Source organism: Vibrio cidicii (assembly GCF_009665415.1).
GTDB lineage: Bacteria > Pseudomonadota > Gammaproteobacteria > Enterobacterales > Vibrionaceae > Vibrio > Vibrio cidicii.
The window spans coordinates 1,554,291-1,669,633 of sequence record NZ_CP035921.1; the positions used below are offsets into that span (position 1 = coordinate 1,554,291).

At 50.2% G+C, this 115,343-nt stretch carries 97 protein-coding genes, 7 tRNA genes and 3 rRNA genes (2 of these 107 cut by a window edge); 43 read left to right on the forward strand and 64 right to left on the reverse strand.

The window, feature by feature from the left end:
* Nucleotides 1-2,057 carry the 3' portion of a phosphodiesterase GepA gene (gepA, locus tag EWA64_RS08055; protein WP_061893791.1) on the forward strand. 484 nt of this gene lie to the left of the window's left edge, so the window shows 2,057 of its 2,541 coding nt (coding positions 485-2,541); the start codon falls outside the window, past its left edge; the stop codon is at nt 2,055-2,057.
* Between the two features lie 108 nt (nt 2,058-2,165).
* Here the strand turns inward: gepA and hemN are convergent, their stop codons facing one another.
* The 4 genes from hemN to EWA64_RS08075 all read right to left on the reverse strand — a co-directional run bounded on the left by hemN (nt 2,166) and on the right by EWA64_RS08075 (nt 5,379).
* Nucleotides 2,166-3,557 (reverse strand): oxygen-independent coproporphyrinogen III oxidase, encoded by a 1,392-nt coding sequence (gene hemN / locus EWA64_RS08060; RefSeq protein ID WP_061893755.1) that lies wholly within the window; start codon nt 3,555-3,557, stop codon nt 2,166-2,168.
* A 141-nt stretch (nt 3,558-3,698) separates the two neighbouring features.
* Nucleotides 3,699-4,187: a DUF2489 domain-containing protein gene (locus EWA64_RS08065; RefSeq protein WP_061893754.1), complete on the reverse strand. Its 489-nt coding sequence runs from the start codon at nt 4,185-4,187 to the stop codon at nt 3,699-3,701.
* Between the two features lie 8 nt (nt 4,188-4,195).
* Nucleotides 4,196-4,741: a Der GTPase-activating protein YihI gene (gene yihI / locus EWA64_RS08070; RefSeq protein ID WP_061893753.1), complete on the reverse strand. Its 546-nt coding sequence runs from the start codon at nt 4,739-4,741 to the stop codon at nt 4,196-4,198.
* On the reverse strand, nt 4,741-5,379 hold the full coding sequence (locus EWA64_RS08075; RefSeq protein ID WP_039422615.1) for a class I SAM-dependent methyltransferase: 639 nt from the start codon (nt 5,377-5,379) through the stop codon (nt 4,741-4,743). The genes yihI and EWA64_RS08075 overlap by 1 nt, the downstream gene beginning before the upstream one ends.
* Before the next feature lie 20 nt (nt 5,380-5,399).
* On the opposite strand from EWA64_RS08075, the gene EWA64_RS08080 reads away from it, so the two are divergent.
* Entirely contained in the window at nt 5,400-5,693 is a 294-nt protein-coding gene (locus EWA64_RS08080) for a hypothetical protein (protein WP_170320326.1), read from the forward strand.
* Between the two features lie 424 nt (nt 5,694-6,117).
* Here EWA64_RS08080 and EWA64_RS08085 read toward each other — a convergent pair whose 3' ends face one another.
* Complete coding sequence (locus tag EWA64_RS08085) at nt 6,118-6,735, reverse strand: c-type cytochrome (protein ID WP_061893752.1); 618 nt, start codon at nt 6,733-6,735, stop codon at nt 6,118-6,120.
* 159 nt (nt 6,736-6,894) lie between these two features.
* On the opposite strand from EWA64_RS08085, the gene yihA reads away from it, so the two are divergent.
* Nucleotides 6,895-7,542: a ribosome biogenesis GTP-binding protein YihA/YsxC gene (gene yihA, locus EWA64_RS08090; protein ID WP_061893751.1), complete on the forward strand. Its 648-nt coding sequence runs from the start codon at nt 6,895-6,897 to the stop codon at nt 7,540-7,542.
* 490 nt (nt 7,543-8,032) lie between these two features.
* Here yihA and spfP read toward each other — a convergent pair whose 3' ends face one another.
* From spfP to hemB, 4 genes are all read right to left on the reverse strand, one after another.
* The gene (spfP, locus tag EWA64_RS21220) at nt 8,033-8,080 is read right to left on the reverse strand and encodes a small protein SpfP (protein ID WP_438356636.1); all 48 of its coding nucleotides are present in this window, start codon (nt 8,078-8,080) and stop codon (nt 8,033-8,035) included.
* A gap of 193 nt (nt 8,081-8,273) precedes the next feature.
* Nucleotides 8,274-11,072 (reverse strand): DNA polymerase I, encoded by a 2,799-nt coding sequence (gene polA, locus EWA64_RS08095; RefSeq protein ID WP_061893750.1) that lies wholly within the window; start codon nt 11,070-11,072, stop codon nt 8,274-8,276.
* 615 nt (nt 11,073-11,687) lie between these two features.
* Nucleotides 11,688-12,122, reverse strand: coding sequence for a GNAT family N-acetyltransferase (locus EWA64_RS08100; RefSeq protein WP_170320327.1), 435 nt, complete (start codon nt 12,120-12,122; stop codon nt 11,688-11,690).
* Between the two features lie 62 nt (nt 12,123-12,184).
* Nucleotides 12,185-13,231 carry a porphobilinogen synthase gene (hemB, locus tag EWA64_RS08105; protein WP_039422605.1) on the reverse strand — a complete coding sequence of 349 codons (1,047 nt, stop codon included), beginning with the start codon at nt 13,229-13,231 and terminating at the stop codon, nt 12,185-12,187.
* A 148-nt stretch (nt 13,232-13,379) separates the two neighbouring features.
* Here hemB and EWA64_RS08110 point away from each other — a divergent pair, with 148 nt between their 5' ends.
* A complete protein-coding gene (locus tag EWA64_RS08110; RefSeq protein ID WP_061893748.1) occupies nt 13,380-14,144 on the forward strand; it encodes a TatD family hydrolase in 765 nt (254 codons plus the stop codon).
* A gap of 360 nt (nt 14,145-14,504) precedes the next feature.
* On the opposite strand, the gene tatC is transcribed toward EWA64_RS08110, so the two are convergent.
* The 7 genes from tatC to rmuC form a co-directional block, all read right to left on the reverse strand.
* Nucleotides 14,505-15,251: a twin-arginine translocase subunit TatC gene (gene tatC / locus EWA64_RS08115; RefSeq protein ID WP_061893747.1), complete on the reverse strand. Its 747-nt coding sequence runs from the start codon at nt 15,249-15,251 to the stop codon at nt 14,505-14,507.
* A gap of 65 nt (nt 15,252-15,316) precedes the next feature.
* The gene (tatB, locus tag EWA64_RS08120) at nt 15,317-15,712 is read right to left on the reverse strand and encodes a Sec-independent protein translocase protein TatB (RefSeq protein ID WP_061893746.1); all 396 of its coding nucleotides are present in this window, start codon (nt 15,710-15,712) and stop codon (nt 15,317-15,319) included.
* Between the two features lie 3 nt (nt 15,713-15,715).
* Entirely contained in the window at nt 15,716-15,952 is a 237-nt protein-coding gene (tatA, locus tag EWA64_RS08125; RefSeq protein ID WP_039422597.1) for a Sec-independent protein translocase subunit TatA, read from the reverse strand.
* Between the two features lie 52 nt (nt 15,953-16,004).
* The gene (gene ubiB, locus EWA64_RS08130) at nt 16,005-17,639 is read right to left on the reverse strand and encodes a ubiquinone biosynthesis regulatory protein kinase UbiB (RefSeq protein ID WP_061893745.1); all 1,635 of its coding nucleotides are present in this window, start codon (nt 17,637-17,639) and stop codon (nt 16,005-16,007) included.
* Nucleotides 17,636-18,241: a ubiquinone biosynthesis accessory factor UbiJ gene (locus tag EWA64_RS08135; RefSeq protein ID WP_061893744.1), complete on the reverse strand. Its 606-nt coding sequence runs from the start codon at nt 18,239-18,241 to the stop codon at nt 17,636-17,638. The genes ubiB and EWA64_RS08135 overlap by 4 nt, the downstream gene beginning before the upstream one ends.
* 8 nt (nt 18,242-18,249) lie before the next feature.
* The gene (gene ubiE, locus EWA64_RS08140; RefSeq protein WP_061893743.1) at nt 18,250-19,032 is read right to left on the reverse strand and encodes a bifunctional demethylmenaquinone methyltransferase/2-methoxy-6-polyprenyl-1,4-benzoquinol methylase UbiE; all 783 of its coding nucleotides are present in this window, start codon (nt 19,030-19,032) and stop codon (nt 18,250-18,252) included.
* A 72-nt stretch (nt 19,033-19,104) separates the two neighbouring features.
* Nucleotides 19,105-20,619, reverse strand: coding sequence for a DNA recombination protein RmuC (gene rmuC / locus EWA64_RS08145; protein ID WP_061893742.1), 1,515 nt, complete (start codon nt 20,617-20,619; stop codon nt 19,105-19,107).
* 131 nt (nt 20,620-20,750) lie between these two features.
* Between rmuC and EWA64_RS08150 the strand changes: the two genes are divergently transcribed.
* Nucleotides 20,751-21,656: a DMT family transporter gene (locus tag EWA64_RS08150; protein ID WP_061893790.1), complete on the forward strand. Its 906-nt coding sequence runs from the start codon at nt 20,751-20,753 to the stop codon at nt 21,654-21,656.
* An 18-nt stretch (nt 21,657-21,674) separates the two neighbouring features.
* Here EWA64_RS08150 and EWA64_RS08155 read toward each other — a convergent pair whose 3' ends face one another.
* A complete protein-coding gene (locus EWA64_RS08155; RefSeq protein ID WP_061893741.1) occupies nt 21,675-22,505 on the reverse strand; it encodes an HDOD domain-containing protein in 831 nt (276 codons plus the stop codon).
* A gap of 311 nt (nt 22,506-22,816) precedes the next feature.
* Here EWA64_RS08155 and EWA64_RS08160 point away from each other — a divergent pair, with 311 nt between their 5' ends.
* Nucleotides 22,817-25,291, forward strand: a complete 2,475-nt coding sequence (locus EWA64_RS08160) for a putative bifunctional diguanylate cyclase/phosphodiesterase (RefSeq protein ID WP_061893740.1) — start codon at nt 22,817-22,819, stop codon at nt 25,289-25,291.
* A 59-nt stretch (nt 25,292-25,350) separates the two neighbouring features.
* On the opposite strand, the gene EWA64_RS08165 is transcribed toward EWA64_RS08160, so the two are convergent.
* The 3 genes from EWA64_RS08165 to ftnA form a co-directional block, all read right to left on the reverse strand.
* On the reverse strand, nt 25,351-26,538 hold the full coding sequence (locus EWA64_RS08165) for a BaiN/RdsA family NAD(P)/FAD-dependent oxidoreductase (protein ID WP_061893739.1): 1,188 nt from the start codon (nt 26,536-26,538) through the stop codon (nt 25,351-25,353).
* A 103-nt stretch (nt 26,539-26,641) separates the two neighbouring features.
* Nucleotides 26,642-26,965, reverse strand: a complete 324-nt coding sequence (uspB, locus tag EWA64_RS08170) for a universal stress protein UspB (protein WP_039422576.1) — start codon at nt 26,963-26,965, stop codon at nt 26,642-26,644.
* A gap of 85 nt (nt 26,966-27,050) precedes the next feature.
* Nucleotides 27,051-27,578, reverse strand: a complete 528-nt coding sequence (gene ftnA, locus EWA64_RS08175) for a non-heme ferritin (RefSeq protein WP_061893738.1) — start codon at nt 27,576-27,578, stop codon at nt 27,051-27,053.
* A gap of 168 nt (nt 27,579-27,746) precedes the next feature.
* On the opposite strand from ftnA, the gene EWA64_RS08180 reads away from it, so the two are divergent.
* Together EWA64_RS08180 and EWA64_RS08185 are read left to right on the forward strand one after the other, a co-directional pair.
* Nucleotides 27,747-28,172 (forward strand): universal stress protein, encoded by a 426-nt coding sequence (locus EWA64_RS08180; protein ID WP_061893737.1) that lies wholly within the window; start codon nt 27,747-27,749, stop codon nt 28,170-28,172.
* Nucleotides 28,173-28,238: 66 nt separating this feature from the next.
* Nucleotides 28,239-29,123 (forward strand): carboxylate/amino acid/amine transporter, encoded by an 885-nt coding sequence (locus EWA64_RS08185; protein ID WP_061893736.1) that lies wholly within the window; start codon nt 28,239-28,241, stop codon nt 29,121-29,123.
* 93 nt (nt 29,124-29,216) lie between these two features.
* Here the strand turns inward: EWA64_RS08185 and EWA64_RS08190 are convergent, their stop codons facing one another.
* The 3 genes from EWA64_RS08190 to EWA64_RS08200 all read right to left on the reverse strand — a co-directional run bounded on the left by EWA64_RS08190 (nt 29,217) and on the right by EWA64_RS08200 (nt 33,887).
* Nucleotides 29,217-29,741 (reverse strand): hypothetical protein, encoded by a 525-nt coding sequence (locus EWA64_RS08190; RefSeq protein WP_061893735.1) that lies wholly within the window; start codon nt 29,739-29,741, stop codon nt 29,217-29,219.
* 139 nt (nt 29,742-29,880) lie between these two features.
* Nucleotides 29,881-30,660, reverse strand: a complete 780-nt coding sequence (locus EWA64_RS08195; protein WP_039462382.1) for a class I SAM-dependent methyltransferase — start codon at nt 30,658-30,660, stop codon at nt 29,881-29,883.
* Nucleotides 30,661-30,752: 92 nt separating this feature from the next.
* The gene (locus tag EWA64_RS08200) at nt 30,753-33,887 is read right to left on the reverse strand and encodes an EAL domain-containing protein (protein WP_061893734.1); all 3,135 of its coding nucleotides are present in this window, start codon (nt 33,885-33,887) and stop codon (nt 30,753-30,755) included.
* A 109-nt stretch (nt 33,888-33,996) separates the two neighbouring features.
* On the opposite strand from EWA64_RS08200, the gene asnC reads away from it, so the two are divergent.
* Nucleotides 33,997-34,461 carry a transcriptional regulator AsnC gene (asnC, locus tag EWA64_RS08205; protein ID WP_039422561.1) on the forward strand — a complete coding sequence of 155 codons (465 nt, stop codon included), beginning with the start codon at nt 33,997-33,999 and terminating at the stop codon, nt 34,459-34,461.
* 71 nt (nt 34,462-34,532) lie between these two features.
* On the opposite strand, the gene prlC is transcribed toward asnC, so the two are convergent.
* Nucleotides 34,533-36,575 carry an oligopeptidase A gene (gene prlC, locus EWA64_RS08210; RefSeq protein ID WP_061893733.1) on the reverse strand — a complete coding sequence of 681 codons (2,043 nt, stop codon included), beginning with the start codon at nt 36,573-36,575 and terminating at the stop codon, nt 34,533-34,535.
* Nucleotides 36,576-36,845: 270 nt separating this feature from the next.
* On the opposite strand from prlC, the gene EWA64_RS08215 reads away from it, so the two are divergent.
* On the forward strand, nt 36,846-37,685 hold the full coding sequence (locus tag EWA64_RS08215) for a 23S rRNA (adenine(2030)-N(6))-methyltransferase RlmJ (protein ID WP_061893732.1): 840 nt from the start codon (nt 36,846-36,848) through the stop codon (nt 37,683-37,685).
* Between the two features lie 266 nt (nt 37,686-37,951).
* Nucleotides 37,952-39,307, forward strand: coding sequence for a glutathione-disulfide reductase (gorA, locus tag EWA64_RS08220; RefSeq protein ID WP_061893789.1), 1,356 nt, complete (start codon nt 37,952-37,954; stop codon nt 39,305-39,307).
* A gap of 73 nt (nt 39,308-39,380) precedes the next feature.
* Here the strand turns inward: gorA and EWA64_RS08225 are convergent, their stop codons facing one another.
* Both EWA64_RS08225 and EWA64_RS08230 read right to left on the reverse strand, forming a co-directional pair.
* Nucleotides 39,381-40,145 carry a substrate-binding periplasmic protein gene (locus EWA64_RS08225; RefSeq protein WP_061893731.1) on the reverse strand — a complete coding sequence of 255 codons (765 nt, stop codon included), beginning with the start codon at nt 40,143-40,145 and terminating at the stop codon, nt 39,381-39,383.
* 73 nt (nt 40,146-40,218) lie between these two features.
* Nucleotides 40,219-40,998: an AraC family transcriptional regulator gene (locus EWA64_RS08230; protein WP_061893730.1), complete on the reverse strand. Its 780-nt coding sequence runs from the start codon at nt 40,996-40,998 to the stop codon at nt 40,219-40,221.
* A 138-nt stretch (nt 40,999-41,136) separates the two neighbouring features.
* Here EWA64_RS08230 and EWA64_RS08235 point away from each other — a divergent pair, with 138 nt between their 5' ends.
* Entirely contained in the window at nt 41,137-42,264 is a 1,128-nt protein-coding gene (locus tag EWA64_RS08235; protein ID WP_061893729.1) for an MFS transporter, read from the forward strand.
* Nucleotides 42,265-42,324: 60 nt separating this feature from the next.
* On the opposite strand, the gene EWA64_RS08240 is transcribed toward EWA64_RS08235, so the two are convergent.
* Both EWA64_RS08240 and EWA64_RS08245 read right to left on the reverse strand, forming a co-directional pair.
* A complete protein-coding gene (locus tag EWA64_RS08240) occupies nt 42,325-42,936 on the reverse strand; it encodes a bifunctional 4-hydroxy-2-oxoglutarate aldolase/2-dehydro-3-deoxy-phosphogluconate aldolase (RefSeq protein WP_061893728.1) in 612 nt (203 codons plus the stop codon).
* Between the two features lie 9 nt (nt 42,937-42,945).
* Nucleotides 42,946-44,322, reverse strand: a complete 1,377-nt coding sequence (locus EWA64_RS08245) for a GntP family permease (protein ID WP_061893727.1) — start codon at nt 44,320-44,322, stop codon at nt 42,946-42,948.
* Nucleotides 44,323-44,475: 153 nt separating this feature from the next.
* Here EWA64_RS08245 and EWA64_RS08250 point away from each other — a divergent pair, with 153 nt between their 5' ends.
* Entirely contained in the window at nt 44,476-44,997 is a 522-nt protein-coding gene (locus tag EWA64_RS08250) for a gluconokinase (RefSeq protein ID WP_061893726.1), read from the forward strand.
* Nucleotides 44,994-46,790, forward strand: coding sequence for a phosphogluconate dehydratase (gene edd / locus EWA64_RS08255; RefSeq protein WP_061893725.1), 1,797 nt, complete (start codon nt 44,994-44,996; stop codon nt 46,788-46,790). The genes EWA64_RS08250 and edd overlap by 4 nt, the downstream gene beginning before the upstream one ends.
* A gap of 50 nt (nt 46,791-46,840) precedes the next feature.
* Here edd and EWA64_RS08260 read toward each other — a convergent pair whose 3' ends face one another.
* Nucleotides 46,841-47,866 carry a substrate-binding domain-containing protein gene (locus EWA64_RS08260; protein ID WP_061893724.1) on the reverse strand — a complete coding sequence of 342 codons (1,026 nt, stop codon included), beginning with the start codon at nt 47,864-47,866 and terminating at the stop codon, nt 46,841-46,843.
* Between the two features lie 75 nt (nt 47,867-47,941).
* Nucleotides 47,942-48,838, reverse strand: coding sequence for a response regulator (locus EWA64_RS08265; RefSeq protein ID WP_039439149.1), 897 nt, complete (start codon nt 48,836-48,838; stop codon nt 47,942-47,944).
* 99 nt (nt 48,839-48,937) lie between these two features.
* Here EWA64_RS08265 and EWA64_RS08270 point away from each other — a divergent pair, with 99 nt between their 5' ends.
* From EWA64_RS08270 to EWA64_RS08290, 5 genes are all read left to right on the forward strand, one after another.
* Nucleotides 48,938-49,726 carry a hypothetical protein gene (locus EWA64_RS08270; protein WP_061893723.1) on the forward strand — a complete coding sequence of 263 codons (789 nt, stop codon included), beginning with the start codon at nt 48,938-48,940 and terminating at the stop codon, nt 49,724-49,726.
* Between the two features lie 138 nt (nt 49,727-49,864).
* Entirely contained in the window at nt 49,865-51,193 is a 1,329-nt protein-coding gene (locus EWA64_RS08275) for a serine/threonine-protein kinase (RefSeq protein ID WP_061893722.1), read from the forward strand.
* Nucleotides 51,194-51,201: 8 nt separating this feature from the next.
* The gene (locus EWA64_RS08280; protein WP_061893721.1) at nt 51,202-52,638 is read left to right on the forward strand and encodes a hypothetical protein; all 1,437 of its coding nucleotides are present in this window, start codon (nt 51,202-51,204) and stop codon (nt 52,636-52,638) included.
* A complete protein-coding gene (locus EWA64_RS08285) occupies nt 52,635-53,207 on the forward strand; it encodes an ECF-type sigma factor (protein WP_061893720.1) in 573 nt (190 codons plus the stop codon). The genes EWA64_RS08280 and EWA64_RS08285 overlap by 4 nt, the downstream gene beginning before the upstream one ends.
* A 4-nt stretch (nt 53,208-53,211) precedes the next feature.
* Nucleotides 53,212-54,816: a hypothetical protein gene (locus EWA64_RS08290; RefSeq protein WP_061893719.1), complete on the forward strand. Its 1,605-nt coding sequence runs from the start codon at nt 53,212-53,214 to the stop codon at nt 54,814-54,816.
* A 7-nt stretch (nt 54,817-54,823) separates the two neighbouring features.
* Here EWA64_RS08290 and EWA64_RS08295 read toward each other — a convergent pair whose 3' ends face one another.
* Entirely contained in the window at nt 54,824-55,672 is an 849-nt protein-coding gene (locus EWA64_RS08295; protein ID WP_061893718.1) for an outer membrane beta-barrel protein, read from the reverse strand.
* A gap of 244 nt (nt 55,673-55,916) precedes the next feature.
* Here EWA64_RS08295 and EWA64_RS08300 point away from each other — a divergent pair, with 244 nt between their 5' ends.
* Nucleotides 55,917-58,235, forward strand: coding sequence for a hypothetical protein (locus tag EWA64_RS08300; protein ID WP_061893717.1), 2,319 nt, complete (start codon nt 55,917-55,919; stop codon nt 58,233-58,235).
* 79 nt (nt 58,236-58,314) lie between these two features.
* Here EWA64_RS08300 and EWA64_RS08305 read toward each other — a convergent pair whose 3' ends face one another.
* The 10 genes from EWA64_RS08305 to EWA64_RS08350 form a co-directional block, all read right to left on the reverse strand.
* Entirely contained in the window at nt 58,315-59,280 is a 966-nt protein-coding gene (locus tag EWA64_RS08305) for an SPOR domain-containing protein (RefSeq protein WP_061893716.1), read from the reverse strand.
* 152 nt (nt 59,281-59,432) lie between these two features.
* On the reverse strand, nt 59,433-60,371 hold the full coding sequence (locus EWA64_RS08310; protein WP_039422505.1) for an ABC transporter permease: 939 nt from the start codon (nt 60,369-60,371) through the stop codon (nt 59,433-59,435).
* Between the two features lie 2 nt (nt 60,372-60,373).
* Nucleotides 60,374-61,351, reverse strand: a complete 978-nt coding sequence (locus EWA64_RS08315) for an ABC transporter permease (RefSeq protein ID WP_061893715.1) — start codon at nt 61,349-61,351, stop codon at nt 60,374-60,376.
* A gap of 161 nt (nt 61,352-61,512) precedes the next feature.
* The gene (locus tag EWA64_RS08320; protein WP_061893714.1) at nt 61,513-63,069 is read right to left on the reverse strand and encodes an ABC transporter substrate-binding protein; all 1,557 of its coding nucleotides are present in this window, start codon (nt 63,067-63,069) and stop codon (nt 61,513-61,515) included.
* 75 nt (nt 63,070-63,144) lie between these two features.
* Complete coding sequence (locus EWA64_RS08325) at nt 63,145-64,860, reverse strand: ABC transporter ATP-binding protein (RefSeq protein WP_061893713.1); 1,716 nt, start codon at nt 64,858-64,860, stop codon at nt 63,145-63,147.
* Between the two features lie 1,417 nt (nt 64,861-66,277).
* Nucleotides 66,278-66,354, reverse strand: a tRNA-Pro gene (locus EWA64_RS08330).
* A gap of 5 nt (nt 66,355-66,359) precedes the next feature.
* Nucleotides 66,360-66,435 (reverse strand) — tRNA-His (locus EWA64_RS08335).
* A gap of 65 nt (nt 66,436-66,500) precedes the next feature.
* A tRNA-Pro gene (locus EWA64_RS08340) sits at nt 66,501-66,577 on the reverse strand.
* A gap of 5 nt (nt 66,578-66,582) precedes the next feature.
* A tRNA-His gene (locus EWA64_RS08345) sits at nt 66,583-66,658 on the reverse strand.
* A 34-nt stretch (nt 66,659-66,692) separates the two neighbouring features.
* Nucleotides 66,693-66,769, reverse strand: a tRNA-Arg gene (locus EWA64_RS08350).
* Nucleotides 66,770-67,069: 300 nt separating this feature from the next.
* Between EWA64_RS08350 and EWA64_RS08355 the strand changes: the two genes are divergently transcribed.
* Entirely contained in the window at nt 67,070-67,483 is a 414-nt protein-coding gene (locus EWA64_RS08355) for a c-type cytochrome (RefSeq protein WP_061893712.1), read from the forward strand.
* Nucleotides 67,484-67,531: 48 nt separating this feature from the next.
* On the opposite strand, the gene rep is transcribed toward EWA64_RS08355, so the two are convergent.
* Complete coding sequence (gene rep, locus EWA64_RS08360) at nt 67,532-69,550, reverse strand: DNA helicase Rep (RefSeq protein WP_061893711.1); 2,019 nt, start codon at nt 69,548-69,550, stop codon at nt 67,532-67,534.
* A 186-nt stretch (nt 69,551-69,736) separates the two neighbouring features.
* Here rep and EWA64_RS08365 point away from each other — a divergent pair, with 186 nt between their 5' ends.
* From EWA64_RS08365 to ubiK, 4 genes are all read left to right on the forward strand, one after another.
* A complete protein-coding gene (locus tag EWA64_RS08365) occupies nt 69,737-70,318 on the forward strand; it encodes a TetR/AcrR family transcriptional regulator (RefSeq protein ID WP_061893710.1) in 582 nt (193 codons plus the stop codon).
* Nucleotides 70,319-70,335: 17 nt separating this feature from the next.
* Nucleotides 70,336-71,442, forward strand: coding sequence for an efflux RND transporter periplasmic adaptor subunit (locus EWA64_RS08370; RefSeq protein ID WP_061893709.1), 1,107 nt, complete (start codon nt 70,336-70,338; stop codon nt 71,440-71,442).
* Between the two features lie 11 nt (nt 71,443-71,453).
* Nucleotides 71,454-74,576 (forward strand): multidrug efflux RND transporter permease subunit, encoded by a 3,123-nt coding sequence (locus tag EWA64_RS08375; protein ID WP_061893708.1) that lies wholly within the window; start codon nt 71,454-71,456, stop codon nt 74,574-74,576.
* A gap of 135 nt (nt 74,577-74,711) precedes the next feature.
* Nucleotides 74,712-74,963, forward strand: a complete 252-nt coding sequence (ubiK, locus tag EWA64_RS08380) for a ubiquinone biosynthesis accessory factor UbiK (RefSeq protein WP_039438071.1) — start codon at nt 74,712-74,714, stop codon at nt 74,961-74,963.
* Between the two features lie 179 nt (nt 74,964-75,142).
* Here the strand turns inward: ubiK and ilvC are convergent, their stop codons facing one another.
* Complete coding sequence (gene ilvC, locus EWA64_RS08385) at nt 75,143-76,627, reverse strand: ketol-acid reductoisomerase (protein WP_061893707.1); 1,485 nt, start codon at nt 76,625-76,627, stop codon at nt 75,143-75,145.
* A 136-nt stretch (nt 76,628-76,763) separates the two neighbouring features.
* Between ilvC and ilvY the strand changes: the two genes are divergently transcribed.
* A complete protein-coding gene (gene ilvY, locus EWA64_RS08390) occupies nt 76,764-77,657 on the forward strand; it encodes an HTH-type transcriptional activator IlvY (RefSeq protein WP_061893706.1) in 894 nt (297 codons plus the stop codon).
* A 335-nt stretch (nt 77,658-77,992) separates the two neighbouring features.
* Here the strand turns inward: ilvY and EWA64_RS08395 are convergent.
* The 8 genes from EWA64_RS08395 to EWA64_RS08430 form a co-directional block, all read right to left on the reverse strand.
* Nucleotides 77,993-78,083 (reverse strand) — tRNA-Ser (locus tag EWA64_RS08395).
* Nucleotides 78,084-78,153: 70 nt separating this feature from the next.
* Nucleotides 78,154-78,269, reverse strand: a 5S ribosomal RNA gene (gene rrf / locus EWA64_RS08400).
* A gap of 111 nt (nt 78,270-78,380) precedes the next feature.
* Nucleotides 78,381-81,267 (reverse strand): 23S ribosomal RNA (locus EWA64_RS08405).
* A gap of 318 nt (nt 81,268-81,585) precedes the next feature.
* A tRNA-Glu gene (locus EWA64_RS08410) sits at nt 81,586-81,661 on the reverse strand.
* A 67-nt stretch (nt 81,662-81,728) separates the two neighbouring features.
* Nucleotides 81,729-83,271 (reverse strand): 16S ribosomal RNA (locus tag EWA64_RS08415).
* The 16S, 23S and 5S rRNA genes sit together here with 2 tRNA genes alongside, the layout of an rRNA operon.
* Nucleotides 83,272-83,754: 483 nt before the next feature.
* Nucleotides 83,755-84,282, reverse strand: a complete 528-nt coding sequence (gene hemG, locus EWA64_RS08420; RefSeq protein ID WP_061893081.1) for a menaquinone-dependent protoporphyrinogen IX dehydrogenase — start codon at nt 84,280-84,282, stop codon at nt 83,755-83,757.
* Nucleotides 84,283-84,290: 8 nt separating this feature from the next.
* Nucleotides 84,291-85,748 (reverse strand): TrkH family potassium uptake protein, encoded by a 1,458-nt coding sequence (locus tag EWA64_RS08425; protein ID WP_039440213.1) that lies wholly within the window; start codon nt 85,746-85,748, stop codon nt 84,291-84,293.
* A 43-nt stretch (nt 85,749-85,791) separates the two neighbouring features.
* A complete protein-coding gene (locus EWA64_RS08430) occupies nt 85,792-86,415 on the reverse strand; it encodes a YigZ family protein (protein ID WP_061893082.1) in 624 nt (207 codons plus the stop codon).
* A 271-nt stretch (nt 86,416-86,686) separates the two neighbouring features.
* Between EWA64_RS08430 and fadB the strand changes: the two genes are divergently transcribed.
* From fadB to acuI, 3 genes are all read left to right on the forward strand, one after another.
* Nucleotides 86,687-88,858, forward strand: a complete 2,172-nt coding sequence (gene fadB / locus EWA64_RS08435) for a fatty acid oxidation complex subunit alpha FadB (protein ID WP_061893083.1) — start codon at nt 86,687-86,689, stop codon at nt 88,856-88,858.
* Nucleotides 88,859-88,870: 12 nt separating this feature from the next.
* The gene (gene fadA, locus EWA64_RS08440) at nt 88,871-90,034 is read left to right on the forward strand and encodes an acetyl-CoA C-acyltransferase FadA (RefSeq protein ID WP_061893084.1); all 1,164 of its coding nucleotides are present in this window, start codon (nt 88,871-88,873) and stop codon (nt 90,032-90,034) included.
* Nucleotides 90,035-90,186: 152 nt separating this feature from the next.
* The gene (gene acuI / locus EWA64_RS08445; RefSeq protein ID WP_061893085.1) at nt 90,187-91,167 is read left to right on the forward strand and encodes an acrylyl-CoA reductase (NADPH); all 981 of its coding nucleotides are present in this window, start codon (nt 90,187-90,189) and stop codon (nt 91,165-91,167) included.
* A gap of 46 nt (nt 91,168-91,213) precedes the next feature.
* Here the strand turns inward: acuI and EWA64_RS08450 are convergent, their stop codons facing one another.
* Nucleotides 91,214-92,155, reverse strand: coding sequence for a LysR family transcriptional regulator (locus tag EWA64_RS08450; RefSeq protein ID WP_369435790.1), 942 nt, complete (start codon nt 92,153-92,155; stop codon nt 91,214-91,216).
* Nucleotides 92,156-92,307: 152 nt separating this feature from the next.
* The gene (locus tag EWA64_RS08455; RefSeq protein WP_039440805.1) at nt 92,308-92,493 is read right to left on the reverse strand and encodes a hypothetical protein; all 186 of its coding nucleotides are present in this window, start codon (nt 92,491-92,493) and stop codon (nt 92,308-92,310) included.
* Between the two features lie 125 nt (nt 92,494-92,618).
* On the opposite strand from EWA64_RS08455, the gene tusA reads away from it, so the two are divergent.
* Nucleotides 92,619-92,867: a sulfurtransferase TusA gene (gene tusA, locus EWA64_RS08460; RefSeq protein WP_039422296.1), complete on the forward strand. Its 249-nt coding sequence runs from the start codon at nt 92,619-92,621 to the stop codon at nt 92,865-92,867.
* A gap of 30 nt (nt 92,868-92,897) precedes the next feature.
* On the opposite strand, the gene EWA64_RS08465 is transcribed toward tusA, so the two are convergent.
* The 3 genes from EWA64_RS08465 to EWA64_RS08475 all read right to left on the reverse strand — a co-directional run bounded on the left by EWA64_RS08465 (nt 92,898) and on the right by EWA64_RS08475 (nt 95,239).
* Nucleotides 92,898-93,806 carry a LysR family transcriptional regulator gene (locus EWA64_RS08465; protein WP_244881397.1) on the reverse strand — a complete coding sequence of 303 codons (909 nt, stop codon included), beginning with the start codon at nt 93,804-93,806 and terminating at the stop codon, nt 92,898-92,900.
* 177 nt (nt 93,807-93,983) lie between these two features.
* Nucleotides 93,984-94,583 carry an NAD(P)H:quinone oxidoreductase gene (gene wrbA / locus EWA64_RS08470; protein WP_061893086.1) on the reverse strand — a complete coding sequence of 200 codons (600 nt, stop codon included), beginning with the start codon at nt 94,581-94,583 and terminating at the stop codon, nt 93,984-93,986.
* 26 nt (nt 94,584-94,609) lie between these two features.
* Nucleotides 94,610-95,239: a DsbA family oxidoreductase gene (locus EWA64_RS08475; protein ID WP_061893087.1), complete on the reverse strand. Its 630-nt coding sequence runs from the start codon at nt 95,237-95,239 to the stop codon at nt 94,610-94,612.
* Nucleotides 95,240-95,405: 166 nt separating this feature from the next.
* On the opposite strand from EWA64_RS08475, the gene EWA64_RS08480 reads away from it, so the two are divergent.
* Nucleotides 95,406-96,338, forward strand: coding sequence for an NADP-dependent oxidoreductase (locus EWA64_RS08480; RefSeq protein WP_061893088.1), 933 nt, complete (start codon nt 95,406-95,408; stop codon nt 96,336-96,338).
* 57 nt (nt 96,339-96,395) lie between these two features.
* Nucleotides 96,396-97,286, forward strand: coding sequence for a DMT family transporter (locus tag EWA64_RS08485; protein ID WP_061893089.1), 891 nt, complete (start codon nt 96,396-96,398; stop codon nt 97,284-97,286).
* 40 nt (nt 97,287-97,326) lie between these two features.
* Here the strand turns inward: EWA64_RS08485 and EWA64_RS08490 are convergent, their stop codons facing one another.
* Both EWA64_RS08490 and EWA64_RS08495 read right to left on the reverse strand, forming a co-directional pair.
* Nucleotides 97,327-97,587, reverse strand: coding sequence for a hypothetical protein (locus EWA64_RS08490; protein WP_039422308.1), 261 nt, complete (start codon nt 97,585-97,587; stop codon nt 97,327-97,329).
* A gap of 148 nt (nt 97,588-97,735) precedes the next feature.
* On the reverse strand, nt 97,736-98,290 hold the full coding sequence (locus tag EWA64_RS08495; protein ID WP_045569071.1) for a TMEM165/GDT1 family protein: 555 nt from the start codon (nt 98,288-98,290) through the stop codon (nt 97,736-97,738).
* Nucleotides 98,291-98,709: 419 nt separating this feature from the next.
* On the opposite strand from EWA64_RS08495, the gene glyQ reads away from it, so the two are divergent.
* From glyQ to EWA64_RS08510, 3 genes are all read left to right on the forward strand, one after another.
* Nucleotides 98,710-99,627 carry a glycine--tRNA ligase subunit alpha gene (gene glyQ, locus EWA64_RS08500; RefSeq protein WP_039428662.1) on the forward strand — a complete coding sequence of 306 codons (918 nt, stop codon included), beginning with the start codon at nt 98,710-98,712 and terminating at the stop codon, nt 99,625-99,627.
* Nucleotide 99,628: 1 nt separating this feature from the next.
* Nucleotides 99,629-101,695: a glycine--tRNA ligase subunit beta gene (gene glyS / locus EWA64_RS08505; RefSeq protein ID WP_061893090.1), complete on the forward strand. Its 2,067-nt coding sequence runs from the start codon at nt 99,629-99,631 to the stop codon at nt 101,693-101,695.
* 205 nt (nt 101,696-101,900) lie between these two features.
* The gene (locus EWA64_RS08510; RefSeq protein ID WP_061893091.1) at nt 101,901-103,151 is read left to right on the forward strand and encodes a valine--pyruvate transaminase; all 1,251 of its coding nucleotides are present in this window, start codon (nt 101,901-101,903) and stop codon (nt 103,149-103,151) included.
* Nucleotides 103,152-103,227: 76 nt separating this feature from the next.
* Here the strand turns inward: EWA64_RS08510 and EWA64_RS08515 are convergent, their stop codons facing one another.
* The 6 genes from EWA64_RS08515 to EWA64_RS08540 all read right to left on the reverse strand — a co-directional run bounded on the left by EWA64_RS08515 (nt 103,228) and on the right by EWA64_RS08540 (nt 110,263).
* Nucleotides 103,228-103,665, reverse strand: coding sequence for an Hsp20 family protein (locus EWA64_RS08515; protein WP_061893092.1), 438 nt, complete (start codon nt 103,663-103,665; stop codon nt 103,228-103,230).
* A 301-nt stretch (nt 103,666-103,966) separates the two neighbouring features.
* Nucleotides 103,967-106,384, reverse strand: a complete 2,418-nt coding sequence (gene gyrB, locus EWA64_RS08520) for a DNA topoisomerase (ATP-hydrolyzing) subunit B (RefSeq protein WP_061893094.1) — start codon at nt 106,382-106,384, stop codon at nt 103,967-103,969.
* 18 nt (nt 106,385-106,402) lie between these two features.
* On the reverse strand, nt 106,403-107,482 hold the full coding sequence (gene recF, locus EWA64_RS08525) for a DNA replication/repair protein RecF (protein WP_039422325.1): 1,080 nt from the start codon (nt 107,480-107,482) through the stop codon (nt 106,403-106,405).
* Nucleotides 107,483-107,491: 9 nt separating this feature from the next.
* Nucleotides 107,492-108,592, reverse strand: coding sequence for a DNA polymerase III subunit beta (gene dnaN, locus EWA64_RS08530; protein ID WP_061893095.1), 1,101 nt, complete (start codon nt 108,590-108,592; stop codon nt 107,492-107,494).
* 63 nt (nt 108,593-108,655) lie between these two features.
* Nucleotides 108,656-110,062, reverse strand: a complete 1,407-nt coding sequence (dnaA, locus tag EWA64_RS08535; RefSeq protein ID WP_039422330.1) for a chromosomal replication initiator protein DnaA — start codon at nt 110,060-110,062, stop codon at nt 108,656-108,658.
* A 45-nt stretch (nt 110,063-110,107) separates the two neighbouring features.
* Complete coding sequence (locus tag EWA64_RS08540) at nt 110,108-110,263, reverse strand: hypothetical protein (RefSeq protein ID WP_167520855.1); 156 nt, start codon at nt 110,261-110,263, stop codon at nt 110,108-110,110.
* Nucleotides 110,264-110,382: 119 nt separating this feature from the next.
* Here EWA64_RS08540 and EWA64_RS08545 point away from each other — a divergent pair, with 119 nt between their 5' ends.
* The 8 genes from EWA64_RS08545 to mnmE form a co-directional block, all read left to right on the forward strand.
* Complete coding sequence (locus tag EWA64_RS08545; protein ID WP_039436002.1) at nt 110,383-111,135, forward strand: amino acid ABC transporter substrate-binding protein; 753 nt, start codon at nt 110,383-110,385, stop codon at nt 111,133-111,135.
* Between the two features lie 83 nt (nt 111,136-111,218).
* Entirely contained in the window at nt 111,219-111,890 is a 672-nt protein-coding gene (locus tag EWA64_RS08550; RefSeq protein WP_039422334.1) for an amino acid ABC transporter permease, read from the forward strand.
* A complete protein-coding gene (locus tag EWA64_RS08555; protein ID WP_061893096.1) occupies nt 111,887-112,624 on the forward strand; it encodes an amino acid ABC transporter ATP-binding protein in 738 nt (245 codons plus the stop codon). Before EWA64_RS08550 ends, EWA64_RS08555 begins: the two co-directional genes overlap by 4 nt.
* A 242-nt stretch (nt 112,625-112,866) precedes the next feature.
* Complete coding sequence (gene rpmH / locus EWA64_RS08560; protein ID WP_011079039.1) at nt 112,867-113,007, forward strand: 50S ribosomal protein L34; 141 nt, start codon at nt 112,867-112,869, stop codon at nt 113,005-113,007.
* Between the two features lie 46 nt (nt 113,008-113,053).
* Nucleotides 113,054-113,377 carry a ribonuclease P protein component gene (gene rnpA, locus EWA64_RS08565; RefSeq protein ID WP_039422349.1) on the forward strand — a complete coding sequence of 108 codons (324 nt, stop codon included), beginning with the start codon at nt 113,054-113,056 and terminating at the stop codon, nt 113,375-113,377.
* Nucleotides 113,344-113,601, forward strand: a complete 258-nt coding sequence (yidD, locus tag EWA64_RS08570; protein ID WP_081947004.1) for a membrane protein insertion efficiency factor YidD — start codon at nt 113,344-113,346, stop codon at nt 113,599-113,601. The genes rnpA and yidD overlap by 34 nt, the downstream gene beginning before the upstream one ends.
* A 2-nt stretch (nt 113,602-113,603) precedes the next feature.
* The gene (gene yidC / locus EWA64_RS08575) at nt 113,604-115,223 is read left to right on the forward strand and encodes a membrane protein insertase YidC (RefSeq protein WP_061893097.1); all 1,620 of its coding nucleotides are present in this window, start codon (nt 113,604-113,606) and stop codon (nt 115,221-115,223) included.
* Nucleotides 115,224-115,337: 114 nt separating this feature from the next.
* Nucleotides 115,338-115,343, forward strand: the 5' portion of a protein-coding gene (gene mnmE, locus EWA64_RS08580) for a tRNA uridine-5-carboxymethylaminomethyl(34) synthesis GTPase MnmE (RefSeq protein WP_061893098.1). 1,356 nt of this gene lie beyond the right edge of the window; the window shows 6 of its 1,362 coding nt (coding positions 1-6); it begins with the start codon at nt 115,338-115,340; its stop codon lies beyond the right edge, outside the window.

Genomic DNA, 115,343 nt, shown 5'->3' on the forward strand with positions numbered 1-115,343 from the left:
ACAATTACGACCCGCGAGTGCGTCCTTGGTATGCGCCGGTCGCCCAAGAGCGGCGCCCAATGTGGTCTTCCATATACGCCAACGCCGACGAAAGACAGGAAATCACCCTCTCAGCTCTTGCGCCCGTGTATGACAGCAAACAATTTGTCGGCGTCGTAGTCACCGATATTCGCATCAACACCTTCAATAATTTTCTCTCCGCACTGAAAGAAAAGACCAAAGCCTCCGTCTATATCATGGATGATCAGCAGCGATTAGTCGCTCACTCAGCCCAAAGTAGCGTGGTTTCTTGGGGTACCGAGTTATCAAAAAAGGGCGACCGTTTGCTAGCAAGCGAAAGTGCCGACCCCATCATAAAACGCCATGCCGATACGGTAAAAAACCAACAAATGTTGAACAACAAAGTCGCTCAGCGCTTTGAGTTTTTCGGTCACGATGGGCGCTACTTCAGCCTCATCTCGCCCTACACCGACGAATATGGCTTAACGTGGTATATCGGTATTTCGATTTCTGAATCGCAGCTACTGGGCGTATTGCCCAAAGCGCAGCAAGAGAGCTGGATCGTTGGCTTATCGGTGGGAACCATCGGCGTTTTGTTCTGTATGGTGATTTTCAGTCGCATTACCCATCCCATCACCACCACGGCCACCGCCGCGAAAAACTTGGCCAATGGACATTGGGAAAGCGCCATGCCAAAACCCGGTTTGATCTACGAAACCAGCCTGCTGGTCACAGCGTTTAATGAGATGGCCAACAACCTTCGAGTCTCCTTTAAAGCGCTGCGCAACCAGTTAGTTTATGACTCACTCACCAAGCTCTACAGTCGAGAAGGGTTGATTGATGCGAGTCGCCGCCTGCATCCCTCTCAGAGCGGTAGCCTATTTTTACTTGGGGTGAATCGCTTTCGCGACATCAATGACAGCGTCGGTCATCACAAAGGCGACCAACTGCTGATCAGCATCTCGGAAAGACTGAAAGACCTATTTGATGATAACTATATTCTCGCTCGCACTGGAGGCGATGAGTTCGCCATCTACGCACCACGAGTGACCCATGCCGAAGAGATCACCTTGACTGTTAACCGGCTGCAACAGCTGTTTATCGCACCATTTTATATGGGTGATGAAAGTGTGGTGATGAAAGTGTCGATTGGGGTGGTATGTACCGACACCGAGAGCGATATGACCCGCTGGTTGCGCAACGGTAGTATTGCGCTGAGTAACGCAAAGCAGGATCACTCTTTAGTCAGCCACTATCGGCCTGAAATGGCAGACGCCTCCAAATTTCGCACCCAAATGCTGGCGCGCATTCAAGATGGCATCAACAGCCAAGAATTTATCCCTTACTATCAACCGATTATTGAACTGGATAGCGGCAAAGTCGTCGGGGCAGAAGCCTTGGCCCGCTGGCTGAGCAAGCAAGGCATCGTATCACCTCTCGATTTCATCCCGATTGCTGAAGACAGTGGCATGATTAAGGAAATCGGCAGCCAAATATTGCAGCGCGCCTGCAAAGAGACCGCTCAAGCCATCGCAGATAATCTCTGGCAACGTGACTTCCAGTTACACGTGAATATTTCGGTTAACCAACTATCCCACGAAGATTTTGTCGCAGAAGTCGGGCAAATTTTGTTGGAAACGGGACTACCCGCCACCAACCTCACTTTGGAGATCACCGAGTCGCGGCTGATCGACAGTGCACCAACCACTTTAGAGAACATGCACAAACTGCGACGCCTTGGGATCAGCATTGCGATTGATGATTTTGGTACTGGCTACTCATCACTGGCGTACTTACACACCTTGCCGTTTGATTGCCTAAAAATCGACCGCGCCTTTGTCGATAAACTCAGCCGCGAGGAACTCAATAACTCAGTGGTCGCTGCCATCGTCAACATTACCCGCGGCTTTAACGTCAGTGTGGTGGCCGAAGGGGTCGAAACTGGCTTACAAGCCGAATTGCTCTCTGAATTGGGCTGTCCGTTGGCTCAGGGCTTCTTGTACAGCCGCCCTGTCCCTTTTGCCGATTGGCCCAGTGATCTGTTATCCGGCAAGTAAATTGGTTGAAAAATCAGTTTATTGGCCAATAATTTACGTACAAAATCGCACTAGCAACACAAACAAAAATGCCAGCGTCTTGCTGGCATTTTTTATTTCAGTTTCTCACTAAATGACGCGCGAGAACTGTTGTTGTCGCGCTTTGGCACGCAGGTATTTGTCAAAGCACATGCAGATGTTGCGGATCAGCAGACGACCACGCAGTGTGACACGGATTTCGCGCTCATCCACTTCCACCAATCGGTCATCAATAAAAGTCTGCAGCAGTTGCAGATCTTCTTTGAAGTAGTGGTTAAACGCCACTTTGAACTGAGTTTCGATCGCTTTCTTATCCAGTTTGAAGTTGCAAATCAATTGCTTAATCACCTCACGCCGCAGCAAGTCATCAGCGTCCAGCGCGACCCCTTTCCACAGCGCATGACGCAACTCATTGACTTGAGCGTAGTATTTCTTCAGCTCTTTTTGATTCTGCGCGTAGGCATCGCCAATCATCGAAATGGCCGAGACACCAAAACCGACCAAGTCACATTCGCCTTGAGTGGTATAGCCTTGAAAATTACGATGCAACACGCCTTCTCGCTGAGCCATCGCCAGTTCATCATCCGGTTTGGCAAAGTGGTCCATACCGATAAACTGATAACCTGCTTCGGTTAAGGTGGTAATGGTTTGCTGCAAAATCGCCATTTTTTCTTCGGCTTTGGGCAGCATCTCATCTTTGATTTTACGCTGAGCGGCAAATAACTGCGGCATGTGGGCGTAATTGAACACCGACAAACGACCCGGCTGCATTTGCAGCACTTGGGCTAAGGTTTTGGCAAACGACTCGCGATTTTGCTTGGGTAAGCCGTAGATAAGATCAAGGTTGGTCGAGCGAAAACCAAGCTGCTTCGCCCGTTCGACCATGGCAAAAATAAAGGCTTCGTCTTGCTCACGGTTGACCAGCTTTTGCACTTCCTTGTCGAAATCTTGCACACCAATGCTCAGGCGGTTAAACCCTTCCTGACGCAGATGGTCGAGAATATCGAGTTCAATCTCACGCGGATCGACCTCAATACTGATCTCCGCATTAGCTTCAAAATCAAACTCTTCCCGCAGCAAGCTCATCAGCCGCGACAACTGTTTGGCCGTTAGAAAGGTCGGTGTACCACCACCAAAATGCAGCTGCGTTACCTGTCGACCAGGCAAAAGTGAGGCGCGCTGGCGAATTTCGTGTTCCAGCACATCAAGGTACTCATCCGCTTTATGCGAATGGCGAGTAATCACTTTATTGCAGCCGCAGTAGTAGCAAAGCTTATGGCAGAACGGAATGTGCACATAAAGAGAAAGCGGACGCTCTGGGTACTGCGAACACGCCATGTCATAGTCAGAAATGGTAAACGCTTCGTGAAACTCCAACGCCGTCGGATAAGAAGTATAGCGAGGACCAGAATAGTTGTACTTGTCCAATACCGCTTGGTCCCAAACGATCTGTTGGTTCGATTCAAGAGTCTGATTCGACATGGTGTTACTTCCGTAAAATCCTGTGAGCCGCTATTTTGCCACATCCAAAATAGGGAGATAGCGCGACATTGTGGCTTTTTAAGCGCCAATCGTTAGAAGTGCTAGCGCGATCACGATAGCCCCGCACAGCAGGGCCATCGATCAGATCATTTGAATGTTGATCTGGTTGTTGAGCGGCTGCACTCTTTTGCGCAGTGCTTTCAGCTCTTCGACAATCGCCTCACTAAGACGGCCTTCCGCCTTGTGACGCTCAAGGTTTTGCTTCATGCGCTCTTTTTTCTCAAGCGCCTGACGCGCTTCACCGCGTGGCATGTCTTTGACGATATGATACAGCTCAGCAATCGCTGGGTATTCGGCATCAAAATCAACCCGTTGTTCTCCTTGCACATAATCCATGATGCAATAAATACGAATGCTGATTTCAGACAGATCGCACTGTCCTTGAATGCCCGCCATACACAAGATATTGACGTTGTCGAAAATATTGGCATTGCGTTTCTCGATCGCCAACTTCTGATGCTGCTGTTGCAACTCCTTTTGCTTCTTTAACTGGAGCAGAAGGTAGCCTGCATAACACGCTAAACCCAGAATGATGGCACCACCAATTATGGCCAGTAAGGTGACATTCATCGCGCCGCTTACCCTTTGTAGTCGTCCATGTTGAAGTCTTCAAAATCCGCCAGCAGCTCATCGTCTGAACGAGCTTTGCGTGTTGGCGCTTCATCTTGAAACTCTTCGTCGTCTTCGGGTTCAAGCAAACCAAGTTGCTTCATCAACTGCTCAATGCGGTCTAGTTTCGCGTCAACATATTGCTGCAAGCCGCGACCTAGGTTTTCACCAGCCTCAATACGATCAAGCAACACATTCAACTGGGCATCATTTTCCAGCATTTCGAGTTCTTGCTCTGCCGACAAACGGCGCTCTTGCTTGGTCAGCTTCTTCGCAGGCTCGACAATCAGTGGGATTTTCTTCTTGCTACCAAGACGTGGGTCTCGCACTTGATTGGCCGACTGTTTCTGCTTGGCTTGCTCTTCTGCGTTACGAGCACCGGCTTTCAAACCTTTGTGCTTTTTCTCTTTTTTGCGTAAACGCCCGGCAACATCCGACTCAGAACGGTTACGGGTAACAATAAACTCCGGCGCGCCTGCGGCACCTGGTTTTCTCGATTTTTTCTTACGACTCATTACTGGGTCTTCCTCAGTAAAATTACATCTTTGCCAATAAATTCAAGTTCGAGCTTATCCCGCTCTGCCAGAAACTGAAACGTTGCTTGGCTAAAAAAGATCACATGCGTGGGATCATTTTTGTAATGCCAATGGGCAAACGCCTCAACATTGATGACCATTTTTGTCATCAGGCCTATCCAGCCTCCAGGCTTAACTAAATTCAACCATTGTTGCCACACCTGATCAGGTTGATAGAGATGCTCAATCACCTCCGTGGCCGTCATGAAGTCGTACTGTTTAGCCAACACACTGGTTTGTGGGTGGTAATAAATGTCGTACAACGCCATGGTGTGACCACGCTCTTCCATCATCAATGAGAGCGTTGGCCCAGGTCCACAACCAAAATCCAACCCGGTTGATTGCGGCTCAATCCGTTCCAAAAGAGGGTCAGCTATGCGCGCCAAAAAGCGCCGATAACCTGCATCCTGCGGATCATTCTCATGCAGATCATAGTGAGCTTTTTCGTTTTTTGCATCCAAACGCTGGTTAGGATGGACAAACACCAAATGGCATTGCTCACACTGCAAATACTCGCGGCGTTTGTCGGCAAAATAAGGCTGAATGTGCTCATGCTGACATAAAGGGCAGGTATGCATACTGACTTCCTCAAACAGGGATGCGCAACATACCAGAAAGTCCAACAGGATTGGAGGGGCCGCGGGCAAAATATCACCAATTTCAGAAAAAAACGGCCGAAATAAAAAAAGCGACAGGCATGCTGTCGCTTTCTGAACTGCCACAAGTGGCAAAAACTGTGTTGCACTCAGTTAGTGCACCAATATTCCGTTTGTTTTTTGTGCTTTCCCTGCAAAAAGGTGTTGTTCGTCATCATCCTGATGAGTTTTGGCTTTCCTTCGACTTCCTGTATCGAGGCTTATCCGTTAAGCCTGGATCCTTTGCACTGTCTTAACCTTTAGACGAGGTGACCATCCTTATCCGACCAACATCCTGTCGATCTGAGCTCCCTTCTCCGGCTTTCGAACAACTCCCTTGTTCGCATCCGTGGAGACCACCTTGGTCTGATTTCCTTTACCAGCGTCCTACTGATGGTGCTAATTTACTTGCTCATCAAATTGAAACAAGTCGCTTAGCGCGATTTATTGGATCTTTTTTAAGCCAAGTTAAATACTTTCTGCTTTTCATAAAGTTAGAAAAACCTGGTAGACAAAGAGGCAAGAACGAATGGCAAATCTCTTACAAAATGATCAGCAAAGTGTCCTGCAGCTAGGAAAGGTAGCGACGAAATAAGTGTGACTTTGCGCCACAAAGAGAACGCCCCGGTACCAGACCAGGGCGTTTTCCTACAACATGTGCTCGAGCGGTTAGGGGCGAAATTAGTGAAGACCACCAACGTATTGAGACAGCGTGTTAATGTCATCGTCGGTCAGTTTCTTCGCGATATCACGCATCATCGCATTCATATCGTTGCCACGGGATGATTCGCGGAATTTTTGTAGCTGAGCTTTGATGTAGTCAGCATGCTGACCGGAAATTTTCGGGAAACCTGAAAGCTCGGTACCATTGCCGCGTGGGCCATGACACGCAATACAAGCGGTTAAACCACGCTCTGCGTCACCTGCGGTGTACAATACTTTACCCGCATCTACGACATTTTCTGGTGTCGTGTTTGGAGAAATTGGCAGGGAAGAGTAGTAAGCTGCCAAATCTGCCATGTCCTGTTCAGTCAATGGCATCGCCATTGCACTCATAACCGGATCATAACGTCCTTGCTTACCCGCACTTTCCATACCTAATTTGAGATCTTTCAACTGCTTCTCAATATATTTGGCATGCTGACCAGCAAGCTTTGGATACATGGTGAGTAGACTGTTGCCGTCAGCACCGTGACACGCAACACACGTTTGGGATTTTGCTTTGCCAGCCTCAATATTACCTTGGGCCCATACTGAGCAGCTGGCTAAAAGACTCAAAATTAGCGCTAATTTCTTCATGACATTCCATTATAATTATCAAGCTTCCAGTACCACGGAAGGTGAACAGACCGAGTACACTCATGGTACAATAGGCGACCTTATGCCGAGCACGGTTATTTTACACAATTTCACAAAAAAGTAATCAATCGACTACACAAAGTCGAGATGGAGTTAACAGTGAGCGTAAAAATTCATTACCAAAATACGCATTTCATTACCAGTGCGCCTGATATCCGCCACCTGCCAGCCGATGAGGGCATCGAAATTGCGTTTGCAGGACGCTCAAATGCTGGTAAATCCAGTGCACTAAACCGATTAACCAACCAAAAAAGCCTAGCGAAAACCTCAAAGACGCCAGGCCGCACGCAGCTAATCAACTTATTCAAAGTGACGGATGGCTGCCATATCGTCGATCTTCCCGGCTATGGTTTTGCCCAAGTGCCATTGGAAATGAAGCAGAAATGGCAAAGATCGCTGGGTGAATATCTGCAAAAACGCGCATGCCTACAAGGACTAGTGGTGTTGATGGACATCCGTCATCCGATGAAGGATCTCGATCAACAGATGATTGCTTGGGCAATCGAGAGCCGTATCCCTGTCCAAGTTCTTCTCACGAAAGCGGACAAACTCAAGAGCGGCGCACGCAAAGCAGAGCTGCTCAGAATTCGCCAGTTAGCGGCAACCTTTGGTGGTGACGTGCAAGTCGATCTGTTTTCATCATTGAAAGGGATTGGCGTAGATCAATTGCGAGCTAAACTCGACGAATGGTTTGCTCCAGCGCTCGCTCATCTATTGGACGAAGAAGCGGGCCAAGAAAACGACTAGCCTCTGCGATACAAGCTTATCGATCAAAGCTCTGCCTGTGCAGGGCTTTTGTTTTTTCTGCCGCCAGAAACAAAAATCCCCGCCATCCTGGCAGGGAAACGGGAGAGAAAAATTGGTAATTATTGTTATGGGCCAGAGCATTACTGAACTGGTAACGGATTTCAAGAGTGCGCGCGCTGAGAATATTGGGCTACTGACTAAAAACCAGCCACAACAATTGAATCTAACTAACTGATATATAAGACCTTACACCCAAAATGCTCACATTAAATATGCAGTTAGTTTTTTAAGAGAATTAATAATAGTGTGATTGGTACAAATTTACAGAACGGATTTTCAACAACAAATACGGTAGAACACCATCAGAAACGGGATAAGCAAAGCAGAATAAGAGAAAAGAAAGAGGCACTGCTAATTTATTGAAAATTAATAAAATTTTATTTGGGACAATAAAAAACGCCCCAGTCAAAGCCTGACTGGGGCGGCTGAATCAGCCTAATCCAATAACGTGAAACAAAAGGTCTGAAAGATAGAACATCTTACCTCTGTACCCTACGAGGATTAATGTACAACAATTGGTCATAATTGCAAACTTTTTTTGTAGTTTATTTTCATGAAACTTTTACTAAGCTACAACTCAACAGTTTCTCTTTGAACTTATTTAGATACAAAAAAAAGCCAGAACTTGTGCTCTGGCTCATACAATTTATTCGTTTTCGCCCAAAAAGTGATTAGTGCGCCTGATCCCAGTTATCACCATGACCTGCATCTGCGACAAGAGGGACTTTCAACTGCGCTGCAGATTCCATCAATTCCTGTACTTTACTTTCAATTTCGGCCAAAGATGACTCTTCCACTTCCAGAACCAGTTCATCGTGTACTTGCATCAAAAGTTTAACCCGGCCATCACCCTCTTGCTGGATCCACTGATCAACCAAAAGCATCGCTTTCTTGATGATGTCTGCCGCCGTGCCTTGCATCGGTGCGTTGATCGCTGCACGCTCGGCCGCTTTACGGCGCATCACGTTACGTGAGGTAATTTCCGGCAAATGCAATCGTCGACCAAAAATGGTTTCCACATAACCAAGTTCAGACGCCGTACTGCGAGTATCTTCCATATACTGCATAACACCGGGGTAGCGCTCGAAATACTTATCCATATAGCCCTGCGCTTCGCCACGCGGAATACCCAACTGCTTCGCCAAACCAAACGCACTCATGCCGTAGATCAAACCAAAGTTCACCGCTTTAGCGCGGCGGCGCTGCTCGGAGGTGACTTGATCTATGCTCACGCCGAGAATTTCCGCAGCGGTCGCGGCGTGAATGTCTTTGCCCTGCTGGAAGGCATCCAACAAAGCCTGATCACCGGAGAGATGCGCCATAATACGCAGCTCAATTTGCGAGTAGTCCACCGCAAGAATTTTGTAGCCATGCGGCGCAACGAAAGCCTGACGAATACGACGCCCTTCTTCATTACGGATCGGAATGTTCTGTAAGTTAGGATCGGTAGACGATAAGCGCCCCGTCGCCGTTACCGCCTGATGATAAGAGGTATGCACGCGACCGGTGGTCGGGTTAATCATCTTCGGCAACTTATCGGTATAGGTGGATTTGAGCTTAGCCAGACCACGGTATTCAAGAATCACTTTTGGTAATGGGTAGTCCAGCGCCAGTTCTTGCAACACCTCTTCATTAGTCGAAGGCGTTCCCGATGGGGTTTTCTTCACTACTGGTAATCCCATCTGCTCAAACAGAATGGTTTGCAGTTGCTTGGGCGAGTTCATATTGAACTCTTGCTCGGCGATCTCGTACGCTTTTTGCTCTAACTCATCCAAGCGCAGCGCAATTTCCTGTGATTGCGCGGATAGCTTCATGGCGTCAATCAAAACGCCTGTGCGTTCAATGCGAGACAGCACAGGCACTAACGGTACTTCAATCTCTTCATACACAGATTTGAGTTTCTCATCCGCATTGAGCGACTCGGCTAAGCGATTGTGTAGACGCAAAGTAACATCGGCATCTTCGGCGGCGTACACGGCGGCTTCATTAAGATCGATCTGGTTAAAGGTTAGCTGATTTTTACCTTTACCTGCGATCTGCTCAAACGAGATGCAACTGTGCTGTAAGAATCGCAGCGCCAAACTGTCCATATCGTGTTTACCGCCAACGCTGTTGTAAACGTAAGAGGCCAACATGGTGTCGTGTTTGATGCCCCGCATCTCAATGCCGTAGCGTGCCAGCACTGAAGCGTCATATTTTAGGTTCTGACCGACTTTCGCTTGCGCATCGTCTTCAAGAATCGGTTTCAGTTGCTCAAGAACCCAATCGCGATCCAACTGCTCTGGTGCATCCAAATAATCATGCGCCACGGGCACATAGGCCGCGACACCCTCTTCGATGGCAAACGAGAGGCCCACCAGATTCGCCACCATGTAGTCGAGGTTGTCGGTCTCGGTATCGAAAGCAAACAGCTTTGCCGCTTTAAGCTTATCTAGCCAGGCATGGAAAGAATCTTGGTCAAGAATCGTTTCATACTGGCTACGATCGATGTTTTCCGCCGACGTGTTCAGCTCTTTAGCTGGTGAAGCCGCAGCGATGCTATCACGTGTGGATGCCGATTTTTCTACCGCTTCAACCACACCCGTGCCGCCATCAAGCAGTTCCGTCAACCAAGATTTAAACGTTAACTGGCCGTAGAGCTTTATCAACTCGTCTTTATTCGGCGTCATTTTATGCAGAGAATCTGGCGTTTCTTCCAGCTCAACATCGAGTTTGATGGTCGCCAACTGATACGACAACAGTGCATTCTCTTTGTTATCGAGCAGTTTTTTCGCCATAGTCTTCGAGCCACGAAAGCCTAATGCTGCGATCTCATCCAGGCGCTCATAAAGTGAAGAAATCCCGCCAATGCCTTGCAACAAGGCGACCGCCGTTTTATCTCCGACTCCGGGAACACCCGGGATGTTATCCACTTTGTCGCCCATCAGGGCGAGGTAATCGATGATCAGTTCCGGTGGTATGCCGAATTTTTCAATCACCCCTTCTCGATCCATCACCACATTGGTCATGGTATTGATCAGAGTGATGTTTTCATCGACCAACTGTGCCATGTCTTTATCACCTGTGCTGATCAACACTGGCATGCCTTGCTGGGAAGCTTGATAAGCGAGCGTGCCAATCACGTCATCCGCTTCAACGCCGGGTACGCAGATCAGTGGCAAGCCCATGGCGCGAATCACATCGTGCAGTGGTTCGATCTGACAGCGCAAATCGTCCGGCATAGGTGGACGGTGCGCTTTGTACTCCGGATACATCTCATCACGGAAAGTCTTGCCTTTTGCGTCAAACACCACCGCGATACGCTCAGAAGCAAATTGGCGCATCATGCTACGCAGCATGTTCACCACTCCATAAACCGCGTTGGTCGGTATCTCACCATTGCTCATGGTGCCGGGGTAAGCATGAAATGCACGATAGAGATAGGAAGAGCCATCGATCAGAATCAATGGATTTTCAGGAATACTCGCCATAATTGTAGATATCCAGCAGACATTAAATTTGATGTGCTAAGGATGCCACGTCTAACCCACTGAATCTATGTTGCAGATGTAATCCTCCTTATCAATGCACAAAATCTTATACTAAGCGAGGACCTCAAGCTGTGGATAACTCTGTTTATATTAATTATCCACTGGATATGCACTGGTTAGAAAATCAACAAACTTAATAGTTAACATATTGTTTTTAAATAAAAAAACAAAAGTATCACGGAGATAAATTTGATCTTTTCAGGATCCTAGCATGTGGAAAAAATATTTTTTGTTGAAAAACACAGCAGATTTGTCAAGAAAATGCGCATAAAAAAAGCGACATCAAAAGATGTCGCCTAGCGAAATGCGGTGCAGCCCAATCGGTGAGAACCACGGCCTGACCAGAAAGCTATAAATTACACTGGAAGCAATGTGAGCAATGTCGTGTCAAAAAGAATGCGTGCAAGTTCTGGGCAGTTCAGTTTCATTACTTATTAACACCTTGGTTAATCGGGCAACTCAACATCCTTGTGAACTATTTCGTATTCCCTCAGACGCATTTAATAATAATGATTCTCATTTGATAGTCAACATCTAAATGAGAAAAAATCTCATTTATTTTGATAGCTGTTTGACAAAGTGGATTCGAGACTCAGCAATGTTTTCCATTTTTTCATAATTATCAATCAGATAATTATTTCTCAACAATAATCTCAGCATGGAAGGAAACTGATTGCGCGATTTAACTCTTAAGCGTTGATACCCCTGCTCAAGCGCCCAAGCCTCTTGTTCCTCTAACAGGCGTTGCGCTACGCCATAGCCTCTAGCTTGTGGTGAGACACCACCAAACCAGCTGTAGAATTCATCACTCGTTAACTGATAGCCGATTTTAAATCCCAGTAGCTGCTCATCTTGTAATGCCACCAACACCAACGATTTCTTGCCCTGTAAGCGCTCATTCAAAGTGTGCACGGTTTCTTTGCGCACAAACTCGTTGATTGTCGCCACCACCGCGACCACTTCCTCAAGCGATCCTTGACGCACTGTTATCGACATCGTTTCTCCTAGCATAAAAAAAGCTGGCCGAAGCCAGCCTGTTAAGCTCTTTGCTCTTACTTTGTTAGGCGCAAATGTGCGGCCGTTTGGGCGTTTTCTTCCGCCAGCCACTCGGCAACGTCTTTCGCAAAGTAGGTTAAAATGCCGTCCGCCCCTGCTCGCTTAAAGCACAGCAGCGATTCAAGCACAGTTTCACGCTCTTTTAACCAGCCATTGAGAATGGCGGCTTTGTGCATCGCGTATTCACCCGAAACTTGGTAAGCAAACGTCGGCACCTGAAGCTCCGTTTTCACGCGGCGAACCACGTCCAAGTACGGCATCCCCGGTTTTACCATCACCATATCCGCCCCTTCGTTAATGTCTAACGCCACTTCGTGCAGCGCTTCATCACTGTTGGCCGGATCCATTTGGTAATTTTTCTTATTGCCGCCTTTTAGGTTGGCTGCTGAGCCGACTGCATCTCGGAATGGTCCGTAGTAACATGACGCGTACTTGGCCGAATAAGCCATGATTTGGGTATGAATATAGCCAGCCTCTTCTAACGCTTCACGGATTTTGCCAATACGACCATCCATCATGTCCGACGGTGCCACCACATCGGCCCCCGCCTCGGCGTGTGAGAGTGCCTGTTTGACTAAGACTTCGGTGGTTTCGTCATTCATCACGTAGCCGTCTTCATCAATGATGCCATCCTGACCATGAGTGGTGAACGGATCCAACGCGACGTCGGTGATCACACCCATTTGTGGCACGTGCTCTTTCAATGCACGAACGGCACGCTGCACCAAACCTTCTGGGTTATAGGCTTCGGCTGCACACAGGCTTTTCGCATCCTGATTGACCACCGGAAACAGAGCGATGGCCGGAACACCTAACTGCGCCAGGTACTGCGCTTCTTCCAGCATCAGATCGATAGACAAACGTTCTACGCCCGGCATGGATTCGACGCTTTCACGGCGATCTTTACCCATCAGAATGAACATCGGATAGATCAGATCGCTGACCGTTAACTGGTTTTCCGCCATGAGTCGACGACTGAAATCGTGCTTACGCATACGACGCATACGACGCGCCGGGAATGGCCCCTGGATAGATACAGACACTCTATTCTCCTTGTCTGGTGTATAGAATTGGCGAAATCATATCACTCTAGGTGCATGACGCCAGCAACAAAGCGGAAAAATGCCAAAAATGACCAAACGCTCACACTGACGTATAATCGCCCCACTGCTTTTATAACGAGACTCCGTAATGATCGATACTCATGCCCATATCTACGCCAGCGAATTTGATCAAGACCGTGCACAGGTCGTGGCACGTGCACAGCAGCAAGGCATTAGCAAGATCTTGTTACCCAATATCGACCTCGAATCGATTGAACCAATGCTCGCTACTGAAGCTGCCTATCCCGATGTCTGCCGCTCGATGATGGGATTACATCCCTGCTATGTCGATGCCAATGTCAAAGAGACACTCAGCATCATTCACCACTGGTTTGCCAAACACCCTTTCATTGCGGTGGGTGAAATTGGCATTGATCTGTATTGGGATAAAACCTATCGCCAAGAGCAGGAGTGGGCATTCATCACCCAGCTCAATTGGGCTAAAGAGATGGATTTACCTGTGGTGATTCACACGCGCGATTCGATTGAGGAGACACTAAAATTGCTGCGACAAGAGCAAAATGGCTCATTGCGCGGCGTGTTTCACTGTTTTGGCGGTAGCGTGGAAGAAGCCAAAGCGATCAACGATCTCGGTTTTCATCTTGGCCTTGGCGGAGTTTCCACCTTTAAAAATGGCGGAATGGACAGCGTTATCCCACAGTTGGATATGAACTACGTGATTTTGGAAACGGATTGCCCTTATCTCGCCCCCGTGCCACATCGGGGCAAACGCAACGAACCCGCTTACACGTCACTGGTTGCCCAACGTGTGGCCGAACTGCGCGGATGCTCGCTGCAACAAGTGGACACGCTGACCACTCACAATGCGCAGCAACTGTTTCAACTGTTCTAACACAGAGTGTGATACAGCTCATCTATCTCATCGCCGCTAGAAATGAGAGCAAGCGTGTTTTTTGCGCGGCTAATTTATTAAATCATAACGATATTTTATTATTTTATGGGATAAAGATCACATTAGGGCATAGAATAACACTCCAATTGCATATATGATCCAGCGCACAAAATACATAACACGTGAGTTATCAGCATGTGCAATCATAGTGTTCACTTACAACGTCAGCATCGGACTTTTTGGCATAAAATCATGGGTGTAAAAGAGCTTTACGTCTGCACCAAATGCGGCCATGTGGTCAAAGTGAAATAAAAAAAGCGGCTTCTTCAGCCGCTTTTTTTATTTCATTCTTGTCTACTTCTACTCTTCACTCTCTGTAGGATCCGCTTTACGCGTGTAAAAACGCGCAAAGAACAAGCCCACTTCGAACAGCAAACACATCGGTACCGCAAGTAAGGTTTGCGAAATAATGTCTGGCGGCGTGAGCAACATACCGACCACAAACGCACCCACGACAATATAAGGGCGTTTTTCACTCAAACTCTTCGGGTTAGTGGCCCCAGTCCAGCAAAGCAGAATGATCGCCACTGGCACTTCAAAGGCAATGCCGAAGGCCAAAAATAGCGCCAAAACAAAATCTAAGTAGCTGGCGATATCGGTAGCAAATTCGACACCGCCCAATGAGATAGCGGTGAAAAAGCCAAACACCAGCGGAAAGACCACAAAATAGGCGAACGCCACACCACAGTAAAACAGCAGCGAGCTGGACACCAACAGCGGCATCACCAAACGACGTTCATGCTTGTACAAACCGGGCGCAACAAAGGCCCACACTTGGTACAAAATGAACGGTACTGCCACAAACACCGAAGCGATCAAAGTCAACTTCAATGGCGTGAAAAAGGGCGACGCCACATCGGTGGCAATCATGGTTGCCCCGGCAGGTAAACGTTCGACCAAAGGCGCTGAAACGAACTCATAGATCTCAGCGGAAAAATAGATTAGCCCGACAAACACCACCAGTACCGAGACGATCGCTTTGAGTAGTCGATTGCGCAGTTCAAGTAAGTGGCTAATCAGGGGCTGTGTCTGCTCTACAGAAGACATATCAAACCTCTACAGTCAAAACAGAGCAAAAAGGAGCGACCATCGGCCGCTCCTGAGAAGAGAAACTATTCGGCTTTGTTATCTGCCGTTTTTGTCGGGGTGGCTTCAGTTACCGAGTCAGGCGCTTTTTCTGTCACTGGCTCCTTAGGCGCAGAAGCCACTTCAGGGGCAGCGTAAGGTCGGTTGACCGACTGCGCCGCTTGCTGCAATTGTTCCACTGACGCTTTGAGCTCTGGCGAGAGATTTTCCATCCCCATTTGCTCCGCTTTGCGTAAGTTTTCCTGCAACTCCTGCACTTTCAACTCGTGTGCCAGCTCATCTTTAACGCTGTTGGCCATGCTGCGCGCCGCACCAACAAAGCGCGACACGCTGCGAATTGCATGCGGCAAACGTTCTGGCCCCAGAACTACCAGACCCACCACAGATATCAATACCAGTTCCCAAAAACCGATATCAAACACGAATTATGCCTGCTCTTTATCTTTTTTGGTTTCGCTTGCAGCTTGCTTGGTTTGCTGCTCGAGACTCTTGGGTTCGAAGTCTGCGTCTTTTTTGTCTGACTCATCGTCATTCATGGCTTTCTTGAAACCTTTGATCGCGCCGCCCAGATCGCCGCCAATGCCACGCAACTTCTTGGTTCCGAACAGCAATATAACGATGACAGCAATGATTAGCAGTTGCCAGATACTGATACCACCCATTTTCTTTACCTCGGGTTTTGTAAAACAAACAATTTGATTAAGAGTTTAACGCCTATTGACGATAAGCTCGCCAGCTAAACAGCCAAAATGTGACGCCCATAAGCGCCGTTATCCATGACAGCTGCTCAAACGCATGGTCCACCAATATCGCTGAGCATACGACTAAGGTGGCACCAACGCCAAATAAAAACTTTCCTGTCGCCTGCGAGCGCTTGCTTTGTCGATAGCCCTGATAAAGCTGATCCATTCTCTGGTTCATCGCTTTACCTTGTCTTAAGCTGTCGTAAAGCAGCTCCGGCAGTTCCGGTAATTTTTCTGCCCAGAACGGCGCACGATCTTTAATCGCGTTGAGCACCGCCTGCGGGCCAACCTGATTCATCATCCAGCGCTCTAAGTAGGGTTTGGCGGTTTCCCACAAATCCAATTGCGGATAGAGCTGTCGCCCTAGCCCCTCTACGTAGAGCAAGGTTTTTTGCAGTAGCACCAGTTGCGGTTGCACTTCCATATTGAATCGGCGTGCTGTGTTGAACAAATTCAGCAGCACGTGACCAAAGGAGATCTCACACAAGGGCTTGGCAAAAATAGGCTCACAGACGATACGGATCGCGAACTCAAACTCGTCGATATTGGTATCGGCTGGCACCCAGCCGGAATCGACATGCAGCTCAGCCACCCGACGATAATCACGATTAAAAAAGGCCAGAAAGTTTTCCGCCAGATAGCGTTTATCTTCACTGTTGAGTGTTCCGACTATCCCGCAATCCAACCCGATCCACTGAGGGTTTTCTGGATGGTTAGGGCTGACAAACACATTCCCCGGATGCATATCCGCATGGAAAAAGCTATCACGAAACACTTGGGTGAAGAACACGCTGACACCACGCTCAGCCAGCAGCTTCATGTTGGTGCCGTTAGCGACCAAGCCTTCAATATCAGAAACTTGGATGCCATATATTCGCTCAGAAACCATGACAGTTTCATTACTAAAGTCCGGAAAAACTTCCGGCACGTACAGCTCTTCACTGTTTTCGAAATTGCGTCTGAGTTGGATAGCGTTGGCTGCTTCTCGGCGCAGGTCCAGCTCATCCAGCAGTGTTTTTTCGTACTCACGCACCACTTCAATCGGCTTAAGACGACGCGTCTGCGGCAGCGCTTTGGCGACAATGCGCGCCATGCGGTGCATCAGTTTGAGATCAGCATCAATGATGGAGCGAATGTCTGGACGAATGACTTTCAAAACCACTTCACGACCGTTGGATTTCAGACGCGCGGTGTGTACTTGGGCAATCGATGCCGACGCCAGCGGCGTGACATCAAACTCATCAAACCAAGTTTCCAGCGGCCCGCCCAAGGCTTTCTCTATTTGTGCCTTCGCCAAATGACCATCGAAAGGAGCAACTTGGTCTTGCAGCAGCGCTAAAGGGTCGGCAATGTGCGGCGGAAAAAGATCCCGCCTCGTTGAGAGCATCTGGCCAAACTTGATCCACACGGGCCCAAGCGATTGCAACGCCAAACGCAGGCGTTCTCCGGGCGGCTTATCGGCGTGACGATTTTTAATCCAAAATAGGCTTTTACGCAGTAAAAGGGGCGCTTTAGTTAGCTGGTGCGCCGGTAAGAGGTCATCTAAACCGTATTCCAACTGTACTTGAATAATCTGATACAGGCGTTTTAGTTCGGTTGGCGTCATGCTTTCTCCAGCAATCGCGTCAAACGCGCTTCCAATTGAGCGGTGGCACTTTGCACGTCATCCACTTGGTCACAAAAGTGCGCCACTTCTAGCGGCCCCGGCGCGACACGCCACTCTTCGGTTAACACTTGCCCCAAATGGTTTTGATGTTTCTTCGCCTGAGCACGCAAAAACTCGCCAACATTGCGCGCCCCTTCTACGGCGCTGTGAGCGACCACATCGCCCGTAACGCGCGACAGCCACTCTTCCACATCCGGCTTAGCATCAGTCATCAACTGGGCAAACTTCTGCGCCAGTTGGATATCGCCGTCCAGCACCAGTTGGTCTTGCTTAATCAGACGCGTGATGTTGGCCTGCTCACGCAATTGCGGCAAAACCGAGAGATTGAGCGACAAATAGCAATCTGGCTGGCCTTCATAATCGGCCAGCACATCGATTTGCTGACTGAACACAAAAGTCAGCGTCTGGTTAAGCTCTTTGAGATGGATTTGAATCACCTGCCCTTTGAGACGTAACAGGCGACGCTGTAGATCCGGATTGTCTTTGAACAACACATTAAGTGTGGTTTCAATCGCAGCGGTGATCAGCGGAGCAAAAGGCATGGGCGACCTCAGAATTTAAAACCACGGTGCAAAGCGACAATGCCGCCAGTGAGATTGTAATACGAGGTATTGTCAAAGCCCGCTTCGTTCATCATGCCTTTCAGTGTCTCTTGATCTGGGTGCATGCGAATCGATTCAGCCAGATAGCGGTAACTTTCTGCATCGTTGGCCACCAACTGGCCCATTTTAGGCAACAGATGGAACGAGTACGCATCGTATACTTTGGAAAGTGGTGCAAAAACCGGTTTGGAAAATTCCAGCACCAACAAACGACCGCCGGGCTTGAGCACGCGAAACATCGAACGCAGCGCTTTCTCTTTGTCGGTCACGTTACGCAGACAGAAACTGATGGTGATGACATCAAAATAGTCGTCCGGGAAAGGCAGTTCTTCTGCGTTGGCTTGCACGTAGTGCACATTGCCGACGATGCCGCTGTCACGCAGCTTATCGCGGCCAACGTTGAGCATTGAATTGTTGATATCAGCGAGGATAACGTGGCCTTTTTCACCGACGATGCGCGAGAATTTCGCCGTCAGATCGCCCGTGCCACCACCGAGATCCAACACACGCTGCCCAGGGCGAGCGCCACTGCAATCAATGGTGAAGCGCTTCCAAAGACGGTGAATGCCACCGGACATCAAGTCGTTCATGATGTCGTATTTCGCGGCGACCGAATGGAACACCTGCGCTACTTTGGCGACTTTCTCGTCTTTGGCGACAGTGGTAAAACCGAAGTGGGTGGTTTCCTGAGATTCTAAGGCTGTATCTGATTGCACGCTGATATCCGTCATTATTCTTCCTCTTGAGCAGCACGGTTCGACATCGGACCCAATTTTGGTTGTACGGCCCTCGACTGCGGGCGATTAGTTTACTTTATCCTCAGCGGGATGTCTTTCTACTAAAGGGTCATTTTGTGCTAATTGAACCAAATCGGCCGAAATGGGCCGTTTCACTTCAACCCCTAACTCTTTGAAACTTTCGGCTTGGCGGATGACGTTGCCACGACCGGTAACCAGCTTATTCATCGCTCCTTGATAGCTCTGATTGGCTTTATCTAATGCGCCGCCGAGGTTTTGCATATCATCGACAAACAGGCGCAGTTTGTCGTAGAGCTTGCTCGCGCGCTCAGCGATGATTTTCGCATTTTGATTCTGCCTTTCGTTGCGCCATAAATTGTCGATGGTGCGCAGCGCCACCAGCAAAGTGGTCGGGCTGACGAGAATGATGTTGTGCTCCAGCGCCTCTTTAACCAAGCTCGGATCAGCCTGAATGGCCAACTGAAACGCAGGTTCGACCGGAATGAACATCAGCACGTAATCTAAACTGTGGATACCGCGCAACTGGTGATAATCTTTGACACTCAATCCCTTAATATGACTGCGCAGCGCCGCCAAGTGCTCGCTCAGCGCCTGCTCGCGCTGCTCGTCCGTGTCGGCATGGAAATAGCGTTCATAGGCGACCAGCGCCATTTTCGAGTCAATCACCACCTGCTTATCTTGTGGCAGAGAGACAATCACATCCGGCTGATAACGCTTGCCCGCTTCATTTTGCAGGCTAACCTGCGTTTGATATTCGTGCCCTTCACGCAGGCCCGACTCTTTGAGCACCCGCGCCAGTACCACTTCACCCCAGTTGCCCTGCTGCTTGTTGTCGCCTTTGAGCGCTTGGGTCAAATTGAGCGCTTCCCGGCTCATCTGTTCGTTGAGGCGCTGCAAATTTTTCAGCTCATGCACTAAGGTGTGGCGCTCTTTCGCTTCTTGGCTAAAACTGTCGTTAACCTGCTTTTTGAACCCTTCCAACTGCTCTTTCAGCGGCGAGAGCAACCCCTCTAAACTGAGGCGATTTTGTTGATCCACTTTGGCGGTTTTCTCTTCAAACAGCTGGTTCGCCAGCAGCTCGAACTGCTGCTTGAGGCGCGTTTCCGCCTGTTCAAGCAACTGCAACTTCTCTTGATTGGCTTGATTGACCTGCTCATGGCGTGCTTGCTGCTCACGCAGTTGTGTCTCTAAGCTCGCTTTTTCTTCACGCAGGCGGCTTAACTCGTCGGCGTAGTGCAGGCGTTCTTGTTTGACCGCCTCGAAATAGCGCAGCTTCTCTAGCGCGGCCATCAATTTGCCATGCGACTGTTTGACCTCAAACGCCGCTTTATCGCGCTCTTCGTCGTATTCATCCAGCTCGCTTTGCGCTTGAGCTAAGGTGCGCGTGAGCTGCTCAATCTGGCTTTTGGCCAGTTGTTTGTCGCTTTCAAGCTGCTGCAAAAGCAACTGATTCTGATAGGCGAATTTCTGTTTGGTCCACCAACTGGCGAACGCGGCACTGCAGGTTGCGGCGCCCACGACCGCCAGCAATAGGGTCTGATTTTCGATAATCCATTGCATAATAAGGAGTTGACCGAGCTAAGATGCGTGCTTCAATGGTATTTTGGCACTGGATAAATGTCCAGTTTGTTGCCCAGAAAATCCTCGCTTACACTGGCTGTTTTGTCTCTCCGCTATTGAAACGAGGAATCATGAACGAGCGTCGCGCCCTAGGATTTGGCCTTGCTGCTGTCCTGCTTTGGTCTACCGTAGCCACTGCATTTAAACTGACTCTGGCCGAATTTACCCCGATCCAGATGCTCACTATCGCCAGCATGGTCTCGGCCATGGCTCTGCTTGTTATCTGTGCGCTGCAAGGCAAGCTGGGGCAAGTTGTCAGCACTTTTCTCGCCAACCCCTGGTATTACCTGATGCTTGGGCTGATTAACCCGCTAGCGTATTACCTCATCTTGTTTAAAGCCTATGACCTGCTGCCCGCCTCGCAGGCACAAGCGATCAACTACAGCTGGGCGATCACCTTGACGCTGATGGCGGCGGTGTTTCTTGGGCAGAAAATTCGCAAGCAAGATTGGGTGGCATGCCTGTTCAGCTATTTCGGGGTGATTGTGATTGCCACCAAAGGCGATGTGCTCGGTTTGTCGTTTGACAGCCCAACTGGGGTGGCGCTGGCACTCATTTCCACTTTGTTATGGGCTGGTTACTGGATTCTCAATACTAAAAACCGCGCCGATCCGATTGTCGGCGTGCTCCTTGGCTTTCTGGTCGCCATCCCGTTTGCGCTCGGGCTGTGTGTTTATGAAGGTGCGAAATGGCACACTATCAGTGTGCAAGGCTGGCTGGCTGTCACCTATGTCGGTCTGTTTGAAATGGGGGTTACATTTGTCCTTTGGCTCTCAGCACTCAAACAGACCAACAACACGGCGCGCATCAGCAATCTGATTTTTGCTTCGCCATTCATTTCGCTGATGCTACTGGCCACCATCATCGGCGAAGAGATCCATCCGACCACCTTAATGGGGCTAGTGCTGATTATCACCGGACTGGTGATTCAGCAGTTGAAATGGGGTAAAAACAAGCTCGCCACTGGCGATGCTTAACGCCCATGCCTTTCTGGCCTACATGGTTAAAATATCGTGGGCCATCTGGCTGCCTTGGCCGCGAATTTGGTCGACGACAAACGCGCGTCCGGGCGAAATACCAAGCGCGGTTGCGGCGGGATGCTCAGCCAAGTAGCACTGCTTTTCTTCTTCATCCTGCATGGTGTCCCAACAACGGCTGACATCGCGCGCCAGATAAAGCAAGCAAGCAAGCCGCTTGGCCACTTTTGCTCGCCCGGGATGGTTGATGTTTTCAATCGCATCTTTCATCTCGAGTGGGAACTGCCACGCTTCAGCCAGTTTGACACCGAGTTCTACCGCATCTGTACCCAGCACCTGTCGCTGCGCCGCCAGGGGCTTCATCCCTTGCTCAATGCGTTCGCGGATCATCAGCGCTTGCTCTGGTACTAAGGCGTGAATCATCAGTTCACCGATGTTGTGCAACACACCGGTGGTAAAGACTTCGCTACTGTCGAGCTTGGCCTGCTCGGCCAAACGGCTGGCAATCATGGCGATATCAAAGGTCTCTGCCCAGTAGCTTTTCAGATCGAGCGTTTCCACCCTAGGAAACGCGCCACAGATGATGGATGAGGAGACCAAAGTGCGCACCGCCTTAGTACCAACCCGCACGACAGCTTCATGGAGATTGTAGATTGGCTGGTTACCGGCAAAGTAAGCCGAGTTCGCCATACGCAGCAAACGCGCGCTCAACACCTGATCCATCGCCAATTTTTGCGACAGTTCAGCAAAGCTAAAATCATCCCGATTCACCATAACCAAAAGCTCTTGCAACACACTTTCGATCCGTGGCAACTCATTGAGACGCGAGATCAGCGCATCTTGGGACATAACTTTTTCCTTAACATCAGCAGAGTCATTAAATATAGCGCATACAGCTCTATTTAGGACCAAACAACAGCTCAAGATACGCAATAAAAAGAATGTTTTAGGCAATACATTGCTTATTTTGAGACACTCATCGGGCCAGAATTATAGACAAAACTTGCAATTTCACCTTGGGAAAGTGCGGTGAGTTGGTTAGGATATAACCAATTTTATAACATCGTTTGCGCTGATGCGAAACGCGGTTCAGTACGCGCTCGCGCCAGTCGGTTTTTTTCGGGCGCAACCTTGGCCCCTTTTTTCTGCTGCTATTACCTATGTTTCGCTTTGCTATCTCCCATGACGTACTCGCCCGCTGGAAACAGAAGATCACCAAAGCTTCTGAGTTTCTCGATTGCGACTGCTATTTTTACTCATTCAGCTACACGGAGCAGTGGATGCTCGAGTTCGCCATGCCCAGCGGCAGCCAAAGCCATTTGGGAGTGGAGATCTACGCCAAACTTGAGCAGTGGCAGGCAGAATGGCCCATAGGGCAAACCGAGGCTCAATACCAAACGGTGAACGATCAGGCGATCGCACTCAGCCCGGTTTGGCTGCTCGATCAGCAGTTGTTTGGCGTGTTGATCGCCCGTTGTCGCAAAGCGCAGCATGCCGCGCCGATGGCCGTGCAACTGTCTGGGCTCGCTGCCATCTTCAGTTTTGAACTGGCGAACTTATACCATCAGCAGCAATTGCGCCATCAAGCCGCTGAACTCACGGCCATACCCAAGTTGCAAGATTTTATCGACTGTCTTGAAGATCACACGTGGATAAAAAGTGTCGATGGTAAATATCTCGCCACCAACCAAAGTGTGGAGCAGGCTTGGCAAAAAAGTGCGCTTGAGATTGTTGGCCAGAGCGATTACGAGCTGTTTCCAGAATCCAGAGCGAAGAAGTTTATCGAATCCGATGAATTGGTCGTGGCCAGCGGCAACCAACAAGTGGTCGAAGAGTGTTATGTGTTTGATGACCAGCAAAATAAGAGCTGGCTGGAGACGATCAAGTCTCCTATTCGTAATCGTCGCGGTGAGTTGATTGGCATTTTGGGTATGACGCGCAACATCACCCGTCGTAAACACATCGAAACCCAGCTCACTTTAGCATCCAGAATTTTCAACAACTCCCAAGAAGGGATGGTGATCACCGATCACAACGCTCGTATTCTCGATGTGAATCAGGCTTTTAGCTCAATAACCGGCTACAGCGCCGAAGAGGTGGTGGGCAAAAACCCCAGTATTTTGCGCTCTGGTCATCATGACGATGCTTTCTACCAACAGTTGTGGCAGCAATTAGAACAACAAGGTCAGTGGAAAGGCGAATTCATCAACCGTCGCAAAGATGGCAGCATTTACCCGCAATTAGCCACCATCAGTGCGGTTCAAGATGAGCTGCATGAGTTGGTCAACTACATCTGTGTGTTTGAAGACATTTCCGCACGCAAAGCCAATGAAGCCAAGCTAGAGCGCATGGCGTTTTATGATCCACTCACTGGGCTGCCAAACCGCACACTGTTGGTGAAATTACTGCAACAGCAGATTAAAAGCGGAGAGCAATCTGGGCTGAGTTTTGCCACTCTTTTTCTCGATATCGACCATTTCAAACACATTAATGACAGTTTGGGCCACCTGTGCGGCGACACCCTGTTATCGCAGCTTGGCCGGCGTCTATCCGAAGCGTTGCACGGCCGGGCACACATCTCACGGATTGGCGGTGATGAATTTGTTGTACTACTGCCAGATCTGCAAAACGACGAGCAGTTGACTCAAGCGTTGAGCGACATTCTCAAAGTGTTCAACCGCCCCTTTCATCTCTCAGAGCAAGAGAGCCTGCGCGTTTCAACCAGCATTGGTATCGCCCGCTTCCCGCAAGATGGCACAAACAGCGAATCTTTGCTGAAAAACGCCGACACGGCTATGTATCTGGCGAAAAAGAATGGCCGTAATGGTTACGCGTTTTACTCGCCAGATCTGACCAATCAGTCGCTTTCACGCCTACGCTACCAATCGGCACTGCACGAAGCGTTGGAAAAAGATCAGCTGTTTTTGCTCTACCAGCCACAGTTTAATCTTTACGAGTCGCGCTTAGTCGGAATGGAAGCCTTGCTGCGCTGGCAACATCCTGAGTGGGGATTGATCTCACCCGCCGAATTCATTCCTGTCGCCGAAAAAACCGGGTTGATTCAGGAGATTGGCTTATGGGTCCTGCGTAGCGCCTGCCAGCAAGCCGCGACTTGGCTCAGTCAGGGGTACCGTTTTAGTCACATGGCAGTGAACGTGTCAGCGTTACAACTGCAAAATCCGCATTTTATTAGCGAGTTACAAGATATTTTACAGGATACCCAACTGCCAGCGAGAAAACTGGAACTGGAGATCACCGAAGGCTTCCTGCTGCACGATCCGGCCAAAGCCATCCAAGCACTCAATCAGTTGCGCGCGATGGGCGTCGAGATTGCGCTGGACGATTTTGGCACCGGCTATTCGTCGCTCTCTTATTTAAAAGGTTTGCCAATCAGCAAGTTAAAAATCGATCGCTCGTTTATCAATGACATTCCCGTCGATAGTGACAGCAACGCCATCGTCAAAGCGGTGATCGCCATGGGCGAAACCTTAGCGCTTACGGTGATTGCCGAAGGGGTGGAGAACCAGCAGCAAATCGACTATTTGATAAGCCAAGGCTGCTTATTGGGGCAAGGTTTTTATCTCGCTCGGCCACAAGATGCGCAGCAACTGGTTCAATTGATGGTCAGAGAGTAATACTGCCCATTTTAACAGGCGTCCTAAACAAGCCTGATTCATTTAGGACGCACTCCTCTTTACACCCACTGTCCCGCGACAAAGCCGCTCGACCAGCACCACTGGAAATTGTACCCACCGAGCCAGCCAGTGACGTCCATCACTTCGCCAATGAAATACAAACCAGAGACGGTTTTGCACTCCATGGTTTTCGATGAGAGATAATCGGTATCGACGCCGCCTAAGGTCACTTCCGCCGTGCGATACCCCTCGGTCCCGTTCGGAGCGATTTTCCACTGCTGCAAAGTTTCAATCACCGTTTGCCACTCTTTGCTGTTGTACTGTTTGAGCGGCTTGTCACTCAGTTCTTTACGTTCAATCAGCACTTCGACTAAACGCTTAGGTAGCACCTTGGCCAAGGTGTTTTTCATGCTCTGGTTAGGGTGTTTTTCTAGGTTGCGCGTCAGCAGTTCATGCAGATCGACTTCAGGCACCAGATTCACGTTCACCGCTTGCCCTGCTTGCCAGTAAGAAGAGATTTGCAGTACCGCAGGACCCGACAAGCCGCGATGGGTGAACAGCAGCGCCTCTTTGAACATGGTGCCGTCTTCTGCGGTGATCTCCGACGGAATTGCGATACCGGAGAGCTCAGCAAACGCTTCTTTGTCCTCTTTGTGCAAAGTGAACGGCACTAATCCCGCGCAAGTCGGCACGACCGGAATACCAAACTGCTCGGCAATCTTGTAACCATAAGGGGTTGCGCCCAACTTAGGCATAGACAGGCCGCCTGTCGCCACCACCAAAGATTGGCATGCAAACACTTCTGCGCCCGCACGCAGCACAAAGCCTTGCTCGGTTTTTTCAATCTCGGTGAGTTGCACTTGGTAGCGCTGAGTGATGTTGGGTTGATCGCACTCACTGAGCAGCATGTTGACGATCTCTTTCGCTGAATCGACACAAAACAGCTGGCCATGATCGCGCTCTTCAAACTCAATGCCGTACTTGTAGATCATCGAAATAAAATCCCAATTGCTGTACTGGGAAAGCGCCGACTTAACGAAATGCGGGTTGCGGCATAAATAATTTTTCGCTGACACATCATTATTGGTGAAATTGCAACGGCCACCACCGGAAATGAGGATTTTGCGTCCTGGCTTTTTGGCGTGATCGACCACCAGTACCCGGCGACCACGACGACCCGCCTCGGCGGCGCACATCAATCCTGCGGCTCCGGCACCAATAATGACGACATCAAACTGTTTACTCATGCTCGTGAATCTCTCTGGCAATAAAAAAGGATGTGCAGTTGGCACATCCTTACTTTTTCGCCGCTATTCTAATGCGAAAGCGGGTTATTTTCCAAGCACTCGCTTACAGAAGAAATGCCGCCAGCAGTGTCACTCCCATCAAGCTGACAGAAAGAACAAACAGCTCGCGTACGCGGTCGCATTTTCCAGTAAACACAGGGTCATGATGATGGTGATACTCGCGGCTTTTTAAGTAGTGATAGAGACGCACCTGCTTGGTGACATTCCCATGCGTGGTAAAAAAACCGTTGCCATCCACTTGTTGATACAAGAGCGGGTGGGCTTCTCGCATAATGTAGATAAGAGAACGCAGTGCGGTGAGATAGCGGGCCAGATTAACGCCCGTCACTACCATAAGCGTGAATAGGATAATATCTGCATTGATCATCTTTTCCTCCCTACATCTTCAACAATGCTCAAGAGAAAAAGACGATCGTCGCCTTTTTTCCCGCTACCGGGAACTTAACGTCCCGTTACGCAGCTGGAGCATCCATCACTGAAGATGAACCTTCTTTCGCCAGTTGTGCCAGATCTTTGTCGATAAAGAACAGCGCCTTGCCGTCTTCACCCACAAGTTCGATCTTGTCTAAAATCCCTTTAAACAGCTTTTCTTCTTCGTGCTGCTCAGCCACATACCACTGCAGGAAGTTGAAGGTTGAATAGTCCTGACAGGTAAAGGCAAGGTGAGCCAGTTTATTGATTTGTTCTGTGATCATTTTTTCATGTTCATAAGTTTCACGGAACACATCACCCAAGCTCACGAAATCATGTTTTGGTGCGGCGATGGCGCCTAAAATTGGCAGAGCCCCAGTTTCGCTCACATAAGTAAACAAACGCTGCATGTGGCCCATTTCTTCTACCGCATGCGTACGTAAAAACTGCGCTGCGCCATCAAAACCTTTATCTTCACACCAAGCACTCATTTGTAAGTATAGATTGGATGAGAAAAATTCCAGATTAATTTGCTCATTCAGTTGGTCGACCATAGTCTGAGACAGCATGTGGGCTCCTGATATTTTCATGTCTGTGGCTGGCAACTATAACACGAAAAATTCGATAACTCTTTGTTCACTGGATACGGTTCTGAGATCCCAACGGCAAAAAACTGTTCACCTAAGTGCTAATGTTGAACTATACCCAAAGGGGAAAATGATAAAGGAGACCACACCATGAGTTATCAACACATACTGGTTGCCATCGATCTGTCTGACGACAGCAAACTACTGATAGATAAAGCCGTTTCTCTTGCAAAAGCACTGGAAGCCAAAGTTTCCTTTATTCACATTGATGTTAATTACGCCGAGCTCTATACCGGCCTTATCGACATCAACATGGCCGAAGCCCAGCACCATGCGATGGAAGCCTCGCGCACCCAACTGACCAATTTGGCGGAATACGCTAACTTCCCTATCACTCATACTTTGGTCGGCAGTGGCGATTTAAACAATGAGTTATGCGACACCATTGGCGAATACAATATCGACCTGCTGGTGTGTGGCCATCATCAAGATTTTTGGAGCAAACTGCTCTCTTCTACTCGCCAACTGATCAACTGCTCGCCAGTGGATATGCTGGTTGTACCATTGAAAGAGTAAGTTTTGCTTTTGCCGCCCATCGCAAATCGGTAGACTGCGCGAATTGATTAATAATTACTCTCAGTTATGTTTTATCTCAATGCAGTCACCCTACTATGGGCATTCTCCTTTAGCCTGATCGGCGTGTATCTCGCTGGTCAGGTCGATTCTTGGTTCTCTGTACTGATGCGCGTCGCATTGGCCAGTGTGGTTTTTCTGCCGTTTCTCAAATTCAAAGGGATCAGTAAAGCGCTGATCGGCAAACTGATGCTGGTTGGCGCTTTTCAACTTGGCCTGATGTACTGTTTCTACTACCAATCTTTCCTGCTGCTGTCGGTGCCGGAAGTGTTGCTGTTTACTGTTTTCACGCCCATTTACGTCACCCTGATTTACGACCTGTTGAAAGGGCGCTTCTCCCCGTGGTACTTGCTCACGGCGCTGATTGCCGTAGCTGGTGCAGCGCTGATTAAATTCTCCACCATTAATGAGAATTTCTTGCTGGGCTTTTTGGTGGTGCAAGGCGCAAACCTTTGTTTCGCCATCGGCCAAGTGGGCTATAAGTTCATCATGGAAAAAGAGTCGCTGGATTTGCCGCAGCATACGGTGTTTGGCTACTTCTACCTCGGTGCGCTGTGCGTGGCATTGGTGGCGTTTGCTCTGCTCGGCAACGTCAATAAGCTACCGACCACTGATGTGCAGTGGGGCATTTTGATTTACTTGGGGCTGATTGCGTCTGGACTAGGCTATTTTGCCTGGAACAAAGGCGCGACTATGGTCAACGCAGGTGCGCTGGCGGTGATGAATAACGCCTTGGTGCCCGCCGGGCTGATTGTCAATATCGTGATCTGGAACCGCGATGTTGACTTGCTACGCCTTGCCGTCGGAGGCGGAGTTATTCTGCTATCGCTGTGGATAAACGAACGCTGGGTGAAAGCGAAAGTTGAGCGCGACTACGCACGTACAGTCCGTTAATAAAAAAGTTCGTTGATAAAAAAGCCCGTTGATAGAATAGTCCGTTAATAAAAACCGCCCACGACATGTGGGCGATTTTTTTTAACGTCTCACTCAGTGCATGGGCGTCTCTTGGCGCACCGCTTGAGTATGATTCAGCACCCGCAGCACGCCACTAAACTTATGCAATTTGCGCTCAAGCTTCTCTCTTCGTTTCAACTGTTTGGCCTTTTTCTTGGCCAACTTAGCCAGCTTCTTGTGATACTTACGCTGCTTTTTTAGCGCTTTCTTGGCTTTTTTCAGTTGCTTCTTATTGAGCGAGAGCAAGCTTATGGCAAAGTCGTTTAACGGCGCGCTCGCCGAGGTTGTGACCTCTGCACTTTCCATCGGCAAGCTCGGTTTAACCACAATCGGCGCGGGTGGGCTAACTATATGCTCGTTTTTCGCTTCGCTTTGCGCCGCATTCTGGCGCAACGCTTTTAACGATGGAATCGCTTGCGGCTTACACAGTGAACCTTTCGCTGCCGACGAACGAGCGCACGCCCGGCAAAGATATTGGGGCGCGGCGACCAATTGGTGAATTTCCCCCAGCTGATCCGCGATCTCTTTGCGGTTCATCTTACAAAAGCGTTTTGCCATGCTACTACTCCAGCGTGCGCGATGTGTATCCATCGTTGATATTTTGAATAATAATAATTCTTACTAAGATATACAGCGCAGCGGAATATTTAGCAAGCAAGTTATCACCGCAAAACGCGCTCCTTTACTTGCCGAGGAGCTAACTCATTGATGCATTAACATAGACGTCAAAACGATTCTTTTTGGTTTCGATCGCCATCGCCGGTTTCTGCCCATCGAGCCACTCGGCATAGTCAGGGCGTTTGACCACGACCCGTTTGCTCGCCAAGGCCAAAGCGGGCGCCAGTAAGGCATCGGCGTCGCTATCGGCGCCCACCAAGGATTGAAACACGCGCATCTCTTTTTTCACCAGCGCACTTTTTTTCTTGTTCTCTGGATGCGGGTACATAGGATCGAGATAGACCACGTCCGGACGGACAAAATTCGGGTCGCTAACCAATTGCGTTAATGCATCGTGACTGGAAGCGTGCAGCAGCGACATACGCTCACTGACCCACGGGCCAATTTCCACATCCTGTTTGGCGCGTTGCAAACCGTCTTCCAGCAGCGCCGCCACCACCGGATTACGCTCGACCATCTGCACTTTGCAACCGAGCGAAGCGAGCACAAAGGCGTCTCGGCCAAGGCCCGCGGTACCATCAAGCACACTCGGTGTCGCCCCTTTATTAAGCCCTGCGGCTTTGGCGATCGCCTGCCCTTTTCCACCGCCAAATTTGCGCCGATGGCCGACCGCGCCGCCCACCAAATCGACATAAATCGCGCCCAGTTTAGGTTCGTCCAGTTTACGCAATTCCAGCCGCTGCGGTGTCAACACCAGAGCCATCACGCTCTGCTCATCCTGCACCAGTTGCCAGCGAGCGGCGATGGCGTCCAATTGCGCTTGCATCGTCACGTCTTCACAAATCAGCTGTAATTGCACTGAAAGCTCCCCAAAAAGTAAGAAAATAATCGCCGCGAGTGTAGCGTAACGCTCACGGAAACCCCAGAGATTGTTGGCTGGCAACGCGCCGTTTAACGCTCAAGTTCGGTCAGTAATTCCTCGATCAATTCGCCCAGCGGTTTCGGTTTGCCGATCACGTAACCTTGGGCATAGTCGACCCCGAGTTCCAGCAACCTGTCTATGATGTCTGGATTTTCGACAAACTCCGCCACCGTCTGCTTTTTCATCTGCTGGGCCAGCTCGTTAATCGCGCGCACCATAATAAGGTCCGTCTCGTTTTCATGCATATCGCGCACGAACATGCCGTCGATTTTGACAATATCCAGCGGCAGCTGGCGCAAGTAACCAAATGAAGAGAGGCCCGAGCCAAAGTCATCCAGCGCGATCAAACAACCCAAAGCTTTGAGCTGGGCAAAAAACTCCATCGCCAGCGCGACGTTTTTCATCGCAGCGGTTTCAGTGATTTCTAAGCACAAGCTTTCGCAAGGAATCACACTGTGCGCCAGACGATCGAGCAAGAATTGAATGAACTCCGGATTCCCCATCGAATGGCCGGAGAGGTTAATCGAGCAGCGCCCCAGACGCGCGACCACCTCTGGCCGCGCTTCCAGCCAATCGAGGGTTTGATTGACCACTTGCTCGTCGATCAGATGGGCGATGTTGTAGCGCTCCGACGCTGGCATAAAAATAGCGGGCGACAGATAACGATTATCACTGTCACGAATGCGCACCAAGATCTCAAAGTGCATTTTTTTACATTCCCGGCTGAGCGGCAAAATGCGCTGGGCGAACAGCTCCAGACGATCGTTGGCCAGCGCATCGTGCACGAGATTGACGCTCTCCATCTCCTGTTGGCGGCGCCGTAACTCTTCACTATCGAGGCTAAACAGTTGATAGCGGTTGCGCCCCAACTCTTTGGCGGCGTGGCAGGCGGTGTCGGCTTGTGCGTGGACCATTTGCGGCGAATCGGCGGTGTGGTCGATCATGCGAATGCCAATCGAGCAGGTGAGGTTGAGGCGCACCGTCTCCCAGACAAACGGCTCGGCCCCTAAGGTGGCGAGAATCGATTTGGCAACACCAATCGCGGTATGCTCATTGCTGTCTTTGAGCAGCACGGCAAATTCGTCGCCGCCAAGGCGCGCCAACACGGCGTTGTGAGGCAACACCTCTTCCAGCATGCTAGCGCAATATTGGATTGCGGCATCTCCCGCATCATGGCCGGCGGTATCATTGAGCACCTTGAGCTGGTCCATGTCGATGTACAACATGGCGTGTACACGGCGATGGCTTTCGACTTCGCCCAGCGAGCGCTTGAGTTCGATTTCAAACTGGTTGCGATTGTAAGTGTCGGTCAACAAATCGTATTTGGCCTGATACTCCAACTGCGTTGCCAACTGTTTGTTGTGCGAAATGTCTTCGCCGACAATCAGCACCTGCCCAGACTCGGTTAACGGGCGAATATTTTCCCGCACCCAGACCGCGTCACCATTGGTATGGCGATACTCAATTTCACGCCGCCACACCCCTTTCATATCCGGATCGGGCTGTAATAGTACTTGGCGCGGGTTCATCGCCTTACTGTCGCAATAGAACTCGTGCAGATGATGGCCGAGCATCGACATTTGTGGATACCCCAACAACTGCTGGGCAAAACGATTGACCTGCTGGATGCGATTGTTGGCATCAAGCGTCACCATCATCACTGGTTGCTGCTCGTAGTAATTACGCAGATTCGATTCGCGCTTGTAGAGTTTATCTTCCATCACTTTACGCGAGGTGATATCGCGCGCTTCAAACAGATAGCGCGGCGCTTTTTTGGCTTGAGAAGAGAAAGGCTTGAGCGACACTTCCAGCACTATCGAACCTTGTTCGGCGCTCCAGATCTCCGCTTCAAAGGTACTCACCATCGACTCCGAAGAGGCAAAATAGCTCGCTAAACGAGCGCCCGATTCGTCTTCCCAATGCTTGTGCTGCCATAAAGGTCTCTCAAGTGGCATGCCCGGATAAAACAGCAGTGTTTGCAGTTGGCTGTTGCTTGATATCAGGCAACCGTGCTGATCCAAAATGCCGATGTACTGCAAGCTTTGGTCGAAAATCGATTCGAGGATCAGTTGACTCTCTCTGGCGAGGCTTTCACTGCGGCGCAAACGGCGCAGATAGGAAACTTGCAACAAAATCACGCCCAGCAGCAGCACAAAGGCGATACCAACCATGCGGAGCTCGCGGCTATAGCGCTCGAAAAACGGCTCCGGTTTATTGAAAAACACCGAGGCAGATTCTCCTTCCACACCGAGCCCCCAGCGTGCGACCGCTTGATAATCGAGACGAATATCTGGCTCTCCCACCCGAACTTTGGGCAGTGGCGCGCTTGGGTTAGCCAGCACGTTGAGTAAAATTTCTCCGGTTTCAAAGCCTTGCTTGTAGCCACTCTGGATAACCCCACCCACCGCGCCATGGCCCACACCGACATCGTGCACCAGATAAATTGGCGAACGGCTCATTTGGTTGAGTTTTTTCCAATCGTCACTGCTGGTCAAATGGCCGCTGATATCGCGATAGTAAGCCCAAAACAGCACCGCATCACTCATGTCCATCCAAGCCGTCTGCTGTGCCAGATCCAGCATGTTATCCGGTACCAAGTGCATCACTTTGTGCTGATAGCGCGGATGCTCGGTGAGAAAACGGTCGATCTGCACACGCAACGCTTTCCCGCTGATGGAGTGATCCGTCACCACATAGATCTGTTTGACTTGCGGCTGCAAACGCTCAATCAGCGCGATGTTGGCGAGTATGTCGGTGTCTTCGGTAAGACCCGTGGCTTTTAAACCTGCATGCAAACTTGGCTGGTAATCATTAATTCCGCCAAAGATCACTGGTGTATCACCAAGCTGCTCGGCAAGGCGCTGCATCAACGCCAACGCGATATTATCGCTGACCACAATCGCGTCGAAATGCTCCTGTTCCAGCTTGGTTTTGTAGAGGGAATAGAGCTGATTGAGAAAACGGGCGCTTTGATTGCGTTTGCTGTCTAAGTAGAGCACGCGCATCGAGATATCACGCTGCTCTAGCTGCTGCGCCAATCCTCGCTGAAACGAGTCAGTCCAGTAAAAGCCTTGATGGTAGGAGTGAACCACCAGCACTTTTTTCTCTTCAGCCGTTGCAAAAGCGCTGCAGCACAGCAGCAGTAAACAGACACAAAAACGCACGCATTCACCTTGTTAATACTGAGACGGTTCAGGTGCAAAGCGCGATTGTGTAAGCTGAGCGACCCTTGTTAGTATTATACCCTCACGGCGGTTAAAAAAGGGACAAAGAATGCAGACAACCAACGCCAAACTGGATGAACTCGACCGAGCGATTTTAAAAACGCTGATGGCGGATGCGAAAACCCCCTACGCCGAGATGGCAAAGCAATTTAATGTCAGCCCAGCCACGATTCACGTGCGCATCGAAAAGATGAAAGCCGCTGAGGTGATTGAAGGGACAGAAGTGATCGTCAATACCAAGAAACTTGGCTATGACGTGTGCTGTTTTATCGGCATTAATCTCAATGCGGCGCGTGATTATCACTCGGCGCTGCAAAAGCTCAACGCCCTTGACGAGGTCGTGGAGGCTTACTACACCACCGGTGCGTACAACATTTTCGTCAAACTGATGTGCAAATCGATTGAAGAGCTGCAATATGTGCTGATCGACAAACTGCAAGCGATCGACGAAGTGCAGTCCACCGAAACCCTCATCTCACTGCAAAATCCGATCAATCGCAACGTCAACCCTTAACGCTGCCGTTCAGCAAAAAACAAGGCCAGCACTGTGGCTGGCCTTGTATCAAGCATTCACGCTTTAGTGATTTACGCGGCAATACCGCAATGACGCAGCAAAGCATCAATTTGTGGTTCACGACCACGGAAGCGTTTGAACAACTCCATTGGCTCTTCGCTGCCGCCCATCTCAAGAATGTTGTGCAGGAAGCTTTGCCCCGTTTCAGAGTTGAAAATGCCTTCTTCTTCAAAACGTGAGAACGCATCGGAAGAGAGCACTTCAGCCCACAGATAGCTGTAGTAACCCGCGCTGTAACCACCGGCGAAAATATGACCGAAGCTGTGGGAGAAGCGAGCCCACTCCACCGCTGGCAGCACCGCCACCTTCTGTTTCACTTGCGCCAGCGTGTCCAGTACACGCGGGCCGACTTCCGGATCGAACTCAGTGTGCAGGGTGAAATCGAACAAACCAAACTCAAGCTGGCGCAAAATCCCCATCGCCGACTGGAAGTTCTTCGCCGCCAACATTTTCTCTAGCATCGCTTTAGGCAGCGGTTCGCCCGTTTCATAGTGGCCTGAGATAAACGCCAGCGCTTCTTCTTCCCAGCACCAGTTTTCGAGGAACTGGCTTGGCAACTCAACCGCATCCCAAGGCACACCATTAATGCCAGAAACCGCGCCGGTACTTACTTGGGTCAACATGTGATGGATGCCGTGACCGAATTCGTGGAACAGCGTGACCACTTCATCGTGAGTAAACAGCGCGGGTTTGTCGCCGATCGGACGGTTGAAGTTACACGTCAGATACGCCACCGGCGTTTGTAGCTCACCTTGCGCGTTAACGCGGCGCACACGACATTCATCCATCCACGCGCCGCCACGTTTGTGTTCACGCGCGTAGAGATCAAGGTAGAAACTGCCGCGCAGCGTACCTTGCGCATCGAAAATATCGAAGAAACGCACCGATTCGTGCCAAACATCCACGCCCTGACGCTCTTGCACGCTCATGCCAAACACGCGCTGGAGCACTTCAAACAGGCCACTGACGGCTTTGGACTCAGGGAAATAAGGACGCAGCTCTTCATCAGAAATTTGGAACAGATGCTGTTTTTGCTTTTCGCTGTAGTAAGCGATGTCCCACACGTTGAGTTCAGACACCCCAAACTCTTGCTCAGCAAACTGACGCAGTTCTTCGACTTCGCGCTCACCTTGCGGCTTGGCTTTGGTGGCCAAATCATTCAAAAAGCCAAGCACTTGCGCTGGGCTCTCGGCCATTTTGGTCGCCAGCGATTTTTCGCTATAAGTGTTAAAACCCAGCATACGGGCAATTTCATAGCGCAGTTTTAACTGCTCGTTGATGATCTCCGTGTTGTCCCACTTACCCGCGTTCGGGCCGCGATCAGAGGCGCGTGTCACATACGCTTCGTAAACTTCACGGCGCAGCGCTTGGTTGTCACAGTAAGTCATCACTGGCAGATACGACGGTACGTCGAGCGTCAGCAGATAGCCATCCAACTCTTTGGCTTCTGCCGCCGCTTTGGCTGCCGCCAGCGCGGATTCAGGCATGCCTGCCAGCTCTTTTTCATCCGTGATGTGCTTGGTCCAGCCCATGGTGGCATCAAGGGTGTTATTGGAGAATTTCGAGCTCAGCTCCGACATGCGTTTGCTGATCTCGCCGTAGCGATGCTGCTCGTCCGCAGGCAAGCCGATGCCCGACAACTCAAAATCACGCAGTGAATCGGTGATGGTTTTCTTCTGCGCTTGCGTCAGTTTTTGATACTCATCGCTGGCTTTAATGGTTTTGTAAGCTTCAAACAGGCCTTTGTGCTGACCGACCCAAGTGCCGTACTCCGACAACATCGGCAAGCAGCTTTCATAGGCATCACGCAGCTCATCGCTGTTCACCACCGAGTTCATATGGCTGACGGGTGACCAAATACGGCTCAGGCGATCATCCACTTCCTCAATCGGCGCAATCACGCTTTCCCAGCACGGATTGCTGTTGTCCGCCAGCACTTGGTCAATCTTGGCGCGGCAATCGGCAATCGCCTGCTCGACCGCAGGTTTCACATGTTCAGGTTTGATTTGAGAAAACGGAGGCAGATCGGTAAATGTAAGTAGTGGATTCGACATATAAATTCCTTTTGTTTGGCTCATAGGCGTGACTTAGGCAGCCGCGCGTCCAACGGGCTGCGCGCTTCCATCGACTGTTTTTCAGCCAACGGCGGTAATACGTACTGCATTATGACACTACATATGAGCAACAGGTTCAGATTTCAATACTATGGAGCAATTTTGTCCGAGCTTAGGCTGAGAGATCCATCAACATCCGCATCACTTGCGTATATAATCACCCTATTCATCCCAGACCACACTCTGCCAAGAGTGTTACGAGAGTGTATTTTGCTGAGTTATCGCCACAGTTTTCACGCTGGCAATCACGCCGACGTGGTAAAGCATATTGTTCAGAGTTTGATTCTGGACGCCTTAAAACAAAAAGACAAACCCTTCGTCTATCACGACACCCATTCCGGCGTGGGTCGCTACGATCTGACGCATGAATGGTCGGAAAAGACTGGCGAATACAAACAAGGCATCGCACGAATTTGGGAGCAAAATAATCTTCCTGAAGATCTCAAAAGCTACCTCGATGCCATCAAGGCACTGAATAACGGCGACAACTTACGTTACTATCCTGGTTCGCCACGCGTGGCGCGTGCTCAGTTGCGCCCGCAAGATCGCATGGTTCTGACGGAGCTCCATCCAAGCGATTACCCGCTCTTGGAACAAGAGTTTCACCGTGATCACCAAGTGAGTATCTACAAAGAAGATGGCTTTTCACGCCTTAAAGCCAGCCTGCCGCCACAAGAGCGCCGCGGTTTGGTGCTGATTGATCCGCCTTACGAGTTAGCCAAAGAGTACCGTGATGTGGTGCAAGCGATTTACCAAAGCCACAAACGTTGGGCGACGGGCATCTACGCGATTTGGTATCCGGTGGTCAATCGCTGCGACATCGATGATATGCTGGAAGGGCTTGAAGGGCTCGGCATTCGCAAAATCTTACAAATTGAGCTCGGCGTGTCACCCGACACCAACGAGCGCGGCATGACGGCATCCGGCATGATCGTGATAAACCCACCGTGGAAGCTGGAAAGCCAGATGCAAGAGATTCTGCCGTTTCTGCAACAAGCCATCGCGCCAGCGACAGGCCACTGGAAAGTCGAATGGGTGGTGCCGGAATAACGGCTGAGCACTCCTCTCTCAGCGCAGCGCCTTAACCGCTGCGCTTTTTTTCACCCAACATCGCCACTTAATCTACCTAATATTCCTTTCGCGCGAGCTTTTCTAACTCTCTCATCGCTATTTGTCATAAGCATCGTCACTTTTTCCCATTAAGCAAATTGCTAGACTCGTTTTATGATAGGGGAAAGCGGTGGCATTGACTTCACAACGCGCCACCCCAATCTATGTTGGGCACTCAAAAAATCAATAAGATCTTGGAGAAAGTAATGGCAACGCATTTTGACTATATCTGTATCGGTGGTGGTAGTGGCGGTATCGCATCAGCCAACCGTGCAGCCATGTATGGCGCGAAAGTGGCGCTGATCGAAGCGAAAGACCTCGGCGGCACCTGTGTCAACGTCGGTTGTGTACCGAAAAAAGTGATGTGGCATGGCGCGCAAATCGCCGAAGCGATGAGCCTTTACGCTCCAGATTACGGCTTCGATGTGGACGTAAAAGGCTTCGACTGGAGCAAACTGGTGGAAAGCCGCCAAGCGTACATTGGTCGTATCCACCAATCTTACGATCGCGTGCTCGGCAACAACAAAGTCAACGTGATTAAAGGCTTCGCGAAATTCATCGATGCGAAAACCGTGGAAGTGAACGGTGAACACTACACCGCGGATCACATCTTGATTGCCGTGGGCGGTCGCCCGACCATTCCAAACATTCCGGGTGCGGAATACGGCATCGATTCCAACGGCTTCTTCGACCTTGCTGAGCAGCCCAAACGTGTTGCTGTGGTCGGCGCGGGTTACATCGCGGTAGAAATCGCTGGCGTACTCAACGCGCTTGGCACCGAAACTCACCTGTTCTGCCGTAAAGAATCACCACTGCGCAGCTTCGACCCAATGATCATCGACACCTTAGTGGAAGTGATGGCGGCAGAAGGCCCAAGACTGCACACCCATAGCGTGCCAAAAGAGGTGGTCAAAGAAACCGATGGCAGCCTAACGCTTCACCTTGAAAACGGTGAAAGCCAAAACGTTGATCAGCTTATCTGGGCAATTGGCCGTCACCCAGCGACTGACGCCATAAACCTCAGCGCAACCGGCGTAGCCACCAACGAGCGCGGCTACATTAAAGTCGATGAGTTCCAAGCCACCAACGTTGCTGGCATTTACTGCGTGGGCGACATTATGGAAGGCGGCATCGAGCTCACCCCAGTTGCGGTGAAAGCGGGTCGTCAGCTTTCTGAGCGTCTGTTTAACAACAAGCCCAACGCGAAGATGGATTACGAGTTGGTGCCAACCGTAGTGTTCAGCCACCCACCAATCGGCACCATCGGCCTGACCGAACCAGAAGCAATCGCTAAATATGGCGAAGAGAACGTAAAAGTGTACCAATCTGGCTTTACCGCAATGTACACCGCGGTGACGCAACACCGTCAACCATGCAAGATGAAACTGGTATGCGCAGGCGAAGATGAGAAAGTGGTTGGCCTACACGGCATCGGTTTCGCGGTAGACGAAATGATCCAAGGCTTCGGCGTGGCGATGAAGATGGGCGCCACCAAAGCCGATTTCGACTCAGTTGTGGCTATCCATCCAACCGGTTCAGAAGAGTTCGTTACCATGCGCTAAGGCGCCCCAAAAACATAACCGCGGGCAAACTTACCTGCCCGCGGTCATTTGCTTCCACCTCACAACCACAAGGTCATTCTTGCTGGATCGGTGCTTCTAAACCATAAGATTCATAGATACGAGTGACTTCTCCTGAGCGTCGCATCTCCAATAAAATCGCTTCTAATTGATCTATGTATTGATAATTCGCAGAGCGCTTAGGGACACTAAAAAACCGCCCATTCAGCGACACGTCTTTGTAGGCGATTTTTCTCAACTCCGGATCGCTGTCAAACACCTCCAAACCATGCTGCTCTGAAGTGATAACCAGATCCAACCGACCCGCCTTGAGCATGTTGATCAATTGATCACCCTTGGTGACAAAGTTTGTGCGCAACTTATCCACATTTTGATTAAATTGCGAACTATAGAAACTGCCATTGAGCGCACCAATCACATACCCTTTACTGACGATTTCATCAAAATCTTGCGCATCGATATCAGAGTCTTTACGAGTGAAGTAAAACACTTCTCTTTTTCCGTAGCCCATCAAGAGAGGATGTAAGTACGCCTCACGCTCTTCATTCATCGAATGCAAAGGGATGATGTCAACACCACCTTGTGGAGCAACACCAATGGTTCTCGCCCAAGGCGCTTTGGTCCATTCGATTTGATGACCCATTTTACTGATGGCTTGAGTGATCACATCCCCACCCGGCCCTTTGCACTGACCCTCTTCGTAATAAAGAAAAGGGAGCCTGTCTCGACAATGTCCTTGCCAAGTGACACTGGCCCACAGTGGTGTTGAAAAAAATAATCCTAACCACCCCAACATTAATAATTTAACGGTTCGACTCATGCGAATTCCTCCAGCTAGTCACGGGTAAACGCAGAATCCATCACTGGACTTGGTCTATGTGTTTGCTACTCCTTCATAAGTTTTGCCCAAGTTTGATAAAGTGCAACGGCGGGTAGCCAGTCTGCTTTTTGAAAAAGGCGATAAAGGCGCTGTCTGAGGCAAACTCCAGCCAATACGCCACATCGGTGACACACAGGCCTGACGAAAGCAGTTCGATTGATTTGAGCAAGCGCCACTGCTGGCGCCACTCTTGATACGACATGCCCGTGTCGCTTTGAAACATTCGTGTGACGGTTTTGCTACTCAGGCCAACACGCTCGGCCAGCTCAGATGCTGAGGGCGCTAAAAAAGTATCTTGGGTCATCGCGGCGCGAAACGGTTGTAACCGGGCATCTTGTGGCAAGGGGAGCTGGAAAAAGTGGCGTTTGGCGCTCGCGAACTCTTCCCAAAACAGCGCGACGGTATTGCGCATCTCTGCTTCTGCTTTGTCCCACGGCCAAAACGCCATGCGTTCAATCAACGCTTGTAATAGTGGGTTAACATCGATCATCACCAACTCCACCGGCGCCGTGAACTGGCGACAATCAAAATAGAGCGAGCGATAGGCCACCACATTGGTCATCACCGCGCGATGAGATAGGTTGGGCGGGATCCACACGGCTTTGGTCGGCGGCAAAGTACAGAGCGAATGGTCCAGTATAAAAGTCATGCAGCCTTTCGGCGCGTAAAGCAACTGCCCTTTGCTGTGTTGATGCATGCCGGAATCGTGCTGGCCGATCTCAGAGGCGATCCCAATAACGCTGGCGGGCAACGCATCGGCGTCAAATTGGGTTGCTGGGGTAATCACTGCCATAATGTCTCTTACCATCCGTATTCACATCCAGCCATCTTCGCCTGTCCGAATGTTGATGTTTTCATTCTTAATGTCGTTAACTTACCCAATATCATGGCAGATATACTCACCGCGAACAAAACAAAGGTGAGAATCGCAATGAAAGCAAAACCCTCTCTTGGCTTAATGGTCGTGATGCTGATGTTTCCGCAAATTGTCGAAACCATTTACAGCCCCGCCTTAGGCTCGATTGCACGGACATTTAGCGTCTCTTACGCGCAAGCGGCGCAAACTCTCTCGATCTATTTTGGCGCGTTTGCACTCGGCGTCGCAGTGTGGGGCATTTTGGCTGATCAATGGGGAAGACGCCCCACCATGTTACTGGGCTTGTTGATCTACGCTGCCAGTGCGTTTGCCGCGATGTACACCGACAGCTTTACCGTTTTAATGTTGGCGCGCGCTTGCAGTGCGTTTGGTATCGCTGTCGGCTCGGTCGTGACCCAAACGATGTTGCGTGATTGTTTTACTGGCGCGGAGCTTGGCAAAGTCTTCAGCTTAATGGGCTTAGGGATTTCCATCAGCCCGGTGATCGGCATGTTTAGCGGCGGGCAACTCGCCCAGCTTGGCGGCCATGCGGCGGTCTTTCTGGCTCTGTTTGTCTTGGCGCTTGCCTTGTTGCTCTACAACTTCGTCAAATTGCCAGAAACCCAGCAAAGCAAACATCCCCTTGCACTGGGTGCATTGAGCAGACGTATGGTCAAAGATGCGCACATCTGGCGTTCGGCCTTCTTGGTGGCGCTGTATAACATTGCCCTGTTCTCTTACTACCAACTCGGCGCTTTTGCATTTGCCACGCTCGGTTACTCCGCCGAACAGTTCGGCTACAGCGGTCTCGTGCTTGGGCTCGGCTCATTACTTGGAAGCTATGTGAATAAAAGCTTGTTGGCCAAAAACATGTCACAGCAGAGCTTATTGAAAGCCGCGTCACTGCTTTTGACGCTCGGCGCTATTGCAGTTTACGCGTTACAGGCGTCGATCTGGTTTGTCGCCCCGATGCTGTTAGTGGTGATGGCGTTTGGCATAGCCATTCCGAATGTGCTGAGTATGGCGTTACCACAATACAAAACGCAGGCAGGCAGTGCTGGCGCGCTATTTGGCTTGATGTATTACCTGTTGATCGGCGCTGGCTTAGCCATCGCGGCGCTCGTCGGCCACCTTGGCTGGGTGCTTATCACGTGCGGCTGCGCCACTGTACTGCTGACTCTATCGGGTAAAACGAAGGGCTAACTCCGCTAATATACAAAAGGCCATCAAACGATGGCCTTTTGCGTTATGGCGCACTATTTTTTACTTCACCGCGCGAACCAGTTCGGCGATGCCGTCCCAGTCGCCGTTGTCCATCATGGCGGTTGGCACCATCCACGTGCCACCACAGGCAACAACCGATTTCAGCGCTAGGTAATCTGCCACGTTAGATGGGCTGACGCCACCAGTTGGCATAAATTCCACAGGGTAAACCGCGGTTAGTGCTTTAAGCATGTTGACACCGCCTGATGGCTCTGCTGGGAAGAACTTCAGGGTACGCAGCCCCATTTCCATCGCTTGTTCCACTAGGCTTGGGTTGTTAACGCCCGGTACGATGGTCACACCGCGTTGCTGACAGTATTTCACTGTGGTTGGGTTAAAGCCGGGGCTGACAATAAAATCCACCCCCGCTTCGATGGCAATGTCCACTTGCTCCGTGGTCAGCACCGTACCTGCGCCAATCAGCAAATCAGGGTACGCTTCACGCATCAGACGAATCGATTCTGCCGCTGCCTCGGTGCGGAATGTCACTTCCGCACAAGGTAAACCGTTTTCTACCAACACTTTCGCGAGTGGCAAGGCGTGTGCTACATCGTTGATAGCGATAACTGGGACGATTTTGATCTCTCTTAATCGTTGTTCAAGTGTTTTCATCAATCACCTCTAAAGAATAAAGCTCAATGCTGCAACGATAATAAAGGCGATACCACCAAGTAACGTTTCCATTACCGTCCAAGTTTTTAAAGTGGTTTTCTCGTCCATTTCCATCAAGCGGGAAACCAACCAGAAACCGGAGTCGTTAAAGTGAGACAGCACCGTCGCGCCACCAGCAATGGCGATCACGATAAAGCACAGATCCAGTTCGCTCAAGCCTGTTGTTGCCGCGACCACAGGCGCAATCAGTGCCGCCGTCGTCGTTAGCGCCACAGTGGCCGAACCCTGCGCGACGCGCAAGCAAGTGGAGATGACAAACGCGGCCACAATCACCGGCATGCCAGTATCGGTCAGCACGTTGGCCAGCGCATCACCAATACCACTGGCGCGCAACACACCGCCAAACATGCCGCCCGCGCCTGTCACGAGGATCACACCACAAATCGGCGCGAGTGAATCGCCGCACAGCTTTTCCAACTTCGCCATGCCGTAATCTTTGGCAAACGCCAACAGACACACCACCAAGGTGATGAGCAGCGCCACCGGCGTTTTACCCAGCATGCGTAAAAACGCCACCAAGGGTGTTTTACCGTCGATAACGCCCGCCACTGCCAGCGTGTTTAAGCCGGTATCCAAGCAGATCAGTAATACGGGCAGCACTAAGATGGTCATTACCGTGGCAAATTTTGGCAATTTGCTTTCATCGACAATCGCATCGCTGTTAAAAAAAGCTTTTGACAGCGGAATGTCGAATTTTTTGCCAGCATATAGACCAAACAAGTAGGCACCAAGATACCAAGTCGGAATCGCGACCAAGATCCCAACCACCAGCAACAGGCCGATGTTCGCGCCGAGAAACTCCGCCGCCGCCACTGGGCCCGGGTGCGGCGGCACAAACGCATGCATCACCGCAAATGCGCCCGCAGAGGGCAAGGCATATTTCAGCGGTGAGCCGCCAAAGCGTTTGGCCACACTGAAGATGATCGGCATCATCACCACAAGGCCAGCGTCAAAAAAGATCGGGAAACCAAACAGCAGCGAAGCAACCCCCAGTGCAAGCGGCGCACGCTCTTTGCCAAAGCGACCGATCATGGTGTCGGCCAGCACTTTCGCCCCGCCCGTCACTTCCAAAATTTTGCCAATCATGGCGCCAAGGCCAACAAGCAGCGCCACAGAGGCCAGTGTGCCGCCAAAGCCTCCCAGCATGGTGGGCACTACTTTGTCTGCCGTGACGCCAGTGGCGATGGCTGTCGCCAAACTGACGGTAATCAGAGAGACAAAAGCGTGCACTCTGAGTTTGATGATAAGGAGAAGCAAGGCGGCAATCGCCAGCGCTGCAACGGTTAAAAGATACGTAGGATCAGGGGTTTGGGCTAGCTGTTCCATAGGTTCACCTTTACGAATTATAGTTTGTGTTGTGGTTCACATTTATTGAAGTTACCGGTAACATGTTACCGATAACATGAATAAGATAAACCCATATTTCCAAGTGAATTTCAATTTTGAGATCACGCGCAAGTTTAGTTATGAGGGCAAATTATGGCGGGTAGTAGTGTCATTGTGATGGGTGTCTGCGCGAGCGGTAAAACCACCATCGGTGAGCTTTTGGCGAAAAAACTGGGGCGTAAATTCATTGACGGCGACGATCTTCATCCTCGCGCTAACATTCAGAAAATGGCCTCTGGTCAGCCGCTGAACGATGACGACCGCACGCCATGGCTGGAGCGCATTCGTGATGCGGCGTATAGCTTAGAGAGCAAAAATGAACACGGCGTGATTGTCTGCTCGGCGCTGAAAAAGTGTTACCGCGACCAGATCCGCGATGGCAACCGTAACGTGACGTTTCTGTTTCTCGACGGCGATAAGGCGCTGATTTTAGAGCGTATGCGCCAGCGCCAAGGCCATTTTATGAAAGAGAACATGGTCAACAGCCAGTTTGCCACCTTAGAGCGCCCGGACGATGAGCCGCAAACCCTGATTGTTTCTATCGACGCGCCCATCGAACAGGTGGTGGAAGAAGCCGCCGCCGCATTGATCGCACAAAGCGAGGTCACCTTATGACTCATCCGGTTATTCTTGCGGTCACCGAACGCCTCTCAAAGCGCAGCGCGCAAAGCCGTGCGGCATTTTTAGCCCGCACCGCGCAACAGGCACAACATGGCAAAGCGCGCGCTCATCTATCTTGCGGCAATTTGGCCCACGCGGTCGCGGCGTCTTGCTCGGCCGAAAAGCAGAGCATTCTCAACTTCACCCACGCCAATATCGCCATCATCAACGCTTACAACGACATGTTGAGCGCGCATCAGCCTTATCAATTCTATCCCGCGCAAATCAAAGCCGCGCTGGCTCCATACGGCCACACGGCGCAAGTAGCGGGCGGCGTGCCTGCAATGTGCGATGGCGTGACCCAAGGCCAGCCGGGGATGGACTTGTCGCTCTTTTCGCGTGATCTGATCGCGCAATCCACAGCCCTCTCTTTGAGCCACAATGTGTTTGACGCCACCTTGCTGCTCGGCATTTGCGACAAAATTGCCCCCGGACAACTGATGGGCGCACTCGCTTACGCACACTTGCCTACCGCGTTTGTGCCAGCGGGGCTCATGGCAACGGGCATCAGCAATGAAGAAAAAGTCGATATTCGCCAAAAATACGCCGCGGGTGACGTGGGCAAAGAGGCGCTGCTCGATATGGAGTGTCGCGCCTATCACTCCGTCGGCACCTGTACCTTCTACGGCACCGCCAACACCAACCAACTGGTGTTTGAGGCGATGGGATTGATGTTACCCGGCTCGGCGTTTATCCATCCAAACTCCGAGCTCCGACACGCGCTGACTGAACATGCAGCGATCAAAATTGCGGCCATGACCGCCGGCTCTGCCCACTATCGCCCGCTGGCTGAAGTGGTCACTGAAAAAAGCCTGATCAACGGCATTGTCGCCCTACTTGCTTCCGGTGGTAGCACCAACCACACCATTCACATGCTGGCGGTGGCGCGCGCTGCCGGACTGGCGCTGACGTGGCAGGACATCAGTGATTTGTCAGACGTGGTGCCACTGCTAGCACGCGTATACCCGAACGGCCCGGCGGATATGAACGCCTTCCAGCAAGCGGGTGGCGTGCCTGCACTGCTGCATCGCTTGAATGAATCGGCTCTGCTGCATCGTGATGCCAAGCCGGTATTTGGCGAGTTCGAAGACCAAATGAACCTACCAAACCTCGTCGACGGTAAGCTTGTTTGGACACCATGTGAGGGTACGTTCGATAGCCATGTGATCGCCGACAAAGGCTGCGTTTTCCAGTCTACAGGCGGTACAAAAGTGCTGACTGGCAATTTGGGCAAAGCGGTGGTGAAAGTCTCTGCGGTGAAAGAAGAGCAGCGCGTAATTGAAGCGCCAGCGCTGGTGTTCCAGTGCCAGCATGAGGTGGAAGCGGCTTATAAGCGCGGTGAGCTCAACCGAGATTGCATCGTGGTGGTGACGCACAATGGCCCAGCGGCAAATGGTATGCCAGAGCTGCACAAGCTGATGCCAATTCTCGGCAATGTGCAAAAGGCGGGCTTTAAAGTGGCGCTGGTCACCGATGGCCGACTCTCGGGCGCGTCGGGCAAAATTCCATCGGCCATTCACGTCTCTCCAGAAGCGATACGTGGCGGAGCAATTGGTTTAGTGCGTGATGGTGATTGGCTACGTCTCGACTGCCAAACGGGCGAGCTTAATAATCTCAGCGACACAACAGGTCGCTGCGTGCTTGAAATCGATACAGAGGCAAGCCAGCAAACTTGGGGACGCCATCTGTTTCAGGTGATGCGCCAGCATGTCAGCAGCGCCGATCAAGGGGCGAGTTTTATCGTCTGATCAACAAGGGCGCGTTCATCGCGCCCTTGGTTTTAATCACATCGACCGAGTTACACACTCTCGCCAGCGGTAATTTTGTAGCCCATATCCACCACGCTTTGCTCGGGCTGCTCTCCACGCAAACGCGCCAACAGCAGCTCGGCACTTTTCTCGCCGATCTGAAAACGAGGCGTATCGACACTGGTCAGTTTCGGGCTGATGGTTTGGCCGATATCGAGCGCGTTATACCCAACCACCGCCAACTGCGCAGGCACGGCAATACCGCGCTGCTGAGCCACCAGCAGCGTGCCGATGGCAATGTCATCGTTGGTACAAAACACCCCATCGAGCGTCGGCATAATGGCCAGCGCGCGTTGCAGCAACTCATCGGCGAGAGAAAAGCTGGAGTGATCGCCCGTGAGAACGTGTTGTGGAATCAAGCCTGCTTCGAGCATGGCGCGATCATAACCTTGCATGCGCAGCTTAGTGCGCGTGTCTAAACGCGCGCCAAAATAGGCGATGTGCCGCTTACCCGAGGCAATCATGCGCTTCACCACCTGATACGACGCCTCAATGTGATCCAACCCGACCGCCATATCAATCGGTTGGCTCGGCAGCTCCATGGTTTCCACCACGGGAATGCCGGCGTTTTTGATCATCTGCAAGGTACGTTCGGTGTGGTGGCTCTCGGTCAAAATCAGCCCATCCACCTGATAAGAGAGCAGCGAGGCAATTTTGCGCTCTTCCTCTAACTCGTCATAGCTAAAGTGGGCCAACAGCGTCTCGTAGCCGTGCGCTTTGGTGACGGTTTCAATTCCTTGCACAAAAGAGGCAAAAATCTGGTTGGACAAAGAGGGCAGCAGAATGCCAATTGCGCGGCTGGACGATTTGGACAGCATCGCTGGGGCGCGGTTTTCGATGTAACCGAGCTCCTCAATCACCGCGGCAATTTTCTCGCGGGTCTTTTCCGCGACCGACTGCGGATTGCGCAGATAGCGCGAAACGGTCATTTTGGTCACGCCCACTTGGTCGGCGACATCTTGTAAAGTCGTGCGTGCTTTTTTGCTGCTGGGCGCGGCAGAGGTATGTTGAGGCATAAAACGCTTTTTATCAGTAATGTTACGTGTAACATTATGACCCGTCTGCGGCACAGGCACAACCAGTCGACACGGCTAAAAGCCGACTAAAGTGATTTTGCCTTGCGCCATTTGCTGCAACTGGCAGGAAAAATCGACCCGCTTGTCGGCTTCCTTATTAAACAGCACTTTGAGTTTATCAAACGCTTGCGGCGCAAAACTGACGCTTTTGAGCCGCAGACTTTTGCGCGTCAAGCTGTCGAGAAACGCTAACGAGGATTTATCCAGCACCCGCTGGCAGGTGTCGAGTATCGCTTTGCTGACCATCTTTTTGTGCACCGCTTGGCTTAGCTGCTCGGGCGAAATATGCGGATTGGCCGACGCCAGCACGCACACCGCGTAAATATCAAGCACGGCTACGGCGCGCGGTTTTTGCGTTTCCCCATCTTCGTAAATGGCGATCAGACACGGCACCTTGCTGTCATCAAACTGCTGCAAGCGAATATTGTTCAGTTCAATCTCGCTGTGCACCACCTTTTTCAGCAGCTTTTCCAGTTGGCTGAGCTTGGGAAGCGCCAACTCTTTTTGCACTTCCACCAAAGCATCCAGCGCTTTTTCACTCTCTTCCGCCCCTTGCACTAAAGGCAGCAGTTTGCGGTGCAGCGCTTCATCATCAAACGGTTTGCTCAACACAAAACTGGCACCGGCGGCTTTGGCCTGAGCGATTTGCGCCTCATCATCCACAGTGGTGATCATGGCGATTTTGATCTGCGGGTAGCGCTGCGACACCGTTTCCACCAGCGCCAAGCCCGTCATATCCGGCATGTGCCAGTCGGTCAGCACTATGTCTGGCTGCCATTGTTCGATCGTCTCCAGCGCTTGTGTCGCGCTGTTGGTCTTTTCAATCGACAAGCGACGATAACCAAAACTTTGCAGCGCTTTGCGCACAATTTCTAACGTTGCCCTGCTGTCATCGACTATCAGTATCTTCACCTTACCGCCAGCTCCACTGCGAAAACTGTTTAAATTATAGGCACAAAAATCGCTAGCATCTAAACTTAGCCATACCACTAGTCATAAAGTTGATTATCTATGTCTTTGGAATTGCTGCTAAATGAACTTGGCCCCGATCTGTTGATGACCCTCGCCATCAATCTCGGCTTGCTGATCTTGCTGCTGTGGTTTGTCATTCTCTGGCTGATGCTGCGCGAGTTTCGCCAAGCGATTGGCTCCTCAACCCAAAGTGGTGCACTCAGTCAATCAGCTCAAGCGCTGTGCGAAGAGTCGGTCAATCACGCGCTCAACTACAGCAATGAAAACCGCGAAACCTTAAATGCGCTGGTGCAAATCCAACAGGCTTTGGAGCAACAGGTCGCTGAGATCCGCGCTGCGAGCAGCGGCCACAGCCGTGAAGAGCAAGCGTCGATTGAGCTGCTCAATCAGAAACTGTCCAAATCGCACCAACTCATCCGCAAGCTGAAAGGTGATCTGGATAAAAGTACCCGAGGGCTACGTAAAGCCAAAAATATCCTGCTGGAGCAGAATGATACCGTCGCCGGGCTACGCCAGCAGAAAGAAGCGATCGAAAAGCAGTTTGAGCAGCTGGAGCGTGAATACATCATGATCAGCGAAAGCGGCGGATTTCAGGACATAGAGCAGAACTTTGCCAAAGAGAAAGAGCAACTTTTGGCCACCATTGAAAACTATAAGCGCCAGTTAGCCAACCAAACGGCTTCAGCGCCGCAAGCGTCAGAGCTGAATGAGCTCAAGCAGCAACTGGCCGCCAGCCAAAAACAGTTGCTACATTTAGGGCGAGAGAAAGCTTTTATCGAGAAGAAGTATTTGGAGCTCAGTGATTCTCAGTCATCGGATGCCAATTAAGTGCCAAACTTGCCACAGTCAGCGATTAACACCATGATTATTTTATGAGAATGCTATCTCATAAATAAGAAAAATATCACATATATTACAAATTTCTTATAGACTTACGGCGAATTAAACAAGAATTAGAAACGTACAGTGCAGTTAGGTTCCAGTACCACGCAGGTTTTCTATCATCTGCTGGATCTCGATGACAATCAGAAACAAGACTTTCTTCAAAAGCTCAAACAGAGTTCGCTTGAGTTGTATCAGAGCGTCATGCCTTTGCTCGAAGCCGACGGACAAGAGCCCTTCACGCAATTGCTGGGGTTTCACGCTCAGCAAGCAACCCACGCAACACTGGATCTCTCCGGTCACCTGATCGACAAATACCAGCTCACTCACGAGCTCGGTCGTGGCGGAATGGGGGTGGTGTACGCGGCGTATCGCGCCGATCAAACCTTCGAGCAGCAACTGGCGATCAAGTTCATTCAACCGACCTTAAGCAACATTTTGGGCACTCGGGCGCTATTTGATGAAGCGCAGCTTTTGGCGCGACTCAATCACCCGTGCATCGCTAAGGTGTTTGACGGCGGCATGCATCAGGATTCGGTTTACATCGTGATGGAACGGGTCGAAGGGGTGACGCTTGAGCGCTTTTTGCAGCAAAACTCGCTTAGTAAGGCGCAAAAACTGACCCTGTTTCGCCACATCTGCCAAGCCATTGAGCATGCCCATCAAAATCAGGTTCTGCACGCCGATTTAAAGCCAGAAAACATTCTCATCGATAAAGACCAGCGACCTAAACTGCTCGATTTTAACTTAACGCAAAAAGTGTATCCTCCGGCCTGCGGCGAAGGGCAGCTCGGCCTGCTCGCCTACAGCGAACATTACGCCAGCCCAGAGCAGAAAGCGGGCGCGTATCTCACCCAGCAAAGCGACCTCTATTCGCTGGGCAAAATTTTGCAGCTGCTTTTCCCCGCGCAGCCCAAGCACTCGGATCTTCGTTTGATTGGCGACAAAGCGACCGCGCAACGCACCGCAGAGCGCTATCTCAGCGTCAGCGAGCTGCGCCACGACATCGAAAATGTGCTGGCGTGCCGCCCCATTTCGCTCAAACTGCATAACCCTTTTTACACCACGCGCCGCCTGTTGCAGCGCCGCCCTATCCCTTCACTGTTAATCATCTTGCTGCTGATTTCGGGGGTGAGCTTCACCAGCACTTTAATGGCGAAAAACCGTCAATTGCATCAAGAAAAATTGATCGCTGAAGAGATGATGTACGAAGTGACCAGTTTGATGTTTCACAGCAAGGGCAACGACGCGACGGAGCTGTCGGTCAACGCCATGCTGGAGATGACGCGGCGACGGATTCTCTCCAACCCTGAGATCCCCAAACACATCAAACAGAAGATGCTGCTGGCGATGCTCACTCCGGTGCCGAAAAAACAGAGTGTTGACGCCACCCGCACTGAAACTCACAAATAAGTAGTACTATGAAACGGATTTTTTCTTTCACTCTGCTGTGGTTGGGCAGCCTTATGGCCCACGCCACGTCGCCCAAAACCGGCTATTTTATCGATGCGCCCGTCACCGGGCTCTATTACAAAACAAGCTCAAATTTGAGCGGTTTAACTCACAAAGGGGCATTTCAATACCAGCCCGGCGATGTGGTGAGTTTTTTCCTCGCTCCCAATGAGCAAGGCTACCTGCTCACCACCCTTTCCGCTCAGGAAGTGATTACGCCAACGCTGGCCAGCACCAAACCAAGCCGCAGTATCAACCTTACGCGCCTGCTACTGTCACTCGACAGCACGCCGGAAAATCGCGATGAGATAGTGCTGGTCAGTAGCGTGCTCTCCAACCCTCAATTTCAGCAGCAGTTGCAGCGCATCGATCTCAATTTTCTCGACCACAGTGCCGAGCTTTTGGACCTGCCACTGGTGTCGGTCAAAGAGGCGGTGGCGCACCTAAACCAGAGCCAGCGCTACATTGAGCAGCATTTCATCTCCGACGAGGTGATTTTTTCGCCGCTCAATACCCGTCTGAGCAACATCATGATCAAGAAGAAAGATTGGCGCGGACGCGCTTGCGCGCTGGATGTACGCCATCTCGAACGGCCAGACTACCACACGCCGATTGGTGCGATGAGCTTTGAAATCACCGCTGACAGCCTGATCCAATACCCGAGCCTTGGTGACTATTTCAATGGCTGCTTTTTAGACCGAGCCCAGCCGCACGCGCATAAAACGGTTGAGCCGCTGAGCCATTTTGCCCACTGGCAAGGGGTGGTTGGCTGCGCGGCCAAAGGCTGTACCCGTAACGATCTCAATGGCTTTTCTTTGGACGATTTCGACGACGAAGGGGATTGGAAATATCGCTCCGTGGCGCTCAACTTCGATCCGCAAACCCAACTGATCCTCGGTAAAGTGCAAGGCATGGGGCGTAGCGAACGCGTCCCGCATGCCAATCGCAGCGAAATGATCTGGTTTACTTACCCAGAATCGCTTGGCAACCGCATTGCTTACCAAGGGGTGTGGAAAGAGACCGTCTACCAAGAGAGTGATATCAGCGAGCGCTGCCTGCTGGTCGAGCAGGGTAAGGTGTTTGCAGGGCCAAGTAGCGTTGAGCGCTGCCCGACAACGCGGCGCAGTTACCCGCAAGAGGTCAGCGCACAATACGCCGACATGTGGTGGCTCAAAAACCCCAACGGCTACGCGCAGCTGGCGCAGATGAACATCATGGTGCGCTGGTTTCCCACCGAGTACCCGGCGCAGTACACCACTTGGGAGTATCTGCCCGCCGGTCAAGGGTGGGATCAAGGGATTTTGTACCGTTACCAGCAGCAAGTTTCCCCACAACGAGACGGCTCCGACCGGATCGATACCTATCGCATCTCTGAATTTGTCAAAGTCGCAGGAGAAGCTTCATGAAAACAGCAAGCTCACAACTTACCCAAATTATCCGCCAGTGGCAGGCGGGCGATAAGCAGGCCGAAAGCCAGCTCTATCAGTTTGCCTATTTGCAGTTGCGCCACATTGCCCAGCAAGAGCGCGAGCGCAGTGCAGAGAAATATGGCACAGAGAACCAAGTGCTGGCCGACAGCGTCAACAGTACCACCGCTTTAATTCACGATGCCTATTTGAAAATGTCGAACAGCGATCGGAGTGAGATCACTAGCAAGCGGGCCTTTTTCCTTATGGCCGCCAAAGTGATGCGGCAGATTTTGATCGACAACGCCCGCGCGCTACAGGCGCAGAAACGTCAGCAAGTGACGCAATTGCCCCACGAACAGGATGAAAAAATCGAGCAGTTGATCATCATGGACAAGGTACTGGACAACTTCAGCATCCGTTACCCGCGTCAGTCCAACGCACTTAAACTCAAATACCTGATGGGGATGAAAAACGAGGAGATCAGCGAACTGCTCGAGTGCAGCGCCAGCTTGATTGAAAAAGACCTCAAATTCTCCCGCTGCTGGCTGCAATCAAGGATGGCGTAAGCTGATGCGAGCTAAAGCGATTTTCACTGCTGCCGCGTCGCTCGTCGCGCTGGCACTCTGGCACTTGCTCACCCCAAGCCAAGCGCCATCGCCAGCAGCAGCGACGTTACTCGCGCAGGCCGCTGACCCCCGATCGATGGCAAGTAAGGCAAGCCCGCCTGGTAACAAGGTCGGCCCTACGACGCCCGCCTCAGTGACACCGCCTGCGACCATCACCCAACCCATTGAACCGAAACCGCCCACCACGGCGCAACAAGAGCAAGCTTCGCCGGAAGAGGAAGCGAAGGAGCAAGTCGAGCTGACCTTGAGCACGACACAGGCTCTCACCTCCACTAGCGAGGGCAATAAAGGCGTGGGCCAGAATCGTCCACCCGAAATCATTGCCACTGTGCAGCAGGCGCTGCAAAGTCAGATAGCAGGCTGGGATCTCGACCAAGGCGCACCACTGCGCTATACCTTGGCGATTGACGGTCTGTTTCGTGATCCTGACGACGATGCACTGAGTACCCGAGTGCAGCTCAACGTTCCCGGATTAAAGCTCAGTGCGACCAGCCCATTGACGATCGTCGGCAGCCCAAACCAAGCGGTGAAGTCACCACAACTGCTGATTTCAGCGCGCGATGATCACCACGGAATGGCTGACGATGCTTGGGTAACGGCGCGCTTTGATCTGCCTGCGATTGGCGAAACGGGTCACGCCTTTACTCATCCCTTGATTGGCCAAACTTTCTATCGCCTCGTCGCCAGCCAGAACTTTGCTGGCACGCGCTACCCGTACGAAGTGATCTACTGCGAAGCGTGGAAGCTGGTCAATCATCAGGTCTACTTTGCCGCAGCCAACCAGCGGCGTGCGTGTCCTAATGATGATTCACTGCGCCTGATTGGCGAATTTGAACAGCAAGACGAGACGCTAATCCTCACCAGCAGCCTGTCGGCTTTTGATGCTCAGCAAACTTGGCTACTGCGCAAGAGTTACCCCTCCAACATCAAGGCAGGTCTGACCAATCATCTCATCACAGTGCAAGATGGCAACCGCTACCACACTTACACCATGCTGACTGACAAGCAAGCGATGGAACAGCGACTGAACGTGCATACCGGGCAAACGCTCTATCAAATGCAGTTTTTTGACTATCTGTTTATTGATGACCTGTTTATTGATGACCGGTTTACCGCTGGTCAGCCTAACGACCGTGAGCCCAATTACGTTGCGGCGAAAGTCGGCAACTACATTTTTGAACGCCAAGCGACCGACCCCAGCAGCTACCAACGGTTTGATTCCGACCTTAACATTCACGCGGCGCGTGGCAGCTTTGATTGCTCTATCTTGCTGCCCTATTTTGACTTGTCCGTCGTCGCTGGGCGTGGCGGCTACGAAGATATTGTCTCTTACAGCTACAACATCGAGGGCGTGGCCGAGGTGGCCTGCTTTGCTTTTCCATCGGGCGCAGGAAAAACATCACTGGCGATCAATCACGATTACCGCGATGACAACGATTTTATTGAGGGCGAAATCTACAGCTATATTCTCCGCCCCAAAGCGCAGTACGCGCACCTGCTGGAAGAGTTAAAAATCAATCTGATTTATCACCACCCCATCAAGCCTTAACGCTGGGTCAGAAGTTCCATAACGCCTGAATGCCAGTGCTCAAGGTCCAAGTGTCCGCATCCGGTAGCCAAGCTTGGCGCGGCTGCGGCACGCCCTGAGCATCTTTGATCATGACGTTTTGCGGGTCTGACTCAAAGCGTTTCTCGTAGCCCATCATCACATACCAGGCGAGCGATAGGCCCGGCATAATTCGGTAACTGAGTGAGGCTTCCGCCGAGGTACGAAAACCAAAATCATCAAACTGAACATTGGCAAAACGGCTGTTTTCCGTCACGCTCCACACAGGGATGCCCGCAGTCCAACGGCCGCTCACCCGCCAAGGACTCGCACCGTAGAGATGGCCGCTGTCATAGGCGATACCTGCGTCTAAAAAGATGTCGGTCGATTTCTCTTCCCAAGTGCTGTCTTCACTGAACACCGGATTCACATAGCCATTTTCTCCGCGCAGCGCAAAACGCTTGTAGGTTTGATAGCTAAACGCAGGTCCCGCCACCAAGCGCCAATCGTTCTGCCATTTGTAATGCAGCAAAACCGTGGTTGAAGCCTTGGTGTACTCAAACTGGTTGGTTTGCATCAACTGACCACCTTGATGCCACTCTTCATCGGCAGAGGAGGGAGAAAATGTCGCCAGAGCATCAATCGAAAAATCAAACTGATCATTGATGCGATACAAACCACCGGAATTGAGCACCAGATTGGTGACGGTCACCTCAGACTGAGTCGCCGGGAAGTTTTCCTGATAGGTGATATTTTCCAAACCAAAGGTGAAGTAAGAGTAACCAAACTTGGTCTCCTGCGGCGCTTCTTGCGCAACAACCGAACCACTCAATACCACCAGCCAAGCTAACTGTTTCATTTACCTCTCCCTTTTCTTCGAATTGAGGGGCAGATGGTAGCGAGATGAGCAGGTTTTCCAAGCCAACTAATGATAAAAAAATCAAAATATATTTTACGGTTTTTTTAACCTTTTCCGTGTCTTGCATCTTGAGCTCAAGCCTTTTAAATAGACGACAATTTTGTCTCTTCTTCCTCGGCTTAATGAAGAAGGGATCGGCATCAGCCATTCCATTGAACAAAAAGAGAATGAAAAGGGATCTCAGATGAAAAAGGTAAGTTTGCTGGCAGCGTCAGTGGCCATCGCTTTAACAGGTTGTGGTGGTTCAGACAGTGGTTCAGGTTCAAACAGCAATGTGGCTCCTGGCGGAGTGGTCATCACTGGTTTTGATGGTTACTTTAACCAAGCGGTGGTGTTTCTTGATCAAAACAACAACGGCAAACTGGATATCGGTACCGATACCCTTTTCGGCCTCACCGATGAGCAAGGTCGCAAAGAGATCCCTGCAGGTACGCAAGGTGTCTTGGCACTGCAAACGCTGACTCCGGGCGGTGCAGTACAAACTGCGCTGACCAACCACGACGCCGCCACTTACGCGGGTAAATACACCATCGACATGGACCACCCAACGCAAGCAATGGCGCATGAAGTAGTTCTGCGCGCTCCTGCGTCTTCTAGTGTGATCTCTCCACTCACCGACTTGGTAGCGATTGAAATGGCAGCAGGGGCCAGTGAGCAAGAGGCCGTTGCGAAAGTGAGCACGGCGCTTGGCGGCACTGATGCGCAGCCAATCAAACCACTAAGCAATTTCATCGACGGTAGCGACAAAAACGCCAACCTACACAAAACGGCACAGATCCTAACCGAATCTAAAGCCGCTAACCCAAGCAGTTACGACAAAAAAGCCGTCCAATTTGCTGAAGAAGCCGGCAAAATCGTCGCAACATTGACCTCTGAGCAAGTCAACGAGGTCAACTACAAACCGGTAATTAAAGACACCGCTCCAGAAAACGAGACGCTCGCACCAAGCGAAATCGTCAATAGCAAACTGGTCGTTAGTAGCACAGTACAAAGCCAAGCACAGAAAAGCCTCAACGCACTAACCATAGTGCAAGAGGAAAATTTCTCACCTGCGAGGATTGTGCTTAATGGTTTGTTTAGTGATCTTGACCAGCCAACTATCGAGATTAAGGTCAGTACAGCCTCTACTTTGACTGAAGCTGGCCTTGTGGCGAACATGGATGGCTCTGATTTGGTGATCTCAGCGAAAGAAAGCGGCGTGGTCAAAGCGGGTGAATTTACCATTGTGCTGCAAGCACAAGATAAAGCGAGTGATGCCAGCCTAGTCGGTTCACCAGTCAGCACCAAACTGATGCTCAAGGTAACGTCAGCAAACCTTGCACCTGTGGTCAATGAAGAGGCCAAAGCACAAATTCAAGCCGAAATTGATGGCTGGCAGTTGCAAGAAGGTGAACTGTTCTCGCAAACCATTAACTTGGCGTCACTCTTTAGCGACAATGATGGTGTGATTAAATCAACTACGGTTGGGCTCGGCGGCGTTGTCGATGGTCTTTCTTCAAATACAGATCTTGAGAACCTTATCGTAACCATTTCTGGTACCCCTAAAACGGCATGGAATCAGAAAGGGAAGATCACCGTAAGCGTGAGCGACGATAAAAATGCTCAGTCGCCAACCGTGACTTTCTTGATGCCTGAAGTCAAAGCTGGTGTAACGCCGCCTGCGACCCATCCTCTAGAAGGTATTACTTGGTACAGACTTGAACACGGTGGTGGTACTCAACAAACGGATTTTGGCTACGATCGCATCTGGTGTGATACCTTGCGCTTTGAAAATGGTATTGTTTCGGGCAACGTACGTACACTCGATAACTTGACCCAATGTGGTGATGTTGAAGCCAGTTCTTGGTTTAACGGCACTTATGAACTGCAAGGCAGTGTGGTTACAGCCACTTTTACCAGTGACGAAGGCACCGAGCAAGCTGAACTGACCATCAAAGATGCCAGTGAGATCGCACCGGGAGCAAAAGTGCTGATTTGGCACAATTTAGCTGAAAACAAAACGGAACAATACACGATATTTAGCCGTAAGGCTGATGCTGAAGCTCGCATCCAGCTACGCTCGGACAACGGCTCAGACCAACGCATGTTCCCAATGACATTGCCAACCGCCACTGAAGGCCAATTCGCCACTGGCAAGGTGTCGATGTCTCTGCTCGAAAATACTAACCCGCAAGATGACAATGTCATGGATGCGAACCTGATCCTTGAGATTGAAGACCAAAACTTCACCTGTGCAGACGCCAGTGAGTTCTATGATAAAATGCTGTTCACTGGTGAGGGGCTCGGAAACGGAATCTCTTCAGGTGGCCAGTGGGACAGTAACTTCGAGTGCTACAACAACAAAGAAAACAATATTGTCCACGCGGCCATCGACTTTGATCTACCAGCCCTAACCGTGAACAACGTTTACAGCTTCGTTGGCAAAGTAAAAGACAGTCAAGGTGAATACATTGAAGCCATTAAGTTCAATATGACTTGGACTGGTACTGGTGACAACGAATAATCAAGCCTATATACAATACCAAGCCCCGCATCGCGGGGCTTATTTTTTGGTTTTCTCAAGTTTTTTTGGGGGGCTTAAGCTACTTAACGCACAACACATTCAACAGCGAAGAGCCTTTTAGCTGCGTGATGCGGCCATCGGTAAACAATCCTTTTTTCCCCCGCCCCCAATACGGCAGATGAATCGGCCAACTCTGGGTCTCCATCACTCGCGAATCCAGCAAGGTAAGAAATTCTTCATCGGTGGCAAGGCGCATGTCGATGTCCGCGCATACCACACCAGCTCCTTCGTAATCTAAGCGATTCCACGCTTGGTTGTGTTCCATGTAAAACTGGTGGTCATCGTCGAGCACATAAGGCACAGCGTAGGTACGTCCTTTGAGTTCAGCTTGACGGCGAATTTCAATATCAGGCGTATCACCTTGTTTCACCAGCGTTTTAGGCGCAGCCGTTGCCAGCGGTGCTTTGGTAGCTGGCGCCGCTTGGCTTGGCGACGGAGCAACCTTCGCGGCCATTGGTTTTGCGGGCGTCTTGGCAGGCATTTTTTCTGCGGGTTTTACTACCGAGGCAGCGTTCGATTTCGCCGTTTGCATTGGCGCTGTAGACTCCACCACACGGATAAAGGCCTCTTTATAGCTCGACAAGCTGCGCACGCGTTTTAAATCTGTGCTCGCTTGGTCAAAGGATTGATAAGGGCCAATTAAGCAACGGTAGCCCTTATTCTCAGGCTTCATCCAAATGTCGGTTGTGATCTGTTTATACAGCGGCTTGGCGTTATCCAGCGGCATCGGCTTACTTAAAATACCGCATTGGATCCAGAAATAATCCGCTTTGTCGCCACTGGGCACTTTTTTTCCCCATAACCCTGCGCCAATAGGGCAATTTTTGTCCAGCATCGGCAATTCATTACTGCTGGCTTGGGTGGCTTCACATAAAAATTCAGCGGCCTGAGTGGAGAAACTTGCCACCAAAGAGTAGATCAACACGCCGAGCCCGAATCCTTTGAGGCCCATCCGTGGTCGTCGCATCGCCTTTTTCCTTTCCATACGCTTCACTCTACCTATCGTCAATGAACTTATCGGCAACGGCCTACTGAGCACCGCTACGGTGAATAAAAAATGACAAGCAAAAAAAGAGCCGTAATAGCTTACGACTCTTAGTTTAGGTAGATTTTCGATTATAAATCAATCATCTCAGATCACCCTTTGTAGATTTTCGGGTTGAAAACATCGCGCAGCCAGTCGCCGAGCAAGTTAATCACCAGTACTAAGGTGACCAATACAACACCAGGGAAGGCGGTGATCCACCACGCACCAGAGAAGATGTAGTTAAAGCCGATACTGATGAGCGCGCCAAGCGAAGGTTGGTCCACCGGCAAACCTAAGCCAAGGAACGATAGGGCCGCCTCCGACATAATCGCGTTGGCCACCTGCACAGTCGAAATGACCAAAATCGGCGACAAACAGTTAGGCAGAATGTGGCGGAACATAATGCGCGGCGCTTTAAAGCCCATCACGCGCGCCGCTTCGACATACTCTTTCTTCTTCTCGGCCAACACGGAGGCACGAATGGTACGCGCATACTGCGGCCACTCGGCCACACCGATGATCACCACCAGCATCACCACTGCATACTGGCTGTAGAAATCACTGCCAAAGCTGGCTTTAAAAATCGCCGAAACAATGATCGCCACCATCATGGTAGAGAAAGAGAGCTGAATATCCGCAAAACGCATCAAGAAGTTGTCGATACGGCCACCGAAATAGCCTGCCGATAAACCGATGATGATGCCCAGGAACATCTGCAATGCCACCGCAAGGAAACCAATGGTCAGCGACAGACGCGAGCCATACAGCATGGTGGAAAGAATATCGCGACCTTGCTCGTCCGTACCAAGCAGGAATTTCTCATCGCCGCCTTCCATCCAAGAAGGGGGCAATTCGGCATCCATAATATCGATGGAAGAGAGATCATAAGGGTTAGTTGGCGCAATCAGCGGCGCGGCCAACGCAAGCAGCAAGCAGAGCATAAAGATGCCAAAGCTGGTCATCGCCACTTTGTCGCGCTTGAAATAGTAAAGAAAATCCGATTGCTTAAAACGCTCCAACATTGAAGGAGCTTGAGCGACTTGTGACATGATTAGGCTCCTTTTCCAGTTAAGTCTACAGTTGGGTTGATCAGACCATACAGCAGGTCAACGATGGTATTGGTCACCACGAAAATCAGCCCGACAAAGATAACGTAAGCGGTGATCAGCGGCGTATCGACGCGGTTGATCGCTTCAAGGAAAAGAAAACCCGTCCCCGGCCACTGGAACACAGTTTCGGTCAAAATGGTGTAGGCCACCATGGTCCCAATCTGCACCCCACCGACGGTGAGTACTGGCAGCATGGTATTTTTCAGCGCGTGCTGATAATAAATTTTATTCAGCGCGAGACCTTTCGCCTTGGCAAACTTGATGTATTCCGAGCTCAACACTTCCAGCATTTCTGAACGCACCAGACGAATAAACAGCGGCAGCATGATCGATGCCAGCGCAATACATGGCAGCACCAAGTGTTTCAAACCGTCAATAGTAAAGAAACCAGACTCCCAGCCGAGCAAGTTATAGGTCTCACCTCGCCCATAAGATGGCAGCCATTGCAATTCAATTGAGAAGACGTACATCAACATAATCGCGGTGAGAAAGACCGGGATCGAGATGCCAATACTACTGCCCGCCATGACAATCTTGGTAAAAAGGCTCTTGGGGTGAATCGCCGAATAGACGCCCAAAGGAATAGAAAAGACGATGATAAGTAACGTCGCACCAAACACCAGTTCCAGCGTCGCTACCAATTTATCCAGAATAACTTCAACCGCTGGGCGCTTGAAGAAATAAGATGTGCCTAAGTCGCCCTGCACCGCAGCGCTGACAAAGCGAGTGTATTTTGTGATAAAGGGATCATTTAAGCCCAGCTCATCGCGCAGCGCTTGACGCTCGGCTTCTGAAACTGACTGGCCCACAAGCTCACGCAGCGGGTCGCCCAGGTTATCCTGAATGGCAAACGCCACCAAACTGATCACAAACATCACTATCAGTGCCTGAAACAGGCGCTTGACCAGAAACGAAAACATTCCTTGCCCCTTCAACTATCCATGACTATGCGTGTCTAGAGCGACAATCACACAAGAATTCAGCCTGAAAATGGCACTCAACCCGACTGAAACAAAGCTCAGTGCCGAAAACAATCCCAGCCTTCGATCGCTCGAAGGCTGGGCGAGTACTTCGCGCAGAATTACTCTTTAACCACCAAATCACCAAAGTATGGGAAGTCCATCGCGTTGACGATTGGCTTGATGTCCAGCGTAGATTTTGCGCCCCACGCTAGGTTCTGCCAGTGTAGAGGAACAAACGCCGCCTCGTTGTACAACGTTGCTTCGACTTTCTGTAGCATCGCTGCACGTTTAGCTGGATCGGTTTCTACGTTTGATGCCTCAACCAACTTGTCAACTTCAGGGTTGGAGTAGTGACCACAGTTGTACTGGCCTTTACCCGTCTCTTCGTTACGCGTCATAGTGAGGAATTCAGAGAAGTTCGCCGAATCTTCCGTATCTGAGTGCCAACCGATCATCAACATGTCTGCCGCACACTTATCAAACTCTGGCCAGTACTGCGCTTTTGGCATGGTTTTCAGATCAACTTTAATGCCAATCTTCGACAACATGGCCGCCGCGGCTTGAGCAACTTTCGCATCGTTCACATAACGGTTATTCGGTGCGATCATCGTCAGGGTAAAGCCTTTCTCATAGCCTGCTTCTTTCATCAGTTGCTTGGCTTTTTTCAGATCAAAACGAGGAACGAGATCCGCGTTGTAGCCTGCGTAACCTTCAGGGCCTTGTTGACCCGCAGCGGTTGCAAAACCTTTCATGATCTTGTCAACGATACCTTGGTTGTTGATCGCATGGACGATCGCTTGACGCACACGCACGTCTTTCAGCGCTTCGTTGCTGTTTTGGTTCATTTGGAACGTGATGATACGTGTACCCGGTAGCGTCACGAGATCAATGCCTTTCGCGTCTTGCACGCGTTGGTGATCGTTCGGTGCCACTGGCGCAATCATGTCAACACCGCCAGACAGCAGCGCAGCAACACGGGTCGCATCTTCTTTGATTGGAACCAGAGTCAGCTTGTTCACGTTACCTTTTGACTCTTTGTCCCAGTAGTCTTTGAAACGTTCAAACTCAACCTTCACGCCCTGTTCACGTGAAGTGACGATGAATGGACCAGTCCCTGAAACGTGGGTAGACGCGTATGAGTTGCCGTGTTTTACCACTTCCGACTTGTCTTTGCCGTCCGCCGTAGTGCCTGAGTAGAACTTACTGTCCATTGGGAAGATGTAGGTCGCCGTTTGCAGCACCAGCGGGTAAGCGCCTTTTGAGACCAACTCAACGGTGTAATCATCTACTTTGACCATTTTTTCGTACGGTTCAAAAATAGCTTTGAAATCTGGCGAGTTTTGCAGACGGTTGAAAGTCCAAACCACATCGTCTGCCGTCAGTTCGTTACCTGAGTGGAATTTCACGCCTTTACGTAGTTGGAAGCGGTACGTGGTCTCATTAACACGTTCCCATTTTTCAGCCAAGCGAGGTTCAAAATCCAATTTTTGTGTGTAACGAACTAGTGGATCAAACACCATGTGTGACATTTGCAGGGTGCCACCAGACAACTGCTCGTGTGGGTCAAGTGACACTGGATCTGCATCATAAGCAACTTTAATGTCTGCAGCCGCAGCACTCAGGCTAAGGCCTGCTGCCATTAAAGCGACCACTAGTTTGCTTTTCATGGTTTTCATTGCATAACTCCTTATGCGGGAATCCGAATCCCTAGTTGTTGTATTTGCGTCTGTTATTGTGCCAAGCAAGCTTGGTTATGCCGTTCTCACCTCTTCCCTCAAGCCCGTGAACTCTGGCATTAAGGAAATCAGGTGTTTACTGTACTCATGTTGCGGGGAACGGAATAGGTGTTCAGTCGGAGCGACTTCCAGCAAGGTTCCCATCTGCATCACGCCTACCCGGTCACACATTTGGCGAATGACAGGCAGATCGTGGCTGATAAACAACATGGTTAAGTTCAGTTCGCTTTGTAAATCTTTGAGCAAATTGAGGATCTGTGCTTGTACCGACACATCCAGCGCCGAGGTCGGTTCATCACATATCAAAAGACGAGGTCGAGTCGCCAACGCGCGCGCAATCGAAATGCGCTGACGCTGACCACCGGAAAACTCATGTGGATATTTCACCCCAGCCATTTTGCCTAAGCCGACGTGCTCAAGCAGATCGTTGACGATTTGGCGCGTTTCCGCTTCGCTGTTGGTCAGTTTATGGAAACGGATCGGCTCGGCGATGATGTCGAAAATTTTCATGCGCGGGTTCATCGAGGTGTAGGGGTTTTGGAACACCATCTGCATTTGGCGACGCAGCGGGCGACGCGCTTTCTCTGATTTCAGCGCAGTCAGGTCAATCCCTTCAAACGACACTTTTCCTGAATTTGGCGTATACAAGCCAGCAATCACACGCGCAATCGTCGATTTACCTGAGCCAGACTCACCCACCAAGCCGAAGGTTTCCCCTTCATGCACTTGGAAGCTGACGTTGTTTGACGCCTGCACATACTCGCGGCGGCTCTCAAACAGCGAATCTTTAGTCACAAAGCGCAGATTAACGTTTTCCACATTGAGCAGCGGACCAGAATATTTTCTCTGGTCTTCGCTTTGGCCCAACCAATGGTTTTTGATATCCAGTGGCTTGAGCTCTTTGGCTTCCTCGATGTAGCTCACCAACGGGAAACGATCGAGCTTCACGTCTGAGCGTGGCACCGCCGAAATCAGACTGCGCGTGTAAGGGTGATCAGGATTACCGAGTACTTTGGCGGTTGGACCAAACTCAACTAAATCACCACGGTACATCACCGCAACACGATCCGTAACGTTAGAGACTACGCCCATGTCGTGCGTTACCAACATACAGCCGACATTATGCTGAATGCAGAGATCGCGGATCAGGTTGAGAATCTGATCTTGGATGGAAACGTCCAGTGCAGTGGTCGGTTCATCCGCAATGATAAGATCGGGTTCACCCGCAAGGGCAATCGCAATCACCACACGTTGACGCATCCCACCAGAAAATTGATGCGGATACTGCTTGAGACGGTTTTCCGGCTGCGGAATACCCACTTGCTTCATCAGCGACAGTGCACGTTTATACGCTTCGTCTTCAGACACCTTCATATTGGCATGAATGGTTTCGGTCAGCTGCTGCTCAACGGTAAACAGTGGGTTGAGAGAAGTCATCGGATCTTGGAAGATAAAACCGATTTTGGAACCACGTACACTGCGCATGGCTTCCGGTGAGAGGCCAGAAATTTTTTCACCATCAAGAAACACATCACCGCTGGCAATACGGCCCGGAGGACTGAGCAAATCAATGACCGCATTACCCACGGTCGATTTACCAGCACCCGATTCGCCCACAACACCGACGATTTCGCCTCGTTCAATATTGAACGACAGCGATTTCACCGCCGCGTGTACGCCGTGACGAGATGGATATTCGATACGAAGATTTTTCACTTCCAATAGTGACATTTCAGACCTCTACTGCCTTGTCTGTGGTTGCAACAGCCTTATAGAGCTATCCAACACTTCAATGATTCCATTCTGATTTCAGCATAATCCTCTGAAATTCAGGTCGGGAGACAATTTGGCAAAAAACACACAAAAAAGCAACAATTAAAGTATAAAGCGCGTCATAAAAGCCCTAATTAGGCATATATATCGAATACGTATTCATTAACAGTTATTTAACTGAGCAAAGAAATGGAATTTTTTGTGTGTTACTTAGCATTTATTGCAGCAAAATACTCTAAACATGATTAACATCTAAACCTTGAGAAAAACGACATTTAGGGCAAGTGAATATTAACAAACACAAAACAACACACCATCTCATAAGCCTAGCGATAGCGGATAATCTTAATGCGTAACTAGTCATTAAGAATAAAACTCTACACATCCACCAAGAGAGTTTGCCATACAATCGACTTTATCCTAGCCAATGGGAATATCGACCAAATCCAAAACCGCTCACACGATAAGCGACTTTTCGCCTCTCCCCTCAAACAGAGGGTTCTGCTAAGCAAAACACTGAGTTAGCGTAAGAGCTGGCGCGGCAAATAAAAAATATAGTCAAGGACTTGCACTGCAGCGAATGGATTTCGCAGCAATGATCAACATTGAGAGGTTGACCAAAGTTTGACAACGAGAAAAATCGGGAAAATTACTGCGGCGATCCGACCTGAACGCGATCTCGTCGAGTCTCGTTCTAGAAAGCAAATGTAAAAAAGCCCCGTCATTACTGACGAGGCCTTAAATGGTGGTCGGTGAAGAGGGATTCGACGCAGCTGGGCTTCCAGACCCCGACCCGAGCGCGATCACGTCGGCCTAGTTTCTAAAAGCAAATGTAAAAAGCCCCGTCATTACTGACGAGGCTCTAAATGGTGGTCGGTGAAGAGGGATTCGACGCGGCTGGGCTTCCAGACCCCGACCCGAGTGCGAGCACGCCGGAGCCTAGTTCCAAAAAACAAATGTAAAAAAGCCCCGTCATTACTGACGAGGCTCTAAATGGTGGTCGGTGAAGAAGGATCCGACGCGGCTGGGCTTCCAGACCCCGACCCGAGTGTGAGCACGCCGGAGCCTAGTTCCAAAAAACAAATGTAAAAAAGCCCCGTCATTGCTGACGAGGCCTTAAATAGTGGTCGGTGAAGAGGGATTCGACGCGGCTGGGCTTCCAGACCCCGACCCGAGTGCGATCACGTCGGCCTAGTTTCTAAAAGCAAATGTAAAAAGCCCCGTCATTACTGACGAGGCCTTAAATAGTGGTCGGTGAAGAGGGATTCGACGCGGCTGGGCTTCCAGACCCCGACCCGAGTGCGAGCACGCCGGAGCCTAGTTCCAAAAAACAAATGTAAAAAAGCCCCGTCATTGCTGACGAGGCCTTAAATAGTGGTCGGTGAAGAGGGATTCGAACCCCCGACCCTCTGGTCCCAAACCAGATGCGCTACCAAGCTGCGCTATTCACCGACGAATGGGGTGGCTAACGGGATTCGAACCCGCGACAACCGGAATCACAATCCGGGACTCTACCAACTGAGCTATAGCCACCATCAATTTGTGTAACCGGCTGTTTGCCGAACTAGTCACGCTATCAAAGCCTAACTATTAAATAGTGGTCGGTGAAGAGGGATTCGAACCCCCGACCCTCTGGTCCCAAACCAGATGCGCTACCAAGCTGCGCTATTCACCGACGAATGGGGTGGCTAACGGGATTCGAACCCGCGACAACCGGAATCACAATCCGGGACTCTACCAACTGAGCTATAGCCACCACTAAAATTTTTACCGATAAAACCTTCCGGAAATGGCGCGCCCGAAAGGATTCGAACCTTCGACCTTTGGCTCCGGAGGCCAACGCTCTATCCAGCTGAGCTACGGGCGCATGCCCTATCGGCGGAGTGGAATAATACGTAGTTCACACTATATCGTCTAGTACTTTTTTTAGTTTTTTTTCCGTTTGGTCTCTTTTTCATCAGTTGTTTGCGAATAAACGATCCCTTGTGATGTGATTTAGCCCTTGTAGCTGATAAGTTGTTGTTTATTGCAACAACTTATCGGGATATAATCACCCAATATTTACATTGATTTAACAGCCGTGACCGCCGTTAGATCAAAACCGCACTCTAACTATATAAATGTAGGTGAAATTAATCACTTACCCTGGGAATGTGAAGTGAGTTTAATGGATATGTCTCGACGAATGATTAGCGTTTTGTTCGCTGCTTTAACCTTTTCTACGGCGGCTTTTGCTTCCAATGTAAGTCAGTCTGAATATGATGCCATCGCAGAGCGCATCAAGCCAGTCGGTAATGTGTATCTGGCGGGCAGCGAGCCTGTGGTAGCAGAACCAACCGGCCCTCGCGATGGCGCGAAAGTGTACGGTACTTTCTGCATCGCTTGTCACGCCACTGGGGTGACTGGCGCGCCTAAAACGGGTAATGCAGAGGACTGGGGTCCACGTATTGCTCAAGGTAAAGAGGTGTTGAAAAACCATGCGCTCAACGGCTTCAACGCCATGCCTGCCAAAGGTACTTGTATGGATTGTTCCGACGACGAAATTGTTGCCGCAATTGAGCACATGATCGCTGGCCTATAAGAGCCATCAACATGATTTAGGGCTTGGCGATAGACCAGGCCCTTTTTATTACTTTTTGTTGAACATCGCACGTAGATTCGCAATGTGGGCTTGCCCTTTTGCCATACGCTCTTCTTGTGTTACTGGCTTTTTCATGGCCTCCCATTCGACATCATCAAAAGGCAACTCATCGAGAAAACGACTTTGCGTGGGTTTGAGTAACTCGCCATATTGGCGGCGCTCTTTACACATCACAAAGGTTAACTCTCGTTGCGCTCGGGTAATGCCGACGTACATCAAACGGCGCTCTTCCTCAACGTTATCTTCATCAATACTGGTTTGATGGGGTAAAATTCCCTCTTCGGCACCAATTAAATAGACATAAGGGAATTCAAGCCCTTTCGAAGCATGCAAGGTCATCAACTGCACCGCATCGCTGTCATCGTTTTCTTCACCGCGCTCCATCATGTCGCGCAGTGTCAAACGTTGCACTACTTCCTTCAACGTTTTCTCTTCTTGGTCGTAATTGTCGCCTTCGAGATCCGATACAATCCAAGAATAGAGATCGGAGACGTTTTTCATGCGCATTTCCGCCGCTTTAGGGCTGGTCGAGGTTTCGTATAACCAGTCTTCATAGTGGATATCTCGCACTAGGGAGCGAACCGCTTCAACGGTATCCCCGCGCTCTGCCTGATCGGCGATGGCCACTAACCACTGAGTAAAACGGCGTAAGTTCTCCAACCCTCTGCCCGTCAAATGCTGTTCCAGTCCAAGTTCAAAGCTCGCTTCAAACAAGCTTTTCCCGCGCATATTGGCGTAGCTACCGAGTTTTTCCAGCGTCACTGGGCCTATCTCACGTTTCGGCGTATTGACGATGCGTAAGAAAGCATTGTCATCGTCTGGATTCACCAAGACACGCAAGTACGCCATGATGTCTTTGATTTCAGCCCGAGCAAAAAATGAGGTGCCGCCAGATAACTTGTACGGTACTCGGTTTTGCATCAGCGATTTTTCAATCAAGCGTGACTGATGGTTACCCCGGTACAAAATGGCGTAGTCGCCATAGTCGGTACGATTGAGAAATTTATGCGCAATGATTTCGCCAGTCACGCGCTCCGCTTCGTGCTCGTCATTGTTTGCCAGCAGGACTTTAAGTTTCTCTCCATCGGGGATTTCCGAAAATAATGACTTTTCGTAAACGTGGGGGTTATTCGCAATCAATATATTGGCAGCGCGCAAAATCCGGCTGGTCGAGCGATAGTTTTGCTCCAGTTTAATGAGGCGTAAATTGGGGTAATCTTGGCCAAGTAGAACCAAGTTCTGTGGTTTAGCGCCGCGCCAAGAGTAGATGGATTGGTCATCATCACCCACGACGGTTAAGCGGCCCCTTTCGCCCACCAGCAGTTTCACCAGTTCGTATTGGCTGGTGTTGGTATCTTGATACTCATCAACCAACAAATAACGAATCCGATTCTGCCAGTAGTGGCGCACTTCTTCGTTGTTACGCAGTAAAAGTACCGGAAGTAAAATTAAATCGTCAAAATCCAATGCGTTATAAGCGCGCATCTGTTTCTGGTACATTTCAAAACAAAAAGCAAAAAGTTGCTGCTGCTCACCTTGCGCATACGCTTTCGCTTGCTCAGGGCTCAACATGTCGTTTTTCCAGTTTGAGATAGCACTCATTAACTGGCGTAAGAGATCTTTGTCACCATCAAGCTGCTTTTCCGTCAGCTCTTTGAGCAGTGCTAACTGATCCTGGTCATCAAACAGAGAGAAACCGGATTTGAGCCCCAAATGTCGATATTCACGTTTAATAATGTTTAGCCCCAAAGTATGAAATGTCGAGACCATCAACCCTTTCGCTTCCGCTTTTCCCAAGGTTTGGCCGACGCGCTCTTTCATTTCCCTTGCGGCTTTATTGGTAAAGGTGACCGCGGCAATATTGCGCGCCTTATAACCACACTGCTGCACCAAATAGGCGATTTTGTTGGTGATCACTCGGGTTTTACCTGAACCAGCACCAGCAAGGACTAAGCAGGGCCCTGATACATATTTAACGGCTTCGTCTTGTCTTGGGTTCAGTTTCATTGCGCTATCTACGTTCAATATAAAGATGGCGCTTATGATAATGCGACCCTGTACAGATTGCCATGACCACCCCGAATTAGATTGTTACTCATTAAATGAGATATTTTCTTGCCAGAATGCTGATTGTTTACGCTATAATGAATGAACGTTCATTCATTGATAAGGTTAATTCTTTCATGGTGAATTATGTCTCCAGATGAACATTTCGATAAACGACAGCAAATTTTGCGTGCTGCCGAAAAGCTTGTCGCAGAATTTGGTTTTCAAGGTTTATCGATGAGCAAGTTAGCCAAAGAGGCGGGAGTCGCAGCAGGGACTATCTATCGGTATTTTACCGATAAAGAACACCTGCTGGATGAGTTGCGACTGCGCATTACCCGTCGCGTCGCCACAGCGGTACAAGCCAATGTGAGTGACGACATGCCACTGAAACAACGTTATCGCACAATGTGGTTTAACACTTGGAATTTAGCGGCATCCAATCTGTCTACAATCAGCAACCGAGCTCAATATGATTCACTGCCCTGCTCAAGTAGTCCTGCGACTCGAGAACAAGAAAAGCAGATGTTTCACCAAGTGTCTCGATTGTTTAATCAGGGCAAAGAGCAAGGATTATTCAAACCTTTGGATAATGAAATCCTGTTTGCTCTGAGCCTAGAAACCAGTATTCAGTTGTCTAGAAAACACGCATTCGGCCTCTATCAGCTTGATGAATCCGCACAGGAATCGGCTGTTGAAGCAAGTTGGGATGCCATTATCAATCACTAATTGGAGTTCTTAAAAGAATGAAAAAGTGGACCTTCTTTATGTTACTTATCGCCATTCTGCTGTTTGGCAGCGTGATAGGTTTCAATCTCTTCAAACAGCAGAAAATCGCCGAATACATGGCAAACCGTCCTGAACCAGAGTTTCCGGTGACCGTGGCCGAGGTGAAAGCCGTCGACTGGGTGCCAGTGATCGAAGCGATTGGCTTTATCGAACCAAACCAAGGGGTGACGGTTGCGAATGAAACCAGCGGTGTCATCAAGCAGATCACGTTTGAATCCGGCACTCAGGTAAAAGAAGGGCAACCTTTGATTTTGCTCGATTCTGATGTCGAGAAAGCCAACCTGAAGAGTGCACAAGCGAAACTGCCTGCCGCGCAAGCCAAGTACAAACGTTATCAAGGGCTGTATGAGAAAGGCTCTATTTCTAAAGAGTCCTATGACGACGCAGAAGCGAACTACTATTCACTGCAAGCGGATATCGAAAGCCTGAAAGCGTCGATTGATCGCTTGGAAGTCAAAGCGCCGTTCTCCGGTGTGATCGGTATTCGTAATGTGTATCTTGGTCAATACCTCCAAGCAGGCTCTGACATTGTGCGCCTAGAAGACACCAGCGTGATGCGTCTGCGCTTCACCGTGCCACAAACTGATATCTCGCGCATTTTTATGGGCCAAGAGGTCGACATTTTTGTCGATTCTTACCCACAAACACCTTTCAAAGGCTCGATTACAGCCATCGAACCAGCTGTCAGTGTGCAAAGTGGCTTGATCCAAGTGCAAGCCGACATCCCGAACAACGATGGCAAACTACGTAGCGGTATGTTTGCGCGCGCCAACATCATCTTACCGAAACAAGAAAATCAGGTCACTTTGGCTCAAACGGCCATCACGTACACTTTGTACGGTGACAATGTTTACATTGTGACTGAACAAGATGGCGTTAAGCGTGTGCAACAACACGTGGTCAAAGTGGGCGAGCGCACACATGACATCGCGCATATTCTGGAAGGCGTGAAACCGGGTGACATCGTGGTCACCTCAGGACAAATTCGTCTGAGCAATGGTGCGAAAGTCCGTATCGTCGAAAGCGATGCGACCACAACACCAGCCGAAACCCCAATGCTTTAAGCGGAGGCATCATGCGCTTTACTGATGTTTTTATTAAACGTCCAGTGCTTGCGGTATCGATCAGCTTTTTAATTGCACTGCTTGGTTTTCAAGCCGTGTTTAAAATGCAAGTGAGCGAATACCCTGAAATGACCAACACGGTCATCACTGTGTCAACTGGCTACTATGGTGCCAGTGCCGACCTAATCCAAGGCTTCGTCACACAGCCTTTGGAGCAAGCTGTAGCACAAGCTGACAACATCGACTATATGACTTCACAATCGGTACTGGGTAAATCGACCATTACCGTCAACATGAAGCTCAATACCGATCCGAATGCGGCTTTAGCGGATATTTTGGCCAAAACTAACTCCGTTCGCTCACAGTTACCAAAAGAGTCTGAAGACCCGACAGTGACAATGTCGACTGGTTCGACAACAGCGGTACTGTATATCGGTTTTACCAGTGATGAACTGGAGTCGAGTCAAATCACCGACTATCTCGAACGTGTAATCAACCCTCAACTCTATGCCATCAATGGTATCTCCAGCATCAACTTGTATGGTGGGATGAAATATGCCCTGCGTATCTGGCTGGATCCGGCAAAGATGGCTGCACTAAACCTGACGGCTACCGACGTCAACAGTGTCTTGAGCGCCAACAATTATCAGTCGGCGACAGGTCAGGCGATTGGCGAGTTCGTACTGTACAACGGCAGTGCCGATACACAAGTATCGAATGCTGAAGAGCTGAAACGCTTGGTGGTGAAAGCCGAAAACGGCAACGTAACCCGATTGGGCGACATTGCCAAAGTCACCTTAGCCAAAAGCCATGACACCTACCGTGCCAGTGCCAATGGTCAAGAAGCCGTTGTGGCTGCGATTAACGCAGCGCCAAGTGCGAACCCAATCAACATTGCCAAAGATGTGTTAGACGTGTTGCCAGAATTGAAAAAGAACATGCCTAGCAACATCACCATGAACGTGTTGTATGACTCCACAGTCGCGATCAATGAATCGATTCATGAAGTTATCAAAACCATCGTTGAAGCAGCGTTAATCGTACTGGTGGTGATCACCTTATTCCTTGGTTCATTCCGCGCAGTTCTTATTCCAATTGTTACCATTCCTCTGTCACTGATTGGTGTGGCAATGGTGATGCAAGCGATGGGGTTCTCTTGGAACTTGATGACACTTCTAGCAATGGTATTGGCGATCGGTCTGGTGGTGGATGATGCGATCGTCGTACTCGAGAACGTTGACCGTCATATTAAAGAGGGCGAGTCTCCGTTCCGTGCAGCGATTATCGGTACGCGTGAAATCGCGATTCCAGTCATTGCGATGACCCTGACATTAGGGGCAGTATACGCGCCAATCGCGCTGATGGGCGGCATCACAGGTGCTCTGTTTAAAGAGTTTGCTTTAACATTGGCAGGTTCAGTATTCGTTTCCGGTATCGTCGCACTGACGCTCTCACCAATGATGTGTTCGAAGATGCTCAAGGCCAATGAGACACCCAACCGCTTTGAGCAGACAGTGCATCACTTCCTTGATCGCATGACTAACCGCTATGGCCGTATGTTGCAAGCGGTGATGGCACATCGCCCTGTGGTGTTGGCGTTTTCAGTGATCGTTTTCGCTAGTTTGCCCATACTGTTTAAGTTTATTCCGAGCGAACTTGCTCCGTCAGAAGATAAAGGCGTGGTAATGTTGCTGGGAACAGGACCTTCCAATGCCAACCTAGACTACCTCTCAAACACCATGGCAGACGTGAACAAAATTCTCTCTGATCAACCAGAAGTTCAATTTGCACAGGTGTTCACTGGCATTCCAAATACCAACCAAGCATTTGGTATTGCGTCAATGGTACCTTGGAGCCAACGCGAAGCCAGCCAAGCGGAAGTGACCAACCGAGTCGGCCGATTGGTACAGGATATTCCAGGCATGGCGGTAACCGCTTTCCAGATGCCTGAACTACCCGGTGCAGGTTCTGGTTTGCCAATTCAGTTTGTCATCACCACACCGAATGCGTTTGAAAGCCTGTTCACCATTGCAACCGATGTCCTTGGTGAAGTGCAATCTAGCCCACTGTTCGTCTACTCAAATCTCGATTTGAACTACGATTCGGCGACGATGAAAATCAACATCGACAAGGACAAGGCTGGTGCCTATGGCGTCACCATGCAAAACATTGGGATCACATTGGGCACAATGATGGCGGATGGTTACGTCAACCGCATCGACCTCAATGGCCGTTCGTATGAAGTGATCCCACAAGTTGAGCGTAAATGGCGTCTTAATCCAGAATCAATGAAAAACTACTATGTTCGTGCGGCGGATGGAAAAGCAGTACCACTGAGTAGTTTGATTACCATTGATGTGGTGGCAGAGCCACGCGCACTTCCTCACTTCAACCAGTTGAACTCAGCCACTGTCGGAGCAGTACCGTCTCCGGGCACGGCAATGGGTGATGCGATTACCTGGTTTGAGAACATCGCCGATACCAAGTTACCGAAAGGCTATAGTCATGACTACATGGGTGAAGCTCGCCAGTACGTAACCGAAGGCAGTGCGTTGTACGCAACGTTTGGGTTAGCGTTGGCCATCATCTTCTTGGTTTTGGCAATACAGTTCGAATCACTAAGAGATCCCATCGTTATCATGGTCTCGGTGCCACTCGCTGTATGTGGAGCACTCATCGCATTAGCTTGGGGTGCTGCGACCATGAACATCTACTCACAAGTTGGGTTGATCACCTTGGTGGGCCTAATCACTAAACACGGTATCTTGATTTGTGAAGTAGCGAAGGAAGAGCAGTTACACAATAAACGCTCGCGTATCGAAGCAGTGATGGAAGCGGCGAAAGTGCGTCTTCGTCCAATTCTGATGACCACAGCTGCGATGATCGCGGGCTTGATCCCACTGATGTACGCCACAGGCGCAGGCGCAGCCCAACGCTTCAGTATCGGTATTGTTATCGTTGCAGGCCTCGCGATTGGTACTCTGTTTACACTGTTCGTACTGCCAGTTATCTACAGCTACTTAGCAGAAAAACATAAGCCACTGCCTATCTTTGTCGAAGATAAAGATCTAGAGAAACTCGCGCGAGTTGACGAAGCCAAAGCGGCACAACGCCAAATTGCAGAGCAGCAGTAACCTTTCAAAGGCTTAACAAAAGGTCACTTCGGTGACCTTTTTTATTTTGCTTGTTGCGCATTTTTACCCTCTCACTAGCGACTTTTGTCATCCAATTCCTTAGAATGAGCTCAAAGATACAGGAGTTAACCCCACATGTTTGATGCCAAAAAGCTAGAGCAGATCGCCAAGCAAATCCATGATTCTATGCCACAACCCGTGAAAGATCTGGGTTCTGATGTTGAGCAAAAAGTTCGTCAAGTCATCCAAGGACAACTGAACAAGCTCGATGTTGTTAGCCGAGAAGAGTTCGATGTGCAAACGCAAGTTCTGCTGCGTACACGACAAAAACTCAGTGAAATGGAAAAGAAACTGGCCGAGTTAGAAGCAAAGCTAGCGGATAAATAACCACCCAGTTCATCCTGACACTAAATGAAAAGGCTTGCTCATAAAATGAGCAAGCCTTTTATTTTGATGTTGTGTTTGATTTTGTATTTATTGACCCCAGTCTGTCTGGAGTTCTGTGGTAGAGAATGAAGATGAATCTGCGTTGAGTTCACCTTCATCCCCTCCTAAATTTTTCTCAATTAACCGCCAACTGCGATACGTTTCATGTCCGTCATGTAACCACGCAGTTCCTCACCGATGTACTCAACTGGATGGTTGCGGATGACTTCGTTGACCTTGATAAGCGTCGCATTATCAACCTGATTGGAGGTTTCACCCAACCCTTTGCCGATCACGTCAGTGCCCACTTTTGGCATAAACTTCTCACGCAGCAGCGGTGTAGCGACATTAGCAAACAGGTAGTTGCCGTATTCCGCCGTGTCAGAAATAACCACGTTCATTTCGTACAGACGCTTACGAGCGATGGTGTTCGCAATCAGTGGCAACTCGTGTAGCGATTCATAGTACGCAGACTCATCGATGATGCCAGAAGCCGTCATCGCTTCAAACGCCAACTCAACCCCAGCGCGCACCATCGCAATCATCAGGATACCGTTGTCAAAATATTCTTGCTCAGAAATTTCCACATCCGTTGCCGGGTAGTTTTCAAACGCCGTCTCACCTGTTTCTGCACGCCAGCCCAGAAGGTTCGCATCGTCATTCGCCCAATCCGCCATCATGGTGCTAGAAAAATGACCAGAAATAATGTCATCCATGTGTTTGTTGTACAGTGGACGCAGTAGATCCTTCAGCTCTTCCGACAGCTCAAACGCTTTGATTTTTGCCGGATTCGACAGGCGATCCATCATATGGGTGATGCCGCCAAACTTAAGCGCTTCAGTCACCGTTTCCCAACCGTACTGCAAAAGCTTACCGGCGTAGCCTGGGTCGATGCCTTCAGCAACCATCTTCTCGTAACATACGATAGAGCCCGCTTGCAGCATGCCACACAGAATCGTCTGTTCACCCATAAGGTCAGATTTCACTTCAGCAACGAAAGAAGACTCTAGACAACCAGCACGGTGACCACCCGTCGCCGCCGCCCAAGCTTTGGCGATATCCCAGCCTTCCCCTTTTGGATCATTCTCTGGGTGAACAGCAATCAATGTTGGTACACCAAAGCCGCGTTTGTATTCTTCGCGAACCTCTGTACCAGGACACTTAGGCGCAACCATCACAACCGTCAGGTCTTTACGAATTTGCATCCCTTCTTCAACCACGTTGAAACCGTGTGAATAACCCAGCGCTGCCCCTTCTTTCATCAGAGGCATAACTGTTTCAACAACGTTTGAGTGCTGTTTGTCTGGAGTCAGGTTTACCACTAAATCAGCTTGCGGGATCAATGCTTCATAGCTACCCACTTCAAAACCGTTCTCTTGCGCATTTTTGTAAGATTGACGTTGCTCGTCAATCGCTGCTTGACGTAATGCATAGGCAACATCGAGACCGGAGTCACGCATGTTCAAACCTTGGTTTAAACCTTGCGCACCACAACCCACAATGACCACTTTTCTCCCTTTCAGATAATCAGCTTCTGTAGCAAATTCGCTGCGATCCATAAAACGGCAACGACCTAATTGGTCCAACTGCTCACGAAGGTTCAGAGTATTGAAATAGTTAGCCATCGGGCTCTCCTTAAAAATCATCCATACTGGTCGGTAGGGCACCTACCGAATAAGTTCATACTAAAACAGGCAGAGGATTGCTGAAAGTGATATATTCACAACCAGTTCTTGCGATTAATGCAACATAAGAGTTCACATGAACATAAAGACATTACAACTATTTCTCCATCTTTGCGACAGCATGAGCTTCAGTAAAACCGCCGCATCTATGCACGTTAGCCCATCAGCTTTAAGTCGCCAAATTCAAAAATTAGAAGAAGAGATTGGGCATTCCCTATTTGTACGCGACAACCGCAGTGTGGAACTTACCCCTGTTGGCAGCAAATTACTGCCTGTCGCTATGCGCATGCTCAACGATTGGCGTCAATTTCAAGCCCAACTCGGCGATCAGGAAAGTGAACTGAAAGGCGAAATTCGCCTGTTCTGTTCAGTGACAGCGAGTTATAGCCACCTACCAGAACTCCTTAATGCCTTCCGTCTTAAACACCCTTATATTGAATTCAAACTGCTTACCGGAGACCCTGCTCAAGCGATTGATAAAATTCTACATGACGAAGCAGACATTGCGATTTCTGCCATGCCCGAGCATCTACCATCACGAGTGGAATTTACGACTATCAGTGAAATACCGTTATCGGTGATTGCCCCCATCGGTATAAGCAATTTTGTTGAAGAAATACAGAAAGAACAACCAGACTGGAGCCGAGTCCCTTTTATCGTCCCTGAAGCAGGAACCGCACGAGACCGAGCGAACAGTTGGTTTAAAAGAATGAAAATTAAACCCAACATCTACGCTCAAATTGCAGGACACGAAGCGATAGTCAGCATGGTCGCTCTTGGGTGTGGTGTTGGCATTGCGCCAGATGTGGTGATCAACAACAGTCCAGTACGAGAAAAAGTACAGCGCTTATCATTTTCTCCAGTGAAACCATTCAAGCTGGGGGTTTGCTGTAAACGCTCACAGCTTGATGACCCATTGGTCCGAGCTTTATGGCGTGTCGTTACATCCAAACTCAGTATCGTCGATTGATAGCAATCTAAATAAAAACACGATCTCAACCAACCTATTATACCAATCTGTAAAATTAACTGGTCAGATTAATCCAGTCTCTTGCACACTTTCTCCACGACATCGTCATAATAGGTAAAACTCTGATTGAAAAGACAATGCTGTCTGAGCCAACCTCCACACTTGTTCTATCGGGTTTAGCTCTGTCATTGATATGCCAACTCGCCCCATCCATAATGATGACAGCATGGAATAAAAAGTGAGCAAGGCATGGAGTCTTTTATGAAGTTGTTCAACGAGCGAAATTCTAGCTACAGAAAAAAGCCTGCTGATTACTCAGCAGGCTTTCTTTATAGTGGCGGAGAGATAGGGATTTGAACCCTAGGTACGCTATTAACGTACGCCGGTTTTCAAGACCGGTGCTTTCAACCACTCAGCCATCTCTCCACAAATTGTCATCGTCAGATTGGTACACTGATAATGTTGTTACACGTATATACGAGTAACCGTATTCAAAGCCTGGCGATGTTCTACTCTCACATGGGGAAGCCCCACACTACCATCGACGCTGTTTCGTTTCACTTCTGAGTTCGGGATGGAATCAGGTGGGTCCAAAACGCTATGGTCGCCAAGCAAATTCTTTCTCTCTATTTCTAGAGAATAATTCGGAAAGCTGTTTCAGTTCTTTTTAACACATTCAAATTTGTTCTTGCTTTGAGTCCACCAAAACCCTTTGGGTGTTGTATGGTTAAGCCTCACGGGCAATTAGTACAGGTTAGCTCAACGCCTCACAGCGCTTACACACCCTGCCTATCAACGTTCTAGTCTCGAACAACCCTTTAGGACAGTTAAACTGTCAGGGAAGACTCATCTCAGGGCTCGCTTCCCGCTTAGATGCTTTCAGCGGTTATCGATTCCGAACTTAGCTACCGGGCAATGCGTCTGGCGACACAACCCGAACACCAGAGGTTCGTCCACTCCGGTCCTCTCGTACTAGGAGCAGCCCCCTTCAATCTTCCAACGCCCACGGCAGATAGGGACCGAACTGTCTCACGACGTTCTAAACCCAGCTCGCGTACCACTTTAAATGGCGAACAGCCATACCCTTGGGACCGACTTCAGCCCCAGGATGTGATGAGCCGACATCGAGGTGCCAAACACCGCCGTCGATATGAACTCTTGGGCGGTATCAGCCTGTTATCCCCGGAGTACCTTTTATCCGTTGAGCGATGGCCCTTCCATTCAGAACCACCGGATCACTATGACCTGCTTTCGCACCTGCTCGAACCGTCATTCTCGCAGTTAAGCGGGCTTATGCCATTGCACTAACCTCACGATGTCCAACCGTGATTAGCCCACCTTCGTGCTCCTCCGTTACTCTTTGGGAGGAGACCGCCCCAGTCAAACTACCCACCAGGCACTGTCCGCGACCCCGATAAGGGGCCAACGTTAGAACATCAAACATACAAGGGTGGTATTTCAAGGACGGCTCCAACGCAACTGGCGTCACGTCTTCAAAGCCTCCCACCTATCCTACACATGTAGGTTCAATGTTCAGTGCCAAGCTGTAGTAAAGGTTCACGGGGTCTTTCCGTCTAGCCGCGGGTACACTGCATCTTCACAGCGATTTCAATTTCACTGAGTCTCGGGTGGAGACAGCGTGGCCATCATTACGCCATTCGTGCAGGTCGGAACTTACCCGACAAGGAATTTCGCTACCTTAGGACCGTTATAGTTACGGCCGCCGTTTACCGGGGCTTCGATCAAGAGCTTCGCTTACGCTAACCCCATCAATTAACCTTCCGGCACCGGGCAGGCGTCACACCGTATACGTCATCTTGCGATTTTGCACAGTGCTGTGTTTTTAATAAACAGTTGCAGCCACCTGGTATCTGCGACTCTCGTCAGCTCCATCCGCGAGGGACTTCACCATCAAGAGCGTACCTTCTCCCGAAGTTACGGTACCATTTTGCCTAGTTCCTTCACCCGAGTTCTCTCAAGCGCCTTGGTATTCTCTACCCGACCACCTGTGTCGGTTTGGGGTACGATTCCATCAAATCTGAAGCTTAGAGGCTTTTCCTGGAAGCATGGCATCAATGACTTCACTACCGTAGTAGCTCGACGTCGTGTCTCAGCCTATAGAGTATCCGGATTTACCTAAACACTCAGCCTACGCACTTGAACCTGGACAACCGTCGCCAGGCCCACCTAGCCTTCTCCGTCCCCCCATCGCAATTTGATCGAGTACGGGAATATTAACCCGTTTCCCATCGACTACGCCTTTCGGCCTCGCCTTAGGGGTCGACTCACCCTGCCCCGATTAACGTTGGACAGGAACCCTTGGTCTTCCGGCGGGGAGGTTTTTCACCCCCCTTGTCGTTACTCATGTCAGCATTCGCACTTCTGATACCTCCAGCATGCTTTACAACACACCTTCAACGGCTTACAGAACGCTCCCCTACCCAATGTTCATAGAACATTGCCGCAGCTTCGGTTTACAACTTAGCCCCGTTACATCTTCCGCGCAGGCCGACTCGACTAGTGAGCTATTACGCTTTCTTTAAATGATGGCTGCTTCTAAGCCAACATCCTAGCTGTCTAAGCCTTCCCACATCGTTTCCCACTTAGCTGTAATTTGGGACCTTAGCTGGCGGTCTGGGTTGTTTCCCTCTCCACGACGGACGTTAGCACCCGCCGTGTGTCTCCCGGATAGTACTTACTGGTATTCGGAGTTTGCAAAGGGTTGGTAAGTCGGGATGACCCCCTAGCCTTAACAGTGCTCTACCCCCAGTAGTATTCGTCCGAGGCGCTACCTAAATAGCTTTCGGGGAGAACCAGCTATCTCCGAGTTTGATTGGCCTTTCACCCCTAGCCACAAGTCATCCGCTAATTTTTCAACATTAGTCGGTTCGGTCCTCCAGTTGATGTTACTCAACCTTCAACCTGCCCATGGCTAGATCACTCGGTTTCGGGTCTAATGCTAGCAACTATACGCCCAGTTAAGACTCGGTTTCCCTACGGCTCCCCTAGATGGTTAACCTTGCTACTAACATTAAGTCGCTGACCCATTATACAAAAGGTACGCAGTCACACCACGAAGGTGCTCCTACTGCTTGTACGTACACGGTTTCAGGTTCTATTTCACTCCCCTCACAGGGGTTCTTTTCGCCTTTCCCTCACGGTACTGGTTCACTATCGGTCAGTCAGGAGTATTTAGCCTTGGAGGATGGTCCCCCCATATTCAGACAGGATAACACGTGTCCCGCCCTACTCGATTTCACTGAACATGCGCCTATAACTACGGGACTATCACCCGGTATCGTTGGCCTTTCCAGACCATTCGTCTAACGCATGTAAAGCTTAAGGGCTAATCCAATTTCGCTCGCCGCTACTTTCGGAATCTCGGTTGATTTCTTTTCCTCGGGGTACTTAGATGTTTCAGTTCTCCCGGTTCGCTTCGCTGCACTATGTATTCATGCAGCGATACTGGCTTATGCCAGTGGGTTTCCCCATTCGGAAATCGGTGACTCAAGTGGCTCTTACTGCCTCATCACCGCTTATCGCAAGTTAGTACGTCCTTCATCGCCTCTGACTGCCAAGGCATCCACCGTGTACGCTTAGTCACTTAACCATACAACCCGAAAGGGTCTTTACGTTAAACAACCAAGGTTGCTATCTCATTATTTGAATGAGCGAGATAGCTTTGATTTGCCGGACTCAATTTTGAATCGTCACTGTAAGTGACATTCCCAAGAACACTTGAATGTGTTTTGTTGGTGCTTGTCTTAAAGACAAACATTGAGAACTTTACAAGCAATCTATCCATAAAGATAAATTACTTTGTCAGCTTTCCAAATTGTTAAAGAGCAAGATTTAACTTTCTATTGAAAGAAAGAAACCATTTTTAAATGCACTCGATTTTCTATTTCAAAGAAAATGCGTTTAAAGATGGTATCCCGTAGGGGAGTCGAACCCCTGTTACCGCCGTGAAAGGGCGGTGTCCTAGGCCTCTAGACGAACGGGACACTAAGATACTCTAAACTTTCTAAACCATATCAATCTGTGTGAACACTCATCGCAATAATCATCGTATAAGGAGGTGATCCAGCGCCAGGTTCCCCTAGCGCTACCTTGTTACGACTTCACCCCAGTCATGAACCACAAAGTGGTGAGCGTCCTCCCGAAGGTTAAACTACCCACTTCTTTTGCAGCCCACTCCCATGGTGTGACGGGCGGTGTGTACAAGGCCCGGGAACGTATTCACCGTGGCATTCTGATCCACGATTACTAGCGATTCCGACTTCATGGAGTCGAGTTGCAGACTCCAATCCGGACTACGACGCACTTTTTGGGATTCGCTCACTTTCGCAAGTTGGCCGCCCTCTGTATGCGCCATTGTAGCACGTGTGTAGCCCTACTCGTAAGGGCCATGATGACTTGACGTCGTCCCCACCTTCCTCCGGTTTATCACCGGCAGTCTCCCTGGAGTTCCCGACATTACTCGCTGGCAAACAAGGATAAGGGTTGCGCTCGTTGCGGGACTTAACCCAACATTTCACAACACGAGCTGACGACAGCCATGCAGCACCTGTCTCAGAGCTCCCGAAGGCACTCCAGCGTCTCCGCTAGATTCTCTGGATGTCAAGAGTAGGTAAGGTTCTTCGCGTTGCATCGAATTAAACCACATGCTCCACCGCTTGTGCGGGCCCCCGTCAATTCATTTGAGTTTTAATCTTGCGACCGTACTCCCCAGGCGGTCTACTTAACGCGTTAGCTCCGAAAGCCACGGCTCAAGGCCACAACCTCCAAGTAGACATCGTTTACGGCGTGGACTACCAGGGTATCTAATCCTGTTTGCTCCCCACGCTTTCGCATCTGAGTGTCAGTATCTGTCCAGGGGGCCGCCTTCGCCACCGGTATTCCTTCAGATCTCTACGCATTTCACCGCTACACCTGAAATTCTACCCCCCTCTACAGTACTCTAGTTTGCCAGTTTCAAATGCAATTCCCAGGTTGAGCCCGGGGCTTTCACATCTGACTTAACAAACCACCTGCATGCGCTTTACGCCCAGTAATTCCGATTAACGCTCGCACCCTCCGTATTACCGCGGCTGCTGGCACGGAGTTAGCCGGTGCTTCTTCTGTAGGTAACGTCAAATGATAGCGCTATTAACACTACCACCTTCCTCCCTACTGAAAGTGCTTTACAACCCGAAGGCCTTCTTCACACACGCGGCATGGCTGCATCAGGCTTGCGCCCATTGTGCAATATTCCCCACTGCTGCCTCCCGTAGGAGTCTGGACCGTGTCTCAGTTCCAGTGTGGCTGATCATCCTCTCAGACCAGCTAGGGATCGTCGCCTTGGTGAGCCCTTACCTCACCAACTAGCTAATCCCACCTGGGCATATCCTGACGCGAGAGGCCCGAAGGTCCCCCTCTTTGGCCCGTAGGCATCATGCGGTATTAGCCATCGTTTCCAATGGTTATCCCCCACATCAGGGCAATTTCCCAGGCATTACTCACCCGTCCGCCGCTCGCCACCCGAGAAACAAGTTTCTCTGTGCTGCCGCTCGACTTGCATGTGTTAGGCCTGCCGCCAGCGTTCAATCTGAGCCATGATCAAACTCTTCAATTAAAAGTTTTTGAAGCTTACGCTTCGGCTCAATGAATACTGAATAAATTGACTGTGCTCTTATTGGTTTTCACTTTTAAAAAAGTGAAACAAAACAGCTCAAGGCTGTTACCAACTTGATTTGGTCACTCAGTTCATTGATAAATCTTTTGCGATTACCATCAACGAGTGCCCACACAGATTGATAGGTTTATATTGTTAAAGAGCTTTCTTCCTGCTTCAGTAACTGAGTCACCGTGGAAGAGGCGGCCATTTTAGCGAGTTAAGTTTCTGTGTCAACCACTTTTTTCAAAACTTTTTTCAGGTGAACCACCTGGCTAAAACGCCTTGCTGATTTGCCTTGGTTCCTTATGGAGCCTTGCCGTGTCAGCGAGGTGGCATTATAGAGATTGCGATCACATTGGCAAGCCATTTTTTCACTTTATTTTGCTTTTTTTGCCATTCGAGCAAAATAACAACAAAAAGCCTCAAAACTGCACTTTATTTCTACAGCTGAGCAAACTTCTCAGCAAAAATCGCCACTTTTTGCCAGTTGGTATACTCAACTTCTTTGCTCGTGTCAGTTTCTCCTCCAGTTAACGTCATAATGAGTTTAATCATGTTGCGGTCAAACCAGTTGTAACGAGGATAGTAAAGCGCCCCAGCAAAAACACCAATTAACGTCGGCTGCCATGCTGACTTGCTGAGAAAGGTTTTGATGTACACACTCCCTTCTGGTGTGTCTTTCCCTTGATCTTCTTTTCTCGCCGTTAAGTTGACGCAGAAGAAAGCGGCTTTGTACTGTTGTAGTGACTCAATATGGCGTTCGATGAACTGATAGAGCTTCTTATTCAGATGGCCATAGCGAATCGACGCACCGATCAGCACTTTGTCATACTCTGCAAAGCGTATTTCATCCGCGTCATGTAAATTGACCACGTCGCACTGATAACCTTGCAACTGCTTCTCTATATAAAGAAGGATTTTTTTAGTTTGCCCTTCACGGGAAGAGTAAAGAAATAGCGCTTTTTTCATCATTTCCCCTAACTACGCCAAAAAGTCGGTGTTAACAGTATTAATAGCGTGAAGATTTCTAATCGACCAAACAGCATCGACACTACCAGTACCCATTTGGCTCTATCATTAACATCAGCAAAGTGCACTGAGACTTCCCCGAGCCCCGGGCCAAGGTTGTTGAGCGTGGCGGCTACCGCAGAAAATGCACTGAGTTCGTCCATCCCCGTGGCGATGAGCGCCAGCATACAAACGACAAAGACCAGTGCATAGGCGGAGAAAAATCCCCACACCGCATCAACCACACGTTGTGGTAGCGCATTGCCACCCACTTTGATGGTGTACACCGCACGAGGGTGAACGAGACGCTTCAACTCACGCGCACCTTGTAGGGTTAACAGCAAAATGCGGATCACTTTCATTCCGCCGCCAGTTGACCCCGCACAGCCGCCAATAAATGAAGAGAACAGTAATAGGACAGGCAGAAACAGCGGCCATTCAGAAAATCCGGTGGTGGTAAATCCTGCCGTGGTGGATATCGAGACGGTCTGAAACAGCGCTTGGTCAAACGCATCATAAAATGAACGGTAAGAGTGGTGGCTAAGCAGCAATAAAAAGCACACCACAAACAACAGCACCTGAATAAAGATGAAGGCGCGGAACTCAGGATCTTTCCAGTAGTATCTCGGATGTACCCCGCCTGAGGCGAATGCCGCAAAGTGCAGCGAGAAATTACAAGCCGAGATCAGCAGAAAAACCACGGTAATCAGGTTTATCGCATAACTGTCAAAATATCCCATGCTCGCGTCATGGGTTGAGAATCCACCGATAGCGATAGTTGAAAAACTATGGCAGATAGCATCAAACACCGTCATGCCCGCTAACCAAAAGGCGCCAGCGCATGCAATGGTGAGGCTAAGGTAAATGTACCATAGCGCTTTGGCCGTTTCGGCAATGCGGGGAGTCATTTTGCTGTCTTTTACCGGACCGGGAATTTCGGCCCGATAAAGCTGCATACCGCCGATGCCGAGTACAGGAAGAATAGCAACCGCTAATACGATGATCCCCATACCACCAAACCATTGTAGAAACTGCCGATAGAACAAGATCGCTTTGGGTAATTCATCAAGCCCGACAATCACCGTTGCTCCTGTGGTCGTCAACGCTGAAAAGGATTCAAAAAACGCATCGGTCACTGACACGTTTGGGTTGTCAGCAATCAAAAACGGCAATGAGCCGGCGCTACCCAAAACCGTCCAGAAGAGGACCACAATAAGGAAACCGTCTCGCGCTTTGAGCTCATGTTTATGCTTGCGGTTGGGAAACCAGCACAGCGCGCCGCAAAATAGCAGCACAAAGAACGTCGTGACAAAAGGGACACCTGCACCATCTCGATACAGCAACGCGACCAGCGCTGGCGCTAACATGGTGACACTAAACAGGGCGAGCAGCAGCCCGACGATACGGATAATGGAACGAAATTGCATGGACGATTGAACTTTAAAGTCGACGACTTCCTGATTGTTATGTTTACTTCCCGTTTAACGGCGTGACCACGGCTCTCGCGCCGCTTTTATTAATGACCATTTGAGTAAAGTCACGCACGTGTCTCACTTCAAGCTCAACGACAAGCACGACCTGTTCGCTGTACTGCGCTTGCACTTCCACTGCCGCAAACTGCTGCAGGAGAGATTGTGCGATTGGCATGAAGGCGTAGTCTAACTCTAGTCTGAGTTTTGTGGTTATTTTTTTCTCAATAGTTTGAAGCTGCTTGAGTGCTTGTTGCACGCCACCTCCATACGCTTTGACTAACCCTCCGGTTCCAAGACGAATCCCGCCATAGTAGCGTGTCACCACAGCGCAGATCTCCCCCACGCCAGAGCCTGATAGCTGAGCCAATATCGGTTTCCCTGCCGTTCCCGAAGGCTCACCATCATCACTAAATCCCCACAACATCGAGTCTTCCGCCCGACCTGCGGCAAACGCCCAGCAATTGTGACGCGCATCGGCATGCTGCTGTTTGATCTGCTCGACAAACGCCTTGGCCGCTTCAACATTTGGCGCATGCGTCAAATAGGTAATAAAGAGGCTCTTTTTGATTTCTTCTTCAAAACGCACTGGTGCAGCAGGGATCAAATAAGGTTGCTCGTTCATGGTCGTCAATGCTAGGGATAAAGGGGCTGAGTGTAGCATGTACGCATTTTGCTCGCCGCATAAGATCTGCTCCACCGCACAATGTTAAACACTTGTTTAAAAAATGTATTGAAATTAGCCAATCTGCGATCCAAACTAGTTTCACTGGTCTAACCAGAATAACAATAGCAATGCTTTCCACTATGCCCAGAGGCCGAGAGTTGACGTTGTGCTCAGCGCCTTCCCTCTGGCAATACAGACAATCCAAGATTGTATGTCATGGAGATAGACAATGATTTACCAAGCCGAAACCCTACAGGTAAAGGAATTACACGACGGTATTGCCGAGCTGACTTTCTGCTCGCCAAATTCCGTTAACAAGCTCGACCTCGCCACGCTCGAATCCCTTGATAAAGCGCTGGATGCACTCAGCACCCATGCTGGCCTAAAAGGCCTCATGCTCACCTCTGATAAAGAGGCATTTATCGTCGGTGCTGACATTACCGAATTTTTAGGCCTGTTTGCCAAACCAGAAGAAGAGTTGGATCAGTGGCTGAAATTTGCCAACAGCATCTTTAATAAACTGGAAGATTTGCCTGTACCGACCATTTCCGTTCTCACTGGCCACACGCTTGGCGGTGGTTGCGAGTGTGTACTTGCCACAGACCTACGCATTGGCGATGCCACTACCAGCATCGGTTTACCTGAAACCAAACTCGGCATCATGCCCGGCTTTGGTGGCTGTGTACGTCTGCCTCGCGTGATCGGCGCCGACAGCGCAATGGAAATCATCACACAAGGCAAAGCGTGCCGTGCTGAAGAAGCGCTGAAGATTGGCCTGCTTGATGCGGTGGTGGATAGCGCATCGCTGCGTGAATCGGCGCTCCACACTTTGACGCAAGCAATCAACGAACAGCTGGATTGGAAAACTCGCCGCACGCAGAAAACCTCGCCACTGACACTGAGTAAGCTGGAAGCGATGATGAGCTTCACTATGGCGAAAGGTTTGGTTGCTCAAGTCGCAGGGCCTCATTACCCAGCGCCAATGACTGCGGTACAAACTATTGAGCAAGGCGCTCGCTTCGCCCGCGACCAAGCACTCGACGTTGAACGCCAACACTTCATCAAATTGGCAAAATCGGAAGAAGCCAAAGCGCTAGTCGGCTTATTCCTTAGCGATCAATACATCAAGGGCATCGCGAAAAAAGCCGCCAAGTCCGCCAGCAAAGAGACTGGCCGTGCTGCGGTACTCGGCGCAGGTATCATGGGTGGCGGTATCGCCTATCAATCCGCGCTCAAGGGCGTGCCTGTATTAATGAAAGACATCGCTCAAGGTTCGCTAGACCTCGGCATGACTGAAGCTTCCAAACTGCTCAACAAACAACTTGAGCGTGGCAAGATCGACGGTTTCAAAATGGCCGGCATCTTGGCATCGATTACCCCTAGCCTGCATTATGCGGGTATCGAGAATGCCGATGTGATCGTCGAGGCTGTGGTGGAAAACCCGAAAGTCAAAGCGGCGGTATTAAGCGAAGTGGAACAGCAGGTCAGCGCCGAGACGGTGATCACCTCAAACACTTCGACCATTCCAATCAATCTGCTGGCCAAATCGCTCAAGCGCCCAGAAAACTTCTGTGGTATGCACTTCTTTAACCCAGTGCACCGCATGCCGTTGGTGGAAATCATCCGTGGCGAACACACATCGGACGAAACCATCAACCGCGTAGTCGCTTATGCAGCGAAGATGGGCAAATCACCGATCGTCGTCAACGACTGTCCTGGATTCTTTGTTAACCGCGTACTGTTCCCTTACTTTGGCGGTTTCAGCATGCTGCTGCGCGATGGGGCTGATTTCACCCAAGTGGACAAGGTGATGGAGCGTAAATTTGGCTGGCCAATGGGCCCGGCTTACTTACTAGACGTGGTCGGTATCGATACCGCACATCACGCTCAAGCTGTGATGGCACAAGGTTTCCCTGAGCGTATGGGTAAAGAAGGCCGTGACGCGATTGATGCGCTGTTTGAAGCCAATAAATACGGCCAAAAGAATGGCAGCGGTTTCTACAGTTACAGCATCGACAAAAAAGGCAAGCCAAAGAAAGCCTTCAGCGACGCGATCTTACCTGTGCTGGCTGAAGTATGTGCAGAGCCACAAGCCTTTGACGAGCAAACCATTATTCAACGTATGATGATTCCGATGATCAACGAAGTGGTGCTGTGTCTGCAAGAAGGCATCATCGCGACACCACAAGAAGCGGACATGGCGCTGGTGTATGGCCTCGGTTTCCCTCCATTCCGCGGCGGCGTTTTCCGTTACTTAGATAGCGTGGGTATTGCCAACTTTGTCGACATGGCAAAACAGTACTCAGATCTGGGCGCAATGTACCACGTGCCTCAACTGCTAATCGATATGGCGAGCAAAGGTGACACTTTCTACGGCTCGCAACAGCAAGGTTCTATCTAAGGAGTGACCCCCATGAAAAACGTCGTAATTGTTGATTGTCTTCGTACCCCAATGGGTCGCTCGAAAGGTGGTGCTTTTCGTCATACGCGCGCAGAAGATCTCTCTGCCCATCTGATGAAAGGTATCCTAGCGCGCAACCCACAAGTTGACCCGAAAGAGATTGAAGATATTTACTGGGGCTGTGTGCAACAAACCCTAGAACAAGGTTTTAACGTCGCACGTAACGCCGCGCTATTAGCAGGTTTGCCGATTGAAATTGGCGCAGTCACGGTGAACCGCCTGTGTGGCTCTTCGATGCAAGCGCTGCACGATGGTGCACGTGCCATCATGACGGGAGATGCCGAGATCTGCCTGATTGGCGGTGTGGAACATATGGGCCATGTGCCCATGACACATGGTGTCGACTTCCACCCAGGCATGTCAAAAAACGTGGCGAAAGCCGCTGGCATGATGGGTTTAACCGCTGAGATGCTGGGTAAGCTGCATGGCATTAGCCGCGAACAGCAAGACGAGTTTGCCGCGCGCTCTCACGCCCGTGCCCAAGCTGCAACGTTAGAAGGTCGTTTTAAAAACGAAATCCTGCCAACCGAAGGTCACGCGGCGGACGGCACGCTGTTCACTTTGGATTATGACGAAGTGATTCGTCCAGAGACCACCGTCGAGGGGCTATCACAACTTCGTCCGGTGTTTGATCCTGCCAACGGCACTGTCACTGCGGGAACCTCTTCTGCGCTCTCTGATGGCGCTTCAGCGATGCTGATCATGAGCGAAGAAAAAGCCAACCAGCTTGGCCTCAAGATCCGTGCGCGCATCAAAGGCATGGCCATTGCGGGTTGCGATCCATCCATCATGGGTTATGGCCCAGTACCAGCGACCCAGAAAGCACTTAAGCGTGCAGGCTTGTCGATTGAAGATATGGATGTGATTGAGCTCAACGAAGCGTTCGCTGCTCAATCACTGCCTTGCGCCAAAGATCTCGGTCTGCTTGACGTGATGGATGAAAAAGTCAACCTCAACGGCGGTGCGATTGCTCTTGGTCACCCGCTGGGTTGCTCTGGCGCACGAATCTCAACCACGCTGATTAACCTGATGGAAGACAAAGGGGCGAAATATGGTTTAGCGACCATGTGTATCGGCCTTGGCCAAGGGATTGCGACGGTCTTTGAGCGTCCGTAGACTCGTCCATTAGTAAAACAAAGAGCGGCTTCGGTCGCTCTTAATCTATGCGCTGAACGCATTGTTATAATGCTAAAGTTTCATTTTAGTCATAGCCCAGTTCATTCTACACTTTACCTTGTTTTCAATTGCTGCAATGGGTGGAGAAACCTATGTTTAACGCTTTAGTCCTCAATCAAGAAGAGCAACGCACGCTGGCTACGATTGAACAAATCGATGAGTCACAACTGCCATCAGGTGACGTACTGATTGCGGTGGATTACTCTTCGCTCAACTACAAAGACGGCCTAGCCATCACCGGCAAAGGCAAAATTATCCGCAATTTTCCGATGGTGCCGGGGATCGATCTGGCAGGCACTGTCATCGAATCACAAAACGAGCGTTACCAAGCGGGTGATAAAGTTGTCCTAACGGGTTGGGGCGTGGGCGAAAACCATTGGGGCGGGATGGCGCAACGCGCTCGTCTGCAAGCCGATTGGCTGGTGCCTTTGCCACAAGGCCTCGACAGCAAAAAAGCGATGATGATTGGCACTGCTGGGTTAACAGCGATGCTGTGTGTGCAGGCCCTGCTCGACGGTGGCGTCAAGCCTGACGCTGGCGAAGTGCTGGTTACCGGTGCCAGCGGCGGTGTCGGCTCGGTGGCCGTCACCCTGCTGACTCAACTTGGCTACCAAGTGGCCGCGCTCACTGGTCGCGTTGAGCAAAACGGCCCACTGCTGGAAAAACTTGGCGCAAGCCGCATTATCGACCGAGCTGAATTTGAACAACCAGCCCGCCCGCTGGAAAAGCAAGTCTGGGCAGGTGCGATTGACACTGTCGGCAGTAAAGTGCTGGCGAAAGTGTTGGCGCAAATGGATTACAACGGCGTGGTAGCCGCGTGTGGTCTGGCTGGCGGTTTTGATCTACCCACCACAGTGATGCCATTTATCCTACGTAATGTGCGTCTGCAAGGTGTTGACTCAGTGATGTGCCCAACCGACAAACGCATCGCGGCATGGGAAAAACTGGTGGCGTTACTGCCAGAGAGTTACTTTGAGCAAGCCTGTACCGAAGTCGAGCTCGCTCAAGCCCCTAGCTACGCTGAAGCGATCACCAATGGCCAAGTCACGGGCCGCGTGGTGATCAAACTGTAACTCCACCTTCAGTCAGCCGAGAGCCAGCCAGTCTGGCTCTTTTTTGTTAGTCTAACCCCATATCTTCAATGCGCTTGGCAATCAAACGACCACACTCCTCTTTCACGATCGAGCGTAGCCACTCCTGTGCCGGAGAGTGTTCGCAGCGCGCATGCCAGATCATCGAATAATCGAACGGCGTAAATTGAAACGGCAGTGGCTTGACCACTAAGTCGTAGCGCTCTGCAACCAGATAAGCAAGATCGGCCGGTACCGTAATCACAATGGGTAAGGTGTCAACGATCACCAAAGCGGCCTCGAGGTGATAAGCGCGCAGCACCATTTTACGCGGCGGCTGAGCTTCGAGTGCTTGTTCAATCAAGGCCTTAACACCGTCACTAATGGCAATCATGGCGTGAGGATAATAGAGATAATCCGCCAGACTCATCTCCTCATTAGCAAGTGGGTGTTGCTTGGAGAGCAAACAGAGCACGCCAACTCGGCCCAATACGTCACTGCGCAGCGGCTCAACCGGCCCCGTCGGGCGACAAATCGCCAAATCAGCCCCTTCATAAATCAACTGCTCGGCCAATCTTTCGTGCTGCAAAGGCAGAAAGTTAAACGATACATTCGGCGCCTCTTGATAAATACGCGGCAAGGCAAACGGCAAAATGGTCTGCATCGCATAATCTGTGGTGGCAATGGTAAACGTTTGGGTACAAAGATGGGGATCAAACTCAGACGGAGAGAGCAACTGACGTAGTGATTCCAATGGCTCACCGAGAGCGCGGTCAATTTCGAGCGCTTTCTGCGTTGGGATCAAATGCTGACCTTGACGGGTGAACAGCGGGTCATCCAGTAGCTCGCGCAGCCGACCGAGCACTCTGCTCATCGCCGACTGGCTCAGGTTAAGACGCAAAGCGGCTTTGCTTACGCTGCTCTCTTCGATCAGTACGCGTAAAGCCACCAGCAAGTTTAAATCTCGGCGATAGATCTCTTCCAGTTCCACAATTAACCATGCTCATTGAAGGGATTAGCCTGTGATTGTACCTTTCAGGCAAAAAAAATCCCGCCTTTCAGCGGGGAAGCCCAAGAAAAATGGGGATAGTGTCGGAATGAAGTGTCGTTAAATAGGTGAGCGTCGCTTTGCAAACAAAAGCGCTAATTCTTCTGTTCTTCAGAGGCACCTGACCATAGGTGCATCTCAAGCCAAATCCCGATGATGGTCGCGCTCATGCCCACTACAGGCATCAATGAGGTCTCAGCTGGTGTTCTAAACACGAGAGCACAAAACGAGATAAAACACATAACCGAGTAAATAGTTAGTCTATCTAATGCTGTTAACATCGTGTTACTCCAGTTGTTACCAAATTGTTAATTCAAATTAATGCAAAACGATCCATTTGCCAAGTAATTATTGAATATTTTTTCTACGAACGTAGAATTCGTGCGGAATTTTGGAGAACCACACTATGAGCTTTAATCCTGAACTGGCGACGAAAACCTTGGAAGCTGAAGGGCTGCGCTGTCCAGAGCCAGTAATGATGGTCAGGAAGACGATTCGTACCATGCAAGATGGTGAGGTGTTATTGGTGAAAGCCGATGACCCGTCGACCACACGAGATATCCCGAGCTTTTGCCGTTTTATGGATCACCAACTGCTTGCCGCGCAAACCGACCAACTGCCTTATCAGTATCTGATCAAAAAAGGGCTGGATTAACCCCAGCCCTCACCATGCAAACAAGTTAGCTTAGTGCATCTCGTCGTCACTGTCTGACAGCGCCATGGCGCACAGCGCGCTGAAGAATTCAAACAAAGTCCACAGCTCTCGGTTGTGGCATTGGTCCGGTTTGATCCCTAATTGAAACTTTACGCTGCGCGTTTGCTCACTCTCGAGATCCACCCGTACTAAACGACCATCATTGAGGTACGGCTGCACCAAATGTTGTGGCAGCCAGCCAAAACCGACGCCATCGAGAATGCTATTTAATGCGGTACTTGGATGCGTCACCGTCAGACGCAAGTGCGAACCACGCCAACCACTATCCATATCTTGATTGCCCGAATCACGGATCACCACATGACGAATTGCTTTGAGCTCCGCTTGAGTGATGGATGTACGCTGTGCCAGATCAAACTCACGGGCACACACGCACAGCATCGGCACCTCAAACAGCGGCTCTAACTTCATCTCTTTCGGCAAGGCGCTGGCAATCGCCAGTGAAACGCTTCCCTCACCCAGCAATTGTGAGGCGCCAGACAAGGCGGTTTCATACACCCGCAGGGAAACGTGTGGATAGATTAAGTGGAAACGGTCGATCACTTCCAAGACAAAACGCGCTGGCAAGAGCACGTCGACCGCGATACTGATCTCTTGCGCCAACTCTCCTTCAAACTTCATCGCCGATTTTTCGATTTGCAATGCGCTGTGATGTAACTCTTGCACTTTGGGCAGCAGTTGTTTGCCAAGCTCCGTCAGCACCGATTGACGTCCTTCGATGACAAACAGCTCTTTTCCCAGCATGGCTGACAGCTTGTTGATGCTATGAGAAATGGCCGATTGGCTTTTGTGCAACTGTTCGGCAGCTTTCACCGTACTGCCATGTTCCGCCACCGCAATAAAGGTGCGCCACATTTCCAGAGAGATCTTTGCTGACACTCCCATCTCCTTTTTATTGCCCAATTCTGGCTGTGTGCTCTGTTGAGCTCATCACCACACACATTCGCCACCATCGGGCTACGAATGGAAAAAGAGTATACATAACGAAGAGTTACAAGAAAGCGATGATGTTAATGCGTTGTAAAAAATGCGGCACATCCGCACCGCTTAGAAGTGTTATTGCGCCAGTTTGGCCGCTATCGAGGCCACATGTCGTCCTTGGTAGATTGCGCAGGCTCGCTCAATCGCCGAAGGTACGCGGCTACCATCCGGCCCGGCAATACAAGCCGCACCCAGTGGCGAGCCCCCTTTCACTTCGCTCACGTCCATGGTTTCTGGGATACCGTAAGGCAAACCGACCACCACCATGCCGTGATGGAACAAGGTGGTATGGAACGACTGGATCGTGGTTTCGTTGCCACCGCCCGTTCCTGTTGAGGTAAACACGCTTGCTACTTTGCCAATCAGCTTGCCCGTTGCCCACAACCCACCGGTTTGATCGAGGAAGTTACGCATCTGCGCCGCCATGTTGCCAAAGCGGGTTGGGGTGCCGAAAATAATCGCATCGTAGTCGGCAAGTTCCTCGACTTTAGCCAGTGGGGCAACTTGATCCAACTTTATGCCGGCTTTGCTGGCAATCTCGGCGGGCACAAGTTCAGGCACACGGCGAATATCAACTGTCACGCCCTCCACGCTGCGGGCTCCTTCCGCGATGTAGTCCGCCATGGTTTCGATGTGGCCATAGCTCGAATAATACAGAACCAATACTTTTGTCATGTTCATCTCCTTGAATAGATGCTCGATTAGTTGAGAAAAAGTTGTGCTAACTCGTCATGGGTCAGCGCTTTGGAAATCACCTGTTCACCATCAATGACAATGGTTGGAATAGAGCGAATATGATATTGACGTGCCAGCGCTAAATCTTGCTCTACCGCTTCACGGGTTTCTGCGGCATGAAACTGCAAGCGGAACTGAGCCTCATCCAAACTGATATTGACCGCCGCGGCGACGAGGGTTTCTAGCTCGCCAATATTGTCGTTGACCAGCAGATGCAAGCGCTGGATCTCATCAAAAAAGTCCCAATGGGCCTCGTTGCCAGCCAGGTGCTCTGCCGCTTTGGCGCCAAGGGCCGCAAGATAACCGCTTGGGTAGTTGAATGGCTGCGCTCGCATCCCTTCAATATTGAACCGCGTCTTGTCATCGGCCGCCTGCTGGCAAGCCACCCAATGGTTGAGGATCTCGCTTTTGGCCTGTGCGAGTGAACCAAAGCGCTCAATCATCTCTTCATCGCTGCGCTGCAAGACAAAACAGCGCTGCACAACCTCAATCTGTCGCTCTTTCGCCAACTGGCGCAAGCGTGGGCTGAGTACATAACACCAGCCACATACGGCGTCATGGAAAAATTCAATTTGGCGAATAGTTTGTTTGTTCATGGTCATTTCCTCTGTCGAATGTGACTTCATCCTAGAGTGATTTGGCCAGCGCGACGAATGAACAAAGTCACTAATACCTACCTATTTTTTGCCAAGATAACCACGCCTTAACGCCCTATGATGGCTGCGTCACCAACGACTTAAAAAACAACAAGGAGAGAAAGTGATGGAGACTACCACCATGAAAGCGATCCGTATTCATCAATACGGTGGCCAGCAAACTCTGCGTGAAGAGCAGGTTGCGATCCCACAAATCAGTGAAGACGACGTACTGATCGCCGTGAAATACAGCGGCATCAATCCGGTGGACTGGAAAGTACGTGAGGGCTGGTTAGCCAGTGAAAACCTGCACCAATTGCCGCTGATTTTGGGTTGGGATCTGGCCGGCGTGATAGAGCAAGTGGGCGAAAATGTCACTCAATTTCAAGTCGGTGATGAGGTATACGCGTTTAGCGACCTGACCAAAGATGGCGCTTACGCGCAATACATCAGCGTCAACGCCACCTTGGTGGCCAAAAAACCGCGCAGCTTAAGCTTTGCCCAAGCCGCAGCGGTACCCTTGACCGCCTTAACCGCTTGGCAAGCGATGCATCAGCTTGCCGAGATAGAACCGGGACAATCGGTGCTGATCCACGGCGCTAGTGGTGGCGTGGGCAGTTTTGCCGTACAATTCGATATGCACTTAGGTGCAAGGGTAACGGCGGTGGCTTCCACTGGCAATCACTCTTACTTGCAATCTCTCGGTGTTGAGCATGTGGCAGACTACCGCCAGCCGAACTACTTGCAGGCGCTCGGTCAGTTTGACTATGTGTTTGATGTGGTCGACAACGACACGCAAGGTATCTACGACACGGTAAAACCTTGTGGCAAATACATCTCTACTCTGAAAACTCATCAAATCCCCGCCCGCTACACCTTTGCTCATGAGCGGGTATTGGTGATGCCAAGTGGTGAGCAGTTGTCACACATCGGCGCTTTGATCGATCAAGGGGCGATTCAACTGCCCAGTATTCAACAATTGCCGCTCGACGCGGTAGCACAAGCACATGCCTTATCGGAAACCGAGCATGTTCAAGGAAAAATCGTCCTGCAGATCTAGTTTTGCAGACATCGCCATCAAGGCGCATCTGCGCCTTGATGAAATGAAGGAGTCATCATGAAATATTTAATAATGCTGATCATGTGCGGCATTTTGTGGGGGTCGCAGTACGAGTTTAATCGCTTAGCACTGGAATCGATGCCAGCGATCTGGATTGCTGCGCTGCGTTCCAGCTTTGGTGCGCTGATCTTAATCGCCGCGTGCTACTGGTTGAAATTGAAACGCACCTCTGGCCACTGGCCGATGCTGTTTGTTATCGCCACACTGGAGGCGACCCTGCCATTTATCTTGGTGGCATGGGGACAGCAGTCCACCCCCTCCAGCCATGCGGCAGTGATCACCGGTATGAACCCATTGCTGACTATTTTACTCGCGCCCCTGTTTTTACATCATGCTCGTCTGGAAGCCAAATCGCTGCTGTGTGGCCTATTGGGTTTTGCCAGCTTACTCTATCTCTTCTATCCGCAACTGCATACGCCAGATGGACACAGCTTCTATGGCGCCGTGGCGATTTTCATCGCTGCCCTCAGTTTTGCCTTAAGTTTAATTTTGGTCAAAAAGCTGGATAACTTACACCCAATCGTGGTCGCGCGTGATGTGATAGTGATCTCTGCGCTGCAACTGCTGCCGATTGCACTTTTAAGTAGTGAGCTGACGTTAAGCCACATCAGTATGTCATCGGCACTGTCTAGCCTCTATCTCGGCATTTTTTGCGGTGGTGTGGTCTACATTCTGTTTATGCAGCTCATCATGAGCAAAGGCCCTGCATTTGCTTCACTGAGTAATTATCTGGTGCCGACCGTTGGTGTAATACTAGCCGCCATCGCACAGGATGGGACGATCGATAGCCGCACTTTGCTCAGTTTGGCGGGTATTTTGAGTGCCATTCTCCTGTTCCAATTCTGGCCAAACTCAGCCCCGCCACTTATCAGTCGTCTCGACTCGTAAGTACAATCAAGGCTGCTTCGGCAGCTTTGATTGCGATAACTTATTGTTCATTTTCCAGCGCGCGCACTTGCGCTTGTAACTTATTGAGTTCTTTACGCATGGCACGCATCTCGTCGTGCATCGGGATGATGTGCGCGACGCGAATCCAAGATTCAACGGTCAATCCCGTTAGGATAAAAGTCCCTGCGACAATCGGCAGCCACATCTCCGTCAGTGCCATGGCCAACAGACACAGAGCCAAACCAAAGGTGAACAGATAACTCTGACTTTTTGCTGTCATACCCATATAACGTGTCAGCATATTGGTGCCCTCTCGTTTCAATTCACAACCTTAAAGTAGCATGCGCTGCATGACACGAATATGGCAGCGGTCACGCTCCTTAACGAATAAACACTCATTTCAGAACGGCCGCTGTTTCTGCGAGATTATCCGAAGTTAGACGCAAGATTTACCAAAAAGCGGCACCTAGCGCCAAAGCAACAAACAGCAGTGCAGTTACTTTGCGAATTAAAGCAAGGGGCAGTTTGTCTGCCGAGAGCTTACCAATCAGCACCACAGGCACATTCGCCAACAGCATGCCAATGGTGGTGCCGAGAATCACCCAAGTGAGCGCATCGGCATATTGGGCGCCAAGAATCGAAGTGGCGATTTGCGTTTTATCCCCCACTTCCGCGATAAAAAACGCGATAAAACTGGCCACAAATGGACCACGATTGGAAATCTCTTCATCGTCGTCGAGCTTATCGGGGATCAGTACCCAAGCCGCCATCGCGAGAAAGCTCACCACCAGCACCCATTTCAACACTTCTGGTGACAGGTAATCGGCCACAACGACACCCAGCCACGCGGCCAAAGCATGGTTAGCAATGGTGGCAAAGAAGATCGCAGCAATGATAGGGATCGGTTTTCGATAGCGGCTGGCTAGCAGCAGGGATAATAACTGGGTTTTATCGCCAATTTCGGCTAAGGCGACGGTAGTAATAGAAATAGCTAAAACGCTCACGACATGCTCAATGGGGCAGGGATTATTATATTAACCATAGACAAATCTCACGCCCCACCCCGGTTCGTGATGATTTGTCTAAAGTCTTGCTAAACTCGAAGGGCTTCGAGTCTCGAACGCCATGGTGATTTGGCACCAATTATGTTGACGAACGAACCGGATGGAAATGGACCTCATCCAGTAAGCTACTCCCCAAAGACGAGCGCAATTCTAGCCAGCTTCCCCTACCAGCTCAAGTGAGAAATTACACAAAAACTCCCTTTTAAGAAAATTTGGACGAATAAGCCAATAAATTTCCACTAAAGGGGAAAGTTGACCACGAATTAATCAAGATTAGCTCTACTCCCATGCAAAATATCTGGGTATACTTGATCGTTATTTTTTATCACTCTAGACAGAAATTTCGCGCGAACCTGACTATGCAAAAATACGATATCAAAACCTTTCAGGGTATGATCCTCGCGCTGCAGGATTATTGGGCCCAACAAGGCTGTACCATTGTTCAACCATTAGACATGGAAGTAGGTGCAGGTACTTCTCACCCAATGACATGTTTACGTGCACTTGGTCCTGAGCCAATTGCTACGGCTTACGTTCAGCCATCTCGTCGTCCGACTGACGGCCGCTACGGTGAAAACCCTAACCGCCTTCAACACTACTACCAGTTTCAAGTGATCATCAAACCATCACCAGACAACATCCAAGAACTGTACTTAGGCTCTCTGGAAGTACTGGGGGTTGACCCGCAAGTTCACGACATTCGTTTCGTCGAAGATAACTGGGAAAACCCGACACTGGGTGCTTGGGGTCTTGGCTGGGAAGTGTGGCTCAACGGCATGGAAGTCACTCAGTTTACCTACTTCCAACAAGTAGGCGGCCTGGAGTGTAAACCTGTTACTGGCGAGATCACTTACGGTATCGAGCGTCTGGCGATGTACATTCAGGGCGTGGATTCTGTTTACGATCTGGTTTGGACCGACGGTCCGCTGGGTAAAGTGACTTATGGCGACATCTTCCACCAAAATGAAGTTGAGCAATCCACTTACAACTTCGAACACGCCGATGTGGATTTCCTATTCACCTTCTTCGACCAGTGCGAAAAAGAGTGTAAACACCTGCTTGAGCTTGAAAAGCCTCTCCCGCTACCAGCTTACGAACGTATTTTGAAAGCGGGCCACGCGTTCAACCTACTGGATGCGCGTAAAGCCATCTCAGTCACAGAGCGTCAGCGTTACATCCTACGCATTCGTAACCTCACTAAATCGGTTGCAGAAGCGTACTACGCATCTCGTGAAGCATTAGGCTTCCCTATGTGTAAAAAGGGTGAGGACAAATAAGATGGCAAAAGAATTTCTAATTGAACTCGGTACTGAAGAGTTACCACCAAAGCAACTTCGCACATTAGCGGAAGCATTTGCTGCAAACTTTGAAGCGGAATTGAAAGCCGCTGACCTTGCTCATGAAGGTATCAAATGGTTTGCAACGCCACGTCGTTTAGCACTTAAAGTCACTAAGCTTGCTGAAGGTCAGGCTGACAAAGTGGTTGAAAAACGTGGTCCTGCGATTGCGGTTGCTTTTGATGCAGATGGTCAACCCACCAAAGCGGCACAAGGCTGGGCTCGTGGTAACGGCATCACGGTTGAACAAGCCGATCGCCTAAAGACAGACCAAGGTGAATGGCTGCTTTACAAGCAAGAAGTGAAAGGCCAAGAAGCAAAAGCGGTGGTTGTCGAACTTGCCGCAAAAGCACTGGCTAACCTGCCTATCGCGAAACCAATGCGTTGGGGTGATAAAGAAACTCAATTTATCCGCCCAGTTAAAACGCTAACCATTCTGTTCGGTGATGAACTTATCGAAGGTGAAATCCTTGGCGTAAGTTCGGCTCGCACTATCCGTGGTCACCGTTTCATGGGTGAAGCAGAATTTACTATCGATTCTGCCTCTCAATACCCAGCGATTCTGGAAGAGCGCGGTAAAGTCATCGCTGATTACGATGCTCGTAAAGCCACCATCATTGCTGATGCACAAAAAGCAGCACAACAAGTTGGCGGCGTTGCAGACCTAGAAGATGACCTAGTAGAAGAAGTCACTTCACTGGTTGAATGGCCTGTTGTGCTTACTGCTAAGTTTGAAGAAAAGTTCCTCAAAGTACCTTCAGAAGCGTTGGTTTACACCATGAAAGGCGATCAGAAGTACTTCCCTGTCTATGACGCAGAGAAAAAACTGCTGCCTAACTTTATCTTCGTCTCTAACATCGAGTCTAAAGAGCCTCGCCATGTTATCGAAGGTAACGAGAAAGTGGTTCGTCCGCGTCTTGCTGATGCCGAGTTCTTCTTCAACACTGACCGCAAGAGCAAACTGATTGATCGCCTACCTCAGCTAGAAACGGCCATCTTCCAGCAAAAACTGGGCACCATCAAAGACAAAACAGACCGTATCACTGAGCTTGCTGGCTACATTGCTGAGCAAATCGGTGCGGATGTTGAGAAATCAAAACGTGCAGGCTTGCTAGCTAAATGTGACCTAATGACCTCAATGGTATTCGAGTTTACCGATACTCAAGGTGTGATGGGCATGCACTACGCGCGCCACGACGGTGAAGCAGAAGAAGTAGCGGTAGCACTTAACGAGCAATACATGCCTCGTTTCGCTGGCGACAGCCTACCAACCAACGGTGTATCAGCAGCGGTTGCTATGGCGGATAAGTTGGACACTATCGTCGGTATCTTCGGTATTGGTCAAGCTCCAAAGGGCTCTGACCCATTTGCACTACGCCGCGCATCACTGGGTGTTCTGCGTATCATTGTTGAATACGGTTACAACCTAGATTTAGTAGACCTTGTAGCGAAAGCGAAATCACTATTTGGCGATCGTCTGACTAATGAAAACGTTGAGCAAGATGTGATTGAGTTTATGCTCGGTCGTTTCCGTGCATGGTACCAAGATGAAGGTTTCAGTGTAGACATCATCCAAGCGGTACTGGCTCGTCGCCCAACCAAACCAGCTGACTTTGACCAACGTGTTAAAGCGGTTTCTCACTTCCGTGAGTTGGATGCAGCAGAATCACTGGCAGCAGCGAACAAACGCGTGGGTAACATTCTGGCGAAATTCGAAGGCGAACTGCCAACTGAGATTGAGCTGTCTCTTCTTCAGGAAGATGCAGAGAAAGCGCTGGCTGAAAACGTTGAAGTACTCACAGAAGCGTTAGAACCTGCATTTGCAACGGGCAACTACCAACAAGCATTGAGCCAACTTGCTGCGCTGCGTGAGCCAGTCGATGCCTTCTTTGATAACGTAATGGTGATGGCAGATGACGAAGCGTTGAAGAAAAACCGCTTAACTCTGCTTAACAACCTACGTAACCTGTTCTTGCAGATCGCCGATATTTCTCTGCTGCAGAAATAACTCGACGTATCGCCAGATTTGTCGAATAAAATCGGCCAACTCAAGCCCAACTCCTCGGAGTTGGGCTTTGTTTTTCTGCTGTGCCAGATATTGTGCTTTGCCTCGCAATCACATTCAGGTATGTTCAATGTTTACTCGACCAGCCAGCAACGTACTGGCCTTTTAGGTAAACAAAGCAATCACAATGAATTAGGTATAAAAACACATGCAGTTTTCAAAGTTTGGTGAAAAGTTTAATCAGTATTCCGGTATTACCCAGTTAATGGACGATTTGAATGATGGCCTAAGCACTCCCGGTGCCATCATGCTCGGTGGCGGCAACCCTGCGGCCATTCCAGCCATGCTCGATTACTTTCATCAAGCCAGCGCGGACATGCTGGCCAGTGGCGAACTGGTCGCGGCCCTTGCTAATTACGACGGCCCGCAAGGCAAAGATGTGTTTATAAAAGCCTTAGCGAAACTGCTCAAAGAAACTTACGGCTGGAACATCAGCGAGAAAAACATCAGCCTGACCAACGGTAGCCAAAGCGGTTTCTTCTACCTGTTTAATCTGTTTGCTGGCAAGCAGAGCGATGGATCGCACAAGAAAATCCTATTGCCACTCGCCCCAGAATACATTGGCTATGCCGACGCGGGGATCGATGAAGATATCTTTGTCTCTTACCGCCCAGAAATTGAACTGCTCGACAATGGCCTGTTTAAATATCACGTCGACTTCGAACAGCTCAAAGTCGATGACTCGGTTGCCGCTATTTGCGCCTCGCGTCCGACCAACCCAACCGGCAATGTGCTGACCGATGAAGAGATCGCCAAACTGGATAAGCTCGCGCGAGAAAATAATATCCCGCTGATCATCGACAATGCCTATGGCCTCCCCTTCCCGAACATCATCTTCGAAGATGTGCAGCCCTTTTGGAATGAGAACACCATCTTATGCATGAGCCTCTCCAAACTTGGCCTACCGGGTGTGCGTTGTGGCATCGTCATCGCCAGCGAAGCGGTAACGCAAGCACTAACCAATATGAACGGCATCATTAGCTTGGCACCCGGCAGCATGGGCCCCGCGCTCGGCCATCATATGATCCGTCAAGACGATCTGCTGGCTCTGAGCTCACAAGTAATTAAGCCTTTTTACCAGCACAAGTCGCAGCGCGCCGTCACGCTGCTGCAAGAGGCGATTCAGGATCCGCGTTTCCGTATCCACAAACCGGAGGGGGCGATCTTCTTATGGCTGTGGTTTGATGAATTGCCAATTACCACCATGGCGCTTTACCAACGTCTTAAAGCACGCGGCGTATTGATTGTGCCGGGAGAATATTTCTTTATTGGCCAAGAAGAGAGTTGGGAGCACGCCCATCAGTGTTTGCGCATGAACTATGTGCAGGACGATGAGAAGATGCAGCGGGGCATCGCGATCATCGCCGAAGAGGTGGCTAAAGCCTACCAACAAGGGTAAGCGCGAAGTTGCGAACTCGCCGATAAACGAAGAGCGCCAACACGGGCGCTCTTTTCTCATCTCAATTGGGTAAGATTTATCTGTTTTCCAGCAACTGGCCGTTACCGATAGCAATCTTACGCGGCTGCATCGCTTCAGGAATTTCACGCACTAAATCGATGTGCAATAGGCCATTTTCCATCGATGCGCCCACCACTTTCACGTAATCGGCCAACTGGAACTTACGCTCAAAGTCGCGCTCTGCGATGCCTTGATAAACGTAGTTTTTGCCTTCTTCCTCTTTACGCTCGCCTTTCACAATCAGCAGATTTTCATTTTGTGTCAGATCAAGCTGCTCTTCAGCAAACCCAGCGACTGCCATGGTGATGCGGTAGTTGTGCTCATCTTTCTGCTCAATATTGTATGGAGGGTAACCGCCTGAGCTGTTTTTCGCCGCATTGGCTTCCATCAGGTTCAACAGACGATCAAAACCAATCGCGTTGCGGTACAGTGGTGTGAAATCTACATTACGCATAATTCTATCCTCTTAATTTAAGCAATAGTCTTGCCCAGTAATGGTCGGGCGAAGAGTTCCCAAACACCATTCCTCTCAATCGGGACATGGGTGGAACAGGTTGTCAGTCTTGACCCGGTTTATCCTCAACAGAGCAATGCGGGTCACGGTAAAAGCCCTTACGGCGCCTTCACTGACAGATATAAGGACGAAAAAATCGCTTTCAAGAGTAAAAAGAAAAATTTTTTAACGAAGAACATAGCAGGCATAAAAAAGCGCGGGCATAGAACCCGCGCTTTATTTGAGCTAGAAAAGAGACTGACTAGACGTCAAGGTTAGCCACTTTTAGTGCGTTGTTTTCGATAAACGCACGGCGCGGCTCAACTTGGTCACCCATCAGTGTGGTAAACAACTCATCGGCACCCACCGCATCTTCGATGGTCACTTGCATCATACGGCGCGTTTCTGGGTCCATGGTCGTTTCCCAAAGCTGATCAGGGTTCATCTCACCCAGACCTTTATAGCGTTGCAGGCTAAGACCACGACGCGACTCTTTGATCAACCAATCCAAGGCCGCAGCAAAACTGCTGACAGGTTGCGTACGCTCACCGCGTTTCACGTAAGCGCCCTCTTCAATCAGACCATCGAGCGCCTCGGCCAAGTCCGCCAGCTTCTGGTACTCTTTCGAGTTGATCAGATCCACGCTCAGTGGGTAGTTGTGCATCACACCGTGAGTACGTACCACAATCTTCGGTTGGTAACGATCTTGCTCTGCATCGTACTCGACGTCAAAGCTGTATTGGCTTGCGCCCACTTCTTTGGCGTTAAGCTGTTCAACCAACTGCCCCGTCCAAGCCGAAATAGCCGCTTGATCGCTAAATTGCGCTTCGCTCAGGCGTGGCACATAAATCAATTCGTGGATCAGTGCACGCGGGTAACGGCGGCTCATGCGATCCACCAGCTTGATCGCTTCATTGTATTGCTGCACCAGTTTCTCTAGCGGTTCACCCGCCAGCGCAGGCGCGTCGGTATTGACATGCAGTTCGGCGTTATCCAGCGCCAAAGCGATTTGATACTGGTTCATCGCCTCTTCATCTTTGATGTACTGCTCTTGCTTGCCTTTCTTCACTTTGTACAGCGGTGGCTGAGCAATGTAGACGTAACCGCGCTCAATCAGCTCCGGCATTTGACGATAGAAGAAGGTCAACAGCAGCGTACGAATGTGCGAACCATCGACGTCCGCATCGGTCATGATGATGATGTTGTGGTAACGCAGTTTGTCTGGGTTGTACTCGTCGCGGCCGATACCACAGCCCAGCGCAGTGATGAGGGTCGCCACTTCCTGCGAAGAGAGCATCTTGTCGAAACGTGCTTTCTCTACGTTGAGGATCTTACCTTTTAGCGGCAGGATGGCTTGGTTCTTACGGTTACGGCCCTGCTTGGCGGAACCGCCCGCAGAGTCACCCTCCACTATGTAGAGTTCAGACAGCGCAGGATCTTTTTCCTGACAATCCGCCAGTTTGCCCGGCAGGCCAGCGAGATCCAATGCGCCTTTACGACGAGTCATCTCGCGCGCTTTACGCGCCGCTTCACGGGCACGCGCGGCATCGATAATTTTCGAACAGACTTGTTTTGCTTCGCTTGGGTTTTCCGCTAAGAAGTCGGCCAGTTTCTCATTCATGGCTGATTCAACCGCTGATTTCACTTCAGACGAAACCAGTTTGTCTTTGGTTTGGCTGGAGAATTTTGGATCAGGCACTTTCACCGACACCACGGCGGTTAAGCCTTCACGCGCATCATCACCCGACGTTGCCGCTTGCGCTTTTTTCGAGAAGCCTTCTTTGTCCATGTAGGTATTCAAGGTACGAGTCAAAGCACCACGGAAACCTGCCAAGTGAGTACCGCCATCGCGCTGCGGAATGTTGTTGGTAAAACAGTAGATGTTTTCTTGGAAACCATCGTTCCACTGCATCGCCACTTCCACCGAAATACCGTCTTCACGTTCTGTGTTGAAGTGGAACACTTTTTCATGGATTGGGGTTTTGTTGCGGTTTAGGTGAGTAACGAACGCTTGAATACCCCCTTCGTACATGAAGTGGTCTTTCTTGTCTTCTTCGCGCTCGTCCTGCAGTTTGATCGACACGCCAGAGTTCAGGAAAGAGAGTTCACGCAGGCGCTTAGCGAGGATGTCGTAATGAAATTCGATGTTGGTGAAGGTTTCTGCGCTTGGCCAGAAACGCACCGTGGTACCGGTTTTTTCGGTATCACCAACCACCGTCAGTGGTGCTTGCGGCACGCCATGATGATAGGTTTGAGTATGAATATGGCCGCCACGGTAAATGGTCAACTGCACTTTTTCAGACAGCGCGTTAACTACCGACACACCCACACCATGCAGGCCGCCCGAAACTTTGTACGAGTTATCGTCAAACTTACCGCCGGCGTGCAGTACTGTCATAATCACTTCGGCGGCAGAGACTTTCTCTTCTGGGTGCAGTTCGGTCGGAATACCACGACCATCATCGCTGACAGAAACCGAGTTATCCTCATGAATCGTGACTACGATGTCTTTACAGTGACCTGCCAGTGCTTCATCAATTGAGTTGTCCACCACCTCGAAAACCATGTGGTGCAGACCGGTGCCATCATCGGTGTCACCGATGTACATACCCGGACGCTTACGAACCGCATCCAGACCCTTCAGTACCTTAATACTTGATGAATCGTAATTATTCGACATGAGTTACTCTCTCATTATTTATCCTTGCTCAATCACACCCTGATCCACATGGAACAGTTTCCCTGCCTCATCTCGCATGTCCGCGATCTGGTTTTCGGTAATTGAGCTTACAAAAACTTGAGCCCCCGTCGCTTTGAGGCAATCTGCCAAACGCTTGCGACGTTGACTGTCTAATTCTGACGCAAAATCATCTATCAGATAGATGCATTGCTTACCGGTCATTTCCGTTAGGTGCTGCCCCTGCGCCAAACGCAGTGCGCACACCATGAGTTTCAGTTGGCCACGTGACAGCACATCTTCCACCGGCGTGCCATTCACTTTGATGCGTAAATCCGCTTTATTCGGCCCACTGAAGGTATAGCCAAGCGCCTGATCCCGTTCGAAGTTTTTCTCGAGGATCTGCTGATAAGGCGTCTCTTTGTCCCAGCCGCGATAGTACTTCAGCTGAATATCAAACTCTGGCAAAAAATCGCGACACAGTTGCTCGGCTTTGCTTTGCATCTGCTCGACATAATGCTCACGCCATTGGCTTATCTGCTCCGCCAAGCGCGCCATTTCTTGATCCCAATAACTGAGTTCACGGTAGCTTCTGGCGGTTTTGAGCAAGGCATTGCGCTGCTTGTTGAGACGCTTAAAGCGTCCCCAGGCATCAAAAAAGGCCGCTTCGCTATGAAACACGCCCCAATCGATAAAAGCGCGGCGATGTTTCGGCCCATCGGTCAACAGATCAAACCCTTCTGGATGAATCAGTTGCAGTGGCAGAACCTGCGCCAACTGAGCGAGCTTTTGCCCAGACTGACCGCCTATTTTAACCTCTGTTGTGCCGTCGCGCTGCTTATTAATGCCAACGGGTAGCTCAAATTGATCCGAGTTCAAAAAACGACCATGAACAAACAGTTGGTCACACTCATTTTGAATCACTCGACCAGTCAGCGCGCTGCGAAACGAGCGACCATGTCCCAATAAGTAGACCGCTTCTAGCACACTGGTTTTACCGCTGCCATTGGGGCCGATAAGAAAGTTAAAGCCTGGTGACAAGGCGATGTCACAGGCTTTGATATTACGAAATTGCTGAATAATCAGACGAGAAAGCGGCATTCAATCAGCTTACAGGCGGATCGGCATCACGACGTACATGGCGCTGTCGTCGTCGACATTTTCAATCAGCGCACTGGCGTTGGCATCCGACATCGAAATACGCACTTTGTCACAGCGCAGTGTATTGAGCACATCCAGCACGTAACTGACGTTAAAGCCAATTTCAATCGCTTCGCCTTCAAAAGAGACATCCAACATCTCTTCTGCTTCTTCCTGCTCCGGGTTATTGGCGGTAATGCGCATGTCACTGCCCGCTAAATTCACCCGTACGCCACGGAATTTTTCATTCGACAAAATCGCCGCACGCGCGAACGATTGACGCAGCTCGTCACAACTGGCTTCAAGCGTTTTTGTGGTGTGCTGCGGCATAACGCGACGATAATCTGGGAACCGGCCATCCACCAGCTTAGAGGTGAAGACAAAGTTATTAACTTCAGCGCGCAGGTTGGAGCTGCCAATTTGCAGCATCACAGGCTGTTCTGGCGCATCGAGCAATTTAACCAGCTCTTGCACCCCTTTGCGCGGCACAATGATCTGTTTTTGTGCGAAATCGGCGCCGAGTGCAACTTGCGAGACCGCCATACGGTGCCCGTCGGTCGCCACGCTGCGCAGGGTGGTGCCATCAATTTCAAACAGCATGCCGTTGAGATAGTAGCGTACATCTTGGTTCGCCATGGAGAACTGCGTCTTCTCAATCAGTGCGCGCAGTTCGCCTTGCGTCAGCGACACTTCAACGTCACTTTGCCAATCTTCAATATTCGGGAAATCGTTGGCCGGCAACGTTGCCAGCGAGAAGCGGCTGCGGCCTGAGCGCAATTGCACGCGATCGCCTTCAAGGACAAAAGTAATCCGCGCGTCATCAGGCAAACCGCGGCAAATATCGAGAAATTTACGCGAAGGCACCGTAATGCTGCCCGCTTCAAATTCCCCTTCCAAGGTGACACAGCTAATCAGTTCGACTTCCAAATCGGTCGCGGTCATCGACAACTGACCATTGTCGACCTTGATTAACAAGTTACCCAAAATAGGCAAAGTAGGACGGCCACCCAGCGCACCGGAGACCTGTTGCAGCGGTTTAATAAAATGACTACGTTCAATGGTAAATTTCATGCTTGGCTCTTTACGCTGTCAGCTCAAATTGGGATTTGCTTAGAATTCTGCCATTTTAACCGATTAGGACGACAAGGTGCGAATCAAGTTCGAGTAATCTTCTTTAATGTCGTGGCTCTCTTCACGTAGCTGCTCAATTTTACGGCAGGCATGCAAAACCGTGGTGTGGTCACGGCCACCAAACGCATCGCCGATTTCCGGCAGGCTGTGGTTGGTGAGCTCTTTCGCCAGCGCCATCGCCAGTTGACGCGGGCGCGCAACGGAGCGGGAACGGCGTTTTGAAAGCAGATCCGCCACTTTGATTTTGTAGTATTCCGCGACGGTCTTTTGAATGTTGTCGATGGTGACGAGCTTCTCTTGCAGCGCCAACAAATCGCGCAGCGCTTCACGCACGAAATCGATGGTGATCGGACGACCGGTGAAGTTCGCGTTTGCAATCACGCGGTTTAGTGCACCTTCAAGCTCACGCACGTTGGATCGCAGACGTTTGGCAATAAAGAAAGCCACTTCGTCCGCCAAATGAATTTGGTGATCTTCGGCTTTCTTCATCAAGATCGCCACGCGAGTTTCCAGCTCGGGCGGCTCAATCGCTACCGTCAAACCCCAACCAAAGCGTGATTTCAGACGATCCTCAACGCCACTGATCTCTTTCGGATAGCGGTCTGAAGTGAGGATGATCTGTTGGTTGCCTTCTAAAAGTGCGTTAAAAGTGTGGAAGAACTCTTCTTGTGAACGCTCTTTGTTGGCGAAGAATTGGATGTCATCGATAAGCAGTGCATCGACGCTACGGTAGTAACGTTTGAACTCTTCAATCGCGTTGTTTTGCAGCGCTTTCACCATATCTTGCACAAAACGCTCTGAGTGCATGTACACCACTTTCGCGTTAGGTTTGTTATCCACAATGGCATTGCCGACCGCGTGCAACAAGTGGGTTTTACCTAAACCCGTTCCACCGTATAAAAAGAGAGGGTTGTAGGCACCGCCTGGGTTATCCGCCACCTGACGCGCCGCCGCCAAACCCAATTGGTTTGACTTACCTTCAACAAAGTTATTGAACTTATGTTTCGGGTTCACGTTGGAGCGGTGGTTGATGTCCGCAATCGCTTGGGCATCATCATCCCACGTTTTATGCACTGGTTTACGGGCGTGCAGTTGTGCGGGAGCTGACGACTCCGCCGCCACGTCGGCTGGTGTACGGGTCGGTGCAGGCTTTGGCGCGGCCACGGGCCGACTACCGATCTCAAAGCGCAGATTGGGAATGTCATGACCGCAATATTCCTGCAGCAGGCGATTGATGCTGTTGAGGTATTTATCACGCACCCAGTCTAGTACGAAGCGGTTAGGAGCAAACAAGGTGAGCGTGTTGCCATTGAGCTCCGCTTGTAACGGACGGACCCACATGCTGAATTCTGTAGCTGGTAGCTCTTCTTGAAGCCGCTGCATACATTGCAACCAAAGCGAAGATGACACGGTGCCCCCACGGATGTAAGAAATGATCGGAAAAGATTGGCAATTTTACCTGTTGATAACCGAGATCGCCAGCGATTGATCGAGGATCCAGTGAATAAGATCCAAGTTATTCACAATATTTTCGACATATTTTGCGAGATCATCACACCTTGCCCGCGCTTTACCCACATAAGGATCCACTTTTCCCAGGATCTTCGCCATTTATCCCCAGAATCCACTAAACGCACTACCATCTGGTTATGAATCATAACAACTTGTTATTTATTCTAGTGAGACAATTCACATTAACATCACGCCCTATAATTCTGAGGAGTCACAAAATGAAAAACTGGATTAAAGCAAGTATTGCTGCCATTGCTCTGTCTGCCGCGACCACCCAAGCTCTGGCGCAAGAGGTGGTAAAAGTGGGGATGTCTGGTCGTTATTTCCCATTTACTTTTGTACAGAAAGATAAGCTACAAGGCTTTGAAGTCGACATGTGGGATGAGATCGGTAAACGCAATGGCTACCAAATCGAGTACGTGACGGCAAACTTCTCAGGTCTGTTTGGTTTGCTGGAAACCGGACGCATTGATACCATCTCCAACCAGATCACCATCACGGAAGCACGCAAGGCAAAATACCTATTTGCTGACCCGTACGTGATCGATGGCGCGCAAATCACGGTGCGTAAAGGCAACGACAGCATTCAAGGCATTGACGATCTCGCCGGCAAAACAGTCGCGGTCAACCTTGGCTCAAATTTCGAGCAGTTGCTGCGCAGCTATGACAAAGACGGCAAAATCAAGGTGAAAACCTACGAAACGGGCATTGAGCATGATGTGGCGCTCGGCCGTGCCGATGCCTTTGTCATGGACCGTTTGTCGGCACTGGAACTGATCAAAAAAACCGGCCTTCCACTACAATTGGCAGGTCAGCCGTTTGAAACCATCGCCAATGCGTGGCCGTTTGTGAACAATGAGCGCGGTGCTAAGCTGCAAGGCGAAGTAAACCAAGCTCTCGCGGCAATGCGTGCCGACGGTACAGTAGAGAAAATTTCGCTCAAGTGGTTTGGTGCCGATATCACTAAGTAAGTGCACGCACACTCGATAACTCTGTTTTTTACTCAAGGTGGAAGCGCGTATTCCACCTTTTCTCGTCTTTAAAGGTAAGTGATATGGGATTTGATTTTAACTATATGCTCGAGCTATTGCCGATCCTGCTCAAGTACCTCGGTACGACGATGGAGATGGCCGCGTGGGGATTAGTCTTCTCTCTGATCCTTGCCGTTGTACTGGCCAATCTGCGCGTCTTCCGTGTTCCGGTATTAGATCAGCTTAGCCAACTGTACATCAGCTTTTTCCGTGGCACTCCGCTGTTGGTACAACTGTTCCTGCTCTATTACGGTTTGCCGCAAGTCTTTCCTCTGCTGGTGGGCATCGATGCCTTTTCCGCCGCCGTGATCGGTTTAACGCTGCACTTCGCCGCATACATGGCGGAAAGCATCCGTGCCGCCATCATCGGCATCGACCGAAGCCAAATGGAAGCGAGCTTATCGGTCGGCATGACCACTAGCCAAGCGATGCGCCGCGTCATTCTGCCACAAGCGACCCGCGTAGCACTGCCTTCCTTGATGAATTACTTCATCGACATGATCAAATCCACCTCGCTGGCGTTTACTTTAGGCGTGGCCGAAATCATGGCCAAAGCGCAGATGGAAGCGTCGTCCAGTTTCCGCTTTTTTGAAGCCTTCCTCGCGGTGGCACTGATTTATTGGGGCGTGGTGTTGATTCTCACCCGCGTGCAAACTTGGGCCGAAGCCAAACTGAATAAGGCGTATGTACGATGATTAAACTGAGCAACATTCATAAACGCTATGGCGACAGCGAAGTCTTGAAAGGGATCGACATTGAGATTAAGCAAGGCGAGATCATCGTCATCATCGGTTCAAGTGGCACCGGGAAATCGACCTTATTGCGCTGCGTTAACTTTCTTGAGCAAGCCGATCAAGGCACCATCACCATTGATGACATCAGCGTCGACACGCAAAATCACAGCAAAGCCGAAGTGTTAGCGCTGCGCCGCCGCACGGGTTTTGTGTTTCAAAACTACGCGCTATTTGCCCACCTGACGGCACGACAAAACATTGCCGAAGGCCTAGTCACCGTGCGTGGCTGGAAGAAAGCCGATGCCCTCAAGCGCGCACAGCAAATTCTGGACGACATCGGCCTTGGCGACAAAGGTGACAGCTATCCCGCCGCGCTCTCTGGCGGCCAGCAACAGCGCGTCGGTATTGGCCGTGCCATGGCGCTGCAACCTGAACTGCTGCTCTTCGATGAGCCGACTTCAGCGCTCGACCCAGAATGGGTCGGTGAAGTACTGGCGCTGATGAAAAAACTCGCCACGCAACATCAAACCATGCTGGTGGTGACGCATGAGATGCAATTTGCCAAAGAGGTCGCCGACCGAGTGATCTTTATGGCAGAAGGAAACATTGTTGAACAAGGATCTCCACAGGATATCTTCGATAATCCACAAGATCCTCGACTGCAAAAATTCCTTCGTCAAGTTGGAGAGCGGTAAAGATCCCAACAAAGATCGCGAGATCCTTGAGATTTTACTCACACTCCGTATAATCCCCCGGCGGATTTTTTTACAGCCCTGCAAAGATTGACACTTTGTGTGACTGTGATTACAATTCCGCCTCTTTGTTGAGAGGCGTCGGTTATTCTTCTTTAATAAAGAGCTTCTTTATATAAAGAAAGCACAATGCCCACGCCGGGTTTAACAAGAACCTAAAACTACTGATCAGTAAGGTAATTACAATGGCTACTAAACGCACTTTTCAACCTTCAGTTCTGAAGCGCAAGCGTACTCACGGTTTCCGTGCTCGCATGGCGACTAAGAACGGTCGTAAAGTAATCAATGCACGTCGTGCGAAAGGCCGTGCGCGCCTGTCAAAATAATCACTAGCTTATTTTGAATACGTACGCGTTCAATCGGGAGTTACGTTTGTTAACTCCCGAGCATTATCAAAACGTCTTTCAGCAAGCTCACCGGGCTGGCTCTCCTCATTTCACTATCATTGCTCGCGATAATAACCTTTCTCATCCTCGTTTAGGCTTGGCTGTTCCCAAAAAGCAAATTAAAACTGCCGTTGGTCGCAACCGCTTCAAACGCATCGCTCGTGAAAGTTTTCGTAACACACAACATCAGCTTCCCAATAAAGATTTTGTTGTGATTGCCAAGAAAAGCGCGCAAGATTTGAGCAATGAAGAACTGTTTAAGTTGTTTGATAAGCTATGGCATCGCCTGTCTCGCCCTTCACGTGGTTAGCGATCGGACTCGTCCGTCTTTATCAAGGTCTCATCAGTCCTCTTCTCGGACCACGCTGTCGTTTTACTCCAACCTGTTCAACCTATGCGATAGAAGCGTTGAAAGCTCACGGTTTGGTAAAAGGATGTTGGTTATCAGGCAAACGTCTATTAAAATGCCACCCTTTGAACGAAGGGGGGTATGACCCCGTTCCACCAGTCCAAAAACAAGACAGAGATAAATAACGATGGATTCTCAACGCAATATCCTGTTAATCGCTCTGGCATTGGTTTCTTTCCTGCTGTTCCAACAGTGGCAAGTAGCAAAGAATCCAGCACCACAAGCGGCTACTCAGGCTCAATCAAGCAGTGCGCTACCTGCACCATCTTTTGCTGATGAACTGGACCCGTCTCCGGCTCAACAGGCATCGGCTAAACTCATCACAGTGACGACGGATGTCCTGACTCTGTCAATCGACACAGTGGGTGGTGATGTGGTAACCGCAGAACTGAACCAGTATGCGGCTGAGCAGAATTCTCCTGACGCCTTTGTGCTGTTGAAGGACATTCAAGGTCATCAATTTATCGCTCAAAGCGGCTTAGTCGGCCCACAAGGGATCGATTTGAGCAGCAGCAACCGCCCTCAATATCAAGTGAGTGCGGAAAGCTTTACGCTGGCTGACGGTCAAGACGAACTACGCATTCCCATGAGCTATGAAGCCAACGGTCTGCAATACAGCAAAACATTCATACTAAAACGCGGCAGCTACGCGGTGGACGTTGAGTTTGACGTAGTGAATAACTCCGGCAACAACGCTACTTTCGGTATGTACGCGCATTTGCGTCAAAATCTGATGGACGCGGGCGGCAGCATCACCATGCCAACCTACCGTGGCGGTGCGTACTCAAGCGAAGATACTCGTTATAAAAAGTATAGCTTCGACGACATGCAAGATCGCAACCTGTCGGTTAACCTGCCAAATGGCCAAGGCTGGGCGGCGATGATCCAGCACTACTTTGCTGCTGCGTGGATCCCTCGTAACGAACCAGGCACCAACCTTTACACTCGCGTGATTGGCAACATGGGCGACATTGGCGTACGTATGCCAAACAAAACCATTGCCAACGGCGAAAAAGCGCATTTCAGCGCCACCTTATGGACTGGCCCTAAACTGCAAGATCAAATGGCAGCTACCGCACCAAACCTTGATCTGGTTGTGGACTACGGCTGGTTATGGTTTATCGCTAAACCACTACACATGCTGCTGTCATTTATCCAGAGCTTTGTCAGCAACTGGGGTGTGGCCATCATCTGTTTGACCTTCATCGTCCGTGGTGCCATGTACCCACTGACCAAAGCCCAGTACACCTCAATGGCGAAAATGCGCATGCTGCAACCTAAACTGCAAGCAATGCGTGAGCGTATCGGCGATGACCGTCAACGCATGAGCCAAGAGATGATGGAGCTGTACAAGAAAGAGAAAGTGAATCCTCTGGGTGGCTGTCTGCCACTCGTACTGCAGATGCCAATCTTTATTGCTCTGTACTGGTCGCTGATGGAATCGGTTGAACTGCGTCACTCACCTTTCTTTGGTTGGATCACAGACTTGTCTGCGCAGGACCCGTACTACATCCTGCCGCTGCTGATGGGTGCTTCAATGTTCATGATCCAAAAAATGAGCCCAACCACAGTCACAGACCCAATGCAGCAGAAGATCATGACCTTCATGCCAGTGATGTTCACTTTCTTCTTCCTGTTCTTCCCGTCAGGTCTGGTTTTGTACTGGCTGGTATCGAACATCGTCACTCTGATCCAACAGTCTTTGATTTACAAAGCGCTGGAGAAAAAAGGCTTACACACCAAGTAAGTGAACTCAGAGTAAGGAAAGGCGGCCAAAAGGTCGCCTTTTTGTTTTTCGCTGATTACAATTCAGCTAACTGCTTTTTCAGGTCACTGCGACCACAAACAAATAGGTTTCTTTATGACA

Coding starts and splice junctions, on each gene's coding strand:
- hemN (WP_061893755.1), bottom strand. CDS start 3,557: ATGTCGAATCAGACTCTTGAATCGAACCAACAGATCGTTTGGGACCAA.
- EWA64_RS08065 (WP_061893754.1), bottom strand. CDS start 4,187: ATGAATGTCACCTTACTGGCCATAATTGGTGGTGCCATCATTCTGGGT.
- yihI (WP_061893753.1), bottom strand. CDS start 4,741: ATGAGTCGTAAGAAAAAATCGAGAAAACCAGGTGCCGCAGGCGCGCCG.
- EWA64_RS08075 (WP_039422615.1), bottom strand. CDS start 5,379: ATGCATACCTGCCCTTTATGTCAGCATGAGCACATTCAGCCTTATTTT.
- EWA64_RS08080 (WP_170320326.1), top strand. CDS start 5,400: ATGCGCAACATACCAGAAAGTCCAACAGGATTGGAGGGGCCGCGGGCA.
- EWA64_RS08085 (WP_061893752.1), bottom strand. CDS start 6,735: ATGAAGAAATTAGCGCTAATTTTGAGTCTTTTAGCCAGCTGCTCAGTA.
- polA (WP_061893750.1), bottom strand. CDS start 11,072: ATGGCGAGTATTCCTGAAAATCCATTGATTCTGATCGATGGCTCTTCC.
- EWA64_RS08110 (WP_061893748.1), top strand. CDS start 13,380: ATGATCGATACTCATGCCCATATCTACGCCAGCGAATTTGATCAAGAC.
- tatC (WP_061893747.1), bottom strand. CDS start 15,251: ATGTCTTCTGTAGAGCAGACACAGCCCCTGATTAGCCACTTACTTGAA.
- tatA (WP_039422597.1), bottom strand. CDS start 15,952: ATGGGTGGTATCAGTATCTGGCAACTGCTAATCATTGCTGTCATCGTT.
- ubiB (WP_061893745.1), bottom strand. CDS start 17,639: ATGACGCCAACCGAACTAAAACGCCTGTATCAGATTATTCAAGTACAG.
- EWA64_RS08135 (WP_061893744.1), bottom strand. CDS start 18,241: ATGCCTTTTGCTCCGCTGATCACCGCTGCGATTGAAACCACACTTAAT.
- ubiE (WP_061893743.1), bottom strand. CDS start 19,032: ATGACGGATATCAGCGTGCAATCAGATACAGCCTTAGAATCTCAGGAA.
- rmuC (WP_061893742.1), bottom strand. CDS start 20,619: ATGCAATGGATTATCGAAAATCAGACCCTATTGCTGGCGGTCGTGGGC.
- EWA64_RS08150 (WP_061893790.1), top strand. CDS start 20,751: ATGAACGAGCGTCGCGCCCTAGGATTTGGCCTTGCTGCTGTCCTGCTT.
- EWA64_RS08155 (WP_061893741.1), bottom strand. CDS start 22,505: ATGTCCCAAGATGCGCTGATCTCGCGTCTCAATGAGTTGCCACGGATC.
- EWA64_RS08160 (WP_061893740.1), top strand. CDS start 22,817: ATGTTTCGCTTTGCTATCTCCCATGACGTACTCGCCCGCTGGAAACAG.
- EWA64_RS08165 (WP_061893739.1), bottom strand. CDS start 26,538: ATGAGTAAACAGTTTGATGTCGTCATTATTGGTGCCGGAGCCGCAGGA.
- uspB (WP_039422576.1), bottom strand. CDS start 26,965: ATGATCAATGCAGATATTATCCTATTCACGCTTATGGTAGTGACGGGC.
- ftnA (WP_061893738.1), bottom strand. CDS start 27,578: ATGCTGTCTCAGACTATGGTCGACCAACTGAATGAGCAAATTAATCTG.
- EWA64_RS08180 (WP_061893737.1), top strand. CDS start 27,747: ATGAGTTATCAACACATACTGGTTGCCATCGATCTGTCTGACGACAGC.
- EWA64_RS08185 (WP_061893736.1), top strand. CDS start 28,239: ATGTTTTATCTCAATGCAGTCACCCTACTATGGGCATTCTCCTTTAGC.
- EWA64_RS08190 (WP_061893735.1), bottom strand. CDS start 29,741: ATGGCAAAACGCTTTTGTAAGATGAACCGCAAAGAGATCGCGGATCAG.
- asnC (WP_039422561.1), top strand. CDS start 33,997: ATGCAGACAACCAACGCCAAACTGGATGAACTCGACCGAGCGATTTTA.
- prlC (WP_061893733.1), bottom strand. CDS start 36,575: ATGTCGAATCCACTACTTACATTTACCGATCTGCCTCCGTTTTCTCAA.
- gorA (WP_061893789.1), top strand. CDS start 37,952: ATGGCAACGCATTTTGACTATATCTGTATCGGTGGTGGTAGTGGCGGT.
- EWA64_RS08225 (WP_061893731.1), bottom strand. CDS start 40,145: ATGAGTCGAACCGTTAAATTATTAATGTTGGGGTGGTTAGGATTATTT.
- EWA64_RS08230 (WP_061893730.1), bottom strand. CDS start 40,998: ATGGCAGTGATTACCCCAGCAACCCAATTTGACGCCGATGCGTTGCCC.
- EWA64_RS08235 (WP_061893729.1), top strand. CDS start 41,137: ATGAAAGCAAAACCCTCTCTTGGCTTAATGGTCGTGATGCTGATGTTT.
- EWA64_RS08240 (WP_061893728.1), bottom strand. CDS start 42,936: ATGAAAACACTTGAACAACGATTAAGAGAGATCAAAATCGTCCCAGTT.
- EWA64_RS08245 (WP_061893727.1), bottom strand. CDS start 44,322: ATGGAACAGCTAGCCCAAACCCCTGATCCTACGTATCTTTTAACCGTT.
- EWA64_RS08250 (WP_061893726.1), top strand. CDS start 44,476: ATGGCGGGTAGTAGTGTCATTGTGATGGGTGTCTGCGCGAGCGGTAAA.
- edd (WP_061893725.1), top strand. CDS start 44,994: ATGACTCATCCGGTTATTCTTGCGGTCACCGAACGCCTCTCAAAGCGC.
- EWA64_RS08260 (WP_061893724.1), bottom strand. CDS start 47,866: ATGCCTCAACATACCTCTGCCGCGCCCAGCAGCAAAAAAGCACGCACG.
- EWA64_RS08270 (WP_061893723.1), top strand. CDS start 48,938: ATGTCTTTGGAATTGCTGCTAAATGAACTTGGCCCCGATCTGTTGATG.
- EWA64_RS08280 (WP_061893721.1), top strand. CDS start 51,202: ATGAAACGGATTTTTTCTTTCACTCTGCTGTGGTTGGGCAGCCTTATG.
- EWA64_RS08285 (WP_061893720.1), top strand. CDS start 52,635: ATGAAAACAGCAAGCTCACAACTTACCCAAATTATCCGCCAGTGGCAG.
- EWA64_RS08290 (WP_061893719.1), top strand. CDS start 53,212: ATGCGAGCTAAAGCGATTTTCACTGCTGCCGCGTCGCTCGTCGCGCTG.
- EWA64_RS08295 (WP_061893718.1), bottom strand. CDS start 55,672: ATGAAACAGTTAGCTTGGCTGGTGGTATTGAGTGGTTCGGTTGTTGCG.
- EWA64_RS08300 (WP_061893717.1), top strand. CDS start 55,917: ATGAAAAAGGTAAGTTTGCTGGCAGCGTCAGTGGCCATCGCTTTAACA.
- EWA64_RS08305 (WP_061893716.1), bottom strand. CDS start 59,280: ATGGAAAGGAAAAAGGCGATGCGACGACCACGGATGGGCCTCAAAGGA.
- EWA64_RS08310 (WP_039422505.1), bottom strand. CDS start 60,371: ATGTCACAAGTCGCTCAAGCTCCTTCAATGTTGGAGCGTTTTAAGCAA.
- EWA64_RS08315 (WP_061893715.1), bottom strand. CDS start 61,351: ATGTTTTCGTTTCTGGTCAAGCGCCTGTTTCAGGCACTGATAGTGATG.
- EWA64_RS08320 (WP_061893714.1), bottom strand. CDS start 63,069: ATGAAAACCATGAAAAGCAAACTAGTGGTCGCTTTAATGGCAGCAGGC.
- EWA64_RS08325 (WP_061893713.1), bottom strand. CDS start 64,860: ATGTCACTATTGGAAGTGAAAAATCTTCGTATCGAATATCCATCTCGT.
- EWA64_RS08355 (WP_061893712.1), top strand. CDS start 67,070: ATGGATATGTCTCGACGAATGATTAGCGTTTTGTTCGCTGCTTTAACC.
- rep (WP_061893711.1), bottom strand. CDS start 69,550: ATGAAACTGAACCCAAGACAAGACGAAGCCGTTAAATATGTATCAGGG.
- EWA64_RS08365 (WP_061893710.1), top strand. CDS start 69,737: ATGTCTCCAGATGAACATTTCGATAAACGACAGCAAATTTTGCGTGCT.
- EWA64_RS08370 (WP_061893709.1), top strand. CDS start 70,336: ATGAAAAAGTGGACCTTCTTTATGTTACTTATCGCCATTCTGCTGTTT.
- EWA64_RS08375 (WP_061893708.1), top strand. CDS start 71,454: ATGCGCTTTACTGATGTTTTTATTAAACGTCCAGTGCTTGCGGTATCG.
- ubiK (WP_039438071.1), top strand. CDS start 74,712: ATGTTTGATGCCAAAAAGCTAGAGCAGATCGCCAAGCAAATCCATGAT.
- ilvC (WP_061893707.1), bottom strand. CDS start 76,627: ATGGCTAACTATTTCAATACTCTGAACCTTCGTGAGCAGTTGGACCAA.
- ilvY (WP_061893706.1), top strand. CDS start 76,764: ATGAACATAAAGACATTACAACTATTTCTCCATCTTTGCGACAGCATG.
- hemG (WP_061893081.1), bottom strand. CDS start 84,282: ATGAAAAAAGCGCTATTTCTTTACTCTTCCCGTGAAGGGCAAACTAAA.
- EWA64_RS08425 (WP_039440213.1), bottom strand. CDS start 85,748: ATGCAATTTCGTTCCATTATCCGTATCGTCGGGCTGCTGCTCGCCCTG.
- EWA64_RS08430 (WP_061893082.1), bottom strand. CDS start 86,415: ATGAACGAGCAACCTTATTTGATCCCTGCTGCACCAGTGCGTTTTGAA.
- fadB (WP_061893083.1), top strand. CDS start 86,687: ATGATTTACCAAGCCGAAACCCTACAGGTAAAGGAATTACACGACGGT.
- fadA (WP_061893084.1), top strand. CDS start 88,871: ATGAAAAACGTCGTAATTGTTGATTGTCTTCGTACCCCAATGGGTCGC.
- acuI (WP_061893085.1), top strand. CDS start 90,187: ATGTTTAACGCTTTAGTCCTCAATCAAGAAGAGCAACGCACGCTGGCT.
- EWA64_RS08455 (WP_039440805.1), bottom strand. CDS start 92,493: ATGTTAACAGCATTAGATAGACTAACTATTTACTCGGTTATGTGTTTT.
- tusA (WP_039422296.1), top strand. CDS start 92,619: ATGAGCTTTAATCCTGAACTGGCGACGAAAACCTTGGAAGCTGAAGGG.
- wrbA (WP_061893086.1), bottom strand. CDS start 94,583: ATGACAAAAGTATTGGTTCTGTATTATTCGAGCTATGGCCACATCGAA.
- EWA64_RS08475 (WP_061893087.1), bottom strand. CDS start 95,239: ATGAACAAACAAACTATTCGCCAAATTGAATTTTTCCATGACGCCGTA.
- EWA64_RS08480 (WP_061893088.1), top strand. CDS start 95,406: ATGGAGACTACCACCATGAAAGCGATCCGTATTCATCAATACGGTGGC.
- EWA64_RS08485 (WP_061893089.1), top strand. CDS start 96,396: ATGAAATATTTAATAATGCTGATCATGTGCGGCATTTTGTGGGGGTCG.
- EWA64_RS08490 (WP_039422308.1), bottom strand. CDS start 97,587: ATGCTGACACGTTATATGGGTATGACAGCAAAAAGTCAGAGTTATCTG.
- glyQ (WP_039428662.1), top strand. CDS start 98,710: ATGCAAAAATACGATATCAAAACCTTTCAGGGTATGATCCTCGCGCTG.
- glyS (WP_061893090.1), top strand. CDS start 99,629: ATGGCAAAAGAATTTCTAATTGAACTCGGTACTGAAGAGTTACCACCA.
- EWA64_RS08510 (WP_061893091.1), top strand. CDS start 101,901: ATGCAGTTTTCAAAGTTTGGTGAAAAGTTTAATCAGTATTCCGGTATT.
- EWA64_RS08515 (WP_061893092.1), bottom strand. CDS start 103,665: ATGCGTAATGTAGATTTCACACCACTGTACCGCAACGCGATTGGTTTT.
- gyrB (WP_061893094.1), bottom strand. CDS start 106,384: ATGTCGAATAATTACGATTCATCAAGTATTAAGGTACTGAAGGGTCTG.
- recF (WP_039422325.1), bottom strand. CDS start 107,482: ATGCCGCTTTCTCGTCTGATTATTCAGCAATTTCGTAATATCAAAGCC.
- dnaN (WP_061893095.1), bottom strand. CDS start 108,592: ATGAAATTTACCATTGAACGTAGTCATTTTATTAAACCGCTGCAACAG.
- EWA64_RS08540 (WP_167520855.1), bottom strand. CDS start 110,263: ATGGCGAAGATCCTGGGAAAAGTGGATCCTTATGTGGGTAAAGCGCGG.
- EWA64_RS08545 (WP_039436002.1), top strand. CDS start 110,383: ATGAAAAACTGGATTAAAGCAAGTATTGCTGCCATTGCTCTGTCTGCC.
- EWA64_RS08550 (WP_039422334.1), top strand. CDS start 111,219: ATGGGATTTGATTTTAACTATATGCTCGAGCTATTGCCGATCCTGCTC.
- EWA64_RS08555 (WP_061893096.1), top strand. CDS start 111,887: ATGATTAAACTGAGCAACATTCATAAACGCTATGGCGACAGCGAAGTC.
- rpmH (WP_011079039.1), top strand. CDS start 112,867: ATGGCTACTAAACGCACTTTTCAACCTTCAGTTCTGAAGCGCAAGCGT.
- yidD (WP_081947004.1), top strand. CDS start 113,344: ATGGCATCGCCTGTCTCGCCCTTCACGTGGTTAGCGATCGGACTCGTC.
- yidC (WP_061893097.1), top strand. CDS start 113,604: ATGGATTCTCAACGCAATATCCTGTTAATCGCTCTGGCATTGGTTTCT.